Source organism: Ruminiclostridium papyrosolvens C7 (assembly GCF_000421965.1).
Classification (GTDB): domain Bacteria; phylum Bacillota; class Clostridia; order Acetivibrionales; family DSM-1351; genus Ruminiclostridium; species Ruminiclostridium papyrosolvens_A.
The window spans coordinates 1-115343 of the sequence record NZ_ATAY01000034.1 but is presented as its reverse complement, the minus strand read 5'-3'; the positions used below and the strand labels follow the sequence as shown (position 1 = coordinate 115343).

General features: G+C 38.5%; 93 protein-coding genes, 2 pseudogenes and 1 riboswitch (1 of these 96 running past the window's edge). Of the genes and pseudogenes, 27 read left to right on the top strand and 68 right to left on the bottom strand.

Annotated elements, in window-relative coordinates; all coding sequences use genetic code 11:
- The 5 genes from L323_RS32165 to L323_RS32145 form a co-directional block, all read right to left on the bottom strand.
- Positions 1-54: the 5' portion of a response regulator gene (locus tag L323_RS32165; protein ID WP_020815780.1), read on the bottom strand. 702 nt of this gene lie to the left of the window's left edge; the window shows 54 of its 756 coding nt (coding positions 1-54); its start codon is at positions 52-54; its stop codon lies beyond the left edge, outside the window.
- 37 nt (positions 55-91) lie between these two features.
- Entirely contained in the window at positions 92-595 is a 504-nt protein-coding gene (locus tag L323_RS32160) for a shikimate kinase (protein ID WP_020815779.1), read from the bottom strand.
- Positions 592-1770, bottom strand: a complete 1179-nt coding sequence (aroC, locus tag L323_RS32155) for a chorismate synthase (protein ID WP_020815778.1) — start codon at positions 1768-1770, stop codon at positions 592-594. The genes L323_RS32160 and aroC overlap by 4 nt, the downstream gene beginning before the upstream one ends.
- Before the next feature lie 35 nt (positions 1771-1805).
- Positions 1806-3074, bottom strand: a complete 1269-nt coding sequence (gene aroA, locus L323_RS32150; RefSeq protein WP_020815777.1) for a 3-phosphoshikimate 1-carboxyvinyltransferase — start codon at positions 3072-3074, stop codon at positions 1806-1808.
- Positions 3075-3211: 137 nt separating this feature from the next.
- Entirely contained in the window at positions 3212-4366 is a 1155-nt protein-coding gene (locus L323_RS32145) for a THUMP domain-containing class I SAM-dependent RNA methyltransferase (RefSeq protein ID WP_020815776.1), read from the bottom strand.
- A 577-nt stretch (positions 4367-4943) separates the two neighbouring features.
- Between L323_RS32145 and gdhA the strand changes: the two genes are divergently transcribed.
- Positions 4944-6281: an NADP-specific glutamate dehydrogenase gene (gdhA, locus tag L323_RS32140; RefSeq protein ID WP_020815775.1), complete on the top strand. Its 1338-nt coding sequence runs from the start codon at positions 4944-4946 to the stop codon at positions 6279-6281.
- Positions 6282-6353: 72 nt separating this feature from the next.
- Here gdhA and L323_RS32135 read toward each other — a convergent pair whose 3' ends face one another.
- Genes L323_RS32135 through L323_RS32125 form a run of 3 tightly spaced genes read right to left on the bottom strand, consistent with a single transcriptional unit; the run spans position 6354 to position 8602 of the window.
- On the bottom strand, positions 6354-7025 hold the full coding sequence (locus L323_RS32135; RefSeq protein WP_020815774.1) for an RluA family pseudouridine synthase: 672 nt from the start codon (positions 7023-7025) through the stop codon (positions 6354-6356).
- Positions 7022-7885, bottom strand: a complete 864-nt coding sequence (locus L323_RS32130; RefSeq protein ID WP_020815773.1) for a class I SAM-dependent methyltransferase — start codon at positions 7883-7885, stop codon at positions 7022-7024. The genes L323_RS32135 and L323_RS32130 overlap by 4 nt, the downstream gene beginning before the upstream one ends.
- A gap of 57 nt (positions 7886-7942) precedes the next feature.
- Complete coding sequence (locus L323_RS32125) at positions 7943-8602, bottom strand: hydrolase (RefSeq protein WP_020815772.1); 660 nt, start codon at positions 8600-8602, stop codon at positions 7943-7945.
- A gap of 201 nt (positions 8603-8803) precedes the next feature.
- Here L323_RS32125 and speB point away from each other — a divergent pair, with 201 nt between their 5' ends.
- Positions 8804-9667, top strand: a complete 864-nt coding sequence (speB, locus tag L323_RS32120; RefSeq protein ID WP_020815771.1) for an agmatinase — start codon at positions 8804-8806, stop codon at positions 9665-9667.
- Between the two features lie 62 nt (positions 9668-9729).
- On the opposite strand, the gene L323_RS32115 is transcribed toward speB, so the two are convergent.
- The 9 genes from L323_RS32115 to L323_RS32075 all read right to left on the bottom strand — a co-directional run bounded on the left by L323_RS32115 (position 9730) and on the right by L323_RS32075 (position 18622).
- Positions 9730-10068, bottom strand: a complete 339-nt coding sequence (locus L323_RS32115; protein WP_020815770.1) for a P-II family nitrogen regulator — start codon at positions 10066-10068, stop codon at positions 9730-9732.
- 41 nt (positions 10069-10109) lie between these two features.
- Positions 10110-11363: an ammonium transporter gene (locus L323_RS32110; RefSeq protein WP_020815769.1), complete on the bottom strand. Its 1254-nt coding sequence runs from the start codon at positions 11361-11363 to the stop codon at positions 10110-10112.
- A 238-nt stretch (positions 11364-11601) separates the two neighbouring features.
- Positions 11602-12171, bottom strand: coding sequence for an ANTAR domain-containing response regulator (locus L323_RS32105; protein WP_020815768.1), 570 nt, complete (start codon positions 12169-12171; stop codon positions 11602-11604).
- Positions 12172-12241: 70 nt separating this feature from the next.
- Positions 12242-13567 (bottom strand): type I glutamate--ammonia ligase, encoded by a 1326-nt coding sequence (glnA, locus tag L323_RS32100; RefSeq protein WP_020815767.1) that lies wholly within the window; start codon positions 13565-13567, stop codon positions 12242-12244.
- Positions 13568-13617: 50 nt separating this feature from the next.
- Positions 13618-14337, bottom strand: coding sequence for a glutamate synthase (locus L323_RS32095; RefSeq protein WP_020815766.1), 720 nt, complete (start codon positions 14335-14337; stop codon positions 13618-13620).
- A gap of 1 nt (position 14338) precedes the next feature.
- Positions 14339-15568: an NAD(P)/FAD-dependent oxidoreductase gene (locus L323_RS32090; RefSeq protein ID WP_020815765.1), complete on the bottom strand. Its 1230-nt coding sequence runs from the start codon at positions 15566-15568 to the stop codon at positions 14339-14341.
- Between the two features lie 6 nt (positions 15569-15574).
- The gene (locus tag L323_RS32085; protein WP_020815764.1) at positions 15575-16006 is read right to left on the bottom strand and encodes a 4Fe-4S dicluster domain-containing protein; all 432 of its coding nucleotides are present in this window, start codon (positions 16004-16006) and stop codon (positions 15575-15577) included.
- Between the two features lie 16 nt (positions 16007-16022).
- Positions 16023-17528 (bottom strand): glutamate synthase-related protein, encoded by a 1506-nt coding sequence (locus tag L323_RS32080; protein WP_020815763.1) that lies wholly within the window; start codon positions 17526-17528, stop codon positions 16023-16025.
- Positions 17528-18622: a class II glutamine amidotransferase gene (locus tag L323_RS32075; protein ID WP_031342074.1), complete on the bottom strand. Its 1095-nt coding sequence runs from the start codon at positions 18620-18622 to the stop codon at positions 17528-17530. Before L323_RS32075 ends, L323_RS32080 begins: the two co-directional genes overlap by 1 nt.
- A gap of 558 nt (positions 18623-19180) precedes the next feature.
- Here L323_RS32075 and gatC point away from each other — a divergent pair.
- The 6 genes and pseudogenes from gatC (at position 19181) to asnB (ending at position 27827) form a co-directional block, all read left to right on the top strand.
- Complete coding sequence (gene gatC, locus L323_RS32070) at positions 19181-19474, top strand: Asp-tRNA(Asn)/Glu-tRNA(Gln) amidotransferase subunit GatC (RefSeq protein WP_020815761.1); 294 nt, start codon at positions 19181-19183, stop codon at positions 19472-19474.
- A gap of 10 nt (positions 19475-19484) precedes the next feature.
- Positions 19485-20945 (top strand): Asp-tRNA(Asn)/Glu-tRNA(Gln) amidotransferase subunit GatA, encoded by a 1461-nt coding sequence (gene gatA, locus L323_RS32065; protein WP_020815760.1) that lies wholly within the window; start codon positions 19485-19487, stop codon positions 20943-20945.
- An 18-nt stretch (positions 20946-20963) separates the two neighbouring features.
- Positions 20964-22404: pseudogene (gene gatB, locus L323_RS32060) on the top strand (Asp-tRNA(Asn)/Glu-tRNA(Gln) amidotransferase subunit GatB).
- Positions 22405-22544: 140 nt separating this feature from the next.
- Positions 22545-24641 carry a glutamine synthetase III gene (locus L323_RS32055; RefSeq protein WP_020815759.1) on the top strand — a complete coding sequence of 699 codons (2097 nt, stop codon included), beginning with the start codon at positions 22545-22547 and terminating at the stop codon, positions 24639-24641.
- A 125-nt stretch (positions 24642-24766) separates the two neighbouring features.
- Positions 24767-26296, top strand: coding sequence for a methyl-accepting chemotaxis protein (locus tag L323_RS32050; RefSeq protein ID WP_020815758.1), 1530 nt, complete (start codon positions 24767-24769; stop codon positions 26294-26296).
- Between the two features lie 121 nt (positions 26297-26417).
- On the top strand, positions 26418-27827 hold the full coding sequence (gene asnB / locus L323_RS32045) for an asparagine synthase (glutamine-hydrolyzing) (RefSeq protein WP_020815757.1): 1410 nt from the start codon (positions 26418-26420) through the stop codon (positions 27825-27827).
- A gap of 20 nt (positions 27828-27847) precedes the next feature.
- Here the strand turns inward: asnB and L323_RS32040 are convergent, their stop codons facing one another.
- The 4 genes from L323_RS32040 to L323_RS32030 form a co-directional block, all read right to left on the bottom strand.
- Positions 27848-29350, bottom strand: coding sequence for a recombinase family protein (locus L323_RS32040; RefSeq protein ID WP_020815756.1), 1503 nt, complete (start codon positions 29348-29350; stop codon positions 27848-27850).
- 19 nt (positions 29351-29369) lie between these two features.
- Positions 29370-29525, bottom strand: a complete 156-nt coding sequence (locus L323_RS41370; RefSeq protein ID WP_020815755.1) for a hypothetical protein — start codon at positions 29523-29525, stop codon at positions 29370-29372.
- Positions 29526-29700: 175 nt separating this feature from the next.
- A complete protein-coding gene (locus tag L323_RS32035) occupies positions 29701-30159 on the bottom strand; it encodes a MarR family winged helix-turn-helix transcriptional regulator (RefSeq protein WP_020815754.1) in 459 nt (152 codons plus the stop codon).
- Positions 30160-30327: 168 nt separating this feature from the next.
- Positions 30328-31920, bottom strand: a complete 1593-nt coding sequence (locus L323_RS32030; RefSeq protein WP_020815753.1) for an MDR family MFS transporter — start codon at positions 31918-31920, stop codon at positions 30328-30330.
- 131 nt (positions 31921-32051) lie between these two features.
- Between L323_RS32030 and L323_RS32025 the strand changes: the two are divergent.
- Positions 32052-32486 (top strand): annotated as a pseudogene (locus tag L323_RS32025) (asparagine synthase-related protein); the annotation flags it as partial.
- Between the two features lie 48 nt (positions 32487-32534).
- Here the strand turns inward: L323_RS32025 and L323_RS32020 are convergent.
- The 3 genes from L323_RS32020 to L323_RS32010 all read right to left on the bottom strand — a co-directional run bounded on the left by L323_RS32020 (position 32535) and on the right by L323_RS32010 (position 35428).
- Positions 32535-33848, bottom strand: a complete 1314-nt coding sequence (locus tag L323_RS32020; protein ID WP_020815751.1) for an MFS transporter — start codon at positions 33846-33848, stop codon at positions 32535-32537.
- A gap of 100 nt (positions 33849-33948) precedes the next feature.
- On the bottom strand, positions 33949-34683 hold the full coding sequence (locus L323_RS32015; RefSeq protein ID WP_020815750.1) for an ABC transporter permease: 735 nt from the start codon (positions 34681-34683) through the stop codon (positions 33949-33951).
- Positions 34655-35428, bottom strand: coding sequence for an ABC transporter ATP-binding protein (locus L323_RS32010; protein ID WP_242835283.1), 774 nt, complete (start codon positions 35426-35428; stop codon positions 34655-34657). Before L323_RS32010 ends, L323_RS32015 begins: the two co-directional genes overlap by 29 nt.
- Positions 35429-35706: 278 nt before the next feature.
- Between L323_RS32010 and L323_RS32005 the strand changes: the two genes are divergently transcribed.
- Entirely contained in the window at positions 35707-36897 is a 1191-nt protein-coding gene (locus tag L323_RS32005) for a cation:proton antiporter (protein WP_031342071.1), read from the top strand.
- A gap of 58 nt (positions 36898-36955) precedes the next feature.
- Positions 36956-37057: riboswitch (guanidine-I (ykkC/yxkD leader) on the top strand.
- Positions 37058-37115: 58 nt separating this feature from the next.
- Positions 37116-37436 (top strand): quaternary ammonium compound efflux SMR transporter SugE, encoded by a 321-nt coding sequence (gene sugE, locus L323_RS32000; protein WP_020815747.1) that lies wholly within the window; start codon positions 37116-37118, stop codon positions 37434-37436.
- A gap of 73 nt (positions 37437-37509) precedes the next feature.
- Here sugE and L323_RS31995 read toward each other — a convergent pair whose 3' ends face one another.
- The 7 genes from L323_RS31995 to L323_RS31965 form a co-directional block, all read right to left on the bottom strand.
- Entirely contained in the window at positions 37510-39084 is a 1575-nt protein-coding gene (locus L323_RS31995) for an ammonium transporter (RefSeq protein WP_020815746.1), read from the bottom strand.
- Between the two features lie 46 nt (positions 39085-39130).
- Positions 39131-39400 (bottom strand): hypothetical protein, encoded by a 270-nt coding sequence (locus tag L323_RS31990; protein WP_020815745.1) that lies wholly within the window; start codon positions 39398-39400, stop codon positions 39131-39133.
- Complete coding sequence (locus tag L323_RS31985; RefSeq protein ID WP_020815744.1) at positions 39390-39728, bottom strand: P-II family nitrogen regulator; 339 nt, start codon at positions 39726-39728, stop codon at positions 39390-39392. Before L323_RS31985 ends, L323_RS31990 begins: the two co-directional genes overlap by 11 nt.
- A gap of 216 nt (positions 39729-39944) precedes the next feature.
- Positions 39945-40889, bottom strand: a complete 945-nt coding sequence (locus L323_RS31980; protein WP_020815743.1) for an ABC transporter substrate-binding protein — start codon at positions 40887-40889, stop codon at positions 39945-39947.
- A gap of 123 nt (positions 40890-41012) precedes the next feature.
- The gene (locus L323_RS31975; RefSeq protein ID WP_020815742.1) at positions 41013-44423 is read right to left on the bottom strand and encodes an insulinase family protein; all 3411 of its coding nucleotides are present in this window, start codon (positions 44421-44423) and stop codon (positions 41013-41015) included.
- Positions 44424-44699: 276 nt separating this feature from the next.
- A complete protein-coding gene (locus L323_RS31970; RefSeq protein WP_242835279.1) occupies positions 44700-45488 on the bottom strand; it encodes a UbiA-like polyprenyltransferase in 789 nt (262 codons plus the stop codon).
- A gap of 11 nt (positions 45489-45499) precedes the next feature.
- The gene (locus L323_RS31965) at positions 45500-46945 is read right to left on the bottom strand and encodes a menaquinone biosynthesis decarboxylase (protein WP_020815741.1); all 1446 of its coding nucleotides are present in this window, start codon (positions 46943-46945) and stop codon (positions 45500-45502) included.
- 162 nt (positions 46946-47107) lie between these two features.
- Here L323_RS31965 and L323_RS31960 point away from each other — a divergent pair, with 162 nt between their 5' ends.
- Positions 47108-48640, top strand: a complete 1533-nt coding sequence (locus L323_RS31960) for an FAD-dependent oxidoreductase (RefSeq protein ID WP_020815740.1) — start codon at positions 47108-47110, stop codon at positions 48638-48640.
- On the opposite strand, the gene L323_RS31955 is transcribed toward L323_RS31960, so the two are convergent.
- On the bottom strand, positions 48632-49411 hold the full coding sequence (locus L323_RS31955) for a TIGR02206 family membrane protein (protein ID WP_020815739.1): 780 nt from the start codon (positions 49409-49411) through the stop codon (positions 48632-48634). The two genes, L323_RS31960 and L323_RS31955, sit on opposite strands and share 9 nt — an antisense overlap.
- Before the next feature lie 169 nt (positions 49412-49580).
- Here L323_RS31955 and L323_RS31950 point away from each other — a divergent pair, with 169 nt between their 5' ends.
- Entirely contained in the window at positions 49581-50945 is a 1365-nt protein-coding gene (locus L323_RS31950; protein ID WP_020815738.1) for a TrpB-like pyridoxal phosphate-dependent enzyme, read from the top strand.
- 61 nt (positions 50946-51006) lie between these two features.
- Here L323_RS31950 and L323_RS31945 read toward each other — a convergent pair whose 3' ends face one another.
- The 5 genes from L323_RS31945 to yicI all read right to left on the bottom strand — a co-directional run bounded on the left by L323_RS31945 (position 51007) and on the right by yicI (position 60998).
- Positions 51007-53067 (bottom strand): beta-galactosidase, encoded by a 2061-nt coding sequence (locus L323_RS31945; protein WP_020815737.1) that lies wholly within the window; start codon positions 53065-53067, stop codon positions 51007-51009.
- Positions 53068-53070: 3 nt separating this feature from the next.
- Complete coding sequence (locus tag L323_RS31940; RefSeq protein WP_242835278.1) at positions 53071-54588, bottom strand: response regulator transcription factor; 1518 nt, start codon at positions 54586-54588, stop codon at positions 53071-53073.
- Between the two features lie 5 nt (positions 54589-54593).
- The gene (locus L323_RS31935; protein WP_020815735.1) at positions 54594-56414 is read right to left on the bottom strand and encodes a cache domain-containing sensor histidine kinase; all 1821 of its coding nucleotides are present in this window, start codon (positions 56412-56414) and stop codon (positions 54594-54596) included.
- 96 nt (positions 56415-56510) lie between these two features.
- The gene (locus L323_RS31930) at positions 56511-58646 is read right to left on the bottom strand and encodes a glycoside hydrolase family 3 C-terminal domain-containing protein (protein ID WP_020815734.1); all 2136 of its coding nucleotides are present in this window, start codon (positions 58644-58646) and stop codon (positions 56511-56513) included.
- 39 nt (positions 58647-58685) lie between these two features.
- Complete coding sequence (yicI, locus tag L323_RS31925) at positions 58686-60998, bottom strand: alpha-xylosidase (protein WP_020815733.1); 2313 nt, start codon at positions 60996-60998, stop codon at positions 58686-58688.
- Positions 60999-61258: 260 nt separating this feature from the next.
- Here yicI and L323_RS31920 point away from each other — a divergent pair, with 260 nt between their 5' ends.
- The 4 genes from L323_RS31920 (at position 61259) to L323_RS31905 (ending at position 67489) form a co-directional block, all read left to right on the top strand.
- Positions 61259-62209 carry an ABC transporter permease gene (locus L323_RS31920; RefSeq protein ID WP_020815732.1) on the top strand — a complete coding sequence of 317 codons (951 nt, stop codon included), beginning with the start codon at positions 61259-61261 and terminating at the stop codon, positions 62207-62209.
- A gap of 26 nt (positions 62210-62235) precedes the next feature.
- On the top strand, positions 62236-63159 hold the full coding sequence (locus L323_RS31915) for a carbohydrate ABC transporter permease (protein WP_020815731.1): 924 nt from the start codon (positions 62236-62238) through the stop codon (positions 63157-63159).
- A gap of 95 nt (positions 63160-63254) precedes the next feature.
- Complete coding sequence (locus L323_RS31910) at positions 63255-65027, top strand: extracellular solute-binding protein (protein ID WP_020815730.1); 1773 nt, start codon at positions 63255-63257, stop codon at positions 65025-65027.
- A gap of 143 nt (positions 65028-65170) precedes the next feature.
- Complete coding sequence (locus L323_RS31905; protein ID WP_242835282.1) at positions 65171-67489, top strand: glycoside hydrolase family 95 protein; 2319 nt, start codon at positions 65171-65173, stop codon at positions 67487-67489.
- Here the strand turns inward: L323_RS31905 and L323_RS31900 are convergent.
- From L323_RS31900 to L323_RS31875, 6 genes are all read right to left on the bottom strand, one after another.
- Positions 67478-68248 (bottom strand): YdcF family protein, encoded by a 771-nt coding sequence (locus L323_RS31900; RefSeq protein ID WP_020815728.1) that lies wholly within the window; start codon positions 68246-68248, stop codon positions 67478-67480. The genes L323_RS31905 and L323_RS31900 overlap by 12 nt on opposite strands.
- Before the next feature lie 2 nt (positions 68249-68250).
- Entirely contained in the window at positions 68251-68895 is a 645-nt protein-coding gene (locus L323_RS31895; RefSeq protein ID WP_020815727.1) for a GerMN domain-containing protein, read from the bottom strand.
- A 52-nt stretch (positions 68896-68947) separates the two neighbouring features.
- Positions 68948-69706 (bottom strand): acyl-[acyl-carrier-protein] thioesterase, encoded by a 759-nt coding sequence (locus tag L323_RS31890; protein WP_020815726.1) that lies wholly within the window; start codon positions 69704-69706, stop codon positions 68948-68950.
- 26 nt (positions 69707-69732) lie between these two features.
- The gene (lepB, locus tag L323_RS31885; protein ID WP_020815725.1) at positions 69733-70302 is read right to left on the bottom strand and encodes a signal peptidase I; all 570 of its coding nucleotides are present in this window, start codon (positions 70300-70302) and stop codon (positions 69733-69735) included.
- Between the two features lie 269 nt (positions 70303-70571).
- Positions 70572-72389, bottom strand: a complete 1818-nt coding sequence (locus L323_RS31880) for a PQQ-binding-like beta-propeller repeat protein (RefSeq protein WP_020815724.1) — start codon at positions 72387-72389, stop codon at positions 70572-70574.
- A 23-nt stretch (positions 72390-72412) separates the two neighbouring features.
- Entirely contained in the window at positions 72413-74230 is a 1818-nt protein-coding gene (locus tag L323_RS31875; protein ID WP_020815723.1) for a PQQ-binding-like beta-propeller repeat protein, read from the bottom strand.
- Positions 74231-74506: 276 nt separating this feature from the next.
- Here L323_RS31875 and L323_RS31870 point away from each other — a divergent pair, with 276 nt between their 5' ends.
- Entirely contained in the window at positions 74507-77137 is a 2631-nt protein-coding gene (locus tag L323_RS31870; RefSeq protein ID WP_020815722.1) for a cation-translocating P-type ATPase, read from the top strand.
- A 41-nt stretch (positions 77138-77178) separates the two neighbouring features.
- Positions 77179-77307, top strand: coding sequence for a hypothetical protein (locus tag L323_RS41910; protein WP_014312408.1), 129 nt, complete (start codon positions 77179-77181; stop codon positions 77305-77307).
- A 70-nt stretch (positions 77308-77377) separates the two neighbouring features.
- Here the strand turns inward: L323_RS41910 and L323_RS31865 are convergent, their stop codons facing one another.
- Genes L323_RS31865 through L323_RS31855 form a run of 3 tightly spaced genes read right to left on the bottom strand, consistent with a single transcriptional unit; the run spans position 77378 to position 80857 of the window.
- A complete protein-coding gene (locus L323_RS31865; RefSeq protein ID WP_020815721.1) occupies positions 77378-79102 on the bottom strand; it encodes an NADH-dependent [FeFe] hydrogenase, group A6 in 1725 nt (574 codons plus the stop codon).
- A gap of 2 nt (positions 79103-79104) precedes the next feature.
- Positions 79105-80394 carry a complex I 51 kDa subunit family protein gene (locus L323_RS31860; RefSeq protein WP_020815720.1) on the bottom strand — a complete coding sequence of 430 codons (1290 nt, stop codon included), beginning with the start codon at positions 80392-80394 and terminating at the stop codon, positions 79105-79107.
- Positions 80387-80857 carry a complex I 24 kDa subunit family protein gene (locus tag L323_RS31855; RefSeq protein WP_020815719.1) on the bottom strand — a complete coding sequence of 157 codons (471 nt, stop codon included), beginning with the start codon at positions 80855-80857 and terminating at the stop codon, positions 80387-80389. The genes L323_RS31860 and L323_RS31855 overlap by 8 nt, the downstream gene beginning before the upstream one ends.
- 318 nt (positions 80858-81175) lie before the next feature.
- On the opposite strand from L323_RS31855, the gene L323_RS31850 reads away from it, so the two are divergent.
- A complete protein-coding gene (locus tag L323_RS31850; protein ID WP_020815718.1) occupies positions 81176-81382 on the top strand; it encodes a hypothetical protein in 207 nt (68 codons plus the stop codon).
- Positions 81383-81429: 47 nt separating this feature from the next.
- Here L323_RS31850 and L323_RS31845 read toward each other — a convergent pair whose 3' ends face one another.
- The 13 genes from L323_RS31845 to L323_RS31790 form a co-directional block, all read right to left on the bottom strand.
- Positions 81430-83295 carry a MutS-related protein gene (locus L323_RS31845; RefSeq protein ID WP_020815717.1) on the bottom strand — a complete coding sequence of 622 codons (1866 nt, stop codon included), beginning with the start codon at positions 83293-83295 and terminating at the stop codon, positions 81430-81432.
- 85 nt (positions 83296-83380) lie between these two features.
- Positions 83381-84718 carry a sensor histidine kinase gene (locus L323_RS31840; protein ID WP_020815716.1) on the bottom strand — a complete coding sequence of 446 codons (1338 nt, stop codon included), beginning with the start codon at positions 84716-84718 and terminating at the stop codon, positions 83381-83383.
- 21 nt (positions 84719-84739) lie between these two features.
- The gene (locus tag L323_RS31835) at positions 84740-85360 is read right to left on the bottom strand and encodes a response regulator (protein ID WP_020815715.1); all 621 of its coding nucleotides are present in this window, start codon (positions 85358-85360) and stop codon (positions 84740-84742) included.
- Positions 85361-85539: 179 nt separating this feature from the next.
- Positions 85540-85836: a peptide maturation system acyl carrier-related protein gene (locus L323_RS31830; protein ID WP_020815714.1), complete on the bottom strand. Its 297-nt coding sequence runs from the start codon at positions 85834-85836 to the stop codon at positions 85540-85542.
- 16 nt (positions 85837-85852) lie between these two features.
- A complete protein-coding gene (locus tag L323_RS31825) occupies positions 85853-86980 on the bottom strand; it encodes a TIGR04066 family peptide maturation system protein (RefSeq protein WP_020815713.1) in 1128 nt (375 codons plus the stop codon).
- Position 86981: 1 nt separating this feature from the next.
- The gene (gene ccpM, locus L323_RS31820; RefSeq protein WP_020815712.1) at positions 86982-88439 is read right to left on the bottom strand and encodes a Cys-rich peptide radical SAM maturase CcpM; all 1458 of its coding nucleotides are present in this window, start codon (positions 88437-88439) and stop codon (positions 86982-86984) included.
- A 145-nt stretch (positions 88440-88584) separates the two neighbouring features.
- Positions 88585-88737 carry a CLI_3235 family bacteriocin precursor gene (locus L323_RS40795; protein WP_020815711.1) on the bottom strand — a complete coding sequence of 51 codons (153 nt, stop codon included), beginning with the start codon at positions 88735-88737 and terminating at the stop codon, positions 88585-88587.
- 347 nt (positions 88738-89084) lie between these two features.
- Positions 89085-90977: a clostripain-related cysteine peptidase gene (locus L323_RS31815; protein WP_020815710.1), complete on the bottom strand. Its 1893-nt coding sequence runs from the start codon at positions 90975-90977 to the stop codon at positions 89085-89087.
- Positions 90978-91027: 50 nt separating this feature from the next.
- Positions 91028-91531, bottom strand: coding sequence for a hypothetical protein (locus L323_RS31810; RefSeq protein WP_020815709.1), 504 nt, complete (start codon positions 91529-91531; stop codon positions 91028-91030).
- Positions 91532-91937: 406 nt separating this feature from the next.
- A complete protein-coding gene (locus tag L323_RS31805) occupies positions 91938-92723 on the bottom strand; it encodes an inositol monophosphatase family protein (RefSeq protein WP_020815708.1) in 786 nt (261 codons plus the stop codon).
- Positions 92716-94437, bottom strand: a complete 1722-nt coding sequence (locus L323_RS31800) for an AMP-dependent synthetase/ligase (protein ID WP_020815707.1) — start codon at positions 94435-94437, stop codon at positions 92716-92718. The genes L323_RS31805 and L323_RS31800 overlap by 8 nt, the downstream gene beginning before the upstream one ends.
- 84 nt (positions 94438-94521) lie before the next feature.
- Positions 94522-95307, bottom strand: a complete 786-nt coding sequence (locus L323_RS31795; protein WP_020815706.1) for a dihydropteroate synthase — start codon at positions 95305-95307, stop codon at positions 94522-94524.
- A 1-nt stretch (position 95308) separates the two neighbouring features.
- Complete coding sequence (locus L323_RS31790; protein WP_020815705.1) at positions 95309-97066, bottom strand: bifunctional homocysteine S-methyltransferase/methylenetetrahydrofolate reductase; 1758 nt, start codon at positions 97064-97066, stop codon at positions 95309-95311.
- Positions 97067-97275: 209 nt separating this feature from the next.
- On the opposite strand from L323_RS31790, the gene L323_RS40790 reads away from it, so the two are divergent.
- Positions 97276-97452 carry a YjfB family protein gene (locus tag L323_RS40790; protein WP_020815704.1) on the top strand — a complete coding sequence of 59 codons (177 nt, stop codon included), beginning with the start codon at positions 97276-97278 and terminating at the stop codon, positions 97450-97452.
- A gap of 88 nt (positions 97453-97540) precedes the next feature.
- Here L323_RS40790 and L323_RS31785 read toward each other — a convergent pair whose 3' ends face one another.
- The 3 genes from L323_RS31785 to L323_RS31775 are packed head-to-tail and all read right to left on the bottom strand — an operon-like array spanning position 97541 to position 100638.
- Complete coding sequence (locus L323_RS31785; protein WP_020815703.1) at positions 97541-98956, bottom strand: peptidoglycan D,D-transpeptidase FtsI family protein; 1416 nt, start codon at positions 98954-98956, stop codon at positions 97541-97543.
- A gap of 25 nt (positions 98957-98981) precedes the next feature.
- Positions 98982-100181 (bottom strand): FtsW/RodA/SpoVE family cell cycle protein, encoded by a 1200-nt coding sequence (locus L323_RS31780; RefSeq protein WP_020815702.1) that lies wholly within the window; start codon positions 100179-100181, stop codon positions 98982-98984.
- A gap of 28 nt (positions 100182-100209) precedes the next feature.
- On the bottom strand, positions 100210-100638 hold the full coding sequence (locus tag L323_RS31775; RefSeq protein WP_020815701.1) for an FHA domain-containing protein: 429 nt from the start codon (positions 100636-100638) through the stop codon (positions 100210-100212).
- A gap of 265 nt (positions 100639-100903) precedes the next feature.
- On the opposite strand from L323_RS31775, the gene L323_RS31770 reads away from it, so the two are divergent.
- The 3 genes from L323_RS31770 (at position 100904) to L323_RS31760 (ending at position 103467) form a co-directional block, all read left to right on the top strand.
- Positions 100904-101170 (top strand): DUF1294 domain-containing protein, encoded by a 267-nt coding sequence (locus L323_RS31770; protein ID WP_020815699.1) that lies wholly within the window; start codon positions 100904-100906, stop codon positions 101168-101170.
- 105 nt (positions 101171-101275) lie between these two features.
- Positions 101276-102781 carry a stage V sporulation protein B gene (gene spoVB, locus L323_RS31765; RefSeq protein ID WP_020815698.1) on the top strand — a complete coding sequence of 502 codons (1506 nt, stop codon included), beginning with the start codon at positions 101276-101278 and terminating at the stop codon, positions 102779-102781.
- A gap of 62 nt (positions 102782-102843) precedes the next feature.
- Positions 102844-103467: an HAD family hydrolase gene (locus L323_RS31760; protein WP_020815697.1), complete on the top strand. Its 624-nt coding sequence runs from the start codon at positions 102844-102846 to the stop codon at positions 103465-103467.
- A gap of 1 nt (position 103468) precedes the next feature.
- Here the strand turns inward: L323_RS31760 and L323_RS31755 are convergent, their stop codons facing one another.
- The 4 genes from L323_RS31755 to L323_RS31740 all read right to left on the bottom strand — a co-directional run bounded on the left by L323_RS31755 (position 103469) and on the right by L323_RS31740 (position 108182).
- Entirely contained in the window at positions 103469-104950 is a 1482-nt protein-coding gene (locus L323_RS31755) for an MFS transporter (RefSeq protein ID WP_020815696.1), read from the bottom strand.
- A 131-nt stretch (positions 104951-105081) separates the two neighbouring features.
- The gene (locus L323_RS31750; RefSeq protein WP_020815695.1) at positions 105082-106416 is read right to left on the bottom strand and encodes an FAD-dependent oxidoreductase; all 1335 of its coding nucleotides are present in this window, start codon (positions 106414-106416) and stop codon (positions 105082-105084) included.
- 136 nt (positions 106417-106552) lie between these two features.
- Positions 106553-106945, bottom strand: coding sequence for a bacteriohemerythrin (locus L323_RS31745; RefSeq protein ID WP_020815694.1), 393 nt, complete (start codon positions 106943-106945; stop codon positions 106553-106555).
- A 91-nt stretch (positions 106946-107036) separates the two neighbouring features.
- Positions 107037-108182 (bottom strand): GGDEF domain-containing protein, encoded by a 1146-nt coding sequence (locus tag L323_RS31740; RefSeq protein WP_020815693.1) that lies wholly within the window; start codon positions 108180-108182, stop codon positions 107037-107039.
- 186 nt (positions 108183-108368) lie between these two features.
- Between L323_RS31740 and L323_RS31735 the strand changes: the two genes are divergently transcribed.
- Entirely contained in the window at positions 108369-109319 is a 951-nt protein-coding gene (locus L323_RS31735) for an L-lactate dehydrogenase (protein ID WP_020815692.1), read from the top strand.
- Between the two features lie 54 nt (positions 109320-109373).
- Here L323_RS31735 and L323_RS31730 read toward each other — a convergent pair whose 3' ends face one another.
- Complete coding sequence (locus L323_RS31730) at positions 109374-110435, bottom strand: iron-containing alcohol dehydrogenase family protein (RefSeq protein ID WP_020815691.1); 1062 nt, start codon at positions 110433-110435, stop codon at positions 109374-109376.
- A gap of 34 nt (positions 110436-110469) precedes the next feature.
- Positions 110470-111132: an MtnX-like HAD-IB family phosphatase gene (locus tag L323_RS31725; RefSeq protein WP_020815690.1), complete on the bottom strand. Its 663-nt coding sequence runs from the start codon at positions 111130-111132 to the stop codon at positions 110470-110472.
- A gap of 190 nt (positions 111133-111322) precedes the next feature.
- Between L323_RS31725 and L323_RS31720 the strand changes: the two genes are divergently transcribed.
- Positions 111323-113017 (top strand): DEAD/DEAH box helicase, encoded by a 1695-nt coding sequence (locus tag L323_RS31720; RefSeq protein WP_020815689.1) that lies wholly within the window; start codon positions 111323-111325, stop codon positions 113015-113017.
- Positions 113018-113445: 428 nt separating this feature from the next.
- On the top strand, positions 113446-115343 hold a 1898-nt coding region (locus tag L323_RS31715; RefSeq protein WP_020815687.1), incomplete at its 3' end, for a M4 family metallopeptidase.

Below are 115343 nucleotides of genomic sequence, written 5' to 3'. Positions count from 1 at the left end.
TGTCTGTGCAGCCAACTGATTGTCGTCAGCAATTAAAATCCTTATCTTACTCATTGTACCTCTTTTTACCCTTTTCTTTTAATTTATCAGTTTATTTTGAAGATATGATCCCAAGTATCGTCCCCGAAACGGCATCAGGATCTGCAGAATCGCAATCTATAGCTGCGTCTGCGTATTTTTGGTACAAAGGAACTCTATTGTTATACAACTCAAGTAAAGTTCCCGCTGTTCTGACTAACTTTCTTGATGTATCCATTCTCTCTCTAATAATATCATACTTTGTGTCCAAATATATAATAAATCCAATGCTTTTTAAATAATTCATTGAAATTTCACTATGAACAAGGCCTCCGCCTGTTGATATTATACAAGTATTATCATTTATCGAAAGAACAGCTTCATCCTGAATTTTCATAAAATATTCAAGACCGTCTTCTTCCACAAGAAGTCTGGGGGTTTTACCCGTCAATTCACAGATGAGATGGTCAGTATCAATAAAGGTGTACCCAAGTCTTTCCGACAATATTTTCCCCACCGTCGTTTTACCGCTTCCTGGCATACCTATCAATACTATATTTTTTCGAGACTTTATCATAGCTTATCCCACCTGTTATCCATATCAGTTATACTCCTGCTTCCAGAGGCCATCAGTATACTATCTACCAGTGCCATTCTAACCATGGCTTCACAAATAGGGTATATTCTCGGTACAAGTGAAGGGTCGCTTCTCGATGCAAATTTATGGGTAACCGGTTCAAGAGTTGATACATTCACTGTCATTTGATCCTTTAAAATGGTTGGTGTTGGTTTAACAGCAACACGTATTCTTATTTCTTCACCGTTTGATATTCCTCCCAGCATACCGCCTGCTCTGTTTGTTTTAAATCTGATTCGTCCTGTTTCCTCGTCGTAATAAGGGGTATCATTACATTCCGAGCCCTTTTTGGATGCTACTCCAAAACCATCTCCTATCTCAATTCCTTTAACACCTCCTATGGACATAATTCCATGTGCAATTGTAGCGCTTAACTTATCAAAAACAGGTTCTCCAAGTCCTGCTGGTACTCCCTTTGCAATTATCTCCACAGCACCTCCGCAGGAATCCCCTTCCTTTTTTACCCGGAGCAAATCATCAATCATAAGCTTTGCAATATCTGAATCGGGACAATTTATCTCATTTGTTCTGTAATTCTGTTTGGCTGTTTCATATGAAAACGGTCCTGCTTTTATACCATGAGATTCAACTGTGAATGCTATTACGTCAATCCCCATACTATCGAGAATTATTTTTGCTATAGCCCCTCCTGCTACTCTTGCAACTGTTTCACGTGCTGATGCCCTTCCTGCTCCAAGATAGTCGGAATGTTCTCCATATTTTTTATAATAGGTATACGCTGCCTGTCCGGGTCTTAACAAATCCTTATTGCCTTTGTGCTGTTCTATATGGTAATCTCCTATATCACTGCTTGGGATAATCATACACACAGGTGCACCCGTTGTTCTGTCATCCTGCATCACTCCTGAAAATATATAAACCTTATCTGCTTCTGATCTTGGAGTATGAAGCTGAGACTGTCCAGGTTTTCTTTTATCCAGTTCCTCCTGTATAATCTGAGAGGTTACTTTCAGCCCTGCCGGAACACCGTCAACTATTACTGCCAGTCCTCCCCACAGTTCAGGCGGAATATCCGGATTCTTTCTGAAAGCTCCCGAATAGGATTCCCCGCATGTCGTAACCCTGAATAACCTTCCAAATGTATTTCCTAACATATAAACCTCCATATGCCGCAAATTTAGCGGCTGAATTATATTAATTGAATTTTTCCGCCGCAGCTTTTTACCGATTCAACAAAGCCGGGATATGTAACATTCATTGCCTCTGCTGTATCAATAATAGTTTCTCCATGGCAATTTAAGCCCGCTATTGCCAACGACATTACCACTCTATGGTCATCATGGCCTTTTACAGACGTTCCGTGTAATTTACTTTCACGTATAATCAATCCATCCGGGAGCTCGGATATGTCAGCACCCATTTTAGTAAGCTCAGAACACATTACGCTTATTCTGTCGGTCTCCTTTAGTCTTGCCTGAGGAACATTGACCAGTCTGGTTTCCCCTTTTGCAAAACATGCTGCTACAGCCATGGCAGGAAGAGCATCAGGTATGGAATTCATATCGATTTCCCTTCCTTTAAGACTCTTTCCATTTATTTTTATATTTTTATTATCGTATTTTATTTCAGCACCCATATCCTCAAGTATACCAAGAACAGCTTTATCTCCCTGAGGGTCGGACATATCAAGGTTTGTCAGAACCAACTCGTTACCGGATATTGCTGCTTGCACCATAAAGAAGGTTGCTGTGGAGAAATCTCCGGGAATGGTACATTTAAAAGGCTTGTATTGCTGGCTTCCCGGTATGAAGAATTCTTTCATTGAATTGTGTGAATATTTGATACCCAGCTTGTCGAGCCACCATAACGTAATTTCTACGTAAGGTATTTCATTAAGACGTGTAATTTTAACATGAGTATCTCTTTCAAGCAGCGGAGCATTTAACAAAACAGAGGACAGGTATTGTGACGTGATAGAATCAAGCTCCGTAAAACCTCCTGTGGCCCTTCCTTTAATAACTACAGGAGCTGATTCATTTCCTCTGGTTGTAAATGCAGTACCTCCCAGATTATTTATGGCTTTTACCAAAGGCCCAATCTGCCTTTTACGAATCTGATAATCTCCTGTAAAAACAGTATGCCCCTCAACAAGGGCAGCAGTCATAAGCCCAAGCCTGAGGCTTGTTCCGGAATTGCCTACATCAATAACATTTTCCGGAACCTGTGGACATGCTCCATTTCCATTAACCGTATAACTTTCTTCATTCAAATCATAAGTAGAGCCAAACGCCCTGCATACATCGGCTGCAGAAACTGCATCTGATGAAAGCAAAGGATTTCTGATAATACTTGTACCTTTTGCTAAACCTGCCAGAAATAATGATCTTATAGTGTGGGACTTTGATCCGGGTATGTTTATATTACCCGAAAGATCTGATTTTTCTACCTTTAAAAACATAAAATTCACCTACCATATTACCGTATTTTTTTTGCTTGCAAATTTACCGTGCTACATTATTCCTACATTACTATGTTATCTAATTAGGCTAAGTCTCGTCAACCGATACTTAGCCTATTTTATTTAAAATATATAAATTATTGCTGTGTATTGATTATTTGTTTCGGTGGAGGCGGTCCGAAAAACTGATAATAGTTACAAAGAAGCCTGCCATTATATAACTTGCGTTTTTTATCTGCTCTTTTGCCAAATAATTTTTCAAATTCCATGTTGGAGGTAATGACATAATAAGACCAGGTATCCAGCTTTTTAAACACTTTACCCATTTCTCTGTAAAGGTTTTCTACGGCTTCCTTTTCTCCAAGCCTCTCACCATAGGGAGGATTACATATAATAATCCCGTATTTATATCTGGAGCTTATGTCAGACATCGGAAGTCTCTGAAGATGTATAGCATCCTCAACACCGGCCTTTTTTGCATGATATCTAGCAAGGCTCATGGCATCCTCATCTATATCCGAACCGTGGATTCTAAGTTCCCGATCCTCAACCATCATATCATACGCCTCGTCCCGAGCATCATCCCACAGTTTCCGGGGAATAGAAGGCCATTTTTCCGAATCAAACTCCCGTCCCAATCCCGGTGCAATATTCTTTCCTATCATAGCTGCTTCTATGGGAATAGTCCCGCTTCCACAAAAAGGATCCAGCAGAATTCTATCCTTATTCCAATGGCTTACCAAAATCATTGCACAAGCAAGAGTCTCCTTCAGAGGAGCACCTCCTACCAGCTTTCTATAGCCTCTCTTATGAAGTCCTGCTCCGCTTGTATCTATGGTAAGGGTAACTATATCTTTTAGTAGTGCTACTTCTATTCTATATCTTGGTCCGGTTTCTTCAAACCATTCACATTTGTATTTTTGTTTGAGCTTTTCAACAACTGCTTTTTTTACTATCGCTTGACAATCAGGGACACTGAAAAGCTTTGAATCGATTGACTTTCCTTCTACCGGGAATTCCGCATCCATAGGAATTATTTCTTCCCAAGGTAAGGCTTTCGTTTGTTCGAACAGTTCTTCGAAACTCAGGGCTTTAAACTCACCCATTTTAAGTAAAATACGGTCTGCCGTCCTCATCCACAAATTTGTTCTGCAAATGGCCGATTCATCGCCTGAGAAAGTAACCTTTCCATTTTCTACTTTTTGTTCAAAGTATCCGAGTTTTTTTAATTCTCTTGCCGTTATAGCTTCTATTCCAAATGCAGATGTAGCAATAAGTTGTAATTTGCTCATTTTTTTACCTTTCACCAAACATTTCTTGAGATTTTATTACAAAAATAAGTAATATTATTATAACCTTACGAAGGATTATTAACAACATTATTTACCACATCATGCTCTCTGCAGTGCCCTATTATAATGTATATATAAAAATACATTATATGTAAAATAATATGCAAAATAAATGACATTGATTTTGAGACCGCTTGCAATTATTTGATTTTTTCGTTATCACTTCAATGTTTACTAAGATTTCTATCCAGCCTTCAAAGTCTTATGTTCCAGTAGTTTCGAGCATATCGTTTTTTTGCCCCTTTTATTTTCTTAATAAAAATTGCAATTTTTGCTTTTTACTCTTGCATATTAAAAAGCCTGATGATATAATATGAGAGGCGAAAAAAGTTAATAATTGGTGTACAATGGAGTATGCAGTTTAACTTACATGTCTTTCTTTTATATTAAATTCTAGGCGCGTATGTTAGCTATCAAAAGGTATTTTTTGTAACTTTTGTTTCAGATTACCATGATTAAATATCTCCTGTCACCAAATAATACTTAATAATTAAATACATAGCAGGAGGTTATTTAGATGAAAATATTACAAAGAGTAATGGATCAGGTTATTAAAAGAAATCCTGGCGAACCAGAGTTTCATCAGGCAGTAAAAGAAGTTCTCGATTCTCTTGAGGTTGTTGCCGAGAGACATCCTGAATGGGTTGAAGCTGGTATATTCGACAGAATAGTAGAACCAGAAAGACAAATCATTTTCAGAGTACCTTGGGTTGATGACAATGGTAAGGTACATGTAAATCGTGGTTTCAGAATTCAATTCAACAGTGCAATTGGTCCTTATAAGGGTGGTTTAAGACTTCATCCTTCCGTTAATGTAAGTATCCTCAAATTCCTTGGTTTCGAACAAATATTCAAAAATTCATTAACAAGCCTTCCTATCGGCGGTGGTAAGGGCGGTAGTGATTTCGATCCTAAAGGAAAATCCGATCTTGAAGTTATGAGATTTTGCCAGAGCTTTATGACAGAATTATCAAAGCATATCGGTGCTGATACTGACGTTCCCGCAGGTGATATCGGAACAGGCGCAAGAGAAATCGGTTATATGTACGGACAATACAAGAGATTGAGAAATGAATTTACAGGTGTTCTCACAGGTAAAGGATTAACTTGGGGCGGAAGCCTTGCTCGTACTGAAGCTACAGGTTACGGCCTCTGCTACTTTATGGATGAAGCATTAAAAGCTAAGGGTAAATCATTCAAGGGTGCTACAGTAGTTGTTTCCGGTTCAGGTAACGTTGCAATATACGCTACTGAAAAAGTACATGAGTTAGGTGGAAAAGTTGTTGCATTAAGCGACTCAAACGGATACATCTATGATCCAGACGGAATTAAGCTTGACACTGTTAAGCAGCTTAAAGAAGTTGAAAGAAAGCGTATCAGTGAGTATGTTAAGATTCACAAGAACGCAACTTACACTGAAGGCTGTTCAGGTATCTGGAGCGTTAAGTGTGATATAGCTCTTCCTTCAGCTACTCAGAACGAAATAGATGAAGCTTCTGCTAAATTATTGGTAGCAAACGGCTGCTACGCAGTTGGAGAAGGTGCAAACATGCCTTCAACTCCTGAAGCTGTTGAAGTTTACCTCAACAATAAGATTATTTATGGACCTGCTAAAGCTGCAAATGCAGGTGGAGTTGCAACTTCTGCTCTTGAAATGTGTCAGAACAGCGCTCGTTACTCATGGACTTTTGAAGAAGTTGATGCGAAACTCAAAGATATTATGGTTAATATCTACAAGAACGCAAGCGCTGCTGCAAAAGAGTATGGAATGGAAGACAATCTTGTTGCCGGCGCTAACATTGCAGGCTTCCTGAAGGTTGCCAATGCTATGTACGCTCAAGGTGTTGCATACTAACCCTAACCCTCATATAAAATGGAAAAACCATGGCATATTTTATGTGCCATGGTTTTTTACTGTTAAAATAATTTATCTAAACCGAATCCACGGTTCAGTATCCGGTGTTTCACAGCTAAATGTCATTTCTTCCTTTTTGGTGGGGTGCTCTAATGTTAACGAGGATGCCCAAAGTGCTATTTGTTGTCCGGGCTTGTTTACAGTAACTCCATATCGTTGATCCCCATACAGAGGATATCCTGAATGAGAAAGCTGAACCCTTATCTGGTGAGGCCTTCCCGTATGAAGCTTTACCTTTATAAGACTTAGCTCTCCGTTGGATTTAAGCACTTTATATTCTAGCACTGCTTCCTTGGCATCCCTTGTACCTTCCTTTACAACATGAACCATATTCTCTGAGCTGTCCTTCAACAGAAAGTTCCTTAGTTGGGCTTTCTGCTCTTTTGGGATACCTCTGACTACTGCTAGATAAACTTTTTTGAAGGTTCTTGTTCTCACTTGTTCAGATAGCCTCGACGCAGATTTTGATGTTTTGGCAAATACCATTACACCTCCTACAGGCCTGTCAAGTCTATGTACCAGACCAAGGTATACCTCCCCGGGCTTATTGTATTTTTCCTTGAGATATTGCTTTAGAATCGTAAGCATATCAATATCCTTTGTATTATCGGCCTGAACAGGTATATTTACAGGCTTTTCAACTACCAGCAGATGATTGTCCTCATATATGATTTTGGGAATCATCTATTCTCCCACCTTCCATATATGCCGCATGGAAGCACCAGTCCTGAATTGCTTACAGGTATCCCAACCTCGCCGCTACTGTGTGTCCCTTTAAATCGTTTTCCGATAGTCTGTTTCAAAATGTTACTGAGTACTGTGGGTGAAAAGCCTGTAGTATATGAGTTTATCAGGAAAAATAACGGCTTGTCCGATAAAAGGCCCATACACTGCTCTACAAAGCCATACAGTGAATCCTCTATCTTCCAAATCTCTCCTCCTGGCCCTCTACCGTAGGAAGGCGGGTCCATTATAATTCCGTCATACTTTTTTCCTCTCCTTATTTCACGTTGTACGAATTTCATACAATCGTCGGTAATAAATCTCACCGGCCTGTCTGCCAAACCAGATAGTGCAAGGTTTTCCTTTGCCCAACTTACCATTCCCTTTGATGCATCTACGTGGCAGACCTCAGCTCCTGCATATGCGGTTGCAACAGTCGCACCGCCTGTATAGGCAAAAAGATTAAGTACTCTGATAGGTCTGTTTGCCTTTTGAACACTATTTATCATCCATTTCCAGTTAACGGCCTGTTCAGGAAACAAACCTGTATGTTTAAACCCAGTTGGTTCTATATAAAACTTCAATTCATTAAAGGATACTGTCCAGCGTTTTGGTACCTTTTTCTTAAATTCCCACTGTCCTCCACCGCTTTGGCTTCGATGGTAATGTGCATCAGCCTTGTCCCACATCTTTTTATCCTTTATTGGCCAGATTATCTGCGGGTCGGGCCTTCTAAGTATGACATTTCCCCACCGTTCAAGCTTTTCGCCGTCTCCTGTCTCTATTAATTCATATTCCTTCCATTCGTCTGCCAGTAACATTTATTTTCCTCCATTTATTTTTTCCTTCATTAATATATACTGTATTTTAAGCCCTGCTTATAATTCTTCTCTGTATTTATTCATAAGATTCTTAAACAGCTCCGCACTAGTAGGTGGTGTGTAGGTAATCGTATTTGCTCCTGCTTCTATTGTTTCTCTTATGCTTTCTATAGTTGGCCCTCCCGTTGCAATTATGGGAACCTCAGGGAATCCCCTGCGAATTTCCTTTACAACTGATGGTGTTTTCCCTGCACATGATACATTGAGGATAGATGCCCCCGCATTTAGTCTGCTTTGTATATCCGTCTTGTCCGAAGCGACTGTAATCACAATCGGGATATCTATTTTCATGTTTAACTGTCTGATAATTTCATTTGGGGTGGGAGCATTTACAACAACCCCTATGGCCCCCTGAAATTCAGCATCCATTGCAATATTAATAACTCTTTTACCGGTTGTGGTACCTCCCCCTACTCCGCAAAATACAGGGATATCCGATGCAGTTATTATGGCATGGGTAATTATCGGCTGCGGTGTAAAAGGATAAACTGCAATAACCGCATGAGCATTGCAATTCTTTATTATAGCAACATCTGTAGAAAAAAGAAGGGACTTTATATTTTTTCCAAAAATATTTATTCCGCTGGCCTGATTTATAATTTCAGGTATCTTCACCATGTGCTTCCGCAAGTTTCCTTCAATTTCCGGTACGAACATTTGATTTTTCCTCCATTACATATCTGGTACTATAATAACCTTTTTACATAAATTGCATACTTTATCCACGTAATAGTATACTAAAAAATTATAGACTAGTATACGGACATTCCGATAATTTATTTAGGTATTGTAATTCAAACCAGTCATGGTAGAATTATATTCGGCTATTATTAAAATCAATAATAAGGAGTTTGATTTATGATAAATAAGAATACCCTCCCAACAAATTTTCTTGGATGTGAGAGTGGCTTTGAGGACTCCGATATCGTAATTTTTGGTGCTCCATATGATGGTACAACTACATTCAGACCCGGCACTAGATTTGCCCCTACTGCTATGAGAACTGATTCTATTGGCCTTGAAACTTACAGCCCATACTTTGATGCTGATATTGCCGACTATAAAATTCATGACTATGGCGATCTTGATTTGCCCTTCGGTTCACCAAATAAAGCATTGAAAATGATATCTGAAACTTCCAAATTAATTTTTGAAAAAGGAAAAAAGCCCCTTATGATTGGCGGAGAACATCTTGTATCACTGCCTTCAATAGAGCAGGCCGCAAAATTATACCCCAATCTCAGAATTATTCATTTTGATGCTCATACTGATTTAAGAGAAGAATACATTGGAGAACCTTTGTCACACTCTACCGTTATAAGAAGAGCATGGGATATTCTGGGGGATAATCGCATTTATCAGTTTGGCATAAGGAGTGGAACAAGAGAAGAATTTTATTGGGCCAAGGATGGTCATACCAACCTTTGTCTTCATAATTTTGATACACTTTCAAATGCTGTATCTCAAATTGGCACTGTACCTGTTTATCTTACAATAGATTTGGATGTTCTTGATCCGTCAATTTTTTCAGGAACAGGTACTCCAGAAGCCGGAGGAGTTACCTTCCTCGAATTGATAAATGCACTTAAAGCGGTATCCTCGTTGAATATAATAGGTGCAGATGTAGTGGAATTATCACCCCACTATGACCATAGCGGTGCTTCTACTGCTGTTGCATGCAAGGTTTTAAGGGAAGTAATTCTTGCAATGCAGAATTTATAAATACTATAAATGCCAAAAACCCGTTATCTCTTAAATAAGATAACGGGTTTTATTATAAAGGTTTACAGTGCTTTCTCTCCTCTTTCTCTTGTTCTGATACGGATACAGTCCTCAAGATCAAATATAAATATTTTACCGTCTCCTACCTCCCCGGTCTGGGAGTACTGAATTATAGTTTCAGCTATCAACTCAACCTTTTCATCTGCTGCCACCAATTCAAGCTTTACTTTTGGAAGAACATTTAAGGATACCTCCGTACCTCTGTAAAATTCTTTCCATCCCATTTGTTTCCCTGCACCCATTACCTGTGTAATGGTGATGCCGTCTATATCAATTGCCAGAAGTGCTTCCTTTAGCTCTTCAAGCTTTGACGGCCTGATAATTGCCTCTATTTTTTTCATGTCATACCCTCCTCGTTACATGGTAATCATTTTTTCTTTTATTAATCCATTCCAGTAAATGAAGGATATGCAGATTCTCCGTGCTGTGTTATGTCAAGTCCCTCAGACTCTTCTCTCGGAGCAACTCTTATTTCCTTCATAATTACTTTAACTACAAACATAATAATTGCTGTTCCTACTACGGAAAAAGCTATTGTAACTGCTACACTGATTATCTGAGCTACAAACAATCTTGTGTCGCCAAATACGAGACCATCCCACTGTGCTGCTGAATTTATAGAAGTTTTTGCAAACAACCCTGTTGCAATACCACCCCATATACCTCCGATTCCATGACAACCAAAAGCATCAAGTGCATCATCATAGCCGAATTTGGGTTTTATAATACTCATTGCAAAGTAACAGATAGGGCTTACAACCGCTCCTATTATAAGAGATGCCCAGATAGGTACAAAACCGGCTCCCGGTGTTATAGCTACAAGGCCAACTACTGCTCCGGTGGCTGCACCAAGCATAGTAGGTTTTCCTCTGGTAATTTTTTCAACCAGCATCCATGAAATGAGTGCCATTGCAGCAGATGTATTTGTAGTCAATAATGCATGAACCGCCAATTCTCCGCTTCCTAGTGCACTTCCTGCATTAAAACCAAACCAACCGAACCAGAGCACAGCCGCACCGATAAACACTAAAGGTATATTGTGAGGCTGATGAGAAGTCATTCCATAGCCTTTTCTCTTACCCAGTATAATTGCAGCCACCAAGCCCGATATACCTGAACTTATGTGAACTACGTTACCTCCGGCAAAGTCTATAGCTCCAAGATTTCTTAGCAGACCACCTACGCCCCACATCATATGAGCCATAGGATAATATACGATTAATGACCATAATCCTATAAAAAGAACCAGTGATGAAAATTTCATTCTTTCGACCAATGCACCTGTAATCAGTGCCGGTGTTATTATTGCAAACATCATCTGAAAAGCTGCAAATAAAGTATGCGGTATTGTCCCGGCATAATCAGCATTCGGCTGTCCTGATACATTTCTGAAAAAAGCCCAGTCAAGATTCCCTATTACCCCGCCGATATCCTTTCCGAATGACAGAGAATAACCCACAGCTACCCAGAGTACCGATGCAAGACCTGCAATAAAAAAAGATGCCATAATAGTGCTCAATACATTTTTTCTTTTTACCATTCCTCCGTAAAAGAGTGCTAAACCCGGTGTCATAAAGAATACCAAAGCCGTTGACACCAACATAAAGGCTGTATCGCCAGTGTTAACATTTCCCATAATTTTACCCCCCATATTTTTTTCTAAAATTAAAAAAGCATGTAAAGAGATAGAACTATCCTCTTTAACACGCCATTGTGAATAAATGATTATTAAAACCCCTACAAATACAGAAAGCTACTTAATAAATCAATTTAATAGAATTTGATTTATAAGCAGCCTCATTGCTGTTTTTGATATTTAATTAATAATATGCAGTAATGTTACCATTTGTTATTCGTAAATTCAAGTAATTTCTTTAAAAACTCTCAATAATTTCCTCAGCTACCTTTAACTGCGATGTTCTTGTATCCATTGCTCGCTTTTGAATATACCGATGTGCTTGTGGTTCAGTCATATTCATCTTTTCAACAAGAATCCATTTGGCTTTTTCTATAATCTTACGATCCTTCATCTTTTTTTCCAGATCTTCGTTTATATTCTTTAATCCCATTAGTGATTTACGGGATTGAGCAGCAAATCTGGCCGTTTGTAATAAAGTCATTTTGTTTATGGGCTTAGGCAGTATCAATGCTCCCACTTTTTCAAGTCTGTACTGCATATCCTCCAGATGTTCATGCTTAGCCAATACTACAATTCCTGCATCCGTATTGTCTGCAATATCTAAAATAAAATCAATTCCAAGTTCATCCTGTAAAGGTGAATTAACCAATATCAGTTCAGGTTCAAAAAAATCAAGTTTACGTCTGGCAGCACTTGCCGATAACGAGTATTCCGCCGACGAATATCCCTGTTGCAGCATGAGGGCTCTGATTTCTTTAATTAACTCAGGCTTACTGCATACTATAAGAATCCCTCCTGCACTCATTGGCATCACCTCCATTTGAATGGGGAATAATTATAGTTAATTATACTGCCGTAACGTAAATATACGTTAATTAATATGCAGTAAGGTAATTATCTATCTCCCATGGATGAACTGTGCTGTTGTATTTAGTCCATTCCAGTTCTTTAGCTGATATATACTTTGAATATATGTGTTCTCCTAAAACCTCCCTGATATAAGTATCCTTCTTCATTTCTTCCAGTGCTAGGTATAAATTGGAAGGAAGTCTTTGTATCTTCAGCTCTTTCTCTTGTTCAGGTGTAAGGTTATAAGTATTAATCTCCACAGGTTCAGGTATTTCCATTTTCTTTTGCAATCCATCCAAGCCTGCTTCCAGAATCAGTGCCAATGTGAGGTACGGATTGCAGGATGGGTCAGGACTCCTTAATTCTATTCTGGTTGCTTCGCCTTTTGGTGCCGGAATTCTTAAAAGAGGGCTTCTGTTCATATGTGACCATGCAATGTGAATAGGAGCCTCGAAGCCCGGCACAAACCTCTTATATGAGTTTACCAGAGGGTTTGCAACCGCAGTGAATCCCTTGACATGTTCCAGTACTCCTGCCGCAAACATTTTTGCAGTGTCGGATATATCCATACTGTTTTCACCTGCATTAAAAAGGTTCTTACCGTCTTTAAACAGGGACATGTTTATGTGCATCCCGGAGCCATAGTCGTTAAAAATCGGTTTTGGCATGAAAGTTGCATGTAGTCCGTTTCTTTGTGCAACAATTTTTACTACTGTCCTGAATGTCATTATTCTGTCGGCAGCAGTCATAACATCGCTGTACCTGAAATCAACCTCATGCTGTCCGGCTGCATTTTCATGATGTGATGCCTCTGTTTCAAAACCCATATCTTCAAGTACCATGCAAATTTCTCTTCTGCAATTTTCACCCAGATCAGTAGGAGCCATATCAAAATAGCCTGCTGAATCATGTGTTTTGGTTGTAGGCCTGCCTTCACCGTCAATATGAAACAGGAAAAATTCACACTCAGGTCCTATATTGAAGGTATAACCTTGTTTTTTTGCCTTCTCTGCGGATCTTTTCAGAATATATCTGGGGTCTCCCATAAACTGGGAACCGTCATAATTCTTAATATCGCATATAAATCTTGCAACTTTGCCATGCTGCGGTCTCCAGGGAATAACGGAAAATGTATTGAGATCCGGAAACAGCAGCATATCTGACGATTCCACCTCGGAAAATCCCGCAATGGCAGATGCGTCAAAAATTACTCCCTCATCAAGAGCTTTCTCAAGTAGTTGTGAATTTATAGCTATGTTTTTCATCCTGCCGAATATATCTGAAAACTGCAGTCTGATAAATTTTACGTCATTTTGGTCTATAAATTTCAAAACATCATTCTTAGTAGCCATTTTCCCACCTCTTTCCTTTATGTTTTATTACTAGTATTTTACACTAATTATTAATTATGTGTATATAGCTGTTTATATGGATTTTTTGTATTTGCAGTCAGCTTTATAAAATTTGATTTTAATATTTCCTTTTTATCATATCCAAAGTTTTCGCAGAAATCCACAACTATGCCGTCAATCTGCTTTTTGTCCTCTTCTGTAGCAGAGGTTGCTGAAACCTGCGGAGGAAGTCCCTCGGGAATATCATTACATCTCAAGTATATGGCGCCGCCGTGCATTCCAGTACCACAAAAATTACCTACAGGAATTCCATCCACACCAATTCCAAGTACAATAATTATTCCACCTGCCTGATATTCGCCTAAAAAGTCGCCTGTTTTGCCTCCAACTACCACAACAGGTTTTTGTTCCTTATACTCTTTCATGTGTATACCAACACGGTAGCCGGCATTTCCCTTTATAAGGATTTTACCGCCACGCATACCGTAACCTGTAGTATCACCGCAGTTGCCGTGAATTATTATTGACCCGTCATTCATTGTATCCCCTGTAGCATCCTGAGCATTTCCGTGTACTATTACATCAGCGCCATCCATATATGAGCCCAGTGCATTTCCGGGAGTACCGTTTATGGTTATGGTCTTTCCCTTAATCCCACAGCCAATATATCTTTGTCCGTATACCTTGTCGAGTATTATCTCTGTATCAGCGGCATTTCTTATCTGTTCATTGATTTCGGTATAGTAAGTATCATCAACTGTAATCTTCATTTTACTTCCCTCCCGCCAATTTCTGCATCCTAGCCTTTTTATCAAACACCATAAGCTGAGGATTCACTTTTAATAAATTGCTGTCAATCTGATCCATTGGGGTTTTTTCTCGGATAAGTGAAGTATATATCCCGGCTCTGTCTATTTCCCCTATAAGTATAAATCCTTTTAGTAACCCGTCTGAGAAGAACATTCTCTTGTAATTATTTTCATCAATTTCTTCGAAACATTCGCCTTCCATAGCTCCGGCAGTCAACATGTGGAGACCGAAGAAACCAATGGCATTCATGGGCATTGCAGTATCATAGGTTTGATTGCCGCCAGCCATATTTATCCCGGCTGTTTCACCCTGAAAATAAGCGTTTGGCAGAAGTGCAAGTATCTTGCTCTGTCCTGTACAAATGTCCAAGCTCTCAGTACAGTCACCGGCGGAATACACATCGTGGAGTGATGTTGCCTGACGGCTGTCTGTCACAATTCCCCTGTTTACTTCTCCCCCGGCATCCTTAACCAATCCGGTGTTTGGCCTTACGCCGACTGCTACTATCAGTACGTCATATGCCAATTCCTTGCCTGATTTAAGTACTATGGTGTTTCCTTTTACTGCTGATGCAGCATCATTTAGCAGGAACTTTATACCTTCTTTTTCTATATGCTTCTGTACCATACCGGCACCTTCTGCATCAAGTATACTTGGAAGAACTCTGTCAGCAAGGTCAACAACAGTAATATCATCGCATACTTCGTGAAGTCCTTCTGCAGCCTTTAATCCGATAAGGCCCGCACCCATTATTACAACCTTTGAATCCTTATTTGCCGCTTCCTTTACAGCCTTTGCGCTGTCCCAATTCAAAAAAGTAAAAGCATTATTAGCATTGCTCAATCCTTCAACAGGAGGTACAAACGGTGATGAGCCTGTGGCTACCAACAGCTTGTCGTATTCAACAGTACTTCCGTCCTCAAGTACAACCTTCTTTGCATTCGTATCTATTTTTTCTGCCTTCTTTCCTAGAAGGGCAGTACAATTGTTTTTTTCATAGAAGTCGATACTTCTGTAATACATCTTGTCATCAGTTACTTTGCCCTTTAACCAATAGGATATAAGCGGGCGGGAGTAAGTAAAATGTGGTTCATCCGATATCAAAGTAATTGATGATTCCCCGTCTATAGTACGGATTCCGCTGATACAACCGATTGCAGCGGCTGAATTTCCAATAATCACATACTTCACTTGAAATCAACCCCTTTCCTCATATACAATAGCTAAATTCGGGCAGTTTTCGGCACAGGCCGGTTTTCCGCTCTCAATACAAAGGTCGCATTTTTTAATTGCCTTTTCTTTTCCGGGTATAACCGAACCGTAAGGACAAACAAGAATACATGTATAGCATCCTACACACCTTGACTCGTCAACAAATACTCTTCCGTCTTCATCCTTCTGCATTGCTCCGGTAATACATGATTTCACACACAAAGGTGTTTCACAATGTCTGCAGGATACGGCAAAATTAATGCTGTCTCCCTCTTCTATTGTCAAACGGGGCTGTGGCTTTGAATCTCCTGAAAAAGCCTTTACCATATCTATCTTACCGCTATGTGCAAACGCACAATAGTATTCGCAAAGATGGCACCCCAAACATCTGTCCTCATTTACATATATCTTTTTCATCTTAAATCTTCACCCCTTATTCGCCGGCGTGCATAACGCCTAATATATCAAGTTCTTTTTGACTTAATCCTATTCCCCTAAGCATTAAACGATTACCTTTGAGACTCTCGATTGCATTGATTCCCATGCCGCCGAGCATTTCCTTTATCTCATGATCCCATGCATGAACAAGATTTATCAAACGTTTGTATCCGATATCAGGGTTAAGTCTCTTAACCAGATCAGGTCTTTGCGTTGCAATTCCCCAGTTGCACTTTCCGCCGTGACAGCTTCTGCATACATGACAGCCCAGAGCAATCAACGCAGAGGTACCGATATATACGGCGTCTGCTCCAAGAGCGATTGCTTTTACAATATCTCCGCTGTTTCTTATACTTCCTGCTACTACCAGTGAGACATTGTTTCTGATTCCTTCATCTCTCAATCTCTGGTCAACAGACGCCAGTGCAAGCTCGATTGGGATTCCCACGTTGTCCCTGATTCTGGTCGGAGCAGCTCCGGTTCCTCCTCTGTATCCGTCAATTGCTATGATATCTGCCCCGGAACGAGCTATACCTGATGCTATAGCAGCTACATTGTGTACTGCGGCTATCTTTACTATAACCGGCTTAGTGTATGCAGTTGCTTCCTTTAAGGAAAATACAAGCTGTCTTAAATCTTCTATTGAATATATATCATGGTGAGGTGCAGGAGATATTGCATCACTGCCCACCGGAATCATTCTGGTTTTTGATACATCCTCACCAACTTTTTCTCCCGGTAAGTGTCCGCCGATACCCGGCTTTGCTCCCTGACCCATTTTTATTTCTATGGCAGCACCCGCGCTCAGGTAACCCACATGAACACCGAATCTTCCTGAAGCAACCTGAACTATTGTGTTTTTGCCGTATTGGTAAAAATCTTCATTCAAACCGCCTTCACCGGTGTTGTAATAGGTTCCCAGTTCCTCTGCCGCCCTTGCAAGACTCTCATGTGCATTTCTGCTTATTGAGCCGTATGACATTGCCGAGAACATGATTGGCACTTGTAAGTCAAGGTGAGGTGCTATCTTTGTCTTGAGTTTTCCATCCTCATCAAATTCCAGCTTCTGAGGCTTTGAACCCAACTGAACCCTTGTTTCCATTGGTTCTCTCAATGGGTCTATGGATGGGTTTGTAACCTGACTTGCATTTATCAGCAATTTATCCCAATATATCGGATAAGGAACAGGGTTACCCATTGATGACAGAAGAACTCCACCTGTATTTGCCTGCTTATATATTTCAGTTATATGCTGCTGCGTCCAGTTGGCATTTTCCTTAAATTCATTCTGATATTTGGTTATACGGAGTGCACGTGTAGGACACAGTGAAACGCATCTCTGACAGTCCACGCACTTGCTGTCATCAGCAACCATCATATCAAGTTCCTCGTCATAACTGTGAACTTCGTTTGCACACTGACGCATACATACTTTACATTTAATACATTTCTTTGGATCTCTACATACCTCGTATTGAGGTGTAAAATAATTTATTCCCATTAAATTTCACCCCCTGATAACGTTGCAATTACCGGTTCTCCGCCCTTTGGACTCCAGATTCTGTCTACTTCCGGATGTATAATCCGGATAGCACTCTCTTCACTTGCTACAAGCACGAGGTCGCCTTTTTCTGCGGCAACCATGGAACGGAGTTTCAATCTGTCGTTCAATGCCATCATTCCGCCTTCATATCCCAATATTATTGAGAACGGACCTGTTATAAGCAGACTCGCATAAACGTTTCTGATTGCTGTAAATTTCTCTTTCATATCCTGAGGCATTTTATCTATCTCAGACCAGAAAGGAGCAGCTATTATTGATGCACAGTCTTTCAGGGATATTCCCTGTCTTCTATTCAGGTAATCGAAAATATATGTTATTACTTCTGTATCAGTAAGAAGGGAACATTTATATCCGAACATTTCCATAAACCGTCTGTTGGCATCATATGAAGATATTTCACCATTGTGTACTATTGTGTAGTCCAGAAGTGAAAACGGATGAGCTCCTCCCCACCAACCCGGAGTATTCGTCGGATATCTGCCATGTGCAGTCCAGCAATATCCTTCATATTCCTCCAACTTGTAAAACTCTCCTACATCTTCCGGGAAACCTACTGCCTTGAATACTCCCATGTTTTTACCGCTGGAAAAGACATATGCGCCATCAATTCTTGTGTTTATCTTTATGACACATCTTGCAACATATTCCTTTTCTTCCAGCTGACTTTCCTCAAGCTTTCCATGAAGAGGCGATACAAAATATCTCCAAATAAGGGGAGCATCAGTTATCCTTGGATGCTTTTTTGTAGGAATTCTGCTTAAATTAACCACATCAAAATGTCTGTTTATGAATCTTTCGGCATCTTCTCTTGCCTCATTACTGTCAAAGAATACATGAAATGCATAAAGTTCTTTATACTCAGGGTAAATGCCATAGCCTGCAAATCCTCCTCCTAAACCGTTGGAGCGATCATGCATGACCGATATTGATTTAACTATATCCTGACCTGAGATACGTCTACCTTCCCTGCTGAACATTCCTGAAATTGCACAACCAGATGGTATTCTTACCTGACCTTCCTTCAATAACATGTCGTACACTTCCTTTACTAAAAAAATAAAAATCAAAATAATAAATTCTATATTTATAAAAATAACAGTCACATATTTGGGTAACAAAAAAGCGTACTCATACAAACCCTTAAAATCAGGTTTTTATGAGAACGCCATTGTTCTTCGTTTATTAATTTTTCACTTATGTGACATACCTGCAATTTATCTTCAAGAGTATTTTACTAAGAAAATAATTATACGTCAATACTTTTTTTGCAATTTTTAATTTTCAATCCTGCAAAACAGTTCCATCTTCAATTTATTTTGAAAAACGTTGAAACTACAGCAGCGTCACGGAAAGGCAGATATTAAGCTTGTTTCTGCTATAAAAATGTTTTCTTGAAAAAGTATTGCATTTTTGCAGGACGTATATTATAATGGTTGTAAATTAATTAATTGCAGCAAAGGTGCTGTGTCAACAAACGTTTTTATCTAAATGTTTGTTTGGTACAGTTTTTTTATTTATATAGTATATAATTTTCAACTTTTTGCAAAGCTTAAATTTACGTTGAAAATTACAAATCAAGGAGGTACGTTATGACAAATTCTGAACCTAATGATTACATTAAATATATAGCGAATCTTGCAAAATTATCTCTTGATGATAACGAAATACAATCACTTGCTGATGATATGCGAGATATTATAGGGTTAATGGATACTATCAAAAATATTGATACAGAACATATAGATGCAACCGAACACATATCCCGCGTAACGAATAATATGAGGGAAGATAATCCCGGGGATTCATTTGAAACCGAAAAAATCCTGTCAAATTCAAAAAAGACCATGGAAAATTGTTTTGCTATTCCTAAGATGATTGAATAAGGAGGTCCTCATGGATATAACGAGGTTAACTATTAAAGAGGCCCGAGGGCTTCTTGATAATAAGGAAATAAGTGCTGTTGAGCTCACCCGTATGTATTTGGACAGAATTAATATAATTGACGGTAAAGTAGAGTCATATCTTTCAGTTACTGAAGATATGGCGCTGGAGAATGCCCAACAGGCACAGAATATTATAGATAGCGGTAAATCATCCATGCTTACAGGTATTCCACTAAGTATAAAAGATAACATATGTATTGAGGGAACTAAAACTACATGTGCTTCAAAAATACTTGAGGACTTTGTTTCGCCATATACAGCAACTGCGGTAAACAGACTTCTGACAGACAATGCAGTTATTCTTGGAAAAACAAATCTGGATGAATTTGCTATGGGAGGTTCTACGGAGAATTCAGCATTTAAGACAACAAAAAATCCTTTTGACGTAGCAAGGGTCCCCGGTGGTTCGTCAGGCGGTTCCGCCGCTTGTGTATCTGCTTCTTTAGCCCTTGGTTCTCTTGGTTCTGATACAGGCGGTTCAGTAAGACAGCCCGCCTCCTTTTGCGGAGTTGTTGGTATGAAACCTACTTATGGATTGGTTTCAAGATATGGTTTAGTTGCTTTTGCATCCTCCTTTGACCAGATAGGCCCCATCGCTAAAACCGTTGAGGATTGCGCAATAATTCTGGACAGTATCTGCGGAAACGATCCCAAAGATGCTACTTCCTTAAAATACGAAAACGATTCAAACTACAGTTCTTCTGTTTCAGGTGATATAAAGGGCCTTAAGATTGGTTTGCCCAAGGAGTACCTGACAGAAGGCTTAAATGCCGAGATAAAGGATTCATTATATAAATCAATTGACAATTTGGAGAGTATGGGGGCAAAAATAGAGGAGTTCTCAATGCCGGTATTGAAACACGCCGTACCTGCCTACTATCTCATGTCCTCTGCCGAGGCAAGTTCAAATCTATCGAGGTATGACGGAGTAAAATATGGCTATAGGGCAGATAACTGCAAATCCTTTAACGAACTAATCGGCAAATCAAGAGCTGAGGGCTTTGGAAAAGAGGTTAAGAGAAGAATTCTTCTTGGAACCTACGCTCTTGCCTCAGGTTACTACGACGCTTATTACAAAAAAGCCCTCAAACTTAGAACATTAATAAGCAATGGCTTTAATGAGGCTTTTTCAAAATATGATGTAGTTCTGCATCCTACTGCTCCTGAGACCGCATTCAAAATAGGGCAGAATACAAATAATCCACTTACAATGTATCTTGCAGATATTTACACTGTTGCTGTAAATATAGCTGGACTTCCTTCTATATCAGTCCCATGCGGCTACGATTCAAAGGGACTTCCTATTGGTCTTTCCTTTACAGGTAAGCCATTAGGAGAAAAAGAGATATTCAGGGCTGCTGCGAATTTTGAGGCTGAGTTTGCCGATAAGTTCAGAGTTCCCGCTATATAGCAAGAAAGGAGCATAACGATGAAATATATCCCTACTATAGGCTTGGAAATACATTCGGAGTTATCTACGAAATCGAAAATTTTCTGCGATTGTCCCGTAAGTTTCGGCGGCGAGCCAAATACCAGGTGTTGTCCCGTTTGTACAGGAATGCCCGGAACTTTGCCTGTTCTCAACAAACAAGCAGTTGAATATACTGTAATGGCAGGCTTGGCCTTAAACTGCAAGATAAATGAATTTTCAAAAATGGATAGAAAAAATTATTTTTACCCGGATTTACCAAAGGCTTATCAGATATCGCAATTTGATCTTCCCATCTGCAAAGATGGAGGGTTGACTATAAATACACCTGATGGAGAAAAATTCATCAGAATTGAAAGAATTCATCTGGAGGAAGATGCAGGAAAGCTTCTTCATGACAGCTATGACAGATACAGTCTTGCAGATTATAATCGTTGCGGAGTTCCTCTGATAGAGATTGTAACCAAACCTGATTTGTCCTCCGCAGAGGAAGCGAGAGAATTTGTTGAAAAGGTTCGTTTGATGCTCCTCTACTCCGGCGTTTCGGACTGCCGTATGGAGGAAGGCTCTCTGAGAGCCGATGTTAATGTGTCTATTAGACCGGTTGGTACTGATGAACTTGGCACAAGGACAGAAATGAAAAATATCAACTCCATAAAGGCTATTGCAAGAGCTATTGATTATGAAATCAACAGACAGTCGGAGCTTCTTGACGAAGGTAAAAAAATAATTCAGGAAACAAGACGTTGGGATGACAGCAAGGGAGAAAGCAAGTCACTAAGAAGCAAGGAAAATGCCCATGACTACAGATATTTTCCTGAACCGGATATAGTACCTGTCTCCTTTACAAGGGAGGATATTGATAAGCTGAGAAAATCTCTTCCGGAACTTCCGAACAAGAGATTTGAAAGATATACTAAAGACTATGGAATTAACGAGGCTGATGCAAATCTACTGCTGACTTCCGTAAGCCTTTCAGATTTCTTTGAAGCTACTGTAGCTGAATCGGGAAATCCTAAAACAGCCGCTAATTTTATAGTAGTTGAAGTATTGAGAAGGCTCAATGACAGCTGTATTTCACCTGAGGATATTCCATTTGACGGAAAACTGTTAGGAAGACTTATAAAGATGATGGACAGCGATGAGATTACTTCAAACAACGCTAAGAAAGTATTGGCAGAAATGTTTGAAACAGGTAAGGAGCCTGAAGCTATTATAGCTGAAAAGGGCTATAAGGTAATAAATGATACATCTGAAGTAGAAAACACGGTTAAAGAAATACTGTCGAATAATGAAAAAGCTGTTGCAGAATATCTTGAAGGTAAGGAAAAGACTTTCGGGTTTTTGTATGGGGCAATGTTCAAGAGCATTGGCAGGGAGAGGCAATCCTAAAGTAATTCAGGAAATTCTGAGAAGCGAGCTAAACAAGCTTAAAAGCTAAGAAATATACAAAAGCTTAATAGATTTTGTGAAACAAAGGCGTTTCACTTCCTTAAAAAATATTTTTAAGGGGTGGAATGTCTTTTTTTATATATTACATTGACAATTAATTAAATTTAAATTATTCAAGGAGGGGTTAACATGGATTTTCGTGTTACAGAAATTTATGGAAGTAACGTATTTAATGATGCAGCTATGCGTGAACGTCTTCCAAAAACTACTTATAAGTCTTTAAAAAAGACTATTGATGAAGGTTTAGCACTGGATGTAACAGTGGCTGACGTTGTTGCAAATGCAATGAAGGATTGGGCTATGGAAAAGGGTGCAACACATTTCACTCACTGGTTCCAGCCTATGACAGGTATCACGGCTGAAAAGCATGACTCTTTTATTTCGCCTACAGATGACGGAAGGGTCATTATGGAATTTACCGGCAAGGACCTTGTAAAGGGTGAGCCTGATGCTTCCTCCTTCCCTTCCGGCGGACTCAGAGCAACTTTTGAAGCCAGAGGATATACTGCTTGGGACTGTACTTCACCAGCCTTTGTTAAAGATGGCACTCTTTATATCCCAACGGCTTTCTGTTCGTATACCGGAGAAGTTTTAGACAAAAAGACTCCTTTGCTCCGTTCAATGGAAGCTCTCAACAAACAGGCTCTAAGAATTTTGAAATTATTTGGAAACACCACTGCAACAAGGGTTACAACTACTGTAGGACCTGAGCAGGAATACTTCCTGATTGACAGAGACTTATATAAAAAGAGAAAAGACCTGATTTTCACAGGAAGAACACTTTTCGGCAACAGGCCTCCAAAGGGACAGGAGCTGGAAGACCATTACTTTGGAAACATCAAGGAAAGAGTTTCCAACTACATGAAGGATCTTGATAAAGAACTGTGGGAACTGGGAATTGCAGCTAAAACAAAACATAATGAAGTTGCTCCTGCTCAACACGAATTGGCTCCTATATTCACAACTTCAAACATAGCAACCGACCACAATCAGCTTACTATGGAACTCATGCAGAAAATAGCTCTCAGACACAATCTTGTATGCCTGCTCCACGAAAAACCATTTGCAGGTGTAAACGGTTCAGGTAAACATAACAACTGGTCAATGTCAACTAATGACGGTCAGAACCTGTTGGAGCCGGGATCAACTCCCCATGAAAATGTTCAGTTCCTTGTTTTCCTGTGTGCAGTTATTAAAGCTGTTGACGATTATCAGGATTTGATGCGTCTTTCAGTAGCATCTGCCGGAAACGACCACAGACTTGGTGCAAATGAAGCTCCTCCAGCTATAGTATCAATGTTCCTTGGAGATCAATTAACAGACATCCTTACTCAGCTTGAAAACGGAAAAGCTAAGGGTAAAGCATACAACTCCATTCTCGAAACAGGTGTTGCAAGCTTGCCAAAGCTTCCTAAAGATACAACTGACCGTAACAGAACGTCACCATTTGCATTTACAGGTAATAAATTTGAATTCAGAATGCTTGGATCTTCAGCATCTATTTCTGGTCCGAACTTTGTACTGAATACAATAGTTGCTGAAGTCCTCCAAAAGTTTGCTGACACTCTGGAGGGACAAAGTGATCTTTCAAGTGCAGTTACAGATTTGATATCTGAAACTATCAAGGAGCACAAGCGTATAATATTCAACGGCAACAACTATACCGATGAATGGGTTGCTGAAGCTGAAAGCAGAGGGTTGCTCAATCTTAAGTCAACTGTTGAATGTATACCTACATTCATAAAAGATAAAAACGTAGCCGTATTTGTTAAGCATGGAGTTCTCAGTAATTCTGAAATTGAGTCCAGATATGAAATATTACTTGAAAATTATGTTAAAACAATTAATATCGAAGCTTTGACTATGATATCAATGGCTAAAACCGAGCTTCTTCCAGCTGCATTTAAGTTCAGCAAGGATTTGTCCGATACAATAAATTCCGTAAAAGCTACCGGAATGTCAGTTGAAGTATCCGCACAGTCCTCTGTTCTTAAAGAGTTGTCACCTGTATTAAGCTCCTTCTCTTCAAATATAAACTCTTTGAAGAAAGCTATAGAAAAAGCAAGTGCTGAAGACACAAGTGCATTAAAACAGGCAGAGGCATTCAGTAAAATTGTAGTGCCTGCTATGGAATCATTGAGAGCTGATGCAGATAAGCTGGAAGCAATTATTCCAAAAGATTTGTATCCATTCCCTTGTTATGCTGACTTACTTTTCAATATATAGCATAGAAAAATAAAATATAATTGTATCTGACACAAAAGGGACAATACGTACCAACCTACTACTGTCCCTTTTGTCGTTTTTTAACATGATAGTATTAATAATTTAACGAAACGGAGAGAAGTTTAATGAAAAGCTCTTCCTACATAGTTGCAAGCTGTCTGTTTTTTCTAGTATCAACTTTTTTGGTATGTTTTTCAGGGATAAATTTATATATTAAGCTAATATTGAATCTTATTGTATTTATAGTATACTTTTCGGTTACTTGGAAACTTATTCAGGGAAAATTCAGGCTATATACTGACAGAATTAAAAAACTGAAAAGTGACCTGAAAAAATTTAATTTTGAAGTTCAGGTTACCTCAAGTCAGATTTCATCCGTTTCCGAAAATATTTCGGTGACATTAGATGAAAACAATGAATTTGCCAAATATGTTTATGACGAAGTTAAGGAAATGGCCAACAAAAATGAACATGTCTACGACAGTATTACCAATACTCTTTCCGAAGTTAAAAATATTGTGGATTTGTTAAACAATGCAAAAGATATAACCGGTCAAATGATTGAAAAAAGTTCAATATCCAAGGATACAGTCAGATTGAGTCTGGAAGAAATTATGCAGATTGTAAAGACTATAGATAGTATTCACGAATCTTCTAATAAAACTCTTGTAAATATGGAGAGACTTCAAAAAACCTCCGGGGAAATCGAGCATATTCTGGAGACTGTAAGCAGTATTTCAAAGCAGACTCAGCTTCTTGCATTAAATGCAACCATTGAATCTGCCCGTGCCGGAGAACATGGAAAGGGCTTTGCCGTCGTGGCAGCTGAAATTCACAAACTTGCAGACAATACAGGCAAATCAGTGGAAGAAATAGGTTCACTGATTAAATCCATTCATGGAGAAGTCGGAAGCGTTTATACTGTTGTAAGGGAAAATGCCTCTATGGTTGATGAAGGTATTTCTGCAACAAAAAGTATTGAAAAATATCTGGAGAAAATTGATTCTTCATTTAACGATGTATTTGGTATGATGGATAAAATAAGTTCCTTATCCAAGCAGGAGGTTCTCATTGCACAAAATGTGGGAAATCAGATTAGGGATGTGGAAGATGTTTTGTCTGAAACTTCACGGTCGGTGGATGATGTATGTACATCTGTTCACCAGCAGAAAAATAATATAGAAGAAATCTCCTCTATGGGTATACGGCTTAACGAAGCCTCCTCTACCCTATCCGAATTGTTTTCGGGTGAAGCGGAAGATGTTGAGGCACTTGGCAACGACGCAATGGAGAAGGCAAAAAGTTCTCTTTCCATTATATATAATGAACTTTGTTCCAAAAGTGAAATCATAAATTCTAAAGATAGCACCGTTCATGAAGAAATTTTAATGGATTTTAAAAATAAGTACCCTTATGTAGAGGCTGTGTGGACCAATGATAAAAAAGGCCGTTTTATATGCTCAATACCAAAAGCCGGCATAGCAAACGCAAATGTCCGTGAATGGTTCAAGCGGAGTATTAAAGGCGAGAATTTTGTATCCTCTATATATATTTCTGCCATAACCAGAAATCCATGTATTACAGTTTCCTCTCCTATTAAATCAGACACAGGCGAAATCGTTGGAGTAGTAGGTATTGATATAAATATTCATTAAATTGTAAAGCACAAATCACCTCAAATATTCATATACTAATAAGAGCATGGGACAATGGCGTCAGCAATGATAATTGTCCCATTGTCTCGTATTGATACGAATACTTTCTGGAGGATAAAATATGTGCTCAATTCTTGGTTTGGTAAATTTTAAAGATGGTACAAGAAGCATCTCTCAGGAAACCCTCGAAGCCATGAGACTGACTACTGTTCACAGAGGCCCTGATCAACACGGTTTTTTCAGAGATGAATATGTTTGCTTTGGCCATAACAGACTTGCCGTTATTGATGTTGCTAACGGCTTGCAGCCTATGACTGCTGTTTTCGAGGGTAAAACCTATACTATTGTTTACAACGGCGAGCTATATAATTCAAATGAATTGCGGTCAGAGCTTGAAAATCTGGGAGTGGAATTTAAAACTCACTGCGATACGGAGGTTTTGCTTTATTCGTACATACTTTGGGGTATGGGATGTTCGGAAAAACTTAATGGTATCTTTGCTTTTGCAGTTTATGATGATGATAAAAAACAGGTTTACGTATCCAGAGACAGAATGGGCGTAAAACCGTTTTTTTATACTTTGGTCGGAGATACTTTAATTTTCTCCTCAGAAGTAAAATCAATTTTGAAACATCCCAAGATTAAAGCGGAGCTTGACAGTGAAGGTATTTGGCAGCTGTTATACCTCTCCCCAATGCGCCCGTCTAATAGCGGAATCTTCAAAAATATTCTTGAAATTTCACCCGGCTTTCATGGAATTTATAACTGTAACGGACTTGAATTACGCAAATACTGGTCTTTGCAGGCTTACGAGCTAGAGGATAGTGAAAGTACTATTGTCGAAAAAACAAAATTTTATCTCACAGATGCAATTCAGAGACAGCTGGTTTCTGATGTACCCTTATGTACTTTATTGTCCGGGGGACTCGATTCATCAGTAGTAACAGCTGTTGCTCGGGCCGACAAGAAAAATGGGGACTTATTGTGTACCTATTCCTTTGAATATGAAGGAAATAAGCAGCACTTTACCTCTACAAGCTTCCAGCCCGAAAGTGATGATAGTTATGCGGTCTGGCTAAGTGAGTATCTTGGCACAGACCATACCGTCCTTACTGTAAGCCAGCAAACAATCGCAGATCTTCTTTACGATGCGGTAAAATATAGAGACTACCCCGGCATGGCGGACATAGACTCCTCTCTGCTTTACTATTGCAAGCAGATTAAAAAAAGACATACTGTTGCATTAAGCGGTGAATGTGCCGATGAAATATTCGGCGGATATCCATGGTTCTACAAACCCGAAATGCTCCACCGCAACTTTTTCCCATGGATACATGATCCTGAATCAAGAATTTTCCTGTTTAATGCTGATTTTGCAAAACCAAAGCTAGGTCTGGATTTTGTAAACCAGATGTACCGCGACAGTGTAAATGCATGTCCTGTTACAGGGAATGAAACCGAGGAAATGAAAACTGCAAGGATGGCAAACTGGCTTTCTGTAAACTGGTTTATGGTATCTCTTTTGGATTGAAAGGATATAAAAGAAAAACATTAAATCTTAAATACTATTTCAATTTCCTCATCGGTGATAACTACTTTTGCAATCAGGGCTTTTGCAATGCTTTTCTTCTGTTCCAGGTCGTAGTTGTCCCAGTTTAATAGATATTCTGAAAGATCTTCCCCATTTATATTGTTTGAGGAGTTATCCATAGAAAGTTTATTTATTTTATTATGTAACAGTTTCTTTTTATTATCAAGATCAGTGATTTTATCATTTACATAGCTTCCTGCTGTTTCATTAAAGGTTAACAGACTGTCAACCAATTTTGTTATGGTTTCCTCAACTTTAGCAAGTTGGATTTTTAAATCATTAATTTCTCTTAAATGGGAGTTCGTTCCGGTAATTAAATCCGGTTTTAGTGATTTCATTTTTTCTAATAGCTTTATTTCTACTATTTTTTCAATATCCTTGAGATAAATTACCTTTTTTCTTCCATGGCAAAACCCATTCTTTCTTCCTCCGCAGTTAATATATAGAAGTCCTCGGCTTTTTACAACTGTTACGGCATATCCGCAATATCCGCATTTTATCAGTCCGGACAGCCAACTGTTTTTCCCTCTGCCGCTATTTTTTAAATGTTTGTTTTCATCGGCTATGTACTGACATTTAAGCCACAGTTCCGGGGTTATTATACCTTTATGCGGAGCTATGGTTACAAAATTATTAGTCAGGTCTGTAAATTTGCTGGTAGTTATTGATTGCCTTTCTCCATATACATAGCAGCCATTTTCGCCTATAAAATCACTTATATCATTATTTATAACAGCCCCTTTTTTCTTCAGATATAGGTATACGTCTGCATTTGCTTTAACATATACCGGATTTCTGATTAATCTTCCTACAGCTATGGCTGTCCAGTTATGTCCTTTGTTGGTCTTTATTTTTTTCAAATTAATATATCTTGCAATAACTCCCAAGGATTTGTACTTCTCTGCATACATGCTGTAAATCTGACTAACAAGTTCAGATTTTTCTTCATCTATTTCAAACATATAAGTTTTTTTACCACTTAAAAATGTTTGAATCTTATTATAGCCAAAGGGGGCTACACCACCAAGATATAGCCCCGCTTTTCCTCTCTGATAATAGTTATCCTTTACTCTTTGCTGAATAGTTTCTCTTTCCAGTTGGGCAAAGACCATTACTATTGACAGCATTGCCCTGCCCATGGATGTACTTGTATCAAATTTTTCGGTCTGACTGATAAATTCAACCTTATATTTATTGAAACATTCAATAATGTGTGCAAAATCAAGAAGTGATCTACTTATACGATCAAGCTTGTAGACCACTACTTTTTCAATAATACCTATTTTGATGTCCCTAATCATTTCTTCAAATGCCGGCCGATTTATGTTACTCCCGCTGTAGCCCTTGTCGGTATATATTTTGTACTTTTCGGAAGATATCTCCTTCATACAAAATCCGATTTGACTTTCTATGGAAATACTATCTTTTTTATCTACGGATTGTCTTGTATATATGGCAATCATAAGATATCCCCTTTTGTTTTTAAGTTTCTGAATGTTCCATTAGGGTCTTGATAATATTGTTTACAATAGTGTATTCCGCCATCTTGTACTCGTTTTCAGTTAAATCAGGCTTTTTGGTAATAACCTTGAATCCATTTAAAACTTCTTCCTTTTCAGTAATTATTAATACACCCATATGTAAATTAGCCCCTATTCGATTGTGTTACTTATATTTATTAAATAATATGGATGTCCTATTACATACTTATAATTAAAATTCTACACAATAGAAATAAAAACAGGGGTACTATACTTACAAGTATAGTACCCCTGTTTTTTTAAGAAGAATTGTTAACTAATAGCCCTATGTGTTAATCACTCTCTAGGTTTGTTTCATTAAGATAAAGACATACTTGATCTAATAAATCAAGTAAAGTTTCGCTCTGTTCTTCTCCTATTTTTTCTATAAGTCCGGAGAATAAAGACGTAAAGTAGGTAATTAATTTCTGTACTATTTTTTCCCCTTTAGCCGTTAATTTTATATCAGAGACTCGTTTATCCTGAGAGTCTACATTACGTTCAATAAATCCATTGGTACTTAAGCTTTTTATTAATTCAGTAACAGTAGGAGAAGTTACAAGCATTTTCTTACTGATTTCTGAAACTGTAATGACCTGTTTGCTCTCATGCGAAAGCTGCTCAATACAAAGCAAAACACGCACTTCGCTCTGCTTTAAGCCAAATAACGACTGTTTACGTCGTTCAGCTCTTACTAACTTTTCAAAGGTCTCCACAAATCTTCTAATATCTATGTTTGATTGTTCCTGCAAAAAGTTCACCTCATTCGTGATACATCATCTTAAGTAATGGTGTATTCACATCCTCTTAAGATTTTATTTGTAACAATTATACCTTATCAACAAGGGTTAAACAACGTATTTTCTTAAAGCCATACATCATATTCATTATGCAAATGCACTTATATATACTAAAGAATGTTATGCTGCAGGGTTTTCTTCTTCAAATTCATCACTAGTGTCTTCAGAAGTAGTTTTTACTTTCAAAAACAATGAGAGGATAACACCCACAAGCAAGAGCAAAGCACCTATATAAAATACGCTGGTTAATGCATCCCCCATTACAGTTCGAACTAAGTCCATCATCTTTGAAAATAAAAGCTGAACTTGTTCCGGCAAGCTTGCTTGTATAGCTTCAAGCTTATTATTATCCAACAACAATTGAGGATTTGCCATAGCTGTAAATTTTTCAGCAGTTTCACCATCCATTTTTGTAAGGTCTATTCCGGAATCGGATGCCATTACTGTTTGCATGTTTCTTGCCATTGAAGTATTCATAATAGAACCAAATATAGCAATGAAAATAGTACCTCCCAGATTACGGAAAAGAGTACAAGAAGCTGTTACTACGCCTAGCTGTGAAGTTGGAGCAGAATTCTGTGCTGTTGTTGTGAATACTGTCATACCAAATCCCAACCCTACACCAAAAATAATCAAGCTTATAGCAGCCCATACAATGTTATTCATATTTGCCATTATAATCATACTTCCACTCATAATACCTAAACCAAGTACGGCAAATAGCCTGTAATTACCGGACTTTGACATCCAACGTCCAACTAATGTACTAAATATAATCATCATAAGAGACATTGGGATATTTAATAAACCTGATGTTGTTGCTGACAGCCCTTTTACACCTTGAATAAAGAAAGGTATATATGACATAGCACCCATCATTCCACCACTCATAACAAAACTTGCTGCGAAAGAAATGGTAACACCCTTATTATTAAACATAGAAAGGGGCATAACAGGACTTTTGGCCTTACATTCAATAAGAATAAGAACTAGAATTCCCACTATAGTTGCACCAAAGAGACCTAAAATTTGAGGTGAAGCCCAAGCATATTTTGTCCCAGCCCATGAAAAGCCCAAAAGTAAGCTTGTAATTGAAAGTGCCAGGAAAATTGAACCCAAATAATCGATTGATTCTGAGGAATTCCCCGATAATTTAGGAAACAGGCTCCAAATCATAACTAAGGCAACAACACCTAAAGGTAAGAAGAGCCAAAATAGCCATTTCCACGCAACATAGTCAACCATAACGCCACCAAGAACCGGTCCAAGAATACTTGAAATTCCAAAAATTGACATCATAACGCCTGTCCATTTAGCTCTTTCCTGTGGTGGGTATAAATCGCCTACAGCTGTAAGTGAAATAGACATTAAAATACCTCCACCAATTCCTTGGACCCCACGGAATGCTATCATTTGAAAAATATTAGCTGATAAACCTGTTAAAAAAGAACCTATTAGAAAGACAACAATCCCTGAAAGTAAGAAAATCTTTCTTCCATAGATATCCGATAACTTTCCAAAAATTACAGTAGAGATTGTTGAGGTAAGCATGTAACCTGTAATTACCCATGAATAATAGTCCATTCCCCCTAATTGAGCAATAATTTTTGGCAATGCCGCACTAATTATTGTTTGATTAATTGCTGCGAAAAACATAGTAGCCATTAACGCTATCATAACTGTGGTTTTTCTTTTCTGAGTTATTTGTTGCATAAATTTACCTTTCATTCCATTGAAAAATATATTTAGGTTGGTAACCTAATTAATTTAATATAAGATGTTTATACCAATTAGTCAATACTAAATTGAAAATTAATTTAGGCAGATAATGTTTTACTTTTATATCTCTACGTGAGCGAAAGGACCGTATGTCAATGGCAAGCGGCCTTGAAGTCAGGGTTCCTTTTTCAGACCACCGGATTCTGGAATATGTTTATAATGTACCGTGGAAGATAAAATTTAAAAATAAGGTTGAGAAGTCACTTTTGAGGGAAGCCATGAGCGATTACCTGCCTGATAAAATTTTGTACAGGAAAAAGAGTCCATACCCCAAAACCCATAACCCTGAATATGAAACAATTGTTTCAGAAATGTTCGAAGAAGTTATGGCTACTCCTGATTCCATACTAAAGGATATACTCCACCCGGACACTCTGCCACTCTTGCGTTCAGGCAGCAATGTAACGTGGTATGGTCAGCTTATGGGAAGACCTCAGCTTATTGCATGGCTGATACAGTTGGATTACTGGTTTAAGGAATATAAAGTAACAATAGTTTAGCTAAAAAAGGTGTGCTGGAGGAATATACTCTTCCTGCACACCTTTTTACTAATTTACATTGTTAATTCTGAATTTCGAAATGCTAAAAATACTCACTGTCAAAACAACTACCGCTGTTAAAAACAGCATTTGCATATTACCAATTGAAAAACCTGCGGGAGATACTCCTCTGGTTTCTGTAACCTTAATAAAAAATGAACCTACTAAAGTTCCTACAAACCCGATAATACCGTTTACTGCCGAAGAGAATCCCATGTATACCGTTTTATTATCGGCAGGGGAGTAACTATACTGCAAATTGTTCACAGATATGTTTACTCCTGAAATTGCGGCACCACCGAGTATATGAGCTATAGGCATCAGAATATATACAGTGTCCGAATTTATGAAAAACCAAGTTAGAAAGCTTAAAATCTGGAGAACAATCATTAGTTTCATAATATAGAGCCATGACTTTTTATCTGCAATTCTTCCCCAGAACCTCACAGATACAACACTTGCAATTGAAGCCAGAACAGCCATTGCCGTAACAAGGCCATATCTCAAATGAAGGATTGATACCATATAAACCGAGGTAAACGGGAAAGCAATCTGATAACCTAAATTCCATAATACAGTTATGAACGTTATTTTCATAAAATTCTTGTTTTTAGCCGGCAGTGTAAATAAATTCTTAATTGAAATCCCTGATTTTATAACAGGATTAACCGGCTCTTTAATCTTTGAAAACAATACAATGTTTACAAAAGCAGTAACAATAACAAAAGTGTATAATACAATAAATCCGGTAAATTGGTGTCCTATCTGCTCAAATTTATCGAGAACCTGTCCCATAAGAAGGGTAACAACAGTAACTGTACCCAAAACTATTGATTCCCGTTTACCATAATAGGCACCTCTTATTCTTTCAGGGGTTATATTCAGCAGCCACGTCTGTGCATATGGAATTGTAAAAACCATGATTAAGTTAGCAATGAAGAATACCCATATCAACAACTGAACTCTGACTGTTTTGTATGGACTTATAAAAGGTATAAGTATCATCAGCCCCATCATTAATCTTCCGATAAAGCATAGCATACAGGTAAGCAATTTTCTGCTTTCCAACTTCTCAAGAACTATAGGAGAAAACACCGTCACTATTCCCGCCAACACCGGAATTGCAGCTATAATTCCCGACTGTTCATTGCTTGCGCCAAGGTATTTGGCAAATCCAACCAAAAAAGCTCCGCTGGTCAGGGTAAGAATACTTCTGGCGGTACAGCCTTCAAAAATAGATATATTCCTTGAAACCCTCATATCTTCTTCGGAAAGGCTTTCTTTATTAAAATAGATTTCTCTGAACTTTGATAATAAATTCACGCCTATGTACACCCCTGTTTTATAAGAAATACAACTTGTCCAAATAAAAAAGTTGACATAAATTATTATATACTATAAGTAAAGGCTTGTGAAAAGAAATTTATCTCCATTTGACAATTTTCTGTTCTAAAATATCAATCAAAAAAAATAATGCTATCCCCACCGAAGACAATACAATAATTCCCTTGTACATACTGATATAATCTATTCTGGTCCAGGCATCAAGAATATAGTACCCCATTCCCCATGAAGTACCATAAGCTTCACAGAAAAAGAGAATGGACAGTGCAGAGCCTATTGTTACACGCAAGCTGGTTAATATGCCCGGTATGATATCAGGTATAACAACATGGTACAGAATCTGTCCTGGGGATGCCCCCATGCTTCTTATATTGTAGATACACTCTTTATCTATGCCGACAACGGAATCTCTTACAGTTATTATTATTTGAAAAATAATTATCATTGTTATTAGAATTATTTTAGAAGCCCCGCCCAAGCCGAATATAGTCATAATGACAGGGAGGAGTGCTGTTTTGGGAACAGGGTATGTGAAAAATACCAAAGGGTTAAGAATTTTATTCCACATTTCCGATACAGCCATTTTGTACCCTATTATTGCTCCCAGCAAAAGTGCTATTATTACTCCGGCGAATATCCTCCAAAGGCTTATACTTATATGCCAGAGCATGCCCTCTTGAAAAAATAAATAAAAACTCCTGTATACTCTTATGGGGTCGGGAATTATCCTTGTTTGAAATATTAAGTGTATTACATACCATATCAAATTTATAATTAACATACCCTCAGCATACACTGTTACTTTTTTCTTCACCGTACCCCTCCCACTCTTCTTTTATCAGTTGTCGTATTATTGCCGCAAGCTTTGTGTAACGGACTGCCGACCTGTCTTCATATTCGCTGCTTAAAGTTGTTATATCCGCAATAATCTTTCCGGGAGAGGCTGAAAGTACTATTACCCTATCGGCCAAAAAGACAGCCTCTTCTATGCTATGTGTAACAAGTACTGCCGTAGCCTTGAAATCCCTTAGAACACAACGCAACATATTCTGTGCATATTCACGTGTCAGGGTATCCAGTGCAGAAAAAGGTTCATCCATTAATAACAAATCAGGTTTTATCATTAAACTTCTAGCCACTGCAGCCCTTTGAAGTTGTCCTCCGCTAACTTGTGATGGGTACCGGTCCAATATATCTTCTATTTCCATTCTTCGAGTTATTTCTCGCAGTCTTAAATAAACTTCCCTATCCAAAGGTAGCTTTCTAATTTTTACAGGCAGCAGGCAATTATTACGGATGGTTTTCCATCCCAAAAGTCCGCTATTTTGAGGTATATAGGCAATTCTGTGCAAAGCAGGTTTTAAATCATTTCCGTCTATCCTTACTCTACCCGTAAAGTTGTTTTGAACTCCTGCCATAACTCTGAGCAAGCTTGTCTTTCCACAGCCGGACGGACCGATTATCGCACAAGTCTCACTGTTTGCCACCTGTAAAGTTATAGGCCCTGCGGCATGATGTTTTTCTCCGTTTGATTCATAGTAAACGCTGACCTCTGTCATTTCAAGCAAAAAGCTCTCACCCCCTATAAAGATATATTTCTATATATATGCTGGAGTATTCCAAAAAATAAAGGATGCTCATAAATCAAAGGGACTTGTTGATTTATGGATTAACATGGTATAATAGTACTGTGAGATTTCTGTTTGATAATCTTTTTTGTCTTCCAATGAGGGAAGTCCGTTAGTGACTTTCCTTTTTATTTATGTTAATGGAAAATTCACACTACATAATGTTAAACAAATATTCAAATATTAATAATAGTAAAGAAGGTGTAAACTTGGAAAAGGTTCTCATTGATATTGCCCTTATTCTGATTTTTACAAAAATAGGAGGGCTTGTAAGCAGGAAATTCAAAATGCCTGAGGTTTTGGGGGCGTTAATTGCGGGTGTTATCCTCGGCCCTGCGGTTCTGAAGCTTGTTGATTATACTGAACACATAAAGTTGTTGTCCGATTTGGGCGTAATTATGCTTATGTTTCTTGCCGGTCTTGAAACTAACGTAGATGAACTGAAAAAAGCGGGAAAAACATCTCTTGTTATTGCTCTGGGCGGAGTAATAGTACCACTGGTACTGGGAACAGCCGCTGCGTATCTGTTTTTTACAGACTTTTGGGAAAACCTCTTTGTTGGTGTAATTCTTACGGCTACGAGTGTTAGTATCTCGGTTGAAACACTTAACGAGTTGGGCAAGCTCAATACAAAAGCCGGGGTGAATATTCTGGGAGCCGCTGTTATTGACGATGTTCTGGGTCTGATTCTCATATCAATCGTTCTTGCCGTATCCAAAACCGTTGGAAGCGGAGCATCCGGTTCAGATGCCGTAATTAGTCTTGTTCTGACATTTGTTAAAATAATTGCATTCTGTGTAATTGCAGTAGTTATGATTGCAATAGTGCCTAAATTTATTAATAAAATCAAGGCTGACAGCAGTCACAAGCGGGACCTTTTAACCTACGCCATAGCAATGGCACTCATTCTGGCATTTATATCAGAATTGCTTGGTATTGCTGCAATAACAGGTGCATATATCTGCGGTTTAACACTTTCACAGTTTATACACAGAGATTACATTGAGAAAAATGTTAAAGCCATATCATCGGGCTTTTTGTCACTGATATTCTTTGCAAGCGTTGGTATTGCAGCAGATATCAAGGGGTTGAACTTCGAAGTTGTGCTTATTACCCTTGTTATGTTTGTGATAGCGGTTGTGGGTAAGCTATTTGGGTGCGGAGGAGCAGCAAAGCTGTTCAAAATGAGCAAGCGTGAATGTATTCAAATTGGAGTTGGTATGATTTCAAGAGGCGAGGTTGCCATTATTACTGCAAACATCGGAATGCAAAACAAGATTATCTCAGAGGAGATTTACATTCCAACGTTGATTGTAGTTATACTTACAACAGTAATAACACCTGCATTGTTAAAAATTGTATTCAGTTCAAAGCATGGATTAAGTGATTCAGCAGCCTAAGTTTGTCACCTATTGACTAGCCGTACAGCTTTTGATATTATCTATTTAAACAAAATAGCATATAGTTTTATAGGGTTCCGCAGTTAAGATGAATACTGGACTGGTCCAAGATAAAACGCACAGTTTTCTGTGTTCACGGAAGGATAAAAGCCTGGGAGATATTTTATATTAATATCACCCAAGGCTTTTTTATTTTCTATTTAAAAGGAGTGTAACATATGAAGTGGATAATGTTGGTAGTTGCAGGTCTGTTGGAAACGGGCTGGGCGGTAGGGTTAAAATATTCCCATGGATTCACAAAACCTATACCAAGCATTCTTACTATAGCGGGTATGATTGCGAGTTTCTTCTTTTTATCATTGGCACTAAAGAATCTTCCCCTTGGTACGGCATACGCAATCTGGACCGGAATTGGTACAGTTGGAACTGTAGTTTTAGGAATAATATTATTTAAAGAGCCTATTGATATAATCAGGCTGATTTGTATTGGTTTTATAGTAGTTGGAATAGTTGGTTTAAAGGTGGTATCTGCTCATTAAAGTGCAATTTGCTTTCCAGAGGCTGTTGCAAAACAGAAAATTTTTCTGTTTTGCAACAACCCCTTATTCAAATCTATATCTTTAAACTTGTATCTTTGACTTTTAATTTACTTAAATACAGGTCATCTGCTTTTTGAAAATCCAATTCTGACTTGACAATCTGGAAATCAGGGTATCCGTAGGCTCCCATTTCCTCAAGATCACAACCCTCAATCTCAACCTCCGGGCTTACTCTTATACCCCAGACCTTGTCAAGGAGCTTCCAGAATACATATGAGCCTCCAAAGCCCCAAACTATAAGGACTCCCACTGCTATCAGCTGGGCAACCAACTGTGAAGCGTCTCCGTAGAACAAGCCTTTGACTCCACCTGCCACACCATTAATACCGTCACCGTAACTTCCGTCTGAAAATAATCCCACACATAGAACTCCAAATACGCCGTTTACTGCATGAACTGAGATAGCTCCCACCGGGTCATCAAGCTTCAGCTTGTTTTCTACAAAAGCTACAGAAATACAAACTAGTATGCCGGCCAACGCACCTATTATAAAGGAAGATATGGCATTGACAAATGCACATGGTGCAGTAATTGCAACCAGACCTGCAAGTGCTCCGTTACAAGTCATGGACGGGTCTGGTTTTCCGTATTTACCCCACATATAGAACATTGCAACAAGCCCGCCTATAGCTCCGGCTATCATAGTATTTGTAGCAACAACCGCCAGCCTGAAATCTCCGGCATTAAGTGTGGAACCGGCATTAAAGGAAAACCAGCAAAAGAACAGAATAATCGTCCCTACTACTGCCATAGGTATATGGTGACCCGGAAATGCTCTTGCAGTACCGTCTTTTTTGAACTTTCCTATTCTTGGCCCTATGACTATAGCCGCGGCAATAGCCATCATACCACCCATAGAGTGGACTACTGCAGATCCTGCAAAATCAACAACCCCATGACCTAAGCCAAAGTTTTTGCCAAGGGTAGCCATCCATCCTCCGCCCCATACCCAGTTTCCAAACAAGGGATAATATATCATTGATATGAAGAAGGAAGCTATTACAACAGCTGAGTATTTTACTCTTTCTGCAACCGCTCCGGTTGGAATAGTACAAGTAGTATCCATAAACACCATCTGGAAGAAGAATAAAGCGTATATTCCTGCATCATAGGTTCCTCCGCTTTGCAGAAAGAATCCCTTATACCCCAAGATTCCGCCAAGCCCCGGAATTGAAAGCATACCATTTAGAACTGCTCCGCCTGTTCCCAAGCCTGCTGCTCCTCCCGAGCCTCCAAATTGTAATGCAAAGCCCACAAGGAAATACCCTATTGCACCTACAAGAAACACCATCAAGTTCATTGTTATTGTATGAGCAGCATTTTTACCGCGGCAAAAGCCTGTTTCAACCATTGCAAATCCGCATTGGAAGAAAAAGACCATAAATCCTGTAATCATAATCCAAACAAAGTTTGCACTGTATTGAGCTCTGCTTGCGGCGTTGGCAACATCCGAAAGGGTTTCCTTTCCTGTTACGGATGTATATGAAGCACCTGTAGGGTCCCCTGCCGCCATAACAACAGTTGAAATAAACAGTGTAAGTATAGCAACTACTGAAATTAAACTTAATATTTTTGCAACTCTTTTCATCGTAATCCCCCATTTCATTCTGAATTTAAATATTAAAACGATTTGCTTATCTCACAGTCTTTTGTTTTCTGAAATTACTCCATGAAAATACTGAAGATTCCTTATATAGCTCTTTTTTTAGTTTTAAAACTGAAAGCAGGTATCTGAACCCCAGATATACAACAGCCATGCCGAATAATATTCCGGAGACATTTGTGTTTATTACTTTGAAGGTAATATGGTTTATCCAACTGTAAAAAATGAAAAATATACCTGAGAGGAATATACCTGCTGACAATGCAGTCAGTAAAATAATAGAAGCTTTTTTATATTGCATCTTCACCACTCTCACTTGTTCTTATTTTCACTGCTTCTTCAACGTTATACACAAAAATCTTTCCATCGCCTACACTACCTGTTTTAATTCTCTCTGTAACCTTTTGTATTATTTTTTGAACTGCATCATCGTGCACAACAGTTTGAACCATTACTTTAGGAAGAAGATTTATTGTAACCTCGGCACCTCTGTATATTTCTTTTCTTCCCTTTTGATGTCCGCAGCCTGAAACCATTAATACCGTCATACCGAATATTTGTGATTCATTTAATATTTCCTTCACATCTTCCAGCTTTTCGGGTCTGATAATCATTTCGATTTTTTTCATAAAAACTCATCTCCTTAATCTGTTGATATAAACATAAAAAACGCCGTATTTCCTCTTCGAAACCGGCGTCATTGCCAAATATGAGTTGTACATAAATACAAAAAAATACCAATTCTGTTCTAAATACAGAATTGGCATCGTTGCCTCATTAAAAATGAAATTTTATAGCCATATATTACCATAAATGTTTTCTGTTTACAATAGCATTTATGAAATTTACTGTATCTTTTCCTTCAAATCATTTTCTGTAATCTTTTTATTCAGCAAATGTTCTCTTTCAGCCCACTCTATAGTAGATTTCAATTCACTATCAGCCGGAAGTCCGGCCTTTCTGTAATCCGGCAGTAGAATACTTCCCTTCATATCCTCCGGGTATCCGATAAATTTAATTACTTCGTCCTGATACTCTTCTATTGGATTTTCCTTTAGATATTTGACAGATTGGTTATAGGCTTCATTCAATTTTTTAATTACTGATGCTTTTTCTTTAATTGTAGTATCTTTAAAGGCAATTACATTGCTGTAAATATTGTTTTTATAAGCAGAATCCAGTACAACGGCACCTTGTTTAATTGCCATAGAAGAGAAAGGCTCGGGAAGTAAAGCAAGCTGAACTTTGTTGTGCTGAAGCATCTCCAGACGAACCGGGATGGAAGGCACTGCCACTTTTTCAACTTCATTAATACCAATACCGTTTTTATTCAGAATTTTATCCAGTGCGTACTCAATTATGGTATTTTCAGATATTGCAACCTGGTGTCCTTCGACTTCTTTTATGCTTTTTATGCCTGATTGCCCGCTTGCCAAAAGTATAAAGTCCCCATCTGTAACTCCGGTTATTCTAACTTTAAATCCTGCGTTCCGGTAAAGGCAGACAGCTACCATATCGCATAATACACCGTCAATGTTCGAACTTTGAAATGCCGCATCCCTTTCTCCGGCACTTTTGAACACCTCCATATCTACGTTTAACCCATATTTCTTAAAAATACCCTTATCCCGGGCAATTATGTAGGGTATGGCATCAACTGCCGGCGTAAGGCCTATTTTCAAGTGTTCCCCGCCTTCTTGGGCTTTTTCATTGTTACATCCACAGGCAGCAATAATAAATAAAAAGACCAATGCTGCACATAGAATTTTTAAAATCAATTTATTACGCATATTACATCCTCCATAAAAGCACTATATTACACATTTATCTCTTTTATGAATAATAAAACTCCAAGTTACTACAGCTATTGTCGCTGTGGTAACTTGGGGTTTCTTGTGCTGCGTATAAATAGACTATTTTCCTGCCAGCTTCTGATTAAGGTTATTTAAAACAGTAGTGACAAAGTCAGACGTTACTTCACTTTTCGGATTAAAATTACCTTTGTCATCCAGCTTTATAACCTCAAACCCAACCAAAGCATTAACTGCGTTTCTTGACCATGCTGCAGAAGAATTAATATCTGCTATTTCAGGCTTTGCAGCCGGAAGCTGTACACCACTTAAAGTTGCTATTTTGCATATAAACACTGCAAGCTCTTCTCTTGTCAGTTTTCTGTTTTCAAAGTAGTTTCCTTTTTTATCAGGGGTTATTAATCCTTGTTGCTTAGCGATTTCAAGGGGGTTTGGAGCACCTGCAAGAACCAGTTCAAAGAATTGGCCTCTTGTAATAGTATTAGTTTTGGTATCCTGTCCCTGTTCCAAGGCTATTATATTATCATAAAGCTCTTTATTTTCACTAAGTTTTTCTTTACTTCCTGCGGTAGAATAGGTTCCGTTTTTAAGCATGTTTTCAATCATAGAAGCCGTATCCTTGACATCCTTCACAGTAACGGATTTTATTTCTTTCAATATCTGTAAGATATCCTCTGATTTAATACCCATTAGATAGTAACCAAGTGCAGTATTGGCACCTGAAATTTCTCCGGAAGACACAGTGTAATTGCTGAATGACTTTAAAATGTAACTATCCAGCTGTTCCTGTGTAAGATTAATATCCTTAATAAATTCCGGTAGTCCGTTATACACCTCAAAGGTTTCCTTGATATTAGGGTCACGATATGATGCAAGCATAAAGCCTTCATCTCCGAACCCAACTATGTTGTCATATGCACCATAACCGAATCTTATCTTAGGAGTAATGTAGTTTTCGTTTATTACTGAACCTATTGGAATATATTTTCCGTTGAATGCAGTCCCCATTTTATCATAGGTTGAATAAAGCATATTATATTGTACAGAACCGTCTACGGATATACCCTCTCTTTTTGCAGGCTTAGGAAGCTTTGAATAATCCTGTTTAACAATATCCTTTGATGGCATTCCGACGGTAAACTTCTTTATTGAAGTTTCAAATTTGCTAATGCTGTTTTTATTACCGGTAAAAGTTACTATCAGATTCTTTTTGTTTGTAACCAAGGCTTTAACATTATCCAGCTCTTTTAAAACCCCTTTAGGATTCTTGGAAAGTTCCTTTTCCAAATTTGTAAGGAAGTTGTAATAATCAATGGCAGAAGCATAATTCAGATAGTTATATGCTTCATTGAAATATGATCTGCTTCTCATTGCCTGTATACTTAAGGGGTTGCTTGTGTATTGAGTTTTCATTTCTGATATTCTGGACTTGACTATATTCAAAATATCAGTACTTTTGTTAATCTGTGTATTTAAAACAATGTCTTTAACAACCTCAAGCTGCTTGTCATAATCCCCTATTATACCGGACCAGAAAACATTTAATACAGGAGAGTATTTTTTATAAGTTTTGTCAGTTATCACGGATAAATTGAAGGAGACTCCATTAATATATCTTGTCTTGAGATTACCCAACTCAGCCTTTTTGCTGTTTTTAGTATCAAGATTTCCTAATAATTCCGTATAAAGCTTTAAATAATGTAACTTTTCGGCAGGAACAGATGAAGTATCGAAATAAAGGCCGGTGGATTCCGTCTCGCCGACATTTGCTTCTGCAGATATCAATCTGACTCCGTCTGATTTAGCTTCTTTAATATTATAATTTTTAACTTCCTCCGGTAAATCAGAAATCTTCACAGCCTGAATACTTTTAACTACGTCTTTATTATCTTCTCTGCTGTTCCACTCGTTGTAGGTTTTTGTTTCATTTACAATTGTATCTATTAGCTGTTGGCTCATTGATGCCTTTAAGTCAGATAAATACTTTTTCTGTTCTGCTGCCTGCTTCTCTGAAAGTCCTGCCTCAGGAACAGTTGTAACAATTGCGGTGTTTTTATTTTTTACAAGGAATTTTTCTGTAAGGCTTTCAAAATACCTTTTGCCGGATTTAGCAGAAATAGACTTTATATTTCTGAGCATATTATTGTAAAAATCAATGCTGTCGAAATTGGCCCAGAAGCTGCCCATCTGTGTAGATAAATTTACGCCGAGATTGGGAGTTTCGGTGATATTTGATACTCCCCTTAATTCGCCGGCCAGTACAGCATCAACATCAGCAGACTTAAAGCCCGATTTCACAATACTATTCAGGTATTTATCAACAAGTGCTTTAATATCAGCTTTTTTACTTTCATCAGTATTTTGCGCCGAGAAACTCAAAACGGGTATTGATAATCCCGTGTTGTAATTAATTACAATATCTCCTCCGAGTTTTTTATCCCTGAATTCCTGTTTTAATGGCGACGTATCGCTTCCAATGAGCTCACTTAAAACAGCTACTCCCAGTAAATCTTCATCTGACATATTTGCAAGAGGAAAACAATAATCAATCTGGGATGCATTTTGAGTGTTGGTACCGGCAGCCACCGGATATTTAAAAGTTTTTTCAATTGTTTTGTTAAATGGCTCCAGCTTTAAATTTTCAATCTTAATATCCTTTTTGTCATACTTTGAAAGGTAACTATCATCAATCATTTTAAGAAACTTTTGATAATCCACATTTCCATAGAGAACCATCAGTGAATTGGAAGGATGATAGTAAGTATTATGAGTTTTAATTACATCCTCATATGCCAAATCCTTTACCTTATCAGGGTCTCCTCCGGATACAGTGGATTGCGTACTGTTTGGAAAAAGTGTTTTTAAGCCATTGTATGAGGCGGCAGTAGATATATTCCCCAAAGCACCCTTCATTTCATTATATACCGTACCGCTTATATTTAAGTCCGCCTTGCTGTCTGCCATTTCATATCTCCAGGCTTCCCTTTTGAAAATATTCTTGTCGTTATATACTGACGGATGATATACACAATCCAGATAAACCTCTGTCAACTTTAAAAGCTGATCCTCACTCAGTGATGAGACAGGATATGTAGTAAAGTTTTGAGCGGTAAATGCATTTATAAAAGTAGAATATGTCTGATTTAAAATTGTAAATAGAACGTTTTTCATAGGATACTTCTCTGAGCCGGATACGGTTATATGCTCCAGTACATGATTTACTCCCGTATCGTTGAAGGCAGGTGTTTTAAATGAAATATCAAATGCCCTGTTGGTATCCTTATTTTGTATAAAAATAAGCTTTGCACCCGTTTTTTCATGCTCAAATAAAACGGTTTTACTGTCGATTATTTCCATATTTCCAACTTCCAGAACCTTGAAGCCGGATACTACCTGCCCTGCCTCCGGCAATGCCTTGAGTTCCGTTTGAGCAGCATTTACACTGGGTGCGGCATTGAGAAGAAGGCTCAAAATTAAAACAAATGACAGCATGTACGAAACAACTTTTTTCATCACTCTTATCTCCTTTATTATTTTCTAATCCTTAATTTGTAAAACTATACGATAATATTAAGAATAAGTCTTACAAAGTTTTCTAAAAAAGGTTAGTAAAATTAGTTTACATTAACATTTATGACAAGTCCATTCTTTTACATAAGATGCTGTTATAAAGTACTCAAATGAGTAATCTAAATTAGTATTTCCAACAATGAGGCTGTTAAAAAAACAATGCTTATGATCTGATTCAATGAATATGCAGTGAATGAATATACTTCGCCTCCGGTATCATCAGGTTTTCTGACATTGGCGACAAGTGAATGTTCTATTCCTAAAAGTACTGTTATTATCAATAGTCCAAGAAAAATATATTGTTCCAAGCTGTCTGCTGATTATCCCTAAAATTAGCAGGAAGATACAGGATATGAGATGGAAGGCGCTTGAAATGTGGAGTGCCTTGCGTATACCGAATTTCACAGGAATTGAACGTAGTTTGTTGGCCTTATCGAACTCATAGTCCTGTATACCGTATATTATATCAAAGCCCGCTACCCACAAAGTATTTGCAACACCCATTATCAACGGAGTTACAGATAAACTCCCGGTTACGGCAATCCATGCTCCCACCGGAGCCGCAGCTGTTGTAATCCCTAAAATTATATGACATAGCCATGTAAACCTTTTTGTATAAGAGTAGCCTGTCATAAATACAAGAGCAAGAGGTGCCAGTATAAGGCAAAGCATATTCAACATAGCCGCAGAAACAAGCATTATTGTAAAAGAAACAGCCGCCAGCCCATAGGCTTCACCCTTGCTGACCTGTCCCTGTGGAATTTGTCTTACCGAAGTTCTTGGGTTAAGCTTATCAATCTCTGCATCTATAGCCCTGTTAACCGCATTGGCACCTGTCCTGGCACCCATAAACGCTATTAATATCCAGAATACTTTCCATGCACCGGGAAACCCATTTGAAGCCAGCAGCATGGAAATAACGGCAAAGGACAAAGAAAATATGGAGTGAGAGAACATTACGAGGGTTCCATAGTCGGAAATTTTTCTAATTACCTTTGAAGCAAGCATATTTCTCCTTATTAAAAACCGTATTCCTTCCACCTTTTTGTAACTAATGACTTTATATTCTCTGACATGGCTATTTCATCGGGCCATGTGCGGCTATAGCCTTCCTCCGGAAGTTTTATGGTAGCGTCAATACCTATTCTGCATCCGTAATGTCTTTGGTCGGAGGCATGATCCAGTGCATCAAGAGGGCCGTCTGACAAAACTATATCCCTCCTGCCGTCAATATTGTTAAAAACCTTCCATGCAACTGTTGATAAATCATGGGGATTTACAGATTCATCCACAACTATAACCATTTTTGTGTACATCATCTGCCCCGAACCCCAAATTGAGTTCATTACCTTTTTAGCATGTCCCGGAAACCTTTTTTTTATTGAAACAATAACACAGTTATGAAAAACACCTTCAAGAGGAAAATTCATGTCGATAATCTCCGGGAATTGAATTCTTAGTAAAGGAAGAAACAGTTTTTCAGTTGCCTTACCCAGATAACAGTCCTCCATGGGAGGTTTGCCCACAACAGTGGCAGGATAAATAGCATCCTCTCTGTAGGTCATACAGGTCAAATGAAAAACCGGGTACATATCAGTAAGAGAATAATACCCTGTATGATCCCCAAATGGGCCCTCCAGACGAAGTCCCTCGCTTGTATCCACATATCCTTCCAGAATAAAATCAGCATTTGCCGGAACATAAATATCATTTGTTACACACTTAACCAATGATACGGGCTTTTTTCTTAGAAACCCCGCAAATAATATTTCATCTATATATTGGGGAAGAGGAGCGGTTGCGGAATAAATTACCACCGGGTCACAGCCTATTGCCACAGATACAGGCATTATTCCTCCGGCACTGCGGTACTTGTCATATATATTTCTGCCGTCCTTGTGGAGGTGCCAGTGCATTCCAGTAGTTTGGGCATCATATACCTGCATACGGTACATACCCATATTTTGTATGCCTGTTTCAGGGTCTTTTGTTATAACCACAGGCAAAGTAATAAATCTGCCTCCATCCCCGGGCCAGCATTTAAGTATCGGGAGCTTTCCCAAATCGGGGCTGTAATCAATTACCTGCTGGCACTTTCCTTTTGTGGGAAGCTTTATCGGAAAAACAGATGTTAGCTGCAATAAAGACGGAACCGCTTTTACGGTTTTAATAAACCCCGCATAATTTGCCGCATCAATAAAATCTCCTATTTTCCCTGCAACCTCCTCAATATTTTTAACACCCAGTGCAAGGTTCAGCCTTTCATAGCTCCCAAAAGTATTTATAAGTAATGGAAATTTTGAATTCCTTACCTTTTCAAAAAGAAGAGCAGGACCACCGCTTTTTACCACTCTATCTGTTATTTCCGTTATTTCAAGCTCAGCATCAGTTTCTGACTTTATTCTTTTAATCATTGCTTTTTCTTCCAGTTTATCTATAAATTCATGGAGGTCTGAATATGCCATAAAATCCCCTTTCTAAATAAAAATCAAGTCTTATGAGAATATTGACCTGTCAAGGTTAAGTTAAACAAAATAGAGTCGCTTCACGTGAATTTCTTTAAAAAATATGGATATTCTAACAATGTAAATTAAATGAAACTTAGTTGAATCAAGGAGAAAAAATATATGCCACAGAATCTAATAGAAAAAGCATTCTCAAAACCGGTAGAATCTTATTGGATTGGGTCAACGCCTGAAACTAACTATCCGGAGTTGAATGAAAATATTAAAACCGATATTCTGGTTGTGGGAGGCGGAATAACCGGGATAGCAACAGCATATTTCCTTCAGAAGGAAGGCTTGGATGTTGTTATAATAGATGCTAACAGAATCGCCCATTCCACTTCGGGACACACCACAGCAAAAATAACTTCTCTCCACAGCGTTAAATATGCAAAACTGATAAAACAGTTGGGAGAAGAAGGTGCGGCCAAATATGGGGAGATTAACGAAAAAGCCATATCAACGATTGAAGACATAATAAAAGAAAACGATATAATATGTGATTTCAGCCGACAACCAAACTTTGTATATACAAAGGAAGAACAATATATAAACGTTATCGAGGAAGAGGTAAATGCAGCTAAATCTATTGGTCTTCCTGCAAGATTTGAAGCCTCTCTTCCTCTTCCCTTTGCTGTTCAGGGGGCAGTATGCTTTGATAATCAGGCTCAGTTTCATCCCAGAAAGTATCTTCTGTCACTTGCAGATAAATTTGTAAAAAACGGTGGTCACATTTTTGAGAACACTGTAGCCCTTGACATCCATGAAGACCGTGAATGTACAACATCCACCCGAAGCGGCTTCAGTATAAAATCAGACAAGGTAATAGTAGCCAGTCACTTCCCATTTTATGACGGGTGGGGATTCTATTCTGCAAGAATGTACGCTGAACGTTCCTATTCACTTGCGGTAAAATCACCTGTAAGCCTTCCGTATGGAATGTATATCTCCTATGAAGAACCAACACGGTCTATCAGAACCCAACCAGTAGAAGACGGTAATCAGCTTCTTATTCTGGGTGGGGAGCACCATAAAACGGGGGAAGACAAAGATGAAAAAGAACATTATACAAATCTTATAAATTTTGCAGAAACTGATTTTAAGGCTACAGATGTACCTTACCGCTGGTCAGCCCAGGATTATACCGTAATGAACGAAATTCCTTATATAGGGCATATAACAGGTAATAAAATGAATATCTTTGTAGCCACAGGGTTCCAGAAATGGGGTATGACAACCAGCCATGTATCTGCAATGATAATACGTGATATTATTGCCAACGGAAAAAGCGAAGCTGAAAATATATTTACCCCCTCACGGTTCACTCCTTTCAGCTCCGCCAAAAACTTTATAAAAGAAAATGCAGATGTTGTTGACAATCTGATTTCAGGAAAACTGGAATCGCCTCCGGTAGAGTTTAAAATACAGCCGGGTGAAGGTAAGCCAGTAAAGTACCACGGCAAAAAAGCCGGAGCCTACATGGATAATGACGGCAATGTTTTTATAGTAGATACAACATGTAAGCATCTGGGTTGTGAAGTTAACTGGAATTCAGCCGAAAAGACCTGGGATTGTCCCTGTCATGCTTCAAGATACAGCTATGACGGAACCGTGATTGAAGGCCCTGCTCTAAAACCACTTGACAGGTTAAAATAAAATTCTGATTTTGTCCCTGTTAATATGTTCTGATTGCTTTCGGTGTCTTTTTGAATAAACAAAAGGTATATATAAAATAAACCAAAGCAGGCAACCCAGAAGAAACGTAGGTATGAGGTACCAAGGATTCCCCACATATTTTGCAAAAAATTCCATTGGTGAGCCGGGTGCCGGATACCTTAAAAAAAAGTAATTCCCTTTAGTAGCGATATTTACAGGAGTTACCATCAGGGCAAAAGCTACCAACATTGCAACTGTTTTGGGAAGGCTCCGTATGTCCGGTCTGAAGCCCATGCCAAAAACCATGAATATCGGGATAAAGCAAATGATTCCGTGAACCAGCATGCTTTGTATATATATAAATGAAAAGGACGGATAATAATAAACATCAGGTGTTAAAAGTGTCAATAAAGCCGGTGCCAATCCCATAGCATACGAATATTCCATCAGCAACCTGCATCTGGTAATAGTCATTATAGGAAGTATAATGCACATAAGGCTGCACAAGTGAAGGGGCAGTGTATACCCCCAGGAAAACTGCCCTACAGCGTTGTACCATAACACCTGTGCACCTTCTGTCAGGGGCAGCAGCAAGCTGCTCAGTATAAGCATTCTCCACTTTTTTTCCTCACTCTTATCCTTGAACAGTATAGTAAGCATACACCACATGCAAACCACCATACCCACAGTAAGAAGGTGCTGTACAGAAAACAGGGAGTTGTGAAATCTCTTTGGTATGTTGTCTATGTAAGTAAAAAAATATCTGAACATATAAAAACCTCCTTGTCCTACTTGCCAGTATAATAAATTTATATTCTTTTAGAGAAGTAATTAATCCATTTGTATACAATTATTTTATTGACTTATAATCCAATTCAAGTAAAATATTATATAGACTAGTTAAGAAATCCTTTACAACTTAAAGGATATGGAGGTTAAGATGAGAAGAGATGAGATCAGTAAGGTAATTCTGTCCGAAAACGATATTCCCAAGCAGTGGTACAACATAGTTGCAGACATGCCAAATAAGCCTGCACCCTATCACAATCCAGCAACACTTGATATTATTAAGCCTGATGATATGAAGGCTATTTTCCCGGATGAGGTAATCAAACAGGAAATGTCTTCCGAACGTTACATAGATATCCCTGACGAGGTTCGTCAAAGGTACTGCCAGTTTAGGCCCAGCCCTCTTTACAGGGCAAAAGCTCTTGAAAAACTGTTGGATACTCCTGCGAGAATTTACTATAAATATGAAGGAACAAATGCTACGGGAAGCCATAAGCTTAATACCGCAATCCCACAGGTATATTACAATAAACTTGCAGGCATAAAAAGACTTGCAACGGAAACAGGTGCAGGTCAATGGGGCAGTGCCTTAAGCCTTGCAACAAGCCAATTTGGATTGGAATGTTCGGTTTACATGGTAAATGTCAGCTATCAGCAAAAACCATACAGACGTTCATTTATGAAAACCTTTGGTGCAAATGTTGTAGCAAGTCCCAGCACACTGACAAACAGCGGAAGAAGTATTTTGGAAAGAGACCCTGATTGCTCGGGCAGTCTTGGAATCGCAATAAGTGAAGCGGTTGAGGATGCAGCAACACATGCTGATACCAACTATGCACTGGGGAGTGTTTTAAACCACGTATGCCTGCATCAGACCATAATCGGAATCGAAGCAAAAAAGCAAATGGAGTATTTGGATGAATACCCAGACGTAATTTTTGCTTGCTGCGGAGGCGGAAGCAATTTTGCAGGTCTGACTTTCCCATTTTTGCAGGATAAGCTCAATGGACACGCCCTTAGGGCTGTAGCTGTTGAACCATCAGCATGTCCCACTTTGACAAAGGGTGTATTTGCATTTGATTACGGCGATACCGCAAAAGCAGCTCCAATAACTAAAATGTATACTTTGGGACATGACTTTATTCCCTCCGGTATACATGCAGGCGGATTGAGATATCATGGCGATTCCGCCATTGTCAGCCAACTGTATCATGACGGAATAATTGAAGCAAAAGCATACGGTCAGAAATCCGTTTTTGAAGCGGCAGTATCCTTTGCACGGGCAGAAGGAATAGTTCCTGCTCCCGAATCAGCACATGCTATAAGGGCTGCAATTGATGAAGCTATTCTGGCAAAGGAATCCGGCGAGGAAAAGGTTATTCTGTTCTGTCTCAGCGGACACGGATACTTTGATTTCGCAGCATATGAAAACTATTTTAACGGACTCATTGATGATATAGAATTTTCTCCGGAATCTGCAAAAGAGAGTTTGCAAAAATTGCCAATCATAGAATAGTTTCTTATAACATAAACAAAGAATAGCGTACCTACCGATTAAATCAGCGGGTACGCTTATTTTATTTGTTTTCTTTTAAGACTTTTACGTCATAAGGATTAAGTTCCAGAATTCCTTGTCTATCTTCGCCGGTAAGCATATCTGTGTAAATCCCGTCAAGAGAAATCTCTTCTTTTTTTGCATTGAAATTCATTATAAATATGTAGCGGTTTTGTCCATCAGTACGATGTTGGGCTGTTACTCCCCTTGGTAGCTTCGCTTTGATTGTACGTGTAAGTAATAACTTTTCCATTAGGGCATTGTAGAAATTATCAAGGAAATCTGCTCCTGTACGGGCAGCCATATAGTAGGCATTCCCCTTTCCAAACCGGTTAACCGTAAGAGCCGGACGACCTTGATAAAAATCGTCTCCGTACACAGCCAGAACCTGTGCAGATTCTGCGTGAATCAAATCACAGAAGTCCTGCACCCTGTAAGTACCAAAAAGTCCCAGAGAATTATCATTCATAATCAAATTATTGTTTTCATCGGGGTGCAATGTGTCTATTTCCTCACTCCAAACACCTGTAACCCCACGCAGAGGCCCCGGAAATCCTCCCAGATGACATAGGTCATTCTCATTTACAATTCCGCTCCAATAGCTGGTAACAAAAGTTCCTCCCTCCCTAACAAAGGACTCTATACGCTGTCCAACACCGGGATGTGTCATATAGAGCATAGGTGCAATAACAAGCTTATACTGTGAAAAATCTTCTCTTGCACCTATAATGTCTACGGTTACCCCTTGCATCCAGAAGGCTGTATAATGTGAGATACAGGTTTCCTCATACTTTATCCTGTCACGGGCAAGAGCCTGTGCCTCCTCTATGGCCCATCGGTTTTCCCAATCAAATATTATTGCAACTTGCGGATGAACCGTAGTTCCCACAACTTCGTCCAGTTTTTCAAGTGCTTGCCCCACCTGTGCAACATCCCTGAAAACACGGGTGTTCTCATGGCCTGCATGATCCACCACCGCACCATGGAATTTTTCAAAACTCCCCCGTGATTTTCGCCATTGAAAGTACTGAACTGTGTCACTGCCATGAGCCACCGCCTGCAATGACGATAGCAAATGCATGCCGGGGCGCTTTAGCTTGTTTACCTTTTGCCAGTTAACAGTACTTGGTGTACTTTCCATCATCATAAAGGGTTTACCCTGTTTGAGAGACCTGTTAAGGTCATGGACAAATGAAGTTCGTACACCGATTTTCCAATCCGGCTGCTCCGTGGTATGCCAGGTGGGATAATTATCCCAGGAAACTACATCCAATTCTTTTGCAAGTTCCCTGTATTCTATACCCGGAAAGGTTCCCATCAGATTTGTAGTAACAGGAATGTCCGGTGTTAATTCCCGTAAGGGTTTTATTTCGTTTCTAAAAAAGTCAATTGTCTGGTGTGAGACAAACCTTTTCCAATCCAGAATAAGTCCATGAGTCTCATGCTCACCCCGTGGAGATGGTGACTCAATTTGTGACCAATCTGTATACCGGTGTGCCCAGAAGCCCGTCCACCACTCATGGTTGAGCCTGTCAAGGTCATTGTCATACTTATTCCGAAGAAAGCTACGGAACTCATCCTGACAAAGGGGACAATGACATTCCCCGCTGTATTCATTAGATATATGCCATAAAATTAATGCAGGATGCTTTCCATACCGTTCTGCCAGCATACGATTGATTTGGCTCACCTTCTTACGGTAAATGGGAGAGGTAAAACAATGGTTATGACGTCCCCCATGTAAATCCTTTAGTCTGTCGGCCTGAGTACGCAATATTTCAGGGTATTTTTGCGAAAACCAACTGGGTTTTGCACCACTGGGAGTAGCCAGAATAGCAGCCATTCCCTTTTGAGCAAACCTATCCATAATATCGTCCATCCAACCGAAATTGTACTTGCCCTCTTCCGGCTCCAGTGCCATCCACGAAAAGATTCCAACTGTCATTGCATTACAGTGGGCAAGCTTCATAAGACGAAAATCTTCATCTATTATCTTTGGCGTCTCCAACCACTGCTCCGGGTTGTAATCTCCACCATGTAGAATACGGGGAAACTTGTTGCCAATAGGCATATATTTGTCCATCCCTTAACTCTCCTTTTCAATCCTTGTAGTCAGGTTTGGCATTTCGCCCCAATAGTCCCTTGGTTTTCGTCCTACATAGTATTTGAACTTTCTATAAAAATAGTCTATATTTTTGTACCCTACCATATAAGAAATTTCATAAACCTTGTACTTCCCTTCCGCAAGCATCTCTTTTGCCTTGCGAATCCGGACATGATCAAGATAGGAATTAAAGCTCTCGCCTGTTCCGCTCCTGAAGATTCTTCCAAGATAAGAGCTGTTATAGCAGAAAATCTTAGCAAGGGATTCCAGCTTCAAGTCCTTGGAATAATTGGCTTCAATATACATACAAAGTCTCTTTACTATATTGTCTCGGGAGTTATTTCCTATCTGCTTCATAAAGCATAAAAATTCACTTAATATATAATCTGTAATTTCATGCAAACTCTGTTTTCTATATATATCATGAATTATTCGTCCGTCATCGGGTATAATGAGGTTGTGATAGTTTTGAGACAGCATATCCCTAACTCGTATAAAAATATTGGAAAGTACTCCAGCAAACCGGTCAGGATGCAGATTAAGTCTATGGTATTCGGACTCAAAGCTCTGCATTTTCTTTTGCAGCAATTCCTCTTGCCCTATTTCAATATAATCGTAAAAAGCCTCAATATATTCCTTTATGTCAATAGAATCAAGGTTGACTCCGTCTGAAAAATCTCCATACACGTCATCCCATAAGACAAGGTTCCCCGATTGCTGGTAATAGAAACTGTGCTGTTGTATCTTTTTTGCGTCTGTATAAGAAAGGTGGAGTTCATCAGCCCTGCTGCATAGTCTTCCCAAAGAAACAAACAAATCAGGCATTTTACGGAATATATCTCTCATATGTACAGAGAAGCGTGTAATACCTCTACCTTGCAGCAGAACAACCCATAAATCGTCGATACAGATACACCGCATCTCTTTTTCATAATCAAAAAGAGTTGGAATTTCTACATCAGACTGTACTGCTTTTATGACAGCAACACGGTAAGCATTATCCCATAGTTGAAGCTTACTAAGGTTTACTGAGTCTGCAGTAAGCTTACCGCAAATAAGGTCAGTAAGCTGCTTTTCATAAATAAGATTCATACTGGACTGAATACTTTCAAGCTTTTCCTTTTCAGCCAGAATCATCTTGCGTACCTTAACAATAGCCTCTTGCAAATCATCTTCCTCTATGGGTTTTAACTGAAAGGAGGAAACACCTGATTTAATGGCACTGCGGGCATATTCAAAATCAGAATAACCTGTCAGAATGATAACCTTGCCATCAAATCCCCCTTCCCTTGCCTTTTCAAGCATTTCAGTTCCATACAACCCCGGCATCTTGATATCCGTAATACATAGGTCCGGGTTAAGGTCAAGCAACATACGAAGGCCTTCATGCCCGTCCGCTGCTTCGCCGGCTATCTCGTAACCAAGACTGTCCCAATCAATGATAGCCTTTAGTCCAGCCCTCACTGCCGGCTCGTCGTCAATGATTAAAACCTTGAGCATTTGGCTTACCATTCCTTTCCTAAGATATTTTGGTTTTTAACAGGCTGTTCAGGAAAAGAAATCCATACAGTTGTTCCTCTTCCGGGACTGCTGTCTACCCTGATTCCATAGGAATCACCGTAATAAAGCTTTATACGCTGATTCACATTTGAAAGTCCAATGCTTTTGCCTGTCTTTCCCCCTGCTTCCTTAATTTTGCGGTGAACTTCCTCCAGCTTTTCAGTTTCCATTCCAAGACCGTTATCCTTTACAGTCACCAACACATTTTCATGCTGCCTGTTAACGATAATATCTATTTTCCCGCTTCCTTCCTTTTGTTCCAATCCGTGGACAAAAGCATTCTCAACAATAGGCTGTATCAACAGGGGTAGTACTTTGAGAATTTTCTCATCAATACCGTCCTGAACGTCAATGGTATAATCTACCCGGTCAGCAAAGCGGAACTTCTGAATTTCTAAATAATTTCGCACAAAATCCAACTCACTTTTTAGCGGCTGAGGATTGTCATCAAGCTCCAGCAGACTCCGCATGGATTTCCCCAAAAGCTTTATTACAGTGGCAATTTCGCGTTGTCCACAGACATAAGCCTTCATTCGTATACTTTCAAGGGTGTTAAACAAAAAATGAGGATTAATCTGACTTGCCAGCATCTTGAACTGTGCCTCATTCTGTTTTGTCAGAAGCTTTTGCTGCTGTAGCTTGTGCTCATAATTTTCCTGTAAAAGCTTTTTCATATCGCCAATCATCTTAATCAAATCTGTGTACAGTTCGGCAATCTCATCGCTGCCGCTGATACCCGGGGTAATATCCAAATCCCCGGACGCTGCCCTGTGAATCTGAGTTCTTATAAATAAAATACGCTCTGAAAAGCTTCCGGTAAATAATACCATCAGAAGTACAGGTACTACAAGACTGATGAGTGCGATTGCAATTCCTGTTATATATGTAGCAAACACCTGACGTGTAATGTCACTGGTAGGTGTTATATTAATAATCTGTATTGTACTGCGGGTTTTCTGAGGAAGAAAGGAGTCACAGACAATAAATACTTTTCGGTTTTCATAGGTTACATCCTTAAGAATCTGCTCTCTGTCACCCGAAACGGCAGCCAAACCCTTTATATTGATTTGGGTACCCAGCTTTTTACGGTCATCTGCCAGCACGATACGGTCATTATTCACAGTCATAAGCATGGTTGTCTTTTCATTCTGAATAACAGAGGTCAGATAACTGTAGCTTACCCTCATTACCATGACCGCATAATTACCGTTATCGTCAATGCGAATACGACGTACCAATGCAAGGTAATAGGAATTGTTATCGCTATTATAAAAACACTGCCATATCATGTTACCACCACTCCGAACCGCAGCCTTATACCAAGCTTCTTTTCTGATAGCCTCTGTGGTTTTAACCAAAAAACCGTTCTCACATATGGTACTATTATCTACGTACAGGGTAATAGCCTCTATTTGGCTGTAGTACTGTGTATATTCCTTCAGTGCAGGGTAGTTTTTCCAGGCATCTATAGACTCTAAATAACTGCTATATTTAGTTGATATAATGTTTTTGAGCTGCTTGTCAAAATAGATTTTGTCAGATATGTTAGTCATAAGATATAACAGCTCGTTAACACGGTCTCTCACTCGAAGGGTATCTGTTTTGGCCTCGTTAACCATACGTGAGTGAACCAGGTTTGACATGCTGTAGGTTAAATACAGGCTCACGAAAAATACCGGCAACAGCACGGAGATTACATAGATACCAATCATTTTTTTGCGTATCCGAATATTGTTCCAACCTTCTTTCAAACGCTCGATGAACACTATATCTATTCCACCCTCGCCGACACTGATATTTCTTATATGATAGGTTTATTATAACAATATTGTAAACCACATACAAACCTATTTCTATAGATATCAGAGTGTAAGGGTCATAGCTATGGGAAGATCACGGGATGAAGTACCAATGTATATGGTATAGTCCCCCGGAACAAAAACCCATCCTGTATTAATGCAGAATTCTGAGAAAGTTCGTTCATCAAGTTTAAATGTAATGGTTTTGGATTCACCGGGATTCAGGTATATCTTTTCAAAACCTTGCAAAGTACGTATAGGAGAGCCGGCTTTCTTCGGTGGCTCTACATATAGCTGGACTGACTGTGCACCTGCCCTAGCCCCGGTATTGGTTATTTCAACGTTTATTTCATACTCCTTGCAGGAGCCGGAAACCTGTCTTAATACTCCCTTCGCCAACGAAAAAGCAGTATATGACAAACCGTGTCCAAATGGAAAAAGCGGAGGAACATTATATGTATCGTGGTAACGGTATCCTACAAAGAGACCTTCTGTGTAACAAACCTTCTCGCCTCCGGGATATTCACCCAGTGCCTTAACTCCTGTATCCTCCTCTCTCACAGGTATTGTGAAAGGTAGATGTCCGCTAGGATTATCGTCTCCGAATAAAACTTCCGCCAACGCCGTTCCACTGTGCATACCTGAAAAAAATCCCTGCATAACGGTAGGCGCATTGTTTATCCATGGGTTCATATCAACCGGGGAACCGCTTAATATGACTACTACTGTATTTGAGTTTATGGCAAGAACCCTTTCCAGAAGCTTATCCTGTTCGTAGGGTAAAGTCATATCTGCCCTGTCACGACCTTCTGATTCCTGCTCATGCCCTGTACCTCCAATGAAAATAACTGCATCGGCAGTCCGTGCTGCCTGAATTGCTTCTTCATTTAACCTTTTTTCAACATTTATATATTCCTCATGTGCAGCTCGTGACTTTTCCTCAATTTCTACACGGGTTTTCTCATCAGCATTTGACGGCATGTGAAATTCCTGCCTGCTATGTGTATCATCAACACACCCCGGGTAATATGTCACTTTTGCGCCCCCTGCCAATCTCATAACTATGCCTGACAGCGGAGTAATCTCATACAATGCCTTGACTGCCGCACTATCTCCCCCGGTGGAATGTTTTTTGTCTGCATTATTGCCAATAACGGCAACCGTTTTAATTCTGTCTGCATTAAGAGGGAGTATCCCCTTGTCATTTTTTAAAAGAACAAAGCTCTCCTTAGCTGCTTCAAGTACTGTCTGTTGGTGCTGCGGCAGATTGAAGCCACCTCTTTTTCGGTCCTTGGAGAACATATTCAGTCTGAACATCAATTTCAGTATTCGTCGTACCTTTTCATCAAGAATACTTTCAGAGATTTTTCCGTTTTGAACAGCCTTTATAAGGGGTTTTGCAAAAAAATAGTCGTCAAAATCAGTGGTTACATTCATTTCAATATCAAGACCGGCTTCTGCAGGAGCCTCTGTATCGTGTACTGCCCCCCAATCAGAAACCACAACACCGTCAAACCCCCACTCCTTACGGAGGATTTCTGTAATCAACTCGGGGCTGTGACTGCAAAATGTACCGTTGAGCCTGTTATATGCAGTCATAACTGTAAGAACTCCTGCCCTCACTGCTGCTTCAAATGCAGGAAAGTACAGCTCCCTGAGTGTACGTTCATCCACCGCTGCACTTACGGCAAGACGTTCTGTCTCCTGATTATTGGCCGCAAAATGCTTGACACAGGCTGCCACATCAAAACTCTGTACGCCTTTTATAAAGGCTGATGCAAGTTCTCCGGTCAGCACCGGGTCTTCACTGAAGTATTCATAATTTCTACCGCATAAAGGTGTACGGATAATATTCACACCCGGTGCAAGGATAACGTCCTTACCACGGCCCCTTGCTTCGCAGCCCAATACTTCTCCTACCCTCTCCGTAAGGGTTCTATTAAAGGTTGCTGCAAGTGCCGTGCAGGAAGGCAGGTATGTAACAAAATCCCAATTACCTCCTATCGTTTCCCACTGATTATCAGCGAACTCATTGCGTACACCCATAGGCCCGTCTGAAAACACAAGGGGAGGAATCCCCAGCCTCGGTATCCCACCTGTGCGGAATAACCCATTGCCGTGACACATGCCGGCCTTTTCCTCCAAAGTCATCATGGACAGTAGTTCCTCTATTTTTTCATCAATCCCGTTAAATTGCATTATATTCACTCCAAAAATGTAAATTATTTAATATAGTTTTTACAGAATTTCAAACGTATATTTACCGCAAAAAGCTGTTGGTATAAATATCTCCCCATCCTGCTCCCTTACAATAGTTCCGCCTGTACACGCGGCTGCTATAATACCGCACAGTTTTATACTCCACGGTTTTCCGTCTCCCTCTGCTATTACAGTAATTTCACTCCCTTTACGGGTTGCCGTGACATTAAGTGCTTCATTTCCGTCCTTCTCATAGACAGAAGTATTTGCATAAGCACTGTCGGATAGGGGCGTCAGCAGCAAGCGAACATCCTGTGCATATTCATAGACAGTTTCTTCCTCACTGTAGCCCATAGCCAGAAGGCTACCGGGACGGACATATATGGGCAGACTCATGTAATTGTGCTTTTCCTTGCGATAACTTCCTCCGGTAACAATTTCACCTGTCAGAAGGTTATACCACTCGCCCTTAGGTAAGTAATAGTCCACTAATCCTGAAACCGTAAATACAGGTGCCACCAACAGGGAATCACCAAGCATATATTGACGGTCAAGGGTAGTACATCCGGGGTCGTCCTTGAACTCAAGAAACATTGCACGCACTGAGGGCAGCCCCTGCTGTGAGGCCTGAACCGCAGTTTTGTATATATACGGCATGAGACGGCATTTCAGATTTGCAAAAAAGCGCAGTACATCCACTGCCTCTTCGTCATATAGCCATGGTACTCGGTAGCTGGTACTGCCGTGGAGCCGAGAATGGGATGACAGCATACCAAAGGCCAGCCACCGTTTATAAACATCCGCTGTGGCAGTTTGCTCAAAGCCTCCGATGTCATGACTCCAGAAGCCAAATCCGCACAACCCCAGTGACAGACCCCCTCGCAAACTTTCAGCCATAGAGGAAAAGTCAGCAGTACAATCTCCACCCCAGTGAACAGGGAACTTCTGGCTACCTGCTGTAGCCGACCGTGCAAATACTATCGCCTCTTTACCCGCTGATTTCAAAGTATCAAACACTGTCCTGTTATATAGGTAAGTGTAGAAGTTATGCATCTTCTTAGGGTCTGAACCGTCGAAATATACAACATCCTCTGTAGGGATACGTTCTCCAAAATCGGTTTTAAAACAATCTACACCCATATCCACAAGGTCAAGAAGCTTTTGAGAAAACCACTTAGACGCCTCTGGATTTGTAAAATCAACAATGGCCATTCCCGGCTGCCACATATCCCACTGCCAAACACTGCCGTCCTTTTTGTGTATGAAATAGCCCTTTTCCATCCCTTCATCAAAAAGAACAGACTCCTGTGAGACATAAGAATTAATCCAGACACAGATATGCACGCCTTTTTTCTTTAGATTGGATAACATCTTTTTGGGATCAGGGAAAACACCTTTGTCCCAAATAAAATCGCACCAGTTGAACTCTTTCATCCAAAAGCAATCAAAGTGGAATACGGATAGCGGAATACGACGTTGACTCATTCCATCTATAAAGCTTGTGACGGTTTCTTCATCGTAGTCAGTTGTAAATGAAGTGGAAAGCCATAGTCCAAATGACCATGACGGTGGCATGGAAGGACGTCCCGTAAGCGCAGTATAGTTTGAAATCACTTCCTTACAGTCTGAACCTCCAATTACAAAATAGTCCAAGGATTCGCCTTCAACGGAAAATTGTGAACGGGATACAACTTCACTGCAAATTTCAAATGAGACAATACCCGGATCATTTACAAAAACCCCATACCCTCTGTTTGTTATATAAAATGGGATATTTTTGTAGGATTGCTCGGTGCAAGTACCTCCGTCCTCATTCCAAATATCAACCGTCTGACCATTCTTTACAAAGGGTGTAAACCGCTCTCCCAAACCATATACACACTCTCCTACATCCAAATCAAGCTGTTCCCTCATATAGGTTTGACCGCTTTCGTGTTTTATGTATGCAAGATGCCTCCAACCACTCCCGGTCAGACGTTCACCACCGCGATAATATTCTATAATAAAGCTGGTTTTATCAACACGCGCCTTAATACTTCCACTTTCAAACCACACTGCATCATTATCTTCAATGATTGTCGGAGAGCTTCCGAGAGAATTAAGTTCAAAATAAGGCCCGGCTTTTTTTATTCCTTTATAGTGGTATGCTCTTACATGAATTATATCAGCTGCCGGGGAACTCAACTCAATAGTCAGTGCAGGGCCACCTAAAGTATCTCCTCTGTGATTAATCGGGTTGCATGGTGCAAAAATGCGTAATCTGTCCCCGCAGTTCTCAATACGGTATGCCTTGGACGGGTAATACAGGGAATATCCTTCCTTGCTCATCCAATATCCATTAAGAAATTTCATGGTATAAAGACCTCCTGAAAAGTTTATCCGGCTTTTTTATTATTCTTATTCTCAATTATACAGTCCCATCTTTAGATTTAAAACGTAAAAAATCACAGCAAAAACACTGTAATAATTCTAGAACTTTTTGAAAAAGTATACTCACCTATAAATTTTACAGTGTTTTTGACTATTTTTTTAGGATATACAAATTTTAATAGGCAAGATACAATATTTTTGTAAAAAATTACTAAACCCAAAAATATTTGGAGGGAAGTTTAATGTCCAGTCCGTCTAGCAGCACCACTTACGTTAAGTTAAAAAAGAATAAGCACCGGGATCGATTCAAACTGTTTTTCATGGCTTTACCTTTTCTGATACTTTGTTTTACATTTTCCTACTTACCTTTATACGGATGGATTTATTCAATGTTTGATTATCGTCCGCCCTTTAAGCTGTATCAGTGTGATTTTGTGGGGCTCAAATGGATTACATCAATTATTACGAATCCTGCTTACAGAAATGCAATCGGTGATGTTCTTCGCAATACTTTTGCCATCAGCGGGCTAAACCTGTTAACCTCCGTTCTGCCCCTTGCCTTTGCCGTTTTTCTAAATGAAGTCAAGCGAGGCTGGTTTAAACGAATAGTACAAGTGTTAACTACTCTGCCTAACTTTATAAGCTGGGTACTTGTTTACTCTGTTGCCTATGTGTTCTTTTCGACCGGAGACGGCGTGGTAAACAAAATTCTCATTGATATGCACATTATTTCTTCTCCGATTAACTTTCTTGCAAGCGATAACCATACATGGCTTTCAATGACTTTGTGGAGTTTGTGGAAAACTCTCGGTTGGAGCGCCATCATGTACCTTGCCGCAATAGCAGGCATTGATCAGGAGCTTTATGAAGCTGCCAAGGTCGATGGAGCAGGGCGCTTCCGTACAATGTGGAATATCACTGTTCCTTCGCTGTTGCCAACCTTCTTTGTTCTGCTCATGCTGTCAGTTGCTAATTTTCTTAATAATGGCCTTGACCAGTATTACGTATTCCAGAATGCAATGAACAAAGCACATATTCAGGTTCTTGACCTCTATGTTTATAATATAGGTGTTGGCAGTATGAATTTCCCTCTTGCAACTGCTGTTAGTATGCTCAAGTCTATCGTCAGCATAGCACTGCTGTTTACGGTTAACGGCGTATCTAAACTTCTGCGCGGCGAAACTATCGTCTGACAGGTTAATAAAGGAGGAAAACAACCATGTTACCCATACTAAAAAAGAAAGAACATTACAATTTCGGAGACATTGTGTTTTATATAATTACATATTTAGTATTTGCAGCTTTAACTATTGCTTGTATATATCCTTTTTACTTTTTGATTATAAACACCCTTACTGCAAATGAAATCAGCTCAAAGACAGCAGTTTTACTACTTCCCCAAAAAATTCATTTTGACAACTACGTCAAAATTTTGAAGCTAAACGGGCTTACAGATGCCTTGTTTGTGTCGGTAGCACGTACAATAATTGGTGCCGCTTTAACAGTTTTTGCCTCAGCTTTTTTAGGATACCTGTTTACAAAAAAAGAAATGTGGGGCCGAAAATTCTGGTACCGTTTTGTTATTGTGACAATGTACTTCAATGCAGGTCTTATTCCATGGTTCATTACAATGCTGAATCTGGGACTTAGGAACAATTTCTTTGCATATATACTGCCGGCTATTGTAGCGCCATTTAATGTGATCCTTGTTAAAACATATATTGAGAATACTCCACAGGCACTTCAGGAAGCGGCACAGATAGATGGTGCCGGATACTTCACCATATTTATCAAGGTTGTCTGGCCCCTCTGCGTTCCCATCCTTGCAACGGTTGCCATTTTTGCAGCAGTAGGGCAATGGAATTCTTTTACTGACACCCTGTTATTGATGACAGACAGCCATCTGTACACCTTGCAGTTTATTCTGTACCGCTACCTCAATCAGGCAAGCTCTCTGGCCAGTATTATGAGAAACAGCGGTGCGGGAATTGGTCAATCGGTATCAAATCTTGCAGGCTCTCAAACGGCACAATCCGTTAGAATGACTGTTTCGGTTGTTGTAATTCTTCCGATTTTGTTTGTATATCCCTTTTTCCAACGGTTTTTTGTGGGTGGTATAATTATAGGTGCCGTCAAGGGTTAATTCTGTAATATGGTTTATCCGTGCCATACACGGCAGTGTAACGGCACATAAAAAACACTGCTTTAATAATACAATAATTTAATGGAGGTTTATGTATGAAAAAGTGGCTTATTAAATCCCTAACCGCTGCCATTATCCTCGGTGTTACCGTAAGTATGGCGGCCTGTACTAAACCGGGCGGCGACAGTAGTTCCTCATCCGGTTTGAGCAGTTCCGCATCCGGTTCCGGCAACAATCCTTATAAGGATACGGTAACACTTGATGTTTACACTTTAACGGGAAATTTCCAAGGTGAACAGATAGGATGGTTCGGAAAGGTGATCAAAGACAAATTTAATCTCAAGCTAAACATTATTTCAGCTCAGACAGATGGAAATGCAGACCAGTCTTTTCAGACACGTTCTGCTTCCGGCGACCTTGGTGATATTGTGGTATACGGTGCCATGGACACCAAATTCACTGATTCACTTAAAGCCGGGCTTCTAATGAAACTATCGGATAACGAACTGCTGGCAAAGCACGGTGATAACATTGTTAAGAATTTTTCAGGTGCCCTTAAGCGTGTTTCCGACAAATATGGTGATTATGCAATTCCTAATAATGTTTCTACTGAGTCTCCCAATACTCCTTCCGAAGACTCTGATCTTACATTCGGTGTATACACCCGTTATGACTACTATCAGGAAATCGGTTCTCCTAAGCTGAGTACCTTCGATGATGTATATCCGATGTTAAAAGCAATGGCACAAAAGCACCCCACCAACTCAAACGGACAGAAGCAGTATGCTTTTTCACTGTTTAAGGATTGGGACGGCTGCATGATGATGTTCGGAAAAATGATTGCAGAGCTTTACGGGTATGAGGAAGCTCCCTTTGGTGGTTTTCTTCTGACTAATAATTTGGCTTCGGAGTATCAGAGCATTATCGACCCCAACGGTTACTATGTAAAAGCTTTGAAAGTTTACAATCAGGCATACCGTGATGGTCTTCTGGACCCCGATTCAATCAATCAGACCTGGGATGATATTACCAAAAAGTATTCAAATGGTCAGGTTCTATATTCACAGTTCAGTTGGCTCGGCCCTAACAATTTCAACAATGCTGACAACATATCAAAGGGTGCAGGCTTTGCTCTTGTTCCTATAGCAGATGAGAAAATCTGGTCAAACGGATTTACTCCAAACGGCAGTACTTACCTTGTGGCATTAGGAAAGTCCTGCAAAAACCCTGAGCGTGCTATGGATTTCCTAAACTGGTACTACTCTCCTGAAGGAACAATGACAATTAAGAATGGCCCTGAAGGTCTTGCATGGAAAATGGAAAATGGTAAGCCAACATTAACTGACTTTGGTAAAAAATGTATGCCATCGATTGCAGTAGAAGTATCTAGTGAGTTTGGCGGCAGCGATTGGCAGACAGGAGAGTGTAAGGTCGGCTTTGATGGCTTGGCAGCAAACTCGATTAATCCGAATACCAAAGAGCCATACTATTACAAGCTTTGGTCGTCAACCCTATTATCCAACACAAGTACCCTGCAGAAAAACTGGAGTGCAGCCATGGACGGTGCTCTGTCTGCAAAAGAATGGCTTGTTAAGAACAACCAGATTTCAGTTTCTCCCGGCACCGATTATGTTGCTCCTACTCTTCCATCTGACATTCAGTCAACTCAGGACGTAGTCAAAATGGATATCCGTGACTATTCCTGGAAAATGGTATATGCAAAGAGTGACAGTGAGTTTAATTCCCTTCTGAAACAGATGACCGAGAAGGTCAAGGGAGAAGGTTTTGACACCGTTGTAGAATGGAATAAACAGCAGTTAGCTGAGCTCGCTGCAGCCCGTAAGCAGGCAGCAGACAGCGGAAAATAAATTAAGAAACTGTACATTTTTATAATCCTCTCTTCGGGAAAAGGGTGCAGCCTTCGGTAATACCGGGGAAGCATCCTTATCCTTTTCACGAGACATTTTTCTATATATTACTAATTTTTCAGGAGGGAATCTTATTGGACTATATGTTATGGTATAAATCCCCCGCCCGTATTTGGGAAGAGGCACTGCCTATCGGTAACGGTCGTCTTGGTGGAATGGTTCATGGCGGTATTATACAGGAATGTATTGATTTAAACGACGATACTCTATGGTCCGGATTACCCGGACAGGATATTAACAAGAACGTACTGCCTGTCTTACATAAAGTACAACGCCTTGTGGATGAAGGCAAAAATTATGAGGCACAGAAGCTTATAGAAGAAAATGTACTAACAGGTTACTCACAGTCCTATCTCCCTCTTGGCAGGTTATTATTGACTTATGAACTGTCAGGGGATACTAAAGGCTACAGCCGTTCACTCTCCCTTAATACAGCCGTATGCGAAACCCGTTATACCTGCGGTGGCGTCAATTATTTCCGTGAGGTTATATGTTCCTATCCCGACGACGTTATGGTAGTTCACATGACTGCAGATAAGTCCGGTTCATTGACTTTTACCGCAACACTTGATTCTCAACTGCGTTATCGGATAGCAAAAAGGGACAATAGCCTGATAATGACCGGCGACTGTCCCTCCCGCATGATTCCAGACTACGTGGAAGCAGATAAACATATACTCTATGACCATAAAGAGCAAAGTCGCAGTATACGCTTTTCAGTCGGAATAAGGGCAAATGTAAAGGGTGGCTCCTTAATTGCTGAAGCAGACCGGATTTCAGTCACCGCTGCGGATGAAGTTCTTCTGATACTCTCTTCGGCTACAAATTTTGAGGGATTTGATAAAATGCCCGGTAGTTCAGGAACAGACCCTTTAACCAAATGTATGAAAATACTGGATGAGGCAGCAGGATACAGTTGGAATGAGCTTTTATCCCGCCATAAAGCTGACCACGCTGCTTTATTTGACCGTGTTTGTCTTGACCTTGGCCCGCAGTCGCCCCAGCCAACTGATAAAATATTGGCTGCATATGCATCAGGAAAGTATGACCCCTCTTTGGATTCACTGATGTTTGCCTATGGCAGGTATCTGCTTATGGCCTGTTCCCGTCCCGGCACACAAGCGGCTAATCTTCAAGGAATTTGGAATAAGGAGCTGACAGCACCTTGGTCCTCTAATTACACTACCAATATTAACACTGAAATGAACTATTGGCCTGCTGAGACTGCAAACCTTTCAGAATGTCATTTACCGCTGTTTGACCTGCTGAAAGACGTTTCAAAGGCGGGCTCTGAGATATCACGTGTACATTACGGGTGCAGGGGTTTTGTACTTCACCACAACACTGATTTATGGCGTATGACTTCTGCTGTGTCAGGTCAGGCAAGATGGGGGTTTTGGCCTATGGGTGGTGCATGGCTCTCTATTCACATTATGGAGCATTACAGATTCACCTGTGACGCTGATTTCTTAAAAAATCACTATTATATTATACGAGAAGCAGTTTTGTTTTTGCTTGATTATATGAAGCCTGATGAAAATCGGTATTTTGTAACCAACCCATCTACTTCACCTGAGAATGCGTTTATAGATGCTGAAGGTCGAATATGTTCAATCACAAAAGGTTCAACTATGGACTTGGCTATTATCCGAGAGCTTTTTGAAAGCTGTATCGAAGCACAGTCAATTCTTAAAATTGATTCAGACCTTTCTGACTTACTTGCCCAACGGCTTTGCAAGTTGCCCCCATTTCAAATAGGCGGTAACGGCCAGCTGTTGGAGTGGCCTGATGAATATGTTGAAGAAGAACCGGGCCATCGGCATATGTCCCATCTTTTTGGACTTTATCCCGGCAGTGTTATAAGTCCACTGCACACACCCGAACTTGCTGAAGCCTGTCGTAAATCTCTGGAACAACGACTTTCTAACGGAGGCGGTCATACAGGCTGGAGTTGTGCTTGGCTTATATGTCTTTACGCCAGAATAGGTGACGGGAATAATGCCTACCGTTTTGTTAATCAACTTTTAACCCGTTCCGTTTATCCTAACCTTTTTGACGCACACCCTCCATTTCAAATAGACGGTAATTTTGGCTTTACCACAGGCATTATAGAAATGCTGTTACAAAGCCATAAAGGAGAACTGCACCTTCTACCTGCTTTGCCGGATAATTGGAAAAACGGTAGTGTAACCGGCATAAAAGCCAGAGGAAACTACACTGTAGATATTTCATGGCGGGAACATCATCTTGTCCGTGCACGGATAACGGCAGGACAAAACGGAGTCTGCCGTATTAGGATAAATGAAGCTTTTACGGCAGACAAATATGTTGAAAGAATAGAAAACTCCGTTTTAGTCAAGCTAACTGCAAATGAAAGTGTTAATTTTATCTTATCTGTCTAAAATAATGGACTTAAATAAAGCAAAGTACTCTCTTAAACAAACATTTGGGTATATGTACCATGGAGTGCCGGAACTGATTCCATACGGTTTTAGTCCGGCTCTTTTTGCAAGTATTTTCGCCCTGAACATATGAAAATCGTTAGTTACAATCAATACCTTATCAAGAGGCCTTCCAATAGTACTTTCATACATTTTTTTAGAATACAGCATGTTTTCATATGTACTGGTAGACTTTTCCTCTTTCAAAATAACATTTTCGGGTATATTATGCTTAACCAGGTACCTTTTCATTCCCTCTGCTTCCGTTATGGTTTCTCCTATACCCTGTCCCCCTGATACTATTATCTTTACATCAGGATTAAGTTTGTAATAATCCAAGGTATGATCAAGTCTCTTTTTCAAAACCAGTGTCGGTGTTTCGCCTTTGAGCCCCGCACCTAGTACTATTACGCTGTCAACCCGCTGCTCCTTGTCGGACATGGCAGAGGTTATTATGACTGCTGTTATTATAATAAAAGAAACCAACCATATGAGGAAAAGTCCTGTAAATACTTTTATAAGTTTACTGTAAAATTTGGGCCTTCGCCTGTATAATCCTGTTTTTTTAAATAAGGCCCATATTATTATACAAACGCCTCCAATAGCAGGAAGCAAAATTCCCATATCCATACCGCCGCTTCTTTTTGCAATAATTATAGTGTCCATTATTCCTGCGGCAGCCAATATGTACAAAAATATCTGAAAATATTTATTTTTCATAATTAAAATTCCAAAGTCTTTCCCGGATTATCTGATGGGCTGAAAGTGTACTTTTTACCTTCCTCAGGCTTAATAAAAGTACCGTTAAAGCTGAAATGATCAGACTCAATACCTGCTTCTCCGTCCATAGTTACCTGCATTTGTTCAACTCCAGAAAGATTCAGTACTGTCATTGCAAGTATGTTGGTATGGGTTATACCTCCTGCACTACCTGAATTAAACTTTTTTACAGTCTCTTTGGGCAAATCAATGGTAATATTCTTTCCATCCAATACAGCCTTGTTTATTTTTATGTCGGTAGAGGACAAAACATTGTTTATTGCAGAGGTTAAATCAGTTTCATACAATTTTTTATCAGTTATGATATTACGGATTTCCTTTGGTTTCTCATAATCATCAGCATCATAATAATAAAGTTTGAGTTCCATTGTCTCATTAGCTGGAGTTGTTTGTGATACAATAGTTTGTGATCCGGTAGTTTGTGACAAAGTAGTTTGTGATGCTGTTGTTGATGAATTAGAAGGTGTACTTGAAGATTCAGATGGTTCCTTTGACTGACCCACAGCATATACAAGCAAAATTACCAAAATAATAATAAAGCAAAAAAGAACAGCAACAATAGCTTTTAGTTTCTTTGAATTATTCATATAAACGACCTCCCCGGGTTTAAAAGTATTTACTAGTTATATTTGTACTGTCTTATTGCACTTGAATGTATGCTTGAAAATGAACCTTACCGTCCGTTTCATTTATTCCTTCAATATACACTTTCTTGTGGCTGCCGTCTATCTCCGCAATATCCTTGTATAAGGAAATAGTATCTCCAGCAACAGCTTCGTTTACATAATTTATCTGAATTGATTTGGCACTATACTTTTCATGCTTATCTAAGGAAAAACAGTCTAATATATAGTCTATATATTTTGCATTATTTACGTGACCGTTAATATCAAGGTCACTAAAACCTATAAGTTTTTTGTAAACTGAATTCAACTCTCCCGCTGGTTTCAGCTTTTCAAATTTTCTGTCTATTGCTTTTGATTCTAAGAATTCCGGATGCTGTGGTGGAATCATGGAATCAATTTTAACCATCTGACGTTTCTGTAAATCCAATATAACCCAGCTTGAAATTGCACTGACAAGAATATTACCTTCCATATCCCTCACGATAAAATTTCTTTCTATAATCATTTTCTTAGGTGATACCGGCCATGTCTCAATTGAAATATCTTCGTTAATACCGGGCATCCTGTTAATTTCCAGCATCATTCGAATCATTACCCACGCCACACCATATTCATTTTGTAATTTACCTATACCAAGGTTTGTACTCTCGGAATGGAGGCCTGCAATATTCTGAAAGTAGTTAAAAAGATAACTGAGTTTTAGTCTTTTAAAATAATCTGCGTCGCCATAATCTACATGATAATTCTTCTTGTATATCGAAAGCGGGTCCATAAATCCTCCAATTACTATAATGTGTATTAACCAAGTCTGAATAGATATTTGCCCACTACATGGTCAATGGGTATAGGGCCTATGATTCTGCTGTCCTTACTTTCATTTCTGTTGTCTCCCATAACAAAGACGGCATCCTCGGGAACCTTTATTGTATTTTCCGATTGATAAAGCATTGGCTCTCTTATGTATGGTTCTTCTAACGGTATACCGTTGCGGATAACTTTTCCATCCTTAAACTGCAATTCGTCTCCGGCCTTACCTATTACTCTCTTAACCCAGAATACCTGCTGAGTGTTTTCAGTAAACCTTGATACTAATATATTGTATTTGAGCGGGTCTATAACGTTATCCCAAAAGGTTCTTTTTCTATCTACTCTGCTGTCAATTATAACGATGTCTCCGTATTTGGGTTTACTGCGGAATATATTCTGAGTCTTATTAATTATTATTTTTTCCTTATCATGCAAAGTATTATCCATTGAATGTCCATCTACACTGGTTGGCTGAAATATGAAAATTATAACTATCAATGCCAAAACCACAGACCCCAGTATTGTTCCCACCCAGCCTAATAATTCTTTCAAAATTTTCATCTCCAAAATATCTCCCTCACTTGTTTTCTTTTGAGTAATTACGCCTCTGATTTACTAAATTTACCTAATTATAATATATTTGTGTAACATTTTATAGACAAAATTTATTAACTTTTCCTTAATTATTTTTAGTATTGATAATTATACGATTTCAAAGACGTAAAAGTCTGAAACTACAGTATACCGTTGCGTACCCCAATTAATATAATTGCCTGGATCAGCATTTTACAATGAGATGCTATATATCCAAGCAATTATTTAGTACGTTATTATTTTACCTTTATTCCAAATATCTTTTTTGCATAGCTTCCTACTACAATAGTATCATTGTAAATGGCAGGGGAGGATTCAACATTTCCCTCTAAAGATACCGAGTCAAGGGTTTTTCCGTCCATAGGATCAACCAGACGCATGTACCCGGCATAATCAGTATAAACCAAATAGGTTTTGCCATCAGAGCTTTTGAAGTCAACAGGAGAACACCAGCTGTATGCAGTCAGCTTTTTGTTCCATATTTCTTCACCGGTCTTTTTATCAAGTGCAATCATGTTTCCGTCAGTATTGGAACCCGTAAAGCAAACATTGAATATCACCATATTGCTTATATCATCTTTACCAAGTACAGGAGTTCCCAGTGAACCGCCGTTTATATAGTAGTTGTATATGCACTTATAATCCTTCTGCCAAACAAGCTCACCGGTTTTTGCGTTTATTTTTCTTATATTGCAATCTGCAAACTTGTTTTTACCGTTTTCACCACGCTTGTCAACCTGGTTTGCAGTATAAAGGAATACTCCGTCCTTTGTTTCTTCTATTACAATCGAACTGTCGGTATCATCCCCTGTTTCAAATATCCATACCGGTTTCATTGTATTCAGGTCAAGGCATTGTAGCGTACCTCCGTTATCGCAGAAATACATATAGTTTTTATATACCGCCGGAGAATTTTCTATTCCCTGTTCGTCATTATAAGGACTTCTGTAACGGTACTTAGTTATTTGCGGTGCTACTGAGAGAGTTCCTGCTGTTTTATCAAATTTTGTATTCATTTTGACCTTGTATACAAGTCCGTTTTCTCCGCAGTCAAGAAGTGTATCTGTCTTTTTATCCAAGATTGCCGAAGAATCGTTGGCTCCCCAGCCCCTGAACGCAACCTGATCCCTTCCGAAAATGGAGTACATTTCCTTCTGGTTCAGAAGATTAAAAATTCTATATTTGTATTCGCTGTACTTTCCGCCGTTATCATTTATCCCCATACCTGTGTAAAGTATCGGATATCCTCTTGGGTCAATCATACCTGTTCCTTTTATAGGGTAACCTATTTTGATTTGGTTTCTGGTAGGTTTTCCTGTTTCAAGGTCAAGGAAATATATGTTTCCGTCTAATGTAGGGTATATAACCTCTACAAGATCCTTAGACTTCATATCACTGTTAATGTTCATCATCTTTCTCACGTCTTCAGACCAATGGACAATAAGGGGTTGCCCTGTCCAGCCTGTTCCCGGCCAAAAGCTGCCTTCACCTGAGATTGCACCCAGCCCGGTTTTTTTCCATACTATTTCAAGCTTTTTCTGAGAAACGGTACGTGTTCCATATGATGCGTTATCTCTGTAATTGTTTCCTCTGAACGTTGTTATACCTTCTAGGTCTGAGTATGTATCAGACGAACCAAAGCTGATTTTATTCTTGTTTTTAACCGTATATTCCTTTAAAGGGGTATTGTTTCTGAATATCCAGCTTTGCATTTTAGTTCCGTTTTTGAATACATTATCAAATGCATATTCGACAAAAGCCTTTGCACCGTCAAAAGTTGATTCTGTTGTCCATGAGGTCTTCAACTTGCTTTGATCTGTTATTTCTGTAGGCATCGGGTCTGCTACCGGCTCGGGTTCAGGCTCTTTATCCACGTCCTGGTTGTTCCCTGCAGTTGTATTGATGGCATAGGAATCTTTACTGCTTCCTAATTTCCCGGAATTATTCATTTTGCTTAATGCAATCATGACACCTGTCGTTATCAATGACAGTATCAAAATAGTTAGTATTACTTTAAGTCTGTTGGTTGTCCTTCTTCTTCTATATCTAGTCATTCTCAATTTACTCCCCGGTATTTTTACTTGATTTTTACTCCGTATATTTTCTTTGCATAGGTACCTACTACCGCCATATCATTGTATACTGACGGTGAAGCCTCTACATTCCCTCCAACTGAGATTTTATCCAAATCCTCTCCTGTTTTCGGGTCTATCAAATGCATATATCCTTTAAAGTCACAAAGTAACATATAGGTCTTTCCGTCTTTGGACATAAAATCTACAGGAGAACTCCAGCTGTATGCGTCCAACTGTCTTTTCCAAACCTCTTTGCCTGTTTTCTTATCCAGTGCAACAAGGGTTCCGTCACTTGTGGAGCCTGTCAGTGCTACATTGAATATAATAATATCGCTTATATCATTTTTTCCTAATACCGGAGTTGCCAACGCTCCTCCGTTTATATAATTCTGATAAAAACAGGAATAGTCCTTCTGCCATACAAGTTCTCCAGTCAGGGCATTAATCTTTCTTATGTTGCAGTTTGCCTTCGCTCCGGATTTTCCTCGTTTGTCAATCTCATTTGCAGTGTATAGGAATACTCCCTCGTCAGTTTCTTCCAGTGTAATGGAACTGTCAGTGTCATCACCCGACCTATAAATCCAAACAGGTTCAAGTTTGTTGATGTCCAAGCATTGTATCGTTCCTCCGTTATCTGCAAAATACATAAGGTTCCTGTAAACCGCAGGTGAATTTTCAATTCCTTGTTCTGAGCTGTAGCTGCTCTTGTAACGGTATTTTGTTATTGTAGGATTAATTGAAATTGTTCCTGCTTCCTTATTAAACTTTGTATTGAGCTTTGCCTTGTAGACGAGACCATTTTCACCACAGTCAATAAGCGTATCGGTGTATCTGTTTAGCAATGCGGAGGAATCATTTGCTCCCCACTGTCTGAATGCAACGGAATCATTTCCCGGCATTGAAAATATCTCCTTTTGGTTAATCAAATCAAATATCCTGTATTTGAAAGAACCTTTTCTGCCGTCATTCTCATTAAGCCCTTGTCCTGTATAGAATAACGGATAGCCTCTTGGGTCAACCATTCCTGTTCCTTTAACGGTAAACCCTATATTCATTTTGGGTCTGGATTCTTTTCCCGTCTCCATGTCAAGGAAATATACATGTCCGTCAAATACCGGATATATTACTTCAACAAGATCCTTGTCCTTTAAATCATTATTTATGTTCATTACTTTTCTAACATCCGACGACCAGTGAGCCAGCAGCGGTTGTCCTGTCCATCCGGCACCCGGCCAGTAGCTTCCTACTCCCGAAACAGCTCCAATGTCATGTGTCCATACTATCTCAAGCTTTTTTTCCTTAACATCGGCTTTTCCCCATGAAGGAGCTGTCCTATAGTTATTTCCTCTGAATGTGGTTACACCCTCAAGTTCCGAGTACATTTTGGGAGAACCAAAGGCAAGGTTGTAAGACGGATTGTAGCCTGATGTTACCTTGTTGCTTACAAGTCTCCAGTATCTTATATTTCCGTCCTTGAATGTTTTCTTTATTGAGCCGTCCCCCATTGCAGCCTTGGATATAAAGCTTGCCGGGTTCTTCCATGAAATCATTAGATCATCAGGATTGGTGCTTTCAGTCGGTTCCTGAGCTTTATCCGTTTCCTCGGTGGGAGTATTTTCAGCGACAGTCCCTGTAGGAACCGATACGGTCGCGGTTGCAGTTGTCTCAGTAGATGTCTGCGGTGTTTTATTTGAATCTTTTAGTGGAAGCTTCCCGATATATACCAGATATATTGCTATCATAGCTACTAATAAAGTAAATAAAGCAACAACTAATGCAGGAAGCAGCTTATTAACATTTTTTCCTCTTTTTCTGCTCATTTTCTATCTCCATTTTAAATTACTATTTTGGCCACATTTGGCAACTCATCATATCCTACTTATTATATCAGACTGGTAAAAATAATAATATTTCTTTTTGTTAAAAATGTTGTAACCTTTGTAACATACATTTGTTAAATTTTACATATTATCTATATCTTAATTTTGCCAATTTCTTTCGAATACAATCCATTTAAATAGCAGAAATTAATTATATATATGGACAATTTTGCTTAACCTAAATTATAATTAGTAAAAATATTAAAGGGGGAGCTTATGAATAATTACTACAACCTGTCAACTGATGAAGTTTTAAATAAACTCAACACCAGTATGGAAGGAATATCCGGTAAAGAAATAGACCGGCTTAGAACCCAATACGGCTTTAATGAACTAAAAGCTGAAAATAGAGCAGGATTCTTTAAAGTTTTCTTCAGTCAGTTTAAAGATTTTCTGGTAATAATCCTTCTGATTGCAGGTGTTATTTCTCTGTTTCTAAAAGATTATGAAAGTGCAATAGTAATCTTTGCAGTTACTATACTTAACTCCATTTTAGGCACGGTACAGCATTTTAAGGCAGAAAAATCCCTTGACAGCTTAAAAACACTTTCATCTCCAATAGCCAAGGTCATAAGGAATAATGAAAAGATTGAAATACCGTCTCGCGAAGTTTTGGTAGGTGATATACTTCTTCTTGAAGCAGGCGACTTTGTAAGCGCAGACGGAAGAATCCTTGAAAATTACAGTCTTCAGGTTAATGAAAGCTCTCTCACAGGTGAATCTGAAAGTGTACTCAAAGAATCGGAAGTTATCAAAGACACTGAAATTGCTATAGGTGACAGGAAGAATATGGTGTTTACCGGCAGCCTTATTACTTATGGTAGGGCCGTTGTAGCAGTTACAGATATCGGAATGTCAACGGAGCTTGGAAAAATCGCACATTTAATGGAATCGGCTCAAAGCAAGGAAACTCCCCTTCAGATAAGTCTCGATAAATTTGGTAAAAAGCTGGCTGTTGCCATACTTATACTTTGCGGAATAATATTTGCTGCAAACGTTTTAAGAGGCTACTCTCTTATTGATTCATTTATGTTTGCAATAGCACTGGCTGTTGCTGCAATACCTGAGGCACTGAGTTCAATTGTTACCATCGTCCTTGCAATAGGTACTCAGAAAATGGCCAAAGAAAATGCCATTATAAGAAAACTTCACTCTGTAGAAAGTCTTGGAAGTGTTTCTGTAATTTGCTCCGACAAAACCGGTACATTAACCCAGAACAAAATGGTGGCAGAAAAAGTATTCGTTGGTTCAAAGGTTCTGGAATCCAGAGGCCTTTCAATGGAGGATACTCTCCTGAGAACTATTGTTAAAATGAGTGCTTTGGCAAGCGATGCTACTATAACAGGGGACAAGGGCGTTGGCGACCCCACTGAGCTTGCTTTTATAAAACTTGCAAATAATTACGGTTATGAAGAAGAAGACCTTCGCAAGGAATACCCAAGACTTTCCGAAGTCCCTTTTGATTCAGACAGAAAGCTTATGAGTACCTTTCATAACATTGAAGGACAGTACATGATGTTTACAAAGGGTGCTCCCGATATTATCCTGAGCAGAGTAAGCACCATAGCCGAAGAAAATGGAGAAAGGCCCATTTCCCAAAGTGATATAGAAATGTTAGAAGGGATAAACAGGGACTTTTCCAATGATGGTTTAAGAGTCCTTGCGTTTGCATATAAAAAATTTGATTCACAGGCAAATATTTCTGTTGAAGACGAAAGGTATCTTACCTTTGTGGGGTTAATTGCAATGATTGATCCTCCCCGTGAGGAATCAAAGCTGGCAGTTGCCGACTGCATTAAAGCCGGAATTAAACCTGTAATGATAACGGGTGACCACAAAATCACAGCCTCTGCAATAGCCAGACAAATCGGTATTATGACAGAAAACGGAAGAGCTGTGGAAGGCACTGAAGTTGAAAAAATGTCCGATGAAGAACTGAGGAATAATGTTGAAGATATCTCCGTTTATGCCCGCGTTTCTCCTGAACACAAAATAAGAATAGTTAAGGCATGGCAGGACAAGGGAAACGTTGTTGCAATGACCGGAGACGGAGTAAACGATGCACCCGCTCTGAAACAGGCAGACATAGGTGTAGCGATGGGAAAAGTCGGTACGGAGGTAGCAAAGGATGCCGCATCCATGATTCTTGTAGACGATAATTTTGCTACTATTGTTAAAGCGGTGTCAAACGGTCGAAGCATTTATACAAATATTAAAAATTCCATAAAGTTCTTGCTTTCGGGAAATACAGCCGGAATACTTGCTGTTCTGTATACTTCTATTCTGGCACTTCCACTTCCGTTTACAGCAATGCATTTATTGTTTATAAACCTACTTACAGATTCCATGCCGGCTATAGCCCTTGGATTGGAGCCTTATAGAAAAGATGTGCTTAACTCCAAGCCTCGTGATATTAACGAACCTCTGTTAAATAAAGGCTTCCTGTTTCATGTTCTTTTTGAAGGAGCAGTTATTGCCGCCAGTACTCTTGCAGCGTTTTATTATGGGTTGAGCAAAGGTGATGCCACCCTTGCAAGCACCATGGCTTTTGCTGTTCTGGCTTTATCACGAATGATTCATGGCTTCAATTGCCGCTCAAAGTACCCAATATATAAAGTTGGAATTTTTTCCAACAAATTTCTCTGGGGTGCTTTGCTTATAGGAGTTGTATTGCTGGCATTGGTACTTTGGGTTCCTTTACTCCAGAGCCTATTTACAATAAATCCTGATGTGTTGGGATATCTAGGCGTAATTGTTCTATTGGCATTGGTTCCTCTGGTGGTTATTCAAATTTATAAAGCTATAAGAACGGGTATGAATAGTAATAGTAAAATGACCAAACAATAATAAGGCTGTACATTAATATCAGCCGGGGAGGTTATTGCTATATGGGAAAAAATAAAAGTACAAAATCAGACGGTGTAGAATATTTTGCTGATACACAGAACTTGGAAACCCAGAAACGGATATCAAAAGGAAACATTAAGAAGTCGGTTTTGGAGACTAAAACTAAATAAATAATTAACACTTAAAAAGACGCTGTCGGATTAAACCAACAGCGTCTTTTCTATTTAATATTTATATAAATTATCTTGCTGTATAATGTGTGTGAAGCAGCTTGTGAGCCTTGTGTCCGCCTGCTTCTCCAAGGTACTCTGAGTATAATTTCTGTATCTCAGGGTTTTCATGTGACTTTCTCTTTTCACATGATACATCGATATCATAAAGTCCCTTGATTCTTGCAGTTTTAACAGCATCTGTAGTTGATTTATCCTTGATGATTGGCTGTCCTCCACCGTTGATACATCCGCCTTCACAACCCATTACTTCTATGAAGTGATAGTTTGCTTCACCTGCTCTTATTTTATCAAGAAGCTTTGACGCATTTCCTGTGCCGTTTGCAACAGCTACCTTTATCTCCATATCAGCGATATTAACAGTAGCTTCCTTGATTCCATCCAAACCTCTTACAGCAGTATACTCAATGCAATCAAGTGATTTTCCTGTAAGCTTGTCAGCTACTGTACGAAGAGCAGCTTCCATAACTCCTCCGGTATTACCGAATATTGTTCCTGCACCGGAGTACGTTCCAAGTATACTATCCTGCTTGCTGTTTTCCAGTTCTGCAAATTTGATTCCTGCCTGTCTTATCATTTTTGCAAGTTCTCTGGTAGTTATAACCGCATCAATATCCTTTAGTCCGTCAACGTTCATTTCTTCCCTGTCAGCTTCATATTTCTTTGCAGTACATGGCATTACTGATACAACAAATACGCTCTTAGGATCAACATCAGTCTTAATTGGATAGTAGGATTTTGCAATTGCACCAAACATCTGCTGCGGTGATTTGCAGGATGAAAGATTTTCTATAAAATCATGGTAGTTATGTTCACAGTATTTAATCCATCCCGGTGAACAGGATGTAATCAACGGGAGCTTCCCACCGTTTTTAATTCTGTCTATAAGCTCGTTGCCCTCTTCTATTATTGTCAGGTCGGCACTGAAGTTGGTATCGAATACTTTGTTAAAGCCCAATCTTCTGAGTGCTGTAACCATTTCGCCCTCAACATTTGTTCCCGGCGCAAATCCGAATTCTTCACCCAGAGCAACTCTAACAGCCGGAGCAGTCTGAACAACAACGTGCAGCTCAGGATTTTCGAGAGCCTTCCATACCTTTTCAGTATCGTCTCTCTCCTGTAATGCTCCAACAGGACATATCTTGATACACTGACCGCAGTTTATACACTCCTGATTTGCAAGACCTTCTTCATATGCAGTTGTAACTGTCATATGTGCTCCACGGAAGGCAAAGTCAATAGCGCTTACGTCCTGTATCTTTGAACAGACACTTACACATCTTCCGCAGAGAACGCACTTGTTAGGGTCTCTTACGATAGGGCCGGAAGTATCCAGACATCCCTTGTCAACCTTTCCCTCGTATGGAATTGCATCTATTCCGTTGTCATTACAAAGTGTCTGAAGCTCACACTTCAAGTTTCTTGGACATGAAAGACATTCTCTGTTATGGTTTGCCATAATCAGCTCAAGTATGTTCTTTCTTGCTTCTCTTACTGTGCTTGTAGCAGTTTTTACAACGATACCCTCAGATACCTTAGTTACACATGCAGGATGGAGACCTCTCCAACCTGCAACTTCAACGACACAAACCCTGCATGAACCGGGCTCGTTTACACCCTTCATGAAACATAAAGTCGGAATATCTATATTCAGCTGTTTTGCAGCTTCAAGAATTGTAGTGTTCTTTGGAACAGAAACATCAAATCCGTCAATTTTTAAATTAATCATATCCATAATTATTTACCTGCCTTTCCAGACATGCTGCACACTCCGGCTCTGCATTTTCCGTTGATATGCTCCAAAAATTCTTCTTCAAAATATTTAACCAGTGTTATCAATGGCATTGGAGCACTTTGTCCCAATCCGCAGAAACTTGTTGTCTTCATAGTTTGTGCAAGACTCTTCATTTTATTAAAATCAGCCATAGTTGCAGTTCCTTCTGTCATCTTGTCGAGAATTTCAACCAGTCTGTGGTTTCCTTCTCTACAAGGTGTACATTTACCGCAGGATTCCTCTTCAAAGAATTCCATAACGGTTTTCAGGTAATCTACTGCACAATGTGTGTCATCTACTACAAGTACTGCACCTGAACCCAATGAAAAACCAGCTTTTTTCAAATCATAATAGCATATCTTTGTGTCAATCATGCTTTCAGGGAAACAGCTTCCTGATGAACCGCCAAGGTGAACAAATTTCAACTTACGCCCGTCTTTCATTCCTCCGCCCAAGTTGAATATAAGTTCTCTCAAAGTTGTTCCGAAAGGTATTTCGTAAACTCCTCTGTTGTTAACATTACCTGACAAGCACATTAATTTTGTTCCGCCGCTGAACTCAGTTCCCATTGAGCTGAATTTCTCTCCGCCGTCCTTGATTATCCATGGAATACATGAATATGTCTCAACGTTGTTCAGTATTGTTGGCATTTGATATAAACCACAATTCTTTATATAAGGCGGCTTTTGTCTTGGCCTTCCGGTCTTTCCTTCAATTGATTCAACCAAAGCGGTATTTTCACCGCAAACATATGCACCTGCGCCAGAAACAACCTTTAATTCAAAATCAAAACCTTCTCTACCTAAAATATTCTTACCCAAATATCCCGCTTTTTTTGCATTTTCTATAGCACTTTTCACGATTTTCTGAATAGCCGCATATTCGCCTCTGATATAGATATATCCTTCCTTGGCACCCATTATATATGCACCTATGGTCATACCCTCAATCAGTTCAAACGGGTCTTCAGACAATATATGTTTATCCTTAAATGTACCGGGTTCACCTTCATCGGCATTACAGACCATGTATTTAGGCCCTCTTTGAATTGCATACGCCTGCTCCCACTTAATTCCGGTAGGATAGGCAGCTCCGCCTCTTCCAAAAAGGTTTGCTTTCTTTATTTCTTCTATTGCATCAAGGTGTTCCATTGACATTGTTTTTTTCAAGCCTTCATATCCACCGGCCTGAATATATTCTTCAATACTGTCAGGTTTAATTTTCCCAAATCTTGCGCTTAGTACCTTATCCATTATGTTGGCCCTCCCTGTAAGAGTCTACTATCTCTGACAACTTCTCAGATGTGAGATTACCATAAACTTTTTCACCTATTTTGATAGCAGGAGCTATGTCACATGCACCAAAACAACTTGACTGAATCAATGTAAATACTTCATCTTCAGTCGTCTCACCCGGTTTTAAGCCAAGTTTTTCTTCAAGAAGCTGCAATACATTTTTTGCACCTGAAACATGACATGGTCCGCTTTTACAGACTTCAACCAAATACCTGCCTCTAGGCTCGGTCCCAAACATAGAATAAAAAGTAATTACACTATATACCCTGCTTACAGGCATATCCAGTGCCTCTGCTACAAATACAACCCATTCATGGGGCAGGGAATTTGTCCCTGACATATTTTGTAGTTCTAACATCACTTGAATAAGATTGTCTTTTGAATTGCCGTAGCGATTCAATATCTCCTTAACCTTCTCCATTTTGCCCTCCCGCGGGCCATAACGACCCCTCATATAAAATTAATTCTCCCCTTGTCCTAATGACAAATAAGGAACAAAGTACCAACCCTAAAAGTACATTGTATACAATTTAAAATCTTTACCGTATCTTTAATACGCACTTTCAATATATCCATTAATATTGTAATTACTGTAATTTGTATTGTCAATCAAAGTTTGATATTTTTTTCACAGAATTTTATGACAAATTGTAAATATTTTTTGTATACCCTAAGTATTCTTTACATATAGTCTATTATGTATTAAAATTAATACATAAAAATAACGGGAGTGATGGAAATGTCTGACTTTAAAACAACGGGCTATAAGAATTCTAATTCACACCATTGCGAATGCTGCACCTGCATGGAAGGCTATCCCAAGAAATGTGATTGCGGCGGTTTGATTCACGTTGAGAAAACCGAAAGTGATAATTTTGGCTCACTGTTGGTTTTCAGATGCGACAATTGTAATTTTGTTTTCGATATTCAGGAAGAAGAGTATTAAAGGACTGCATAAGCTTTGCAGTCCTTTTACGTTGATTGGTCTTTTTATTATTCTATATTAACTCCCGCCATTTTCATTAGATAAATAGCGTTTCTTGTATCTGATACGCCTTTTCTGAGCTGATAATCAAAGTATATCTGATTATCTTTGTAATACTCCTTGAAATGGTAATTCCTAATTCGGCCTTGGCTCTCATTTTCCATATCTGCAAGTTCGAGGTCGTGAGTAGAAACAAGTCCCCAGGCCCCTTTTTTATCTAACTGGTTTATTAGCATTTTAGCACCGGTATGTCTGTCTGCTGAGTTTGTTCCCTTAAAAATTTCATCCAGAAGGAAGAATACCTTTTCTCCCCTTTCCACTGCTTCAACAATCATTTTTACTCTCAGTAATTCGGCATAGAATGAGGAAACACTTTGTCCAAGATTGTCACTGGTTCTCATACATGCATATACCTTCAGTACAGGGCAGATAAAAGATTCTGCACAGATTGGCAGGCCGAGATACGATAATACAAGACTCATTCCTACAGTCCTAAGAAAAGTACTTTTGCCTGACATATTGGAACCTGTTATAAGCAGTATCGGTTCTTTTGAATTTATTATTATACTATTGCATTTTCTGTTCTTTGACAGTAATGGATGTCCTAAATTTAAAGCTTCTACGCGGGGAGCATTTTCTTCACAAATACGAGGCATTACATATTCGGGATTGTCATGCCACATCAGGGACAGACTGCATAAGGCTTCAACCTCTCCAATTGTGTCAAACCACTTTTCAACATGTTTACCTCCGCTTTTTTTCCAGTTTTCAAGAGCTGCCAGACAGTGAAAATCCCATAGTACGGCTGTATTAACGAAGATATGCATCAGGTTGTACCTGTTTGCAATAAGTTCCCATATTTTTGAAAGTTTTTCAATCTGTTTCCACGCAGGACTTCCGTAGTCATCTTTTAATCTGTTTTTTAAATTATTTATATAAATACTTGAAAATTTCTCTGTTTCAAATTTTTTTAATATACTTTTATATATTTTAAGTGTATCGGAGTACTTTTCTACTAACTCAAAACTCTTGTTTCTGTTTTCCGCTCTGAATCCAATCATAATAAACTGTAAAAGATAAAGTACTATAGGTATATAAACCGGAACAAGCCCCATTATGCCCAGTATAAGCATGCAGAATGAAAGAGCAGGAACTCCAAATATAAATAGCTTAAATTTAGGCGATGTGTACAGGCTTTTTTCTTCCTTTGCCCAAGAGTATACATCATCCAACTTGTTCATGGTATCCAGAAGAGTTTTCTTTCTCTTTTTGTCACTGTCTTTATCGTTAGTCAGCGTTGTATTCTTGTTAAGGGTTAAGCCGTTTGAAAATAGCCTGTGTCTGAAGATAAGCTTATTGCCCAACTCCTGTAAGGCTTCCTGCCGCTTGTATATTTCTTCTTTTTTATCAAGGGGATTTAGAAGTATTTCAGCCAGCTTCTGCCTTCCGGAATATGTGGCTGTCATATTAAGCATCTGGAAAAGGGAACCTTTACCGAATATATCAAGGTCATACGTGTAGTTATGCTGTGGACTCATGAATTCTTCACCTATATCTGGAAATTCATTCCATTCACCTTCAACTCTTTTCAGGCACATTTGATTTATCTGAAACATTGCGTGATAGTAGTTCTTATTTTTTATAAATGTGTTGTGAATCGCAGAAAGATATAAGAACAATCCCCCAAAAAGCAATGCTATTGCAGCCATTAAAATATATAGCTTTAAGAAAAAGAAAACTGCAATCCCTATTAAACCCGCAAAAAATACTAACAGCTTGTAATTACCTGTATTACTGCTTCTTGCGGTGTATAATTCAAGCTTTGTTTTATAAACATCTACTCTTTTTTTGTACTTTTCTTCCGGTGTTCTCATTGCCAGCCTCCATAATCTGCGGTTATCAATTAGTATATACTGAATATGATACCAAGCCCTGTTTAAAAATTCCATAACAAAATTGTTAATAATAAGGAAATTTCAAATATATAGTTGTTCCGGCTCCCGGCATACTTTGAATCTCCATTAGCCCATTATGCTTTTGCATGACATTATAGCAGAAGGATAACCCTAGTCCGAAATTTGACTCCCCTTTTTTGGTTGTAAAAAACGGTTGAACTACCTTATGTAAATTCTCATTTTCAATACCTTCACCCGTATCCGTTACAGCTATTGTGTGATATCTGCCGTCTATATAAACACATATTGATAAACTATCTCCCGGCTTTGAGGCTTCAACTGAATTCATAAATATATTTACTAGTACCTCTTTAACATTTTTTCTGTCCATTGATATGATTGTATCCCCGGAATAGTTCTTTGTGACACTTATATTTTTTGTATCAGTAAAAGGTTTTACCATCCCAAGGCAATCCTCAATCAATGAGGCAATATTCTCCATATTTTTTTCAAGCCTTATTTCGGCAATCTGGTCTTTAATCTTTTTTACCATATCAAGGACATACTGACTTGAGTCTAGTATTATATCTGCATTCTTTTCTATTCTGTTAACATCATTTTTCGGAATTGTCTTAATATTCTGCGCACACATGGCTACTTTATTCATCTCGTTTTTTAAGGTATGAGTTAGAATTAAAGTACCTGATGAAAGAGTTAAAATACTGTTAAAAGGATCATATCTCTCAAAATTCAGCTTGACTCCCCAAATCCCATACCGTGAGCTAAGAACGACAAAGATAATCAGTAATGCAAAAGTGGCCAAAATGTCACGTTGTATACTTATCCTGATTTTAAGAATCGGTATCAGATGACATGATATATATCCGTATATTGTAGCTGCTGAAATTGTCACACAAGTTGACAGCTTTTGACGTTTGATAAATACTACCTTCTCCTTGAGAAGCGACCTGATTAAAATATAATTTGTAATAAAAAAATAAGGTGTGGCCCATATTATAAGAAAAATTCGATATTTATAAGATGAAATTTTCAACCCGAAAAATATAATCGTAATAATAGGCGGTATTAGCAAAAACAGTTTGAAATATAACTTACCCACCAGATGTTTTGTTGAGAACCATCCAGAATAGCTTATACTGAACATTAATAAAATGAAGGGTGCAAAATTAAAGGAAACAGAAAGAAGAAAACGATAAAAAAGCCTGTTTATAAAAGCAATATGTACATTACCCCAATTAATATCACTTAAAAATTTTCCCAGTACTCCCCCTCCAACAATATATCCAAGAAGACATATCCACCTGAGAGGTCGGTATTTTGAACCTGCAACCATTATCAGCGTTGAAAGGCTCCAGAGTATGATTGTGGCTAAGATATACATGTTCTCTCCTGTATGTGAAAATTAAATCAAACCCTTTTGGCGCACCTTTTTTATTGCCTGCCTTACCCTGCTGACTCCCATTTTTCTCAGTATGCTCTTAACTTGTGTCTTCACAGTATTTTCTGATTTAAACAATTCTTTTTGAATCTCACTTCTGGAATACCCTGTCTCAAGCAAATGAAAAACTATTCTTTCTGATTCTGTTAGCGGCTCTAGCTGTTCTTCAGCCTTTATTCTTGAATACTCCTTTAAAAGCACCTCATAAGGAGAATTGCCGGCCTTGGCAGAACGGATTGCATCTGCCAGATGCGCGTAATTTTCTTTAGACAGAAAATTTATTGCTCCTGCTGTAAACGAATTGAGAACAATTTCCTCTTCATTAAGACATGTTAGCATAAGAATCTTGGTATCTATTTCTGCAATAATTTCAGCTGCGGCATAAATCCCGTCGCATTTGTTTCCACTGAGGTTAATATCCATTACTATAACATCCGGATGAATCATAGTCGCAGTTTTTATCGCACTTTCCCTGTCATTAGCTGTTGCCTCCAGATAAATATCATCCTTTGACAGCAAATAATCCTCAATTGCGGTTACCCAATCAGTATCATCTTCAACAAGCATCGTTCTGATTTTATTCATAGTAAATGCTCCTATATCTATATTTAGTATTATTTTACATTATATCATATTTATTACAATTGCAAGCTGGTTTTTTGCACAACAAAAAAGAAGCAGAACAACTGCTTCCTGAATGCATCAAGTGGATTTTAAACTTTCAGCAAAAAGAATATAACCTCATGACGATTAGCAATTTATTGTTAGGATACCTTTTTTCCTTCTACTTCTGATTCTTTTTCTTTTAACCCATAACTAATAATATTAATAATATTGTTCAGACTGTTGAATTTTCCACTAATAATATGTTCCTGAGATATCTTTATATTAAATTCCTTTTCAATATCGGAATGCAGATAAAGCAAATCTCTGGGAGCCATCCTCATTTTACTCCCCAGAAAATGTTCATCCTGTACCTCTTCCCAAGACTCTGACAGATCCATATCGAACCTGCTCTCAAATATTTTTAATAACTTCTCATTTATAACCTCAATATTCATTTTATCGTACCCTCCCTCATATGCATTGAGCATTACCATAATCAGCAAGCTTACTAATAATATGTTCAGACATATTCCCAGCGCTATCAGTATTCTGTACATTAAAAACAGGTATCTCCATTTTAGAATACAGATTAAGCTTTTCATCGATATATGTTGAATCAAGGGTTGTATAAATGTTCTTATTTTCCTGTTTAGAATTCACCCAGTCAAACATTACATTTGAAATGTTGTAGCAGCCTACCTCAAAGCCTAGTCTATATTTAACCAAATCTGACAGACCTTTAAAATAGTTATTATCATATTCCGCGTAATGACAGCTGAATATGGCACTATCGGATGGTAGAGCCTGGGAAACTTCGTAGGCAAGAATACCAAATCTGTTTGTAAGATTATTATTAAAAGGCATGATTCCCCCCGGAATTCCTATAATAATAACATCCGGTTGCTCATCATTCTCTATTTTTTTAATAAGGTGATTAAAGAATACAATTTTATTTGTCTCCGGTAATGTACCGTTAAACATGAATTCAGGAAATGAATGAAACCCCAGTAATTCACAATACCCTCTTGTTCCTATCTGGCTTACCTTGTAGCCCTCACTCAAAAATTTCTCCCTAAGAGAAAGCTGAATCTCAAACTTGCTTGTCCTTTCGCCAATTCCAAGAACGAAAACAACAGGAGTATTGATGTTGTAAAGGAATTCGTTTTCAACAGTTATTGTGGGGAATTTCTTATGATTTTCTGGATAATTTAAATATTTAAAACCAACTCCTGCTTCCTTACATTTCTGAGATATAGTTTTCAAATCTTCGTCTCTCAACTGTGCGGTAACTGTTATATCTTTTCCATGTTCCGCTGCTGTGAATACTTTTGGCATTATATACTTTTGAAAATCCAGATGCTTTTCCGAATCTACAATCATGACAATATCACATAGCTCCAATGCCTCATCAAAGTCAGCAGTGACATTTAATCCTGTATGACCGCTTTTGTCTGCATCTCCGGAATCTCTGCCCTTAAGCCCCCAACCTCCGGGTGATACCAGTGACACTATCTCATAGCCCACTAAGAACTGTCTATGCCTTAATATAGGGGTAAAACCAGAGTCATATGGATATATGAGTACTTTTTTATTTTCCATGCTATCCCTCCAATACATAATAACCGTTATTATCTTCAAAGCTGTGACCGAATTCCATAAGCGTGCAGTAGTCCTTGAAAGCTTCCTCCTGTGTAGCTCTAACCGCATTACAGTGTTTTGACTTCATTTCAGCGGACAAGCCCTCTATATCATCAGCACTGGCTGCACATAAAGTACAAAACCTGAAAGCCCAGCAGTTAATGCAGCTTTTTTCGGTTATTTTTCCTACATTCAGTATTTTACGGATTTTTTCATAATCAAACCCCATATCGACATGCCCGATTCGCATTACTTCAGAGCTTTCACTTACCCTCTCGCAAGGATAAAAGTTTCCGTTTACATCCATAAAAAGCCTCTGAGCACCGGGAACACATGGTCCGCTATGATGTGTTTTGTCGGGTAACTTTTTTGTGTACAGTCTTTCTTTAGAAAAACTTGTTTTCATCCTATTATATGTACCAGTGACAAGCTTTGAGACGTTCCTCTTATCAAGCTTACCAACTTTATTAAGATATAGTTTAAAAACTTCATATTTGAATTTAATATCAAAGTTATCTGAAGATTGGTATTGCTTTTTTGAATAATTTACAGATATATCAGACGTATTTAACGTTGAATCAGTAAAAATGTCATCTGAGTTAAAGAATTCATTCATACAGGAAAAATCATTCTTTCTGTCCATAACAACGTTAAATCTGACTTTTTTAAAATACTCGGGATAGCTTTCTCTAAAGATTTCAAGGTTTTTATTTACTTTGTCAAAGGTTCCACAACCGCCGACTGCAAATTTCCTGTTCACATCATGGATCTCCTTCGGACCATCAAGACTTATAATGATAAGGAAATCATGCATGCTAAGGAAATCCAATATTTCTTTGGTAAAAAGGGTACCGTTAGTGGTCATACCAAAGGTAATTTTTTTCCCTCCATAATTATCTAATGTATAGTTTACACATTTTTTTATCAACTCAAATTCAAGAAGGGGTTCTCCACCATAAAAGCCCACATTAACCATATCCACATCCTTGGAATGACTTATTAAAAAATCTATTCCATTTTTTGCCGTCTCAAAGCTCATACGGGCATTAGCATGTCCCCTATTCAGGTAGCCTCCAGAATATGCACAGTATTCACATCTCAGATTGCATTGCTGTGTCACCTGCAGAGTTATCATTCTTATTTTACTGGCAAGATTTTGCTCAAGTAAAGAATCCTCCGGGTGAATAATCTCTTTTACCTTATTTGAAGAAAGAAGGCCCTTCCCTTTCATCTTTTCAATTAAAATATCATATTCATTATTTCCTGAGCTTTCTCCAATGTCAATTTCATTATCCCTCTTTAAACATAAATAATTATATACTGATTCCTGCGTTTTAATAATACGATTAGTATTAATATCGTATATGTAATACCCTCCGGGAGTTTTAAAAAGGTGTATAAAAGGTGTATCCCTCTCCATGTGAACCCCTCCTTGAATGTTTATATTTTAAAATATCATTTATACCCCAAATTTCAGAATTATATGATATAACCGAAACATTGTATGTTTCGGTTATATCATATATAATTTAATTTATATAAGAACCTTATAATTCATGGAACTATCAGTTAATATAATTGAGCCAAGCAGTATAATCTCCCATGTAAGTTCCATAACTGTAAGCTGGAGATTCATAACAGCCACACCCGCATCCGCAAGACGAATACGCCTCAACACTTCTTTCAACCTGACTTAACTTCTTACCAAGTTTCTTCATAATTTCACCCCCTTTTTTTCTGCCTCGACAGAAGCTCGCGAAATTCTTCTGCTTTCGGCTATTTATGAGTCCTGATATCCCCGGAGTAAATCACAGGATTCAATTTGAACTTGTCCAAAAGTAACTTTGGTAACCTTTATATTTATAATAGTAAAATTCTTCCATTACAGGTAGGGTGATTTTTTATCACCCTACCTCTTTTGGAAGAATTGCATTGTGTTTAATTTGAGTCATAACCACACGTAGAACGTGTGGTATTCGTTAGACAAACTAAACTCCTTATATGATACTATTCTCGGTATCACATAAGGAGTTTTTAAATTCTGACACTTATTCAAATCGTATGTTTAATTTTTAACAGTAATATAGCCATCTTTAATGTTAAAGGTTACAAATTCAGAAGTACTTGAGTTTTGTGCAGTATCTGTCATATAGAATCCGTACAGGTAATCTGCTTCTGGCAGTTCAACTACCTCCAGCTTGAGCTCATCTCCTACCTTAAAAGCTTCTCCGTCAACATAGCCGCCTGCATCATCTGTTGCTCCATAATAGTAGTATTGCGGAATAATCACATCTCCGGTGCATATATTTATGATATCCTTGTCAGGCATACCGGTCTTCTCGTCAATACCTTTCCATGCACCCAATACTATTCCCTCAGGATATTCTTCGCTATACAAAACCTTTATATCTACAGATTCTCCGTTCAGCTTGGCAGGAATGGAATAGGTTACATAATTATAATCAATTATTTCGTCAATATACATTGACACAATTTGCCCTCCAAGAGTAGTCCAGGTACCTGTAAAATTTTCCTTTACTATACCGGTATTAGGATCCAGCTGAACATCCTTATCCATACCTAGGTACATGATTGCATTGCCTTCTTCGTCACAGGGCATTGCCAGTACTGAATAAAGCTCATTTATATCCGCAATATCTTCAGGGGCTATCTGTACTGAAAACAGGCTATCCGAATCTCCACCACCTGCATTGGGATCAGCCTGTATTAACTGAATCGGGGTTGTATCTGTTAGAATCCCATCCACATATGTGGCAAGAAACTTCTGATAGTTTTTGGAATAGCCTGTATTTTGATATTCCTTTAAGTTATCCTTAAAGTTTTCCTTGTCCTTGCATGGAAAATATATGGATAACCCATTTGCATTTGGCTTTGTGTCACTGGTAACCTTGTATGTAATACAAGCCTTTATACTTTTCATTAACTGATTTGCTTCACTCGGATAAATACTCTTTAGGTTATAGGCAATGTCATAGATATCAGCCATGTCAGTAGTACCACCATGAGCACCCGCATCTCCATAGTCCTCGGCTTTAACTCTTGCTTTTGATACCGCAGTAATCCTTTCAGGGTCCTTAATATCATTGCTGGCTTTCTTTATAAAATTCTCAAACGCAGTGTTAACTGCACTAACTTTTGCAAGGTTAACTACTGATAGTGTAATTTGTTCGACTGTGCCCTGTGTAGTTGCTTGCTTTTTATAGCCGTCAGCTATTGCCTTTCCAAATTCAGCACCTGTTGCTGTAGGTTTCTTGTTTAAGGCCTGCAATGCAGAAGTATAGTCCCATCCATGGCCCGGCTCAAGCTCCTCGGAAGCTACCATATATGAAGCATAATCCTTTATTCCTGTAGCCGTCTCAATGTTTCCCATCAAACAAGCATCAAATCCAACCAGTTCAAATTTTTGTTTACTGGTAGCTGTTGCAGCCTTTAATGCACCATTTATTTCTTTTATAGACAGGGTTGGATCATTACCGCCATTGTTTTCATCATATCCAAAGCCTTTAGCACCAGCACCATGATCCCACAATACTACGGCATATTTTTTTGCAGGATAATTCTTCACTCCCCATACAAGGAAATCCTGTAGAGTACTCTGTTTACCCATGCTACGGTTTCCTAAATTATTTTTTAATAGTTTGATATTCTCCTTCTGAACCAACCAGCGCTGGTTTACCTTGTTACTTATCATAGGCAAATTCCACTTTTTCGTTCCTCCGGTTTCAACCAAAATGTTTACATTCTTTGTTGAACCAACTGCTGCCATTTCAATTAAATCATTGGTTGCAGCCCCACCGTCGCTCTCCAGGTCAGACCCAACCATATACACTAAAACGGTGTAGGGTGCAGCCTTTGCTGCCTCAACGTTCGAACTACTAAATAGTACTGTAAAGACAAATATAGCCAGAACCAAAGCTGTACTCATAAACTTACGCATAGTTAATTCCCCCTAATAAAATTGAAAATATATGCATGGTATATTCAATGCTACTTGCTTTCTTTGTTCTCTACACCATGATCCTTTTTCAAAGTTTCTAAGTCTGCTAAATATTCTTTGGATAGCCTTTCAGCCTCTGTTAGTTTATCATTTGCAGTTTTTGCTAATTTTTCGTCATTCTTTCCAACTGCGTCAAGCAGTATGGCAAAAGCTTCAGATTGTGCTGTCACTGATGCAAGATATTTATCGTGTACTTTTTTCACTTCTTCCGTTGCCGGAACTGTTGCTTTTGTTTTTGCAATTAATTCAGCAGCTGCAGGAATTATCACATCCTTTAATTTAACCCCAAACGCTGAGTCATCTGCATTACTGTCTGCCTTAACGGCTTGATATTCACTGGATACTTTCTCTTCTAATGTTGCAATAGTTGGCAATTGATTGTTAATGTAATTAATCAGGTCATCTTGCACCGGATCTGATCCACAACCTGCTAATACTGTAACGCAAATAAGTAGTGCTGAAATACTTGCCATAATGTTTTTCACTTTTTTCATTTTCTACTTCCTCCAAATGTTATTGTTATAGAATACCTATTGTACTTATTCAATAAGTATGCCTGTAATTATATCTTAAAAAGTCTTTAACATTCATTTGCTGCCTGAAATGCTATTTTTATGGCATGAAATGTAATTTAAAATTCCTTTTTGCTCTTTCATGGTATAATATAGCTAAATTACTCAGTGAATGCCTGCAGACGTGTTTTGAATTCAAACGGCAGAACTATAAAGATTTTCTGTTCCCCCAAAAATGATAGCCTATATCTTTTAAATAATGCGAAAATCTTACAAGGATTTGTTGACGAAAAAAGGATAGCAACTACAAAATCCATATAATATGAATTTTGCGGTTATTATCCTTTTTTGAAACTTACTGATTCATTAAGATTTATGTTTTTGTTATCTATTTCATTGCTTCTATTAATTCCTTATGTATTAGCCCATTTGTAGCAATTGCGGGGCTTTTTGAAATGTAGGTTAAATCCTTGCCCTGCCAATCGGTTATGCTGCCGCCTGCCTCTTTCAGAATTATGGAAGCTCCCGCATAATCCCAAGGCTGCAATTCCATTTCAAAATACCCGTCAGTACGTCCGGCAGCTACATTACATATATCTAGAGCTGCAGAACCGCTTCTTCTTATATCTCTGCATTTGCTAAAAACGTTTTTGGTTATTCTGAAGGTCTCATCGGCTTTTCCTCTGTCGTAGGGTGAAGTTCCGAAGGCCAAAAGACTATCGGATAGACTCCCGTTTGAAGTTACCTCTATTCTCTTGTTGTTTACAAATGCTCCCTTACCCTTTTGTGCCGTATACATTTCATTTAAAAAAGGATTATATACAATTCCTGCGTAGGGAACACCATCTACCACCAATCCAAGGGCTATTGCGGAACATTTGTACCCATACATAAGGTTTGTAGTTCCGTCAACGGGGTCAAGTATCCATGTATATTTTTCAAGAGAAAAATTATTATCTACCGTTTCCTCAGCAATTATATTACTGTCAGGCAACAAATTAACCAGCTTACCGAATAATATCTCCTGAACCTTCAAGTCTATTTCAGTAACAAAATTAGCAGTACCATTCTTAGTAATGACTTTCTTGTCGTCCATGCTTTGCAGCAAAAGTTCTCCTGCCTCACGAACCATTTTTACAGCATCATTTATTGCTGTTTCTATTATATTACTCACTTTTATTCAGCTCCTGATACCTCTTTATTTTTTTAGTTGTAGTTTTCTCAAACTCTGTATCCCTGAGGGTAAACTCTTTTACATATTTATATGTTACCAGTTCCTTGTTAATCCGTTTAACCTCTTGGTTTATAACAGCTTCAGCATCACTGCTGCCAAGGATACCGTTTTTAAAGTCTTCTTCAATCTTTTCTCTTTCAGGCACAATCTGAGCACATACAACTACATCATCATTATCATTTTTCCCAAAAACCAGGGATTCTTTGATATAGTCACTTCTGTTAAGGAGCGTTTCGATTTCTTCAGGATAAACGTTTTTACCATTCTTTGTTATGATTACATTTTTCATTCTGCCGGTAATATGAATAAATCCGTCCGAATCCAGATATCCCATATCTCCCGTATAAAACCAACCATCTCTGATTACTTCATCCGTAGCCTCTTTGTTCTCGTAGTAGCCCATCATTACGCTTGGACCTGATACCTTTATCTCTCCGACACCTTCGCTATTCGGATTATCTATTACCACCTTTAATCCGGGCAAGGGTAATCCAGCAGCATCATCCTTAAACCAGCAGTCTCTGTTTAAACCCACAATAGGTGCACACTCTGTAAGACCATAACCCTGAACAAGTTGTATACCGATATTTCTGAAACCCTTTGATACTTCCGGGTCAATAGCAGCTGCTCCGCTGATGAATAGTCTCAAATGCCCTCCCAATGCTTGATGAATTTCTGCAAAAAGTTTCCTCCTCACATCAATTCCCAACTTACCGAGAGCATTACTGATTTTAATTCCAAACTTTAATTTTTTTGCTCCCCCTGGCTTTTTAGAAACCTGATGCATTAATTGTTTATATATTGACTCAAAAACCAACGGTACACCGTTCATTACCGTACACTTTGATTCGCTGAGATTTTTGACAATATGACGGAGACCTTCGCAAAATGCAACCGTACACCCTCTGTACATCTGACACAGGAATCCGCAGGTACATTCGTATGTATGATGTGCAGGTAAAACAGAAAGAAAAACATCCTTTTCATCTATATAAAGCATAGAACACATAGCCATCAAGTTTTCTGCAATATTCCTGTGAGACAGCATAACCGCCTTTGACTTGTCAGTTGTACCTGAGGTAAAAAGTAGTATATTCATTTTCTCATTGTCTATAACTGCATCCAGAAACTCTCTTTTTCCGCTCTTTATTAGGTCATATCCATTTTTAAGCAATCTGCTGTACGACATCTGTCCGTCTGAATCTTCATCAATATCCATGTTTATATAATACTTACAGGTAGTGATATTTTTAAGAATACTTGAAATATTCTTTGACACAGAACCTGAAAAAATTATAGCATCTGCATGGCTTCTTAGCAGACAATTCTCAATCTCGTTTTGTGGCAATTCCTTATCCAAGGGCACAATAATGCCTGTACCGTTACACACACCTAAATAAGTAGTAGCCCATTCATACCTGTTTTCACCAATGAGGGCAATCTTTTTGCCTTTCAGGCCAAGACTGATAAGTGCCGTTCCAAGTGCATCAATATCGTCCTTGTACTCTTTAAAAGTAATCGGAGTATATGATGCAGAGTTCCCTTTTTGTTTAACCAGAAAAGCAGGCTTGGCACCGTACAGACCCGCACTTTGCTCTATCATGTCTTTAAGATTTGATATTTTTCTTACTTCGTATAATGGTTTGCTTTTCACTATGCTACCTTCTCCCGGATTTTTTATGAATTTTATAAAATATTTTATCATATATGCTACGTTTATTCTGCAAATATTTTTCTATTATTTACTTCTAATATAACCCAAGTATTCCATACAATATTCGTCAAGGCCTGCTATCATTTCAGCAGTAAAAATAGTACTTTTAATCTGTTCATTGGTTATGTCCACAATACCGCTGTCAAGTCCCGCAAAAATTGCAGCTGAAAGGAAAACAGAATTGATATCTGTCCTTTTAGGGAGCCCGAAGGAAACGTTTGAAACTCCGCAAATAAGGTGAACATCAGAATGAGCTTTTCTGACCCCTTCTATTGTTCTGATTGTTATGGCTGACGCTTCACTCTCCACAGCTACCGCTTCTGCTAGGGCGTCAATGTATATGTCAGTATTTTTAATTCCTTCCTTGTTCATTATTTCAATTAATTTAAGTGAATTTTCCACTCTTTTTTCCACCGTTTTGGGAATACCTTCGGAATCGATAGGCAGCCCTACAACCCCTGTCTTGTAACTTCTAGCCAACGGTAGCAGATCATTTATTCTGTCCTGAAGCGTTACAGAGTTTATTATTATATCCCTGCCCGATAAAAGAGGCAGAGCCTTTTCTATTACAACAGGCGAGGGTGAATCAAGCATGATTCCGCAGTCTGTATTTTCCAGAACAATATCCAGAATATATTTTAGCATTTCGAACTCATCTTCTCTGAATATTGCTGTGTTAATATCAAGATATCTTGCCCCTGCCTCCTGCTGACTTATGGCTATTTGCCTGATAGCTTCGGTGTCCTTGGCTTTCATTTTATCAAACATTTTAGGTATGGAACTGTTTAACTTCTCTCCAACTATTATCATTTTATATCTCCTTAATTTTTTTTATCAATTCACATATTACACCTGTTCTTTTAAGAGGAGTCATAAGATAAAAGCCGGAGACATGAGGATAAATTTCCTCAACAATATCCATTGTAATCTCCATTCCCAACTTTTCTGATTCTTCACGGCTTCTATCCCGGAATTTTTCTATTGTCTCTGTATCTATATCTATTCCCGGAACCTCATTATTTATAAACTGTGCATTTTTGTAGCTCACTATTGGCATGAATCCTGCGAATATGGGTACGTTCAGGGTTTCAATCGCTTTAAGCAAGTTTTCAACCGCACTTTTTGTATAAATTGCCTGAGTAAGGAAACAGCTGATGCCGTTTTCAATTTTAGTAAAAGCCTTTTTTAACTCGGCACTAAAATTTACTGCATTTACATTTAAAGCGCCGGCTATTTTAATGTCCTGTCCGCAAAAAACATTGCTATTTAAGCTTTTAATATAATTTGCAAGATTGGAAGAATTAAAACTGAAAACTCCTTTTATCCTGCTACGCTCAATATTGGCAATAGGGTCGCCTGTAATAACAAGGACATTCCGTATTCCTTCTATATGCCCTCCCAAAAGTGATGCCTTTATCCCCAGAAGATTTTTGTCTCTACAGGTTATATGAGGCATAACGGGTATAGCTGCTTCCCGCTGAATCTTTGCAGCCATAATGGTACTTTCTGCCCTTGCTTTTGCCAGAGGTGAATCAGCAATAGTAATAATATCTGCCCCGGCCTGTTTAAGAATGAGCGTATCCCTGAGCATATACTCCCAATTAGTATCAAAGGGAGGATCCACTTCTACCAGTATTGGCTTTTTATTCTTAATAATTCTGTCAAGAATATTTTCATTTGCAAGGTCGCATGTCTCTATATGAGTACTTATGCCCGCATTGGATTCAACAGGTTGTGGGCAGGATAACAACTTAGCGGCAGCAGCGATATGTCGTGGCGTAGTTCCGCAACAGCCACCAAGAATTTTAACTCCCAGCTTCTTTATATCCACAAGCTTTTCAGCATAGTACTCAGAATTGTCCGAATAAACAGTTCTGCCTCTCTCTGAACCCGGATATCCCGAATTGGGCATAATAATAATGTTTTTACCCCTGATATCCGCTTTTTCAATAAGACGATACATATGGGCAGGGCCGCTGATGCAGTTAAGTCCAACCGCATCGACAAGACCGCTGGCATACATTTTTTCCATTATATCAATATAAAAAAGTCCTTCCTTTGAGTAGCCGTCAGGATAAACTGCGAAAGAAGTAACGATAACCGCATCAGGTAAACGTAACCGTATGTAAGCTGCAACCCCCGTCAAAACATCAGTATTTGCAAAGGTTTCAAACAGAAAGTTTTTTGCCCCGCATTCCATAAAAATATCAACGATTCTTTTATATTCTTCCTCGGGATTGGCTCCTTTTCCGTCAGGTATCGGGCCAATATCCGCAAAAACTGCCACCTCTTGTCCTGAACAAGCCTGTGCGGCAATGTCATATCCCGATTTTATAATCCTGTCAACCTCCGACTGTTGACAGCCAAGTGAAAAACGGTTTGCACCAAAAGTATTTGTTTTAATGGCGTTTACACCGGCTTGTATGTACTCTAAATGAATATTTAAAATATTTTCTCTTTCACTAATATTAGCAAATTCACAGGGAGTATTGTTTTTATGCTTTGATGAATAGTAGGTACCCATGGCACCATCAAAAAGGAAATAATCTCTGTTGATGAATATATTCATGTTTTCCTTACCTTTTATTTTCTATAAAATAGCCGGGTGTATAAGCCACCCTTCATTGAAATTATTATACTTTTTGTTATTAAAGCAGTCAAGGATACAGTTCTTTTGCACAAATACAGAAAATTTGAACTTTTGATATTAAAGATGTAAAATATATTTAATAATATCCGAAAAATATACATGACTGTTTATGAGAGGAGTGTTTTGAAATGGATGTTGCAGCTGTTTCAATTTCAATGTCCCAGGCTTCATTGGCCCAAAATGTTAATATTGCCGTTGCAAAGCTGGCACTGAATAGTATGAACCAGACAGGCGCCGATTTGACAAAAATGATGGAGCTTAGCGTAAATCCGGGTTTGGGTAGTAATTTTGATGCTAGCATTTAAACTATGATGCAAAATTTATTCAACAAGAGGCAGGCTCTTTCATTAGCCTGCCTCTTGTTCTGTTTAGAGAGGTATTATTTTTATCTGCTTATTTATGAAAATACCGGCTCATAACCTTCTGTGAAATTCGGGCAGCTGCAACTCCTCCGTAGCCCCCTTCTTCAACTATTACGGCTATTGCTATCTGAGGATTTTTATAGGGTGCAAAGCCGATGAACCAGCTGTGAGGAGTTTTGCTTTCAATGTGCTGAGCGGTTCCCGTTTTTCCGCAAACCTGAATCCCGCTGACCTGCGCCCTTGTACCTGTTCCCTTTGACACAACCTCTCTCATATACTTTCTTATCTCACTTGCATATTCCGCAGATGTAACCTGTTCTACCTCTGACGATTTAAGACTCTGTATGGTATTGCCTTTATAATCGTTAATTTTGTTGACTAACGTAGGCTTCATCATAACCCCGTCATTAGCAATTGTTTGAGCAATAAGAGCCATTTGTATAGGTGTAGCAAGTACTTCTGCCTGCCCTATTCCGCTTTGTGCCATATTTCCCTTCTCATGAGTCTTATACTTTGGAAATCTGCTTTTATCAATTATAATGCCGTTGGACGGTATATCTTTGTTGAATCTGAAATCCTGTGCGGTCTTATACAAATCATTCTCCAGCCTTATACCTAAGTTTCCGAAAAAGACATTACTTGATTTTACCAAAGCCGTTTCCAGCTTTATTTTACCCAGAACTTCACCATGGTCATTACTGAGAGTATACCCTCCCCCAAGATTCAGCTTACCTTTGTCGTTGAAGGTCTCATTTTTTATACCTTCAATATTCTCCAAAGCACTTACTGCCGTTACAACCTTGAAGGTCGAACCCGGTGGATACAGTCCTGAAACTGACCTGTTAAGAAGCGGAACATTCTTACTTTTCACAAGTGTTTCCCAATTCTTGTTGAGGTTGTTTGGATCGTATGAAGGTTTCGACACCATTGCAAGTATTTCACCGGTATCAACCTTTAGTACCACTACAGACCCCTTGGATGAGCCAAGGGCATCATAGGCTGTTTTTTGAAGTTGGTAGTCAAGAGTACTGTAAACGTCATCACCTTTTTTATTAACCTCTTTGAATCCGTTTCCAATCCACGCCAACAGGGATGCCGATATATTACTGGACAAATAGCTGTCATACAGGTTTTCCAAGCCTGTTATCCCATACTGTGGGTCATAATACCCCAGTGCGTGAGCTGTGACTGCACCGCCCTTATATACCCTTTTGTACTCCCCGCTGCCGGACTTTTTCTCACTGACAGAAAGTTCCTTTCCGGTTCTGTCATATATGGTTCCCCTTACAACCTTGTTTCTGATATCCCACATTCTTCTGTTATCAGGCCTTGTAACTATTTCAGGGCCCTTTACAAGTGTAAAGTAAGCCAGATAACTTATGAGAACGAAAAACACAACCAGAAAAATTATCATTATTCTCTTTATATTATTAGTTAAATTATCCATATGCTAATTAAGCCTCCATTGCCATTCAGTCTTCACCTTCAGAAACCTTTTGAATAATACTCAGGGATAGAAAACTGATTAATAAGGAAGTTCCTCCGCTGCTTACAAAGGGAAGTGTTATTCCCGTCAACGGTATAAACCCTGTTACTCCTCCTACAATAACCAAAGTTTGGGTTGCAATCATTACGCTGAGCCCTGCGGTGAGAAGCTTTGAAAAATTATTTTCTGCATGAATTGCACTTCTTATTGAACGGTAAAAAAGCAAAAAATGCAGGATCAATATTGCAAACCCCATTAGTAGGCCCATTTCTTCGCATATTACAGAGAAAATAAAGTCCGATTCATTAACTGCAACATAACCCGGATGTCCCATTCCCAAGCCTCTTCCGAACAGTCCACCTGTAGCGATAGCGTACATAGACTGCACCAGTTGGTAGCTCTCATTATAGACATAGGGCCAGGGATTATGCCATATCATTATTCTTCTTTTTATATGATCAAACATCGCATAACTTGCCGCCCCACCCGATGCAAACAGTCCCAGTGAAACTAATACATACAATTTCTTGGAGGTTGCAAGATACACCATTGTAACCGATACTGCAAATATAATAAGTGCGGTTCCGAGGTCCCTCTGAATTACCATGAAGCCCAGTGATATTGAAATGACTATGCCGGGTTCTATAAGTTTTTTTCTGGTATTTACATTTGAAAGGGCACTTGCAAGGTATAATATCAGAAATATTTTACCAAATTCTGACGGTTGAAAGCTCACAGGCCCTATTTTAACCCAGTTTTTGGCGCCCAGTATTTCATATCCTATAAAGGTTGCCAAAGACATGAACATTATCGTTCCAGCCAGAAAGACGTATTTCAACCGTGCAAATTGAGCAAGTCCTCTTTTAAGGAAAAGTACTACGAAAAGGAAAGCTAAAATACCCAATAAAAGCCATGCAAGCTGCTTTGTAGCAAGCTTGATATTCAACCTGTAGAGCATAATTATTCCTATTGAACATAGCAGCATTGTTAAAAGGAATATTATTCTGTCTCCCATGGGATAAAATCTTTTAAGAATCCATGTGGTCAATGCTATAATTACAACCAATACACCGAAAAATATTCCTGCCTTTGGGTCAAAGGGCTTTTTTAGCACACCAAGGTTCAGAAATCCGAAAAATAGAAATACATATATTAAAAATTGAAACATCCTTAACTTTTTAGTCATTTGGTTCTCCTAACATACCGAACAGTTTTTAATCATCGTCTGTTACGGTAAAAACCGTCTCTGAGATTCTGATTTCGTCACCCGGCTGCAAACTTTTCTTATCTACCCTGTTGCCGTTTACAAAAGTACCGTTTGTGGAATCCATGTCCTCCAACATGTATCTGCCGTCCTCAAAATAAATTTTTGCGTGGAAGTTGGAAACAGCTCTCGAAGGTAAAACCATTTGATTATTTTTGTTTCTTCCAATGGTGAGCTTACTGCCGATTGGGATAATTTCTCCGTCTTCAAGACTGCTCTTATCAGCAGAATATTCCATCCTCAGCTTCCAACCGAGGTTTTTTCCGGGTTTACCTCTTTTTAAATCTTTGGATATTATTTTTAATGCATATAAAATTATTATAAAAATCAAAACAACCAATACTATTCTAAATACTACCGAAAGCGAACTAAAATCCATAAGCTCTTGCTCCAGTCAATAAGTTTTTCTTTATTATATATAAACTAGATACATTTTTCAAATCAGCATAGAAAAAATATACATTTCTTTCCAAATATTTTATGTTTTTATGAGGCATCTGCCATCCGTATGGCTTATCAGTAGTGGGAATGTTGACTTATTTTTAAGATTTTATAGAACAAAATCTACACTTTAATTGTATAATAATGTATGATATAAAATATAATACTCTCTTAGTGTAGTTTAAAAATTACGAGGTGCTTATATGCATAAATACTTTATTACAATAGTAATTATTTTAAATATAATCGGTTTTGTATTGGTTTCACTTGATAAATATAAAGCAAAAAACAGGTTGTGGAGAATACCTGAAAGGTCATTTTTTCTTCTTTCTATTTTGGGTGGAAGTATCGGCGTATATATAGGATTACTTACTTTCAAGCATAAAACCCGCCGTTGGTATTTCATGACAATCATTCCACTGATAATTATTGCTCAATTTGTTTTTATATATTTTCTTACTAAAAAATGAGGTTTTGAATTGTGAAGCCTCTTTTTTATGTCTTCTTATGTTGGAATAATGAGGTCGCCGTTTGAATAACCTTTAATTAACACAGCAAATACGAGGTTTATTTTAATGGGACTTGATAAATTTTATAAAAACTCAGCGATACTCACATTATCAAACTTGGTAACAGGCTTTATTGGATTTACATTTTCAATAGTTCTTTCAAAAAAACTCGGAGCGGAAGGACTTGGGCTATATGGGCTTATTATGCCGGTCTATTCCCTGCTGCTTTGTCTTACAACAGATGGTCTTATAACCGCAATTTCTAAAACCTGTGCAGTATATAACAGTAAAAAAGATTATAGGAACCTTCACAGAAGTGTAAAAGTAGCTATATGTTTCCTGGGGCTGTGGAGCATTGCCGTAGCCGTACTGGTGTTTTTCAATGCACCTTTTATCAGTAAATATATCATAAAAGATATTCGTGCATTAAGCGCTGTGAGAATCATATGTCCGGCACTGATTTTTGTCCCGATGTCCGCAATATTTAAAGGCTTTTTTTACGGATTTGAAAAATTCACTATTCCCGCAGGGATTGATATTCTTGAAAAATGTATAAGAATTTCAATACTTCTGGCAACAATAGCTCTTCTACAGCTCACTGATATAAAAAATACCGTTACAATAGCGTATTTTGCCCTTGCAATAGGTGAATTCATCAGCATGTTGCTCCTGTTAACTGGATTTAAGCTTGTATCACGCAAACTTAAACCCTCAGGAGTTAAGGTACAGAACCCTCTACAATTGCTGGCGAATGTTCTCGTTATATCCTGTCCGCTGTGTCTGAATGGTTTTATTTCATCAGTCCTAACTACAGCTTCAACCCTGATTCTTCCAAGGAGATTAATGAGTGCCGGAGTAAGCTATGATGTAGCCTTGCAGCAAATAGGTAAGTTTATGGGTATGGCTCTTACAACGGTAAACCTTCCGTTTATAATTGTAGGCTCAATGATGACTGTACTAATTCCGGATATGTCCCTAAGCCTAAGTAAAAGAGATATGTGGAGTACAGAAAAAAGGATTTCACAGGTTCTCAGAATATCCTGTATGATTGGATTGGGAACCTTGATTGTTTCAATATGTATTCCCGGAAAACTGGGCTTATTCTTTTACGGAAGAAATGATTTAGGTAAAATGGTTATGGTGGCCGGCATATGTAATTTTGTAAGCTATGTGGCTTCCGCTTCTTTCGGGATACTAAACGGACTCGGAAAACAGAATGTGAATCTTAAAAACTCCATTATTGTTTCCGTTGAAAATCTGGTGCTTGTTTTCATATTAACCGGTATTCCCTCAATCAACATATACGGCATAGGAATTTCACTTGCCGTGACATCATTGACTGCTCTGATTCTCAATTTAATAGAAATACGCAAGTCCTGTGAAATCAGATTTTCACTACCAAGGGGGGTTGTACTTGCAATATGCGGACTTGCCGGTTTTGCAGCAATGAGAATAGTCAGCATCATTATACCTGACAACTTTATGGTATTTGATGTAATATTGTCCGTTGGTATATGCTTTTTTGTTATATTCTATTTAACAAAATTCTATAATTGTAAACATAACTGGTAAGAGTGTCTCCTTTGGTGTTATAATACCTTTTATAATCGAGGCAGATAACCGGGAGGGCAAAAATGTTTAATTACGTAATATTTGATATTGACGGAACAATGATTGATACCGAAGAAGCAGTATACTATGCATACCAGAGTATTATTTTTAAAAAACACGGCAGATATTTTACCAATGAAGAACTATTAAAGGGCTATGGTGTTCCTACTCCCGTTTCTCTTGAGAGATATGGTTTTACTGATATTGATGCGGCTTTAAAAGATTATTATCATTACTTAATCGAAGGCTTCAAAAAATGTACTGCTTTTAAGGGAATACCTGAAATAATGGAAAAACTTAAGGAGTTAAATGTTCCAATGGGTGTTGTAACCTCAAGGTGCCAGTATGAAATCGACGTTGACAGCTGTCTGAAGCAATTCACTAAATATTTTAAAACTATTGTAACCTCTGATGACACTACCCTGCATAAACCAAATCCGGATCCTTTGTTACTCGCCATGGACAAGCTGAATGCTGTGCCTTGCGAAACGTTGTATATCGGTGACACGGTATTTGACAGAGAATGTGCAAAAAATGCCGGAGTAAAGTTTGCATTGGCTCTGTGGGGCTCAAATAATGCTGAAAATATAAACGCAGACTTCTTTTTCAAGAAGCCTGCAGATCTGCTTGACATATTAAAGCTGTAAATTACTTTGCTTCAATATCTCCTATATCATAATCCTGTACATCAGTATAATTGTCATTGGACTTAGCATTTTTCTTGATTCTGTATAGTCTGACTGCGGTCAGAGTTGCTGCAACCAAGGAAAGTGCTCCAATGAATATATACGCAGAACTCATTCCGAAAATAAATTCTGCTTCTTTTCCTTCAACAAAATTCGTTACTTTATAACCCAGCTTGAAACTCATCATACCATAAAGCACAAGTGTTGATACAGATACGCCGATTACCAGACCAAGATTCCTTACAAGTGCATTAATACTGCCTGCAATCCCTAAACGGCTTCTTGGTACAGTTGACATAATAAGTGAATTGTTGGGTGACTGGAACATACCGTTTCCTACAGCCATCAGCGAAATAAACAATATAATTCTTACAGGACTAAAAGTCTGATTAATAGTAGCCATTAGGAAACAACCTGCACTAAAAATCGTCAGTCCCACAAAGGTAAGCATTTCAGAACCAATTTTATCTGACAAAAATCCGCTGACCGGTGATACCACCAGAAGTATCAGAGGATATGATATGAGATATATTCCCGTCAACCAAGGCGACATTTTTATAATATCCTGAAAATAGAATGGCATTATAATATTTGAGCAGTTCATACATACAAAAAGCAAAAAACCGCAGAAAATACTCAGTGAAAACAGCTTATTTTTAAAAATGTTCAGTTGAAGAAGAGGACTTTCAACTCTGCCTTCTATTTTTATAAATAATATAAATGATATAATCGCCACTGCAAAACTCGCCAATATAACAGGTTTAAGGAAACCTATCTGCTCGCCCGTCAGCAATGCGGTAAAGAGTGATATTATACTTATAAGAAAAAGGATTGAACCTTTTATATCAAACTTTGATTCACTGCTCTGCTCGTCTTTAGGAAGCACCTTTAAGGCCATAATAAATGCGAAAATACCAATAGGTATATTTATCAGGAATATATATTGCCAACTTGCCACGTCAACAATAAAACCACCCAGCGGAGGCCCAACAAGGGTACCAAGTGCAACAAAGGAACCTGTAATACCAAGTGCTCTACCTCTTTCATTTGCCGGGAACGCTCTAGTAACTATTCCCTGGTTTGTCGCCATAAAAGCAGCTGCACCTATAGCCTGAATAATTCTTGATAATACAAGTATATTTAAAGAGGGTGAAACGGCACATAGTAACGAGCCTAGTGTAAATATAACAATACCTGTTTTAAATATTTTTACTTTCCCGTTAATGTCTCCCAGCCTTCCGAAAATCAGCACAGTTGCAGAAATAGCAATCAAATACGTTGATATGATTGTTGAAATAGAACCCATCCCAACGGAAAATTTATCTGCCATTACAGGCAGTGCAACATTTACAATGCTGCTGTCAAGACATGCCATAAAAGTCAATAATACGATGTTTACAAGGATCAATCCCTTGTTTTTATATTGTTTCTCTGTGTTTTCCATATTTAACTCCATCTAAATAGTATTAAAACAAATACATTTTAGAATAACATAAAAATTTTTTCATATCAACTTTAATTAAAGTCAAAAAAAGACTGTCTTTAAAAGACAGCCTGCTTTTTCTAAACCAATGTCTAAATGTCCTTAGCTTGAAGTCCTGCGGTATTAAGAAAATTCCACGGCTTGTTGTAATGAGGTTGGAAGAAAAAGTCTGTGAGTGCCAGTTCATCAATAGTCAATTTCTTTTGAATTGCTAAAGACAATGTATTAGCAGACTGGGTTAAATCCGCCTTTGAAAGAATCTGGGCTCCGAGAATCTCTCTTGTTTTGGCATCAAATACTACTTTCAATAATACCTCTTCGTAATCCGGCATAAATTCGGGACGGTAGTTCTCCCTGATTGTAACGGATTTTATATCAATATTATGAAAGTCTGCTGCACTTTGAGTCAAGCCCGTTACAGCATAATTAAGATTGTATATTTTTATTGCTGACGTTCCTTGTGTACCTAAATACTTTACTGTAGGCTTCTCAAGGTTAAAAGCCGCAAGTGTGCCCATCCTGACAGCATTTGTTGCAAGAGGTATATATTTATGTATTCCTACAGGATTATACATTGATGCACAACAGTCTCCCGCAGCAAAGATATCTTTTCTGCTTGTCTGCATATACTCATCTACTGTTATGGCCCCGTTAGGCAACATCTCAAGCTTGTCTTTGAATAATCCTGTGCTTGGCCGAAAACCAATGCAAAGAACGGCAAGTTCAGCATCATACTCTGCTTTATCTGTTTTAACCTTTTTTATTTTATTTTGGTTTCCCATGAAATTTGTTACAGTCTCACCCAAAGCAAGCGTAATACCTTTGGCTTTCATCTTTTCTTCTGCAATATCCGTAAACTCTTTGTCAAAATACTTGCTTAGTATTCTGTTTTCAGTATCTATCAAGGTAACCTTTTTCCCTTTCATGGCAAAGGCTTCTGCCAGTTCCACACCAATATATCCTGCTCCTACCACTACAATGTTCTGAGCGGATTTTTCCTTACTGACTATTTCTTTTGAGTGGTTATAATTTTTTGCCGGAAGAACTCCATCTAGCTGAATACCTTCAATATCAGGAATAATGGGCCATGAACCCGAAGAAATCACCAGTTTGTCATAATTGTCCTCAAAGCTGCTGCCCGTTTCCATGTTCTTTACCAACAAGGTTTTTTTATCGATATCTATATCCATAACCTCATGAAGCATGCGGGTTGTTATGCCCATCTCTCTTAACTTCTCGGGGGATGAATAAAACAAGCTATCGGGATTTTTCACCACACCACCTACATAAAGGGCTATACCGCATGAAAGGAAAGAAATATTATCATTCTTTTCATAAACCGTTATTTCCGAACCGGGGTAAAGTTTTACCATATTATTTATTGCTGCCGTCCCTGCATGGGTACATCCGATTACTACTATTTTCATACTATATCCTCCTCTGCCTACGTGTAAATATATCCCATATATACCACCTAATATATTTTATAAACAGAATCGGTATGCCATTTCTTTTTTGCAAATAAAAAAGTACATCCACCTTAGAATGTACCTTAAAGAAATTTTATTTGATTATGTAAGCTCTATCTGTTTTCATTATATGGTTTGCAATCCATTCAACCGTAAAATTAAGCAATTCCATTAAGTACTGATCCTGATCCTTATCTATCCTGCTATAGTCCGTATTACTGATTTTTTCAATAAAGTCATGATGTTCAACTTTATGGGAGAGCAGCTTTCGGTATCCAATACTATGCATGTATTCTTCTTCGTAAGTAAAGTGAAAGACCGTGTAATCTTTTAGTTCCGTAATAAGCCGAACAATTTCATCATATTTGTCCGTAATAAGCTGATTTTTCATGGCAGCATAAATTTCTGAAGCAATCTGAAATAACTTTTTATGCTGTTCATCGATCTTCTCGATTCCAAGAATGAATTCGTCCCTCCATTCTATCATATGGACCCCCCTTAAATGTAGTGTATACCAAGATTATACCTACTTCCCGAAATATAAACAATACAAAGGATTGAATTTTAACTTTAAACTGTTAAAGAATACCTGCGTAAATGCCGGATTGAAGGCCTTCACCGAAAATTCTTTTTTTACCGTTTTTATTATTGTACATCTGAAGGTCTATCTCATGTAAAAACTGGTTAACTCCTTTATCCGTTCTTTTATATGTACCAAAAGCATAACTGTACTTTATACTGTATGGCTTATTGCCCCCTGCATTAAATTTTTCTACTACTCCTGAGACCTTCTTCATCAGGTCATGAATCTGAGGTTCTGAACGATTATCAATAAGAACAAGAAATTCATCACCGCCTGTGCGGAAAACAATTCCCGAATTCAGATATACTCTTTGCAGCATTTTTACAAATGCCTTCAGTGCAAAATCTCCTTCAGAATGACCGTATAAATCGTTGATACTCTTGAAATAGTCAAGGTCTATCATTACCGCCGACAATCGGCTTAAATTACGCTTTTCATAACAATCCAGACATTTTTGTAAAGCCTGTCTGTTTCTGGCCCCTGTTAGTGAATCCTTGTACAGCTCTCCCTGCTGAATAATAACAAACATAAGTATAAGAATAAGTGAATTAAAGCACCAAATATAGCCTGTTTTGTTTAAAATAAGCTGAAAGGCTGTTACAGCTACAATCATTAGGCTTACCGACATAATATAAATGTACTCAACCTTTAAGAGCAGCTTTCGTCTTTTAAATATTACAAAAATACTGTATGATAACAGAATCAAACTTATTGAAAAGGGCAGAATATAAGCTCCGGTGCCCAATTTATTTATAAACATATCAGTTTTAAAAACAATGATTGCCGTAATAGTATTTGCAAAAAAAAGTAAATTAAAAACAAGACCTGCCTGTTTCTTTATCCTGAACGGGTTTGCGAAATAATTACATACAAAAAGCAAAAATGTATAAGCCAGAATAGGCGACACTATAAAGTTAATACCTCGTAGTATTCTTAGCAGCATCAACGGAATGGTACCACTCTCTAATAAAATCTTTAGTAACAAATTTGATAATGTAAGAAATAAATTCAAAAGCACCGCTGAAAGATACAGTCTTCTGATTACAGATCTTTTTTCTAAAACACAATTAGCATAAATCAAGAAAAGTAACAGGATTGCAAAAGAGATAATTGTCAATTGATGATTAATTAATGTTTGCATAAGCTTTATCTCCTTTATCTTTTTTATTCCACTTTTTGTTATATTATATTAATATTTTACATTATTATCGACGATTTTACAACAAAATAGTATATATTTTTACATTTAAAATGTTTTGTTAGAACTTACAAATTAAGGGTATATTTTATACTAAGAAAATACTTTTGAAAGAGAAGGATATTTACTATGAAAAATAAATCTATAAACAAAATAGTAATTGTGGGTACGGGCTTTGTTGGTTCAACCACTGCCTATACATTAATGGTAAGCGGTCTGGTTTCAGAAATCGTACTTATAGACCAAAACACAAAAAAAGCTGAAGGCGAAGCAATGGATATGAATCACGGTATGCCATTTGTCAGGCCTGTCAGAATATATAAAGGGGATTATGAAGACTGCAAAGGAGCAGATATTGTTGTAATAACCGGTGGTGCAAACCAGAAACCGGGTGAGACAAGAATTGACCTTGTAAATAAAAACACTGAAATATTTAAAGACATCGTTGGAAATATTATTAGATACAATACAGACTGTATTCTGCTTGTTGTTACAAACCCGGTGGATATTTTAACCTACGTAACCTACAAGCTGTCCGGCTTCCCTAAAAACAGAGTCATAGGCTCAGGAACAGTTTTGGACACTGCACGTTTCAAATACATGCTTGGGGAACATATGGGGGTTGACCCAAGAAATGTACACGCATATATAATCGGCGAACATGGAGACACTGAAGTCCCTACATGGAGTCTTGCATCCATAGCCGGAATACCTATGGATGTTTATTGCAAAGAGTGTAAATCCTGCGACAATGAAAGCTTCAAGAGTGATACTTTTGACAAGGTAAAAAACGCAGCTTATGAGATTATTGACAGAAAGAATGCAACATACTATGCCGTTGCTCTTGCAGTAAGAAGAATTGTAGAGGCTATTGTCCGTAACGAAAACTCCATATTGACAGTATCAAGCCTATTCGAAGGAGAATACGGTCTAAATGACATATGTCTCAGTATTCCCAGCCAGGTAAATTCGGAGGGTATTTCAAGGATTTTAAATGTTCCGCTAAGCAATGAGGAAACAAAATTACTTAATAAATCTGCCCAGGCCTTGAAACAGGTTATCAGCGGACTGAATTTGTAAATGTCCTTTAATTCGGATGCGATGCCGGTGAGGCAGGCATCCGAAAAAGTTCATTTATACAAGTATCCTTTTGAGTATGTCATCGCTTTTAAGCAACTGTTTTGCTTTTTCTCTGTTTTCAGCTACATGCAGATAAGTGTATCTGTTTGGTTTAATGGTTGGTGCAAGGTCAATTGCCTTTTCGAAGTCTTCAGCCCTCATTTTTAAGGTTTCAACAAAATCAAAGAAACCAGTATCTGTCAGGAATTTTTCTACACGCTGATATCTGTGTTCTTGAACCCTACTCATAAGATAGGTTGCAACTCCGACCTGTATTCCATGCAGCTGGGGCTTCTCCAGAAGCTTATCCAAAGCATGAGATATAAGATGTTCACTGCCGCTGGCAGGTGCGCTGCTGTCTGCTATCTGCATTGCAATTCCGCTCATTGTCAGAGAGTCCACCATTTCCTTTAAAAAGAAGTTTTCTGTAACCTGAGTATATGGCATTCTAACAATACTGTTTACAGACTTTTTTGCCATCATTGCGGCAAAGTCATCAACTTTTGCAGCATTGTTCCTTTCTTCGAAATACCAGTCGTATACGGCGGTTATTTTAGAAATAATATCTCCAAGGCCTGAATATATAAATTTCATAGGTGCATTTTTTAATACATCTAAATCAACAATTATTCCAAAGGGCATTGAAGCGTGCACTGATGTGCGTCTGCCGTTTATTATCAACGAACAGCCGGAGCTTGAAAAACCGTCGTTTGAAGTTGATGTAGGTATGCTTATAAATGGGAGCTTGTTTAAAAAAGCTATATATTTAGCTGCATCTAATACTTTTCCTCCACCCACTCCAACAACCGCATCAGTTTTGGAAGGTATAGAAAATGCCTTGGGCATGAGATTTTCAAGCTTTATATCATCATAGTCATAAGTTTCAAGAACCGCAAGGGACTTTTTTGTCCCTATGGAATCCATAATCTTTTCACCAAACAAGTCCCGGATTCCTTCTCCAAACAGCACTACAACATTATTTATTCCAGCCCTTTCAATGTATGCCCCCACACTTCCCAGTATATTATTATTAACTTCAAGTATGGAAGGAATTTCAATTCTGTGTACAGCATTCATTACTTAAGTACCTCCATCCAGAAATTTCCTTTACTTAGAAATCCGTAATTATTTTTTCCCTGACCAGATATTTTGCAATTTCATCAAAATGCTCAAAGGCTATATATGGAACCTTTTCTTTTGTAAGCCAATCTTTAAGGGAACTTGTTGCAAATGCACAGTCCGCTGTCTTTGCAGCACCAATATCCGGCTCGCTGTCACCTGCAAAGTACACCTTTTCATATTTTTCTTTCAATGAAAGTATAACCTTTTGCTTGTCTATACCCCACATTTCCGAATAAAATTCGCTTTTGGGATCAGGCATTATCTGAATTCCCCTGTTATGATACCTTCCTTCCATTGAAATTACAGTTACATTTTTTATTTTAAAATACTCCAGAAGTTTATTGATATAATATGATGTTCCCGCACTTAATATAAAAAAATCTCCCCCGTTGTTTTCAACCATTTGAATAAACTTAACAGCATAGGGGTCAAGGGGCAGCTCCAGTATATCCTGCAATATTTCCTCTTCGCTTCTGTCCATTGAACCAAACATTTTATTAAGAAAATCCACATTTATCTTTTTGGTTTTCTTCCATTCATCATAATAATTCCATGCCCAATCCTTTAAGTATTTATCCATTACTATGTGATAAAAATCTCTGTCAGTGAGTGTTCCGTCAAAATCAGATACAAATGCAAATTTTTTCATCATACATTGCTCCGTTCCGGCATATAGCATACCATGCCATTAGTATTTTCTTTCATATAATACCATAATTCCCTATAACATTATTATAATATAATTTTAGTTTTACTTTTTATTGATAAATAATCATTGCAAAACTTGGCAATAGTAATTATTATTGAATAGTATATAAATTTATTAAGGTAAAGGAATAAAAATGGAAAATTTAAGTTTTAAAGATTTAACTCTCTCGGATGAAGTACAGCATGCAATTGCGGATATGGGCTTTGAGGAGGCGACCCCTATTCAGTCCCAGTCAATCCCATATATTTTGGAAGGCAATGATTTGATTGGTCAGGCTCAGACCGGAACAGGAAAAACCTGTGCATTCGGAATACCGGCAGTGGAAAAAATAGAACCACAGATTGATTCAATTCAGGTTTTGGTCCTTTGTCCAACCAGAGAGCTTGCTATACAGTCCTGCGAAGAATTGAGAAATGTATTAAAATATAAGGATGGGATAAGGATTCTCCCCGTGTATGGTGGACAGCCAATTGACAGACAGATTATGGCTTTAAAGAAACGTCCACAGATAATTATAGGAACCCCGGGCCGTGTTATGGACCATATGAGACGTAGAACTCTTAAACTGGATGCCCTTAAAATGATTGTTCTTGATGAAGCCGATGAAATGCTGAACATGGGTTTCAGAGAAGATATCGATACAATATTGGAGAAAGTTCCAGAGGACAGACAGACTATATTATTCTCTGCTACGATGCCAAAAGAGATTCTTGAACTTACAAAAAAATATCAGAAAGATCCCGTTCATATAAAGATTGCCCACAAGGAACTGACCGTTCCAAGTATCGAGCAGTATTACCTTGAAGTAAAGGAATCTACAAAGCTTGAAGTTTTGTCAAGATTGATAGACACCAACGATATTAAGCTGTCTCTTGTATTCTGCAATACTAAAAAGAGGGTTGACGAACTTACAGCCAGCCTCCAGTCCAGAGGGTTTTCTGCTGAAGCCCTGCATGGTGACATGCGTCAGGAACACCGTGACAAAGTCATGTCTCTTTTCAGAAAAGGTAACTTTGATATACTCATTGCAACGGATGTTGCTGCAAGGGGTATAGATGTTGACGACGTTGAAGCAGTATTTAACTATGACCTTCCAAACGATGAAGAATACTATGTACACAGAATTGGAAGAACCGGAAGGGCCGGAAGAACAGGAAAAGCCTTTACATTTATTTCCGGAAGAGAAATGTATAAACTAAGGGATATACAGCGGTATACAAAATCCACCATTGTTCCCATGAAGCCACCAAGCCTCAATGAAGTTGAAGAAAAGAAAATGTTAAACATTCTTAAAACCTTAAAAGAAAACCTAAAGGATGAAGGCATCTCCAAATTCGTCAGCCACATTGAACGATTCACTGACACAATCAATAATGAATCGGAAGAACAGGGGGAAAACTTTGTAACATCTCTTGACATTGCAGCTGCATTATTGAAAATGTATGGTGAACAAAGCGGGAATCTTCCAAGTGAGGTTAATGAAATTGACAACGCGGTAGAACCGGGCAGCAACAAGGACATGGTAAGATTATTCATAAATATAGGAAGCGAAAGCAAAATACAGCCAAAGCATATAATTGAAAGTCTTGTAGCATCAACCGGGCTTCCGGGTAAGCTTGTGGGTGCAATAGACATTTTTGACAGGTATTCATTTGTAGAGGTTCCAAAGGACATCGCTCCTGAGGTGCTGAAATCAATGAAGAACTATACGATTAAAGGAAAGCGTATTAATATAGAAAAATCAAATGCAAGAAAGAAAAGCGGACGCGGATCTTCATTTAACCGTTCGACACCGCCTAACAGACGCAGTACGAAAAAATCCAAATAAACCTATAAAATAAAACAAAAACAGGGCTGTCGCATTAGTTGACTTATCACTAGTGCACAGCTCATTTTTATTTTTGGCAATAAAAAAAGCCTCGTGCTATAGGCTATTTCCATGTTTTTTGGGTTTTGTCATGCTCAGGGTGTTTCTTTTCAGAAGCATCAAACGATTCACCCAAGCACTCCTCGATAACACTAGGTGTTACCAAAAATGTTCCCTTATTCAATTTACCACCTTCTTTCAACTACAATGTAAGTATATACCCAATCTGTGCAAATAGCAAATTAATTTTATTACATGGTAAAAAGTTCTTTTTTTGACACAAACAGTAAATAATGGTATTATTGTTTTCAATCTTGCAAGATAAATGCTATTCGTCTGTGACGACAGGCAGATAAAAATTTATAAACTTTAAAAGGAGTATTTATTAAATGAAATCAGCAAAGAGAATTTTAAGTACTGTTTTGCTATCTGTTTCACTTATTGCAAGTAGTTTTCCATCAGTTTACGCTAACAATGAAAACGCTGATAATAATGCAAAAATTGGAGCAATTCAAGCTAAAGAAGTTATTCCTTCATTTTTATCGGGAGATTTAACACAAGAGTCTGAAAAAACTCCACAACAAATTGTTGAGCAGTATATTGCTCAAGAAGCCAAAAAATATCAATTGCCGGCAGTACAGTTTAAAGTTACTGAGCAATTTGTAAATTCATTGAACAGGACGGTAGTAAAAACAATACAAACTTATAACGGTGTACCTGTTCAAAATAGCGACAGAAACTATTTTATCAATACTGATGGTGTTATTGAGTATATCGTTGGAGACTATGTATACGATATAACTGATAGGTTGGCCTTAGCTGTTAAGCCCGCCGAAGTGTCCCAAAAATCAATTGTGTCTGTAATTGAGGAGGATTTAGGAATTAAGCCGGTATATAATGAAGCTCCTAAAAGCCAGTTGCTTCTATATCCGGTAGATGGAAAATATAACTACATATATAAGGTAACCATCGAATTCAGAAATCCTACATATAACAAGTATGTATATTATATCGATGCAAGTAATATGTCCATATTGGGAAAAAATAATCAGGAATTAAGTCTTGAGGAGCCTACTGTAGGTTCAGGTATCGGGCAATCCGGAGCAGTAAAGCAACCCTTAAAAATGGTAAAGGATAATGACGTATACTATCTGAAAAACACCGTTGAGAATTTAAAGACTATCTACGAATTAGACGGAACATATAGTGAGCAGGATAATTGTTTTGACACAGACACCGGGACAAACTATCAGAAGGATGCAGTAGATGCTCATTATAATATGACAAACATTATAAATTTCTTTAAAGGTTCCCCTTTTTACCGTAATGGCAATGATGATAACGGGTCTGAATACACAGTTGAAATTATAAAAGATAGCAGCAATGTTTTAAATGCCTATGGATATGTAAATAAGGTAAGAATCGGTGCCGGAAAAGGTTCGGCAGGTAAGTCTGTTTCTTATGCTGTGGATGCAATGGCACATGAATTTACTCATGGAATACTCACATCAGAAGGTTTAGGTGATTTCGATGAGGGACACTTTGAATTTAATCCCCCTTTAACAGAGCGTATGTCATTACACGAGGGGATATCTGACGTTTTTGGCACAATATGCGAGTATTTTCTTGAAAACGAAGGTACACCTGATTGGACAATAGGTGAAGATACAGGTACTATTTTCAGAGATTGTGCTAATCCTGTAATTGATAATTACACCGAATATAAGAGACGTATTTTAGAATGTGAAAATGACCGTACTATCAAATACCCTAAACCACATGAAGGCGGTGGGGTTATTACAAAAGCTGCAAATCTTATGGCTATGGGGGGAACATTTAAAAATGTTACAGTTGCTCCTATTGGAATGGAAAAGCTTGCAGTAATATTTTATCATGCCGTTAATGACGGAAATATGGTTTATGACATGAAATACCCTCAATTTGCAGCAGCACTTCTCCAGTCGGCAGAAACAATATATGGAGCAAACAGTTCTGAAACAAATACCGTAAGAAAAGCTTTGGGTGCGGTTGGTCTTGATTTGAGAATGGTATATGCATCAGGTCCGTCATTGCAGTTAACATGGCTCCCCTTAGCAGGTTCACATTACGGAATATACAGAAGAGAAACAGGCTCTACAGCCGAACCTGAAAAAATTCAGGAGACTTATAACACAACAGAGACTGTTCAGGCTATATCATGGAGTTATGATTACTTTATTGCATCTATCGATGAAAATGGAAACAGGATTTCAGAATTTGGCAGTCCACTTACTTATAAAATGTCGTT

Bases quoted from the DNA above. Each gene is read 5' to 3' on its own strand.
- gatC (WP_020815761.1), top strand. From the start codon at position 19,181: ATGACAAATTCTGAACCTAATGATTACATTAAATATATAGCGAATCTT.
- glnA (WP_020815767.1), bottom strand. From the start codon at position 13,567: ATGGCTACTAAGAATGATGTTTTGAAATTTATAGACCAAAATGACGTA.
- gdhA (WP_020815775.1), top strand. From the start codon at position 4,944: ATGAAAATATTACAAAGAGTAATGGATCAGGTTATTAAAAGAAATCCT.
- L323_RS31915 (WP_020815731.1), top strand. From the start codon at position 62,236: ATGTTACCCATACTAAAAAAGAAAGAACATTACAATTTCGGAGACATT.
- L323_RS41910 (WP_014312408.1), top strand. From the start codon at position 77,179: ATGGGAAAAAATAAAAGTACAAAATCAGACGGTGTAGAATATTTTGCT.
- L323_RS31895 (WP_020815727.1), bottom strand. From the start codon at position 68,895: ATGAATAATTCAAAGAAACTAAAAGCTATTGTTGCTGTTCTTTTTTGC.
- L323_RS40790 (WP_020815704.1), top strand. From the start codon at position 97,276: ATGGATGTTGCAGCTGTTTCAATTTCAATGTCCCAGGCTTCATTGGCC.
- L323_RS32085 (WP_020815764.1), bottom strand. From the start codon at position 16,006: ATGAAAAAGATATATGTAAATGAGGACAGATGTTTGGGGTGCCATCTT.
- L323_RS31830 (WP_020815714.1), bottom strand. From the start codon at position 85,836: ATGAATATTGAGGTTATAAATGAGAAGTTATTAAAAATATTTGAGAGC.
- L323_RS31855 (WP_020815719.1), bottom strand. From the start codon at position 80,857: ATGGAGAAGGTTAAGGAGATATTGAATCGCTACGGCAATTCAAAAGAC.
- gatA (WP_020815760.1), top strand. From the start codon at position 19,485: ATGGATATAACGAGGTTAACTATTAAAGAGGCCCGAGGGCTTCTTGAT.
- speB (WP_020815771.1), top strand. From the start codon at position 8,804: ATGATAAATAAGAATACCCTCCCAACAAATTTTCTTGGATGTGAGAGT.
- L323_RS31980 (WP_020815743.1), bottom strand. From the start codon at position 40,889: ATGCGTAATAAATTGATTTTAAAAATTCTATGTGCAGCATTGGTCTTT.
- spoVB (WP_020815698.1), top strand. From the start codon at position 101,276: ATGGGACTTGATAAATTTTATAAAAACTCAGCGATACTCACATTATCA.
- L323_RS31810 (WP_020815709.1), bottom strand. From the start codon at position 91,531: ATGAAAAAAGTGAAAAACATTATGGCAAGTATTTCAGCACTACTTATT.
- L323_RS32095 (WP_020815766.1), bottom strand. From the start codon at position 14,337: ATGAAGATTACAGTTGATGATACTTACTATACCGAAATCAATGAACAG.
- L323_RS32145 (WP_020815776.1), bottom strand. From the start codon at position 4,366: ATGAGCAAATTACAACTTATTGCTACATCTGCATTTGGAATAGAAGCT.
- L323_RS31955 (WP_020815739.1), bottom strand. From the start codon at position 49,411: ATGTTCAGATATTTTTTTACTTACATAGACAACATACCAAAGAGATTT.
- L323_RS32030 (WP_020815753.1), bottom strand. From the start codon at position 31,920: ATGCAACAAATAACTCAGAAAAGAAAAACCACAGTTATGATAGCGTTA.
- L323_RS31740 (WP_020815693.1), bottom strand. From the start codon at position 108,182: ATGCAAACATTAATTAATCATCAATTGACAATTATCTCTTTTGCAATC.
- sugE (WP_020815747.1), top strand. From the start codon at position 37,116: ATGAAGTGGATAATGTTGGTAGTTGCAGGTCTGTTGGAAACGGGCTGG.
- L323_RS31795 (WP_020815706.1), bottom strand. From the start codon at position 95,307: ATGATAATAGTTGGAGAGAAGTTAAACAGTTCCATACCTAAAATGTTT.
- L323_RS31950 (WP_020815738.1), top strand. From the start codon at position 49,581: ATGAGAAGAGATGAGATCAGTAAGGTAATTCTGTCCGAAAACGATATT.
- ccpM (WP_020815712.1), bottom strand. From the start codon at position 88,439: ATGGAGAGGGATACACCTTTTATACACCTTTTTAAAACTCCCGGAGGG.
- L323_RS31890 (WP_020815726.1), bottom strand. From the start codon at position 69,706: ATGGACCCGCTTTCGATATACAAGAAGAATTATCATGTAGATTATGGC.
- L323_RS31930 (WP_020815734.1), bottom strand. From the start codon at position 58,646: ATGCAATTTAACGGGATTGATGAAAAAATAGAGGAACTACTGTCCATG.
- L323_RS31790 (WP_020815705.1), bottom strand. From the start codon at position 97,066: ATGAATATATTCATCAACAGAGATTATTTCCTTTTTGATGGTGCCATG.
- L323_RS31760 (WP_020815697.1), top strand. From the start codon at position 102,844: ATGTTTAATTACGTAATATTTGATATTGACGGAACAATGATTGATACC.
- L323_RS32110 (WP_020815769.1), bottom strand. From the start codon at position 11,363: ATGGGAAATGTTAACACTGGCGATACAGCCTTTATGTTGGTGTCAACG.
- asnB (WP_020815757.1), top strand. From the start codon at position 26,418: ATGTGCTCAATTCTTGGTTTGGTAAATTTTAAAGATGGTACAAGAAGC.
- L323_RS31730 (WP_020815691.1), bottom strand. From the start codon at position 110,435: ATGAATGCTGTACACAGAATTGAAATTCCTTCCATACTTGAAGTTAAT.
- L323_RS31845 (WP_020815717.1), bottom strand. From the start codon at position 83,295: ATGAGAACACCGGAAGAAAAGTACAAAAAAAGAGTAGATGTTTATAAA.
- L323_RS31990 (WP_020815745.1), bottom strand. From the start codon at position 39,400: ATGCAATATAAAAAAGCTTCTATTATTTTACTGACTGCATTGTCAGCA.
- L323_RS32080 (WP_020815763.1), bottom strand. From the start codon at position 17,528: ATGGGAATAAATTATTTTACACCTCAATACGAGGTATGTAGAGATCCA.
- L323_RS31755 (WP_020815696.1), bottom strand. From the start codon at position 104,950: ATGGAAAACACAGAGAAACAATATAAAAACAAGGGATTGATCCTTGTA.
- L323_RS32075 (WP_031342074.1), bottom strand. From the start codon at position 18,622: ATGTTATTGAAGGAAGGTCAGGTAAGAATACCATCTGGTTGTGCAATT.
- L323_RS31865 (WP_020815721.1), bottom strand. From the start codon at position 79,102: ATGGATATGATTAATTTAAAAATTGACGGATTTGATGTTTCTGTTCCA.
- L323_RS31880 (WP_020815724.1), bottom strand. From the start codon at position 72,389: ATGACTAGATATAGAAGAAGAAGGACAACCAACAGACTTAAAGTAATA.
- L323_RS31840 (WP_020815716.1), bottom strand. From the start codon at position 84,718: ATGTATATCTTAGCCACAATCATACTCTGGAGCCTTTCAACGCTGATA.
- L323_RS31835 (WP_020815715.1), bottom strand. From the start codon at position 85,360: ATGAATAAAATCAGAACGATGCTTGTTGAAGATGATACTGATTGGGTA.
- L323_RS31735 (WP_020815692.1), top strand. From the start codon at position 108,369: ATGAAAAATAAATCTATAAACAAAATAGTAATTGTGGGTACGGGCTTT.
- L323_RS32135 (WP_020815774.1), bottom strand. From the start codon at position 7,025: ATGATTCCCAAAATCATATATGAGGACAATCATCTGCTGGTAGTTGAA.
- L323_RS31775 (WP_020815701.1), bottom strand. From the start codon at position 100,638: ATGGATTTTAGTTCGCTTTCGGTAGTATTTAGAATAGTATTGGTTGTT.
- L323_RS32055 (WP_020815759.1), top strand. From the start codon at position 22,545: ATGGATTTTCGTGTTACAGAAATTTATGGAAGTAACGTATTTAATGAT.
- aroA (WP_020815777.1), bottom strand. From the start codon at position 3,074: ATGTTTTTAAAGGTAGAAAAATCAGATCTTTCGGGTAATATAAACATA.
- L323_RS41370 (WP_020815755.1), bottom strand. From the start codon at position 29,525: ATGGGTGTATTAATAATTACTGAAAAGGAAGAAGTTTTAAATGGATTC.
- L323_RS31825 (WP_020815713.1), bottom strand. From the start codon at position 86,980: ATGGAAAATAAAAAAGTACTCATATATCCATATGACTCTGGTTTTACC.
- L323_RS31785 (WP_020815703.1), bottom strand. From the start codon at position 98,956: ATGGATAATTTAACTAATAATATAAAGAGAATAATGATAATTTTTCTG.
- lepB (WP_020815725.1), bottom strand. From the start codon at position 70,302: ATGAAAATTTTGAAAGAATTATTAGGCTGGGTGGGAACAATACTGGGG.
- L323_RS31750 (WP_020815695.1), bottom strand. From the start codon at position 106,416: ATGAAAATAGTAGTAATCGGATGTACCCATGCAGGGACGGCAGCAATA.
- L323_RS40795 (WP_020815711.1), bottom strand. From the start codon at position 88,737: ATGAAGAAACTTGGTAAGAAGTTAAGTCAGGTTGAAAGAAGTGTTGAG.
- L323_RS31815 (WP_020815710.1), bottom strand. From the start codon at position 90,977: ATGCGTAAGTTTATGAGTACAGCTTTGGTTCTGGCTATATTTGTCTTT.
- L323_RS31960 (WP_020815740.1), top strand. From the start codon at position 47,108: ATGCCACAGAATCTAATAGAAAAAGCATTCTCAAAACCGGTAGAATCT.
- L323_RS31780 (WP_020815702.1), bottom strand. From the start codon at position 100,181: ATGACTAAAAAGTTAAGGATGTTTCAATTTTTAATATATGTATTTCTA.
- L323_RS31975 (WP_020815742.1), bottom strand. From the start codon at position 44,423: ATGAAAAAAGTTGTTTCGTACATGCTGTCATTTGTTTTAATTTTGAGC.
- L323_RS31720 (WP_020815689.1), top strand. From the start codon at position 111,323: ATGGAAAATTTAAGTTTTAAAGATTTAACTCTCTCGGATGAAGTACAG.
- L323_RS32125 (WP_020815772.1), bottom strand. From the start codon at position 8,602: ATGTTCGTACCGGAAATTGAAGGAAACTTGCGGAAGCACATGGTGAAG.
- L323_RS31910 (WP_020815730.1), top strand. From the start codon at position 63,255: ATGAAAAAGTGGCTTATTAAATCCCTAACCGCTGCCATTATCCTCGGT.
- L323_RS31995 (WP_020815746.1), bottom strand. From the start codon at position 39,084: ATGAAAAGAGTTGCAAAAATATTAAGTTTAATTTCAGTAGTTGCTATA.
- L323_RS31725 (WP_020815690.1), bottom strand. From the start codon at position 111,132: ATGATGAAAAAATTTGCATTTGTATCTGATTTTGACGGAACACTCACT.
- L323_RS31970 (WP_242835279.1), bottom strand. From the start codon at position 45,488: ATGCTTGCTTCAAAGGTAATTAGAAAAATTTCCGACTATGGAACCCTC.
- L323_RS32130 (WP_020815773.1), bottom strand. From the start codon at position 7,885: ATGTTACTGGCAGACGAATGGAAGGAATATGAATTAATAGAGACAGGA.
- L323_RS32050 (WP_020815758.1), top strand. From the start codon at position 24,767: ATGAAAAGCTCTTCCTACATAGTTGCAAGCTGTCTGTTTTTTCTAGTA.
- L323_RS32040 (WP_020815756.1), bottom strand. From the start codon at position 29,350: ATGATTGCCATATATACAAGACAATCCGTAGATAAAAAAGATAGTATT.
- L323_RS32010 (WP_242835283.1), bottom strand. From the start codon at position 35,428: ATGACAGAGGTCAGCGTTTACTATGAATCAAACGGAGAAAAACATCAT.
- L323_RS31940 (WP_242835278.1), bottom strand. From the start codon at position 54,588: ATGCTCAAGGTTTTAATCATTGACGACGAGCCGGCAGTGAGGGCTGGA.
- L323_RS31920 (WP_020815732.1), top strand. From the start codon at position 61,259: ATGTCCAGTCCGTCTAGCAGCACCACTTACGTTAAGTTAAAAAAGAAT.
- L323_RS31850 (WP_020815718.1), top strand. From the start codon at position 81,176: ATGTCTGACTTTAAAACAACGGGCTATAAGAATTCTAATTCACACCAT.
- L323_RS31860 (WP_020815720.1), bottom strand. From the start codon at position 80,394: ATGGATAAGGTACTAAGCGCAAGATTTGGGAAAATTAAACCTGACAGT.
- L323_RS31945 (WP_020815737.1), bottom strand. From the start codon at position 53,067: ATGGACAAATATATGCCTATTGGCAACAAGTTTCCCCGTATTCTACAT.
- L323_RS31875 (WP_020815723.1), bottom strand. From the start codon at position 74,230: ATGAGCAGAAAAAGAGGAAAAAATGTTAATAAGCTGCTTCCTGCATTA.
- L323_RS31870 (WP_020815722.1), top strand. From the start codon at position 74,507: ATGAATAATTACTACAACCTGTCAACTGATGAAGTTTTAAATAAACTC.
- L323_RS31900 (WP_020815728.1), bottom strand. From the start codon at position 68,248: ATGAAAAATAAATATTTTCAGATATTTTTGTACATATTGGCTGCCGCA.
- L323_RS31985 (WP_020815744.1), bottom strand. From the start codon at position 39,728: ATGAAAAAAATCGAAATGATTATCAGACCCGAAAAGCTGGAAGATGTG.
- yicI (WP_020815733.1), bottom strand. From the start codon at position 60,998: ATGAAATTTCTTAATGGATATTGGATGAGCAAGGAAGGATATTCCCTG.
- L323_RS32115 (WP_020815770.1), bottom strand. From the start codon at position 10,068: ATGAAAAAAATAGAGGCAATTATCAGGCCGTCAAAGCTTGAAGAGCTA.
- aroC (WP_020815778.1), bottom strand. From the start codon at position 1,770: ATGTTAGGAAATACATTTGGAAGGTTATTCAGGGTTACGACATGCGGG.
- L323_RS31965 (WP_020815741.1), bottom strand. From the start codon at position 46,945: ATGGCATATTCAGACCTCCATGAATTTATAGATAAACTGGAAGAAAAA.
- L323_RS31905 (WP_242835282.1), top strand. From the start codon at position 65,171: ATGTTATGGTATAAATCCCCCGCCCGTATTTGGGAAGAGGCACTGCCT.
- L323_RS32105 (WP_020815768.1), bottom strand. From the start codon at position 12,171: ATGAGTGCAGGAGGGATTCTTATAGTATGCAGTAAGCCTGAGTTAATT.
- L323_RS31770 (WP_020815699.1), top strand. From the start codon at position 100,904: ATGCATAAATACTTTATTACAATAGTAATTATTTTAAATATAATCGGT.
- L323_RS32160 (WP_020815779.1), bottom strand. From the start codon at position 595: ATGATAAAGTCTCGAAAAAATATAGTATTGATAGGTATGCCAGGAAGC.
- L323_RS31745 (WP_020815694.1), bottom strand. From the start codon at position 106,945: ATGATAGAATGGAGGGACGAATTCATTCTTGGAATCGAGAAGATCGAT.